The organism is Streptomyces sp. PSU-S4-23 (assembly GCF_055632315.1).
The window spans coordinates 5,008,415-5,122,273 of the sequence record NZ_JBVMUU010000002.1; the positions used below are offsets into that span (position 1 = coordinate 5,008,415).

The window sequence follows — 113,859 nt, forward strand, 5'->3', positions numbered from 1 at the left end:
ACGGTCGCGGTCAAGGTGGTGCATCCGCACTTCGCGCTCGACGAGGAGTTCCGCGCCCTCCCCCACGCTCGAATGCGCTCGCGCGGGGGGACCCCCATCGCCGCGAGGTGCAGGCCGCGCGGCGGGTCGGCGGCGCGTGGACCGCGCCCGTCCTGGACTCGGACCCGGAGGCATCCGTGCCGTGGGTCGCAACCGGGTACGCGGCCGGACCCTCGCTGGCCGCGGCCGTCGGGGACGTCGGCCCGCTGCCCGGGCACTCGGTACGGGTCCTGGGCGCCGGCCTCGCGGAGGCGCTGACGGCGGTGCACGGGCTGGGGCTGGTCCACCGGGACGTGAAACCGTCGAACGTCCTGCTGACCCTCGACGGACCCCTCCTGATCGACTTCGGCATCGCGCGCGCCACGGACGGCACGGCGTCGCTCACCTCCACCGGCGTCTCCATCGGCTCGCCCGGCTACATGTCGCCCGAGCAGATCACCGGCAAGGGCGTCACCGGCGCGGCGGACGTCTTCTCCCTGGGCGCCGTGCTGGCCTACGCGGCGACCGGCGAGTCCCCCTTCCGCGGCGACTCGTCCGCGGCGCTGCTGTACAAGGTGGTCCACGAGGAGCCCGAACTCGGCTCGCTGGAGGGCGAGTTGCGGGACCTGGTGGCCGTATGCCTGGCCAAGGACCCGGCCGGGCGCCCCACACCGGCGGAGGTGGCCCGACGGCTCGCCCCGACGGGCGCGGCCCCCCTGGTGACGGCGGGCTGGCTGCCGGGCCCCCTGGTGGAACAGGTCAGCCGCAAGGCCGTACAGCTGCTGAACCTGGAGGCGGCCCAGGCACCGCCGTCGGGCCCGGTGGGCTTCAGCAACCGCTCGGTCGGCGCGCCGTCCGCCGGGGGTGATGTGACGGGTGGGGCCGGGGGAGCGGGGGAGGCCGTTCCGGTGCCCGGCGGGTCGTCGGGTGGTCCGGTGCGCGACGGGGCGGTGCCCGGGAGCCCGGCGCCAGGCGCGGCCGCGTCGAACGGGCCGGTGTCCGGCGGGCCCGTGCCCGGGGGGCCGACGCCGAACGCGGCCGCGCCGACCGCGCCGGCGTCCACGACGCCCGACGCGCCGGCGGGGGACGGACCGGCGCCCCGGCCGCGGGCGCCCGACCCCACGGCGTCCGACGCCTCGGGGCCGAACGCGTCGGCGCCCGGCGCTCCGGTTTCTGGTGTTCCGGTGTCGGGGCCGAATGTGTCGGTGCCGGGTGGTCCGGTTTCTGGTGTCCCGGCGCCCAACGTCCCGGCGCCGCACGCGCCGGTGCCCGGTGTCGAGGCACCCGGCCGCCCGGCGCACAGTCCTCCCTCGGGCGGCGAGGGGGCCCGCGTCCCGTCGGGGGCCGGCGGCTTCGGGCCCCCCGCCGGGGTCTTCGGGCCGCCGCCCGATCTGAGCGCCCCGGCGACGGCCCCCGCCCACCCGCCGCCCCGCCCCGGCGCGCAGCCGGCCCCGCGGGACGCCCAGGGCCCGCCCGGGAAGCTGTCCGTGAGCGTCGCCGCGACCTCCGTGCCGGGCGCGGGCGGCCGTGGCCGGCGGGTCAGCTGCACGGTCGCGCTGGCGGTCGCGGGAGCGCTGGCCGCCGTGACGGTCGGGTCCGCCGTGCTCTTCGGGCCGCTGGGCAAGGACGGTGCGGACAAGGGCGGCGCGGCGGGCGCCCGCTCCCCGGCGCCGACGGGCGGTCCGGGCAGTCCCGATGCCGGGCGGTCGGCCGTGCCCGCCGTGTACCTCGGCGTCCAACCCGTCGACGTGCACGAGGGGACGGCACGAGATCCGGCTGACGCCGGTCGGCGCCGATCTCGAGTACACCTCCGACAACCCGGACGCCGGAAACCCGACGTCGCGGCTGGCGAGGATCGACTAGCGGACCCGGAGCCGTCGCGGCCTTGTGGAGCACGGGAGTTGGGCGGCGCACGGTCCGCATACCCTGTCCGCGTGGATCTGGACCTCTGGCTGACCGCGGGTGCCGCGCTGTGGGGTGCGGCGGCCGGTGCGCTGGTGCCCCGGGCCGCGTACCGGCTCTGCGTCGAGCCCGAGCAGCCGTGGCGGGACCGCTGTCCCGACGGGCATCGGATCGGCGGGTGGGTCGGTCGGGCGCGATGCGCGGACGGACGGGTCTACGGGCCGGGGACCGGCGTGGTGTGCGTGGCCACCGCCCTGGTCTGCGCGGGACTCGCGCTCGCCACCGGCACCCGCCCCGAACTGGGGGTCTGGCTGCTGCTCGCGCCCCTCGGGGTGCTGCTGACGATCGTGGACTTCCGGGTGCAGCGGCTGCCGGACGTGCTCACGCTGCCGCTCGCGGCCCTCGCCCTGATCCTGCTCGCCGCCGCGGCGGCCCTGCCCGGGCACGCGGGCGTGTGGCTCACCGCGCTGCTCGGTGCGCTGGTGCTCGGCGGCGCGTACTTCCTCCTCTTCGTCCTCCCCCCGAACGGCATGGGCTTCGGCGACGTCAAGCTCTCCCTGGGCCTCGGGGCGGTGCTCGGCTGGTACGGCTGGGGAACCGTGATGCTCGGCACCTTCGCCGGGTTCCTCTTCGGCGGCCTGTACGGGCTCGGGCTCGTGGCGCTGCGGCGGGCCGGGCGGCGGACCGCGATCCCCTTCGGGCCGTTCCTCATCGCGGGCGCCCTCGTCGGGCTCCTGATCGGCGCCCACACGGCCTGACGACGGTGGTGCCCTACCCCTGGCGTAGGCTGGTTCGGTCCGTCCGCAGCCCCTGCGTCCGTCCACAACCCTCGCGAAAGGGACGCCCGGTGACCGAGAAGGCCGACCTCCAGTCCGTCCTCGACCGTGCCGCCGCCGGTGGGCGGATCACCCCCGAAGAAGCGCTCGCCCTCTACCGTGACGCCCCGTTGCACGCGCTGGGCGCGGCCGCCGACGCCGTGCGCCGCCGTATGTACGCCGGCAGCGAGCACATCGCGACGTACATCATCGAGCGCAACATCAACTACACGAACGTGTGCGTGACGGCGTGCAGGTTCTGCGCGTTCTACGCGGCGCCGAAGGACACCGCCAAGGGCTGGACGCGCGACCTCGACGACATCCTGCGCCGGTGCGCGGAGACGGTCGAGCTGGGCGGCACGCAGATCATGTTCCAGGGCGGTCACCACCCGGACTACGGCGTCGAGTACTACGAGAAGCACTTCCGCGCCATCAAGGAGTCCTTCCCGCAACTGGTCATCCACAGCCTGGGGGCCTCCGAGGTCGAGCACATGGCGCGGATCTCGGGTGTCACGGTGGAGGAGGCGATCACGCGTATCCACGCCGCCGGACTCGACTCCTTCGCCGGTGCCGGCGCCGAACTGCTGCCCGAGCGGCCGCGCAAGGCGATCGCTCCCCTGAAGGAGAGCGGCGAGCGCTGGCTGGAGATCATGGAGATCGCGCACGGGCTGGGGGTCGAGTCGACGTCCACGATGCTCATGGGAACCGGCGAGACCAACGCCGAGCGCATCGAGCACCTGAGGATGATCCGTGACGTGCAGGACCGCACGGGCGGTTTCCGGGCCTTCATCCCGTACACCTACCAGCCCGAGAACAACCATCTGAAGGGCCGCACCCAGGCGACCGTCTTCGAGTACCTGCGGATGATCGCGATCGCCCGGCTCTTCCTCGACAACGTCCGGCACATCCAGGGCTCGTGGCTGACCACCGGCAAGGAGACCGGCCAGCTGTCGCTGCACTACGGTGCCGACGACCTCGGCTCCATCATGCTGGAGGAGAACGTGGTCTCCTCGGCAGGCGCCAAGCACCGCTCGAACCGTCAGGAGATCATCGACCTGATCCGGAAGGCGGGGCGGGTCCCGGCCCAGCGGTCCACGACGTACGAGCACCTCGTCGTCCACGACGACCCGGCGAACGACCCCGCCGACGAGCGGGTCGTCTCGCACATCTCGTCGACGGCGATCGCGGGCGGCACGGCCCACCCCGAGCTGAAGCTGCTGGCCTCCAGCTGATCCGCCCGTGCTGACGATCCACGCCGCCGACCTGCTGCTCACGGGCGACCGCCGGCCCGCGGTGCCGGGCGGCGCGGTGCTGGTCGACGGCCGGGAGTGCGCGGCCCTCGGCCCGTACGAGGAACTGGTGGCGGCCCATCCGGCGGCCCGTGTCCGGCGCTGGCCGGGGGTGCTCACCCCGGGCCTGCTGAATCCGTACGGGCCCGAACTGCTGGAGCGGGCCTACCATCCGGATCCGCGCGAGGCCGGCGAACTCGGCACCGAGCCGCTCATGGGCGAGGACCTCGAAGCACTTCAGGCGCGCGGCATGAGCGACGCCCGCTGGGGCGCGAGCGCGCGGCGCGGCGTGCAGCGGATGCTGGCGCACGGGACCGTCGCCGTGGCGGGGGCCCTGTGGCGCCCGGCGGTGCTGGACGCCGTGTACCGGGCGGGGCTCACCGTGCAGGAGCGCTTCGGGGCTCCCGCGGGGCCCCCGGTCCTCGACCCGCTGGCCGGACGGAGCCTGGCGGAGGCGATGCCCGTGCCGCTGCCGCCGGACGGCGCGGACGGGTGGGACGCGACGTTCGCCGTGTTCGACGTCCCGGACGAGGCGGCGCTCGGGAAGCGCGGGGCCGGGACGTGCGTGGCCACGGTCGTCGCGGGCCGGCTGGTGCACCGGCGCCGCTGAGGCGCGGTGTGCCGGGTGCGGCGCGCGGGCGCCGTACCCGGTGCTGCCACAATGGGGACCGTGACCCGCGCATCCCTGGACAAGCAGCCGCACGAAGTCGCCTCGATGTTCGACGACGTGGCGGAACGGTACGACCTGACGAACGACCTGCTGTCGCTCGGCCAGGACCGGGTGTGGCGCAAGGAGGTCGCGAAGGCGGTCGACGCGCGCCCCGCGCAGAAGGTCCTGGACCTGGCGGCCGGTACCGCGACCTCGTCGCTCCCCTTCACGCGCACGGGAGCGTACGTCGTTCCCTGCGACTTCTCGCTCGGCATGCTCCAGGTCGGCAAGAGGCGGCACCCCTGGCTGCCGTTCACCGCGGGGGACGGGACACGGCTGCCGTTCAGGGACGACGTCTTCGACGCGGTGACGATCTCCTTCGGGCTGCGCAACGTGCAGGACACGGACGCGGCGCTGCGCGAGCTGTACCGGGTGACGAAGCCCGGCGGCCGGGTCGTGATCTGCGAGTTCTCGCATCCGACCTGGGCGCCCTTCCGGACGCTCTACACCGAGTACCTGATGCGCGCGCTGCCGCCCGTGGCCCGCGCGGTGTCGTCCAACCCCGAGGCCTACGTCTACCTCGCCGAGTCCATCCGCGCCTGGCCCGACCAGCCGGCCCTCGCGGAACGGCTGCGCAAGGCGGGCTGGTCCAAGGTGGCGTGGCGCAATCTCACGGGCGGGATCGTGGCGCTGCACCGCGGCTTCAAGACGGTCTGACGGTCCCGGCGCCGGCGAGCCGCGCAACGGTGTTCACGCCGGCGGCGAAGAGGGAACGCGGGCGCCCGCCGGCACGGACGCGCCGCGCTGCCGCCCGGGCCGCCCCGTGGGGCATCCCCGCACACGGGCACCGCGGGCATACGCGGGTCGCGACGCCGGGACGACGCCGGGCACGAAGGGCCGTGCCGCGGCCGAGGCTCACCTGAGCAGTTCGAACGCGTTCCCCGGTTCGTCGAGTTCGCGGCGCAGTCCGCCCGGCGGCGGAATGGGCAGCCGCGGCTCGCGGACCCCGGCGCCCCCTCCGCCCTCGCCGAGGTCGAACCACACGGTCACCACGGCGCCCCGCGGCACCTGCGCGCCCGGCAGGGGGTATTGGCGTACGACGTAGTCGACGACGGTGAGATGGAAGTCCGGACGGTCGGGCGCGGCGAGCAGCACGCCCTGCTTCTCCGCGGCCTCGCGTGCGTCCACCGCCATCAGACCGATCAGCCGTGGCACGCGCACTTCGGGTGTCTTGGGTGTTATAGGCACAGATGTCACCCCCAGTGGTACTGGAAGGGTAACCGGCCGAGGGTGCTACCCGGAAGCGTTACGTGCCTGTCTGTAGCAGTCCGTCACTCGGTGTCACAGGTCGAGCCGGTAGCAGTGCGCGGGGTCGCCCAGCCGGGGGTGGGTGAGGATCTCCGCCAGTTCCATCCCGAGGCGCCGGGTGACGGCGATCGACCGCTCGTTCTCGGGCCGGACCATGGCCACGACCCGGGGCACGCCCGCTGCCCGCACCCGCTCCAGCGTGGTGAGGGCGGCCGCGGTGACATACCCCTTGCCCCAGTGCGCCCGCGCGAGCCGCCAGCCGATCTCGATCTCGCCCTGCGGACCCCACTCGCCCGGCCACGGCTGCGCGCCCGTGAACCCGATGACCTCGCCCGACTCGTCGAGCATGGTCCACAGGCAGAAGCCGTACTCGGCGTCGTGTCTGCGCTGGCGGGCGGTGAGCTCCTCGTAGACCGACAGCTCGGCTGCCCGGCCGCCGTGGAACCTCATGACCTCGGGGTCGGCGAAGATCCGGTGCCAGGTGAAGGCGTCCTCGTCGGTGGGAACGCGCAGCCGTACGTCGGGGAGAGCTCTGGTCACGGGGCAGCCCTTCAGCCGGGAGATCTGAACCGCTGAATAGACTGCCCATGTCCAGTGCCCGTCAGCACGTCGTTTTCGCCGTTTGTTTCCGCCGCTGACGCCGCTGACGCCGCTGTCGCCGGTGCCGTCGCCGTCGTCGCCGGCCCGCCGTTGTCGTCGTCGAGTCTTGGGGAGAACCCGCCGTGACCGAGCCCCAGCCCCTTACCGAACACACCGCCGACGTGATCGTCGTCGGGGCCGGGCCAGCCGGTTCCACCACCGCGTACTACCTGGCGAAGGCCGGACTCGACGTCCTGCTGCTGGAGAAGACCGCCTTCCCGCGCGAGAAGGTGTGCGGCGACGGCCTCACGCCCCGCGCCGTGAAGGAACTCGTGGCGATGGGCATCGACATCTCCGAGGAGGCCGGCTGGCTGCGCAACAAGGGCCTGCGGATCATCGGCGGCGGGGTGCGGCTCCAGCTGGACTGGCCGGATCTCGCCTCGTACCCGGACTACGGCCTGGTCCGCAAGCGCGAGGACTTCGACGAGCAACTGGCCCGGCAGGCGCAGAAGGCAGGCGCGCGGCTGTATGAGCGCTGCACCGTGGGCGCGCCGATCGTCGACGACCGCACCGGCCGCATCACCGGTGTGCACGCGAAGCTCGGCGACGACAAGCGCGAGGTCACCTTCCACGCGCCGCTGGTGGTGGCCGCGGACGGCAACTCCTCGCGCCTGTCCCTGGCGATGGGCCTGCACCGCCGCGAGGACCGCCCCATGGGCGTCGCGGTCCGTACGTACTTCACGTCCCCGCGCCACGACGACGACTATCTGGAGTCGTGGCTGGAGCTGTGGGACCGGCGCGGCGGCCAGGAGCGGCTGCTGCCCGGCTACGGCTGGATCTTCGGCATGGGCGACGGCACGTCGAACGTCGGCCTGGGCGTCCTCAACACCTCCGCCGCCTTCAAGGAGCTGGACTGGCGCGAGGTCCTCAAGGCCTGGTGTGCCTCGATGCCGGAGGACTGGGGTTACACCCCCGAGAACATGACCGGGCCGATCCGCGGCGCCGCCCTCCCCATGGCCTTCAACCGGCAGCCGCACTACACGAAGGGCCTGCTGCTCGTCGGTGACGCGGGCGGTCTGGTCAACCCGTTCAACGGCGAGGGCATCGCGTACGCCATGGAGTCGGGCCGGATCGCGGCCGACGTCATCGTGCAGGCCGCGGCCCGCACGACCCCCGCCCAGCGCGAACTGGCCCTGCACAACTACCCGAAGATCCTCAAGGACACCTACGGCGGCTACTACACGCTGGGCCGCGCCTTCGTGAAGCTGATCGGCAACCCGAAGGTGATGAAGATCGCCACGCAGCGGGGCCTGACGCACCCGCTGCTGATGAAGTTCACCCTGAAGCTTCTGGCCAACCTGACGGAGCCGACGGGCGGAGACGCGATGGACCGGCTGATCAACGGCCTGTCGAAGGTGGCCCCGAAGGCGTGATCCCCGCCGGGCCGGCCCCGCCCGGGGGCCGGTCCCCGGTCCGTCACGCTTGCCGGTCCGTCACGCTTGCCGGTTCCGTCACGCTCCCCCTTCTCCCCGGCCTTCTTCCCGGCGCGCCCCGGACTCCCCGGCACCGCGCGCCGCCAGTTCCGCCTGCCTGGCCGTGCGCCGCGCGAACACCTCCTCGCGCCGGTCCGTCATCTGCCGGAGTGCGTCCTTGCGGTCGCGCTTCGAGAGGCGGTCCAGGTACACGTGCCCGACCAGGTGGTCCGTCTCGTGCAGGAGGCAGCGGGCGAAGTACCCCGTGCCCTCGATGACGAGCGGTCTGCCGTCCTTGTCCAGGCCGCGGACGACGGCGCGGTCGGGCCGGGGCACCTCCCGCCACGCGCCCGGGACCGACAGACAGCCCTCGGGCTCCTCCAGCAGGCGCCGGCCCGTGGTGTCCGGTCCGTCGACGACCGGGTTGGCGATGTGGCCCACGTGCCGGGAGCCGTTCTCGTCCGGGCAGTCGTAGACGAAGAGCCGGAGGTCCACGCCGACCTGGTTCGCGGCGAGGCCGCAGCCCTCGGCCACGTACATCGTCAGGAACATGTCGTCGATGAGGGCGGCGAGCTGCGGAGAGCCGAACTCCGCCGCCGTCACCTCCCGGCAGGGCCGGTGCAGCACCTCCTCACCCACCTCGGTGATGCGCCGCACCGCGCCGCGCCGCGCCTCCGGCGCCGGCGCGGGATACGTGCCCACGGGCTCGCCCTGCACGAACACTTCCGGCATCGCCGCTCCTCCCGTATCGCTTGCCATGCGCTTTGCAAAGTAGCATACTTTGCAAAGTGACCGAAGACGACGTGAGGGACCCGGCCGGAACACTCCCCGAGCACGAAGTGCGCACCGCCCTGCTGGAGTTGCTCGCCGAGGTGGGCACCGTGACCGCCACGGAGGCCGCGGCGCGGCTGGGCTACAGCTCCGGCCTGTGCTCCTTCCATCTGCGCCAGCTGGCGCGCCACGGGCGCATCGAGGAGGTGCCGCAGAGCCACGGGCGGGCCAGGCCCTGGCGGCTGCGGGGCGGGAGCGCCGAACCCGAGGGCTTCGGGGAGCTGGCCCGGGGCCTGGAGGACGAGAGCTACCGGCAGTGGCTCGCGCAGAAGGACCGGGTCCCCGAGGAGTGGCGGCAGGACGAGGCGTTCAGTGCGGTCGTCCACCTCACCCCGGAGGAGATGAAGGCCGTCGCGGACACGGTGCGCCGTGCGCTCGCCCGCTACCGGGACCGCGAGCAGCGCCCCTCGATCCGCCCGGAGGGAGCCCGGCCCGTCGCCGTCGTGGCGCGCCTGTTCCCCCTGGTGTGAGAACCGCGCCATCAGTGAGGATGCTGTGGGTGACCGATCCGCGACCTTCCGTCGTGGGGCGTGTCTCCCTACCCTCCCGTACCCATGACAACAGAACACCAGGGAACCACCCGCAGACGCTTCCTCGCAGGTGCCTCGGGAACTGCTGCGGCCGTCTCGTTACGGCCGGGCGCCGCCGCATCCGCCGCCACCGCCCCCTCGGCCACCCGGGTCGCCGTCCTCGGCGGCGGTGTCTCCGGACTCAGCGCCGCCCACGAACTGGCCGAGCGCGGCTACGCCGTCACCGTCTACGAGTACTACGACGTCCTCGGCGGCAAGGCGCGCTCGATGGACGTCCCCGGGACCGGCTCCGGCGGCCGCAGGCCGCTGCCGGGGGAGCACGGTTTCCGCTTCTTCCCCGGCTTCTACCGGAACCTGCCGGACACCATGCGCCGCATCCCCTTCCCCGGCAATGCCAACGGCGTCCACGACAACCTCCGCAGCGGCACCGAGGCCCTCTTCGCCCGTGCCGGCGGCCGTCCGGACCTCCACTTCCCGCTGCGCCGGCTCACCACCCCGCCCGCGCCCGGCGACATCACCCCGTCCTGGATCCGCGACCAGGTCCTGTCCGTCCTCGACCTGGGCACCCGGCTGCCCGCGCACGAGGCCGCGTACTTCGCCGACCGTCTCCTCGTCCACCTCACCAGCTGCGACGCCCGCCGCGAGGACCAGTGGGAGAAGACCTCCTGGTGGGACTTCATCCGCGCCGGGCAGATGAGCGAGGAGTACCGCACGCTCCTCGGCATCGGCCAGACCCGCAACCTCGTCGCCACCCGCGCCGAAATCGCCTCCACCCGCACCGTCGGCCGCGTCATCGTCGAGGCGCTGCTGCTATGGGGACTGCTCGGGCGCGGCATGGACGGCGACGCGGACATCGACCGGGTGCTCAACGCCCCCACGAGTGAGGCGTGGATCGATCCCTGGGCCGCTCACCTGCGCTCTCTGGGCGTCGAGTTCGTGTTCGACGCCCAGGTACGCGAGGTGTTCTGCGAGGGCGGGCGCGTCACCGGCGTGGCCGTGTCCGCGCGCGACGGGAGCCGTGAACGCACGGTCACCGCCGACCACTACGTCTCCGCCATGCCCGTCGAGCACGCCCGGCGCACCTGGGGCACGGCCCTGCGCGCCGCCGACCCGCAGCTCGCCAGGTGCGACGCGCTGCAGACGGACTGGATGACCGGTGTCCAGTTCTATCTGCGCACGCCCACGCCGGTCGTGCACGGGCACATCAACTGCCTCGACTCACCGTGGTCGGTGACGGGCATCGGGCAGGCGCAGTTCTGGGACGTGCGGAACTTCCCGGCGGACTACGGCGACGGGAGCGCGCGCGACTGCCTCTCCGCGATCGTGTCGGAGTGGGACAAGCCCGGGATCCTGTACGGCAAGAAAGCCCGTGAGTGCACGCGTGAGGAGATCGTCGAGGAGTGCTGGGCGCAGCTGAAGGACGCCCTGAACGACTCCGGCCGGGCGACGCTCACGGACGCCGACCGGCTCGGCTGGTTCATGGACCCGGCGGTGACCGGGCTCGGCGGACCCGATCCGGAGAACCGCGAGCCGCTCCTCGTCCACCCCACGGGCACGCTCTACAACCGCCCGTCGGCGAGGACCGCCGTGCCCAACTTCTTCCTCGCGGGCGACTACGTGCGCACGGACGTGGACCTGGCGACGATGGAGGGAGCCAACGAGTCGGCACGACGGGCCGTCAACGCGCTTCTGGACGCGGACGGCTCGGGCGCCGGACGGTGCCGGATCTGGGAGCTGTACCGGCCGCCGGAGATGGAGCCCCTCAAGCGCGTCGACGAGGCGCGCTACCGGCTGGGCCTGCCCAACACCTTCGACCTGGGCTGAGCCGTCCGATCCGGCCGGACGGACGGGGCTGAAGGGCCGCTGCCCCCGAGCGGCTGCGGCCCTTCACCCCGCACGGCTCGTACGGTGCGCGGAGGATACGGCTCAGAGCACCCGCACGGCGCCCGTCGCCGGGTACCCGGAGAGGTCCTGGATGACGACGCCCTTGGAGGGGTTCGCCGCGTCCAGGTACTGACCGTTGCCGATGTAGACACCGACGTGGTACGCGGAGCCCTTGGCACCCCAGTAGAGGATGTCCCCGACCTGCAGGTTGGAGAGCGAGACGTCGGTGCCGACCGTCGACTGGTCCTGGGAGACGCGCGGCAGGTCGACGCCGACCTGCCTGAACGCGGCCTGGACGAGGCCGGAGCAGTCCCAGGCGTTGGGGCCGGTGCCGCCCATGACGTAGGCGTCGCCCACCTGTGCCTTGAGGAAGGAGATCACCGTCCCGACGCTGCCGCTCGGCGCGGACGCGGTCGTCGCGGAGAGCGCGGTCCGCCCGGAGCTGCGCGTGGCGCGCTCGGCGGCGGCCTTGCGGGCCTCCTCGGCCTTCTTCCTCGCCTCCGCCTTCTTCTGGGCCACGGCGAGGTCCGCCTTGGCCTGCTTCGCGGCCTTTGCGGCGGCCGCGTCACGCTCGGCCTGCAGCTGGTAGTCGGCCGCGGCCTGCTGGGTGGCCTCCGCGGACTGCGCGACCTGCGTGGCCATGTCGGCCGTGAGCGTGGGCAGTTCGAGGGTCTGCGTCACCGGCTCGGCGGCGTTCGCCGATGCGGCCGCGCCGACCGCGGCCATGCTGAGGACGCCACCGGCAACTCCGGCCCGCATCGCGAGGTTCGACGCGCTGCGGTTCCGGGGCTTCCGGTGGCTGCGTATGTGAGCGGTGTGGGACATGAGTACAAGCGGTATCAGGGGCTCCTCCATACCTTCAAGGAACGTGTGCTGCGCCACAGTTGTTCAATCGAGACCCTGAATCCCGGGCGTGTCGTTCTTTATTGACGCCGTAACGGGCATTGCGGACACTGGTGATCAAGCCTGTGATCACGGTCTTTCATCGTTACGTCCGGATTGCTCTCCGCCTACCACCGGTGAGGACATGTGGCCAAGCCCGCTTTGTGGGCGCCTTCGCGGGTGTGGCGCAGGTCACGGAACGGTCACCACGGCGGCGGCGTCCCCGCGGGCGGGACCGGTCCCGGGTGTGCGGCCGGTGACGCACGGTGTGCGGTTGCCGGGCGTTCACGGCCGATGACGCGATGTGTGCGACGGGTGGCCGACGGTGAACGGTTCGTCTGTGCGCGCACCGGCCTCGGCTCGTGAACGCATGCACACGTCCACTCCCGTGACGCCTCCCCCTCTCGTGCGTGAACACGCTCCCCCTATCAGGGGATCCGATCCGGCGCGAATTTGCCTACAGTGGTCGTCGCCTGGTAGTGCGAAGCGGCCCTGACCAGCGGTGATGAACGAAAATGTCATCTCCTGGTGATCGCTTGGCCGCTTCGCGTACGAAGGTCATTGCTCATCCGACTTCATGATCGTTCGACGGGTGGTAGAGATCACAAAGCACAAGGGCACCCTCGTGTCGCAGATCACACACCCCCGGGCATAGGATGCACGGCAGTTGGGCTTGTGACCTGCTTCACATGTGCACGATCTTCGCTGGGGCGAGTGGGGTTCGCGGTACAGACGGGGTGGGTGTGAGCCCAGTGCAACCGCCAGCAGTCAGTGCCGACTGAGAGGAGCGAGGAGCGGTGAACACGTATGCGCCCATCCTCGTACTGGGAGCCCTCGGGGCAGGCTTTGCGATCTTCTCCGTGGTCATGGCCACGCTGATCGGTCCGAAGCGGTACAACCGGGCCAAGCTCGAGGCTTACGAGTGTGGTATCGAGCCGACCCCGACACCGGCCGGTGGCGGGCGCTTTCCCATCAAGTACTACCTGACGGCGATGCTCTTCATCGTCTTCGACATCGAGATCGTCTTCCTGTACCCGTGGGCCGTCACCTTCGACGCCCTGGGGATTTTCGGGCTCGTGGAGATGCTGCTCTTCGTGCTCACCGTCTTCGTCGCGTACGCGTACGTATGGCGGCGCGGCGGCCTGGAATGGGACTGAGGGGCTGAAGCCATGGGACTCGAAGAAAAGCTGCCGAGCGGCTTCCTTCTGACCACCGTCGAGCAGGCCGCGGGATGGGTGCGCAAGGCGTCCGTCTTCCCCGCCACCTTCGGACTGGCCTGCTGCGCCATCGAGATGATGACCACCGGCGCCGGCCGCTACGACCTGGCGCGCTTCGGCATGGAGGTCTTCCGCGGATCGCCCCGCCAGGCGGACCTGATGATTGTCGCGGGCCGGGTCAGCCAGAAGATGGCGCCGGTCCTGAGGCAGGTCTACGACCAGATGCCGAGCCCCAAGTGGGTGATCTCCATGGGGGTGTGCGCCTCCTCGGGCGGCATGTTCAACAACTACGCGATCGTCCAGGGCGTCGACCACATCGTGCCCGTGGACATCTATCTGCCCGGCTGTCCGCCGCGGCCCGAGATGCTGATGGACGCGATTCTCAAACTGCACCAGAAGATCCAGAGCTCCAAGCTCGGCGTCAACGCCGAGGAGGCGGCCCGCGAGGCGGAGGAAGCGGCGCTCAAGGCCCTCCCGACGATCGAGATGAAGGGGCTGCTGCGATGAGCGACGCGAAGAGCAACGGCGCGAACACGCCGCGCGACGGTGCGAACGGTGCCGGCGCCGACGGCAACGGCGTCAACCCCGAGAAGGACCTCGGCGCCGCCAACCTCCCCGGCATGCGCGGGGACCGCGGCGAGGAGATCCGCGTCCAGCGCGGCATGTTCGGCGCCAACAACGGCGGCGACACCTCCGGCTACGGCGGTCTGGTGCGCTCCATCCGGCTCCCGGGCCCGGCCGGCCGCCCCTACGGCGGCTGGTTCGACGAGGTCGCCGACGAACTGGAGGGCGCCCTGGAGGAGCAGGGTCTCCTCCCCGGGAACGTCATCGAGAAGACGGTGGTCGACCGCGGCGAGCTGACCTTCCACATCGAACGCGAGTACCTCGTCGCCGTCGCCCGGACGCTCCGCGACGACCCGGCGCTCCGCTTCGAACTGTGCACGGGCGTCAGCGGAGTGCACTACCCCGGCGACAAGGGCCGCGAGCTGCACGCCGTCTACCACCTGCGCTCGATCACCCACAACCGGCTGATCCGCCTGGAGGTCAGCGCCCCGGACGCCGACCCGCACATCCCGTCGCTCGTCCCGGTCTACCCGACGAACGACTGGCACGAGCGCGAGACGTACGACTTCTTCGGCCTGATCTTCGACGGCCACCCGGCGCTGACGCGGATCATGATGCCCGACGACTGGCTGGGCCATCCGCAGCGCAAGGACTACCCCCTCGGCGGCATCCCCGTCGAGTACAAGGGCGCCCAGATCCCGGCTCCGGACCAGCGGAGGTCGTACTCATGAACACCCAGACTCCGTCCTCCGCCTCCCCGCGCGAGACCACCGAGGGCACCGTCTACACGGTCACCGGCGGCGACTGGGACGAGGTCGTCCAGTCCGCGGCCCGCGCCGACGACGAGCGCATCGTCGTCAACATGGGGCCGCAGCACCCGTCCACGCACGGCGTGCTCAGGCTGATCCTGGAGATCGAGGGCGAGACGGTCACCGAGGCCCGCTGCGGCATCGGCTACCTCCACACCGGCATCGAGAAGAACCTCGAGTACCGCACGTGGACGCAGGGCACCACGTTCGTGACGCGCATGGACTACCTGACGCCGTTCTTCAACGAGACGGGCTACTGCCTCGCCGTCGAGAAGCTCCTCGGCATCGAGGACCAGGTCCCCGACCGCGCCTCGGTCATCCGCGTGCTCCTGATGGAGCTGAACCGGCTGTCCTCCCACCTGGTGTGCATCGCCACCGGAGGCATGGAGCTCGGCGCCACCACGATCATGATCTACGGCTTCCGCGACCGGGAGCTGATCCTCGACGTCTTCGAGCTGATCACCGGCCTGCGGATGAACCACGCCTACATCCGCCCCGGCGGACTCGCCCAGGACCTGCCGCCGGGCGCGGTGGACCAGATCCGCGAGTTCGTGAAGAAGATGAAGAAGAACCTCCCGGAGTACGACAAGCTCGCCACCGGGAACCCCATCTTCAAGGCCCGCATGCAGGACATCGGCTACCTCGACCTGTCCGGCTGCATGGCCCTCGGCGCCACCGGCCCGATCCTGCGCGCGGCCGGCCTGCCGCACGACCTGCGCAAGGCGCAGCCCTACTGCGGCTACGAGACGTACGACTTCGACGTCCCGACCGCCGACACCTGCGACGCCTACGGCCGGTTCCTCATCCGGCTGGAGGAGATGCGCCAGTCGGTCAGGATCGTCGAGCAGTGCCTGGACCGGCTGGAGCCCGGCCCGGTCATGGTCGCCGACAAGAAGATCGCCTGGCCCGCCCAGCTCGCCCTGGGACCCGACGGGCTCGGCAACTCCCTCGACCACATCAAGCAGATCATGGGCACCTCCATGGAGTCCCTGATCCACCACTTCAAGCTGGTGACCGAGGGCTTCCGCGTCCCGCCGGGACAGGCGTACGCGGCCGTCGAGTCCCCCAAGGGCGAACTCGGTGTGCACGTCGTGTCCGACGGCGGCACCCGGCCCTACCGGGTCCACTTCCGGGACCCGTCCTTCACCAACCTGCAGGCCACGGCCGCGATGTGCGAGGGCGGCCAGGTCGCCGACGTCATCGTCGCCGTCGCGTCCATCGACCCCGTGATGGGAGGCGTCGACCGGTGACCACCAGTTCTTCGGATCACGGCGTGAGCCTGGGCATGCCCGAGCTGCCCGCGCCCGACTACCCGGACGACGTTCGAGCCCGGCTCGAGCAGGACGCCCGCGAGATCATCGCCCGCTACCCGGACTCCCGGTCCGCCCTCCTGCCGATGCTGCACCTGGTGCAGTCGGAGGAGGGCCATGTCACGCGCACCGGGATGCAGTTCTGCGCGGACGTGCTGGAGCTGACCACGGCGGAGGTCGCCGCGGTCGCCACCTTCTACACCATGTACCGGCGGCGGCCCTCCGGCGACTACCAGGTCGGCGTCTGCACCAACACGCTGTGCGCCGTGATGGGCGGCGACGCGATCTACTCCGCCCTCCAGGAGCACCTCGGCGTCGGCAACGGCGAGACCACCGGCGACGGCAAGGTCACCCTGGAGCACATCGAGTGCAACGCGGCCTGCGACTTCGCGCCGGTCGTGATGGTCAACTGGGAGTTCTTCGACAACCAGACCCCCGAGAGCGCCAAGCGCCTCGTGGACGACCTGCGGGCGGGACGGCAGGCCGACCCCACCCGCGGCGCCCCCCTGTGCACCTTCAAGGAGACGGCCCGGATCCTGGCCGGCTTCCCCGACGAACGGGAAGGGGCCGTGGACGCGACCGGTGGCGCGGGCCCGGCCTCGCTGACCGGTCTGCGGCTGGCCAAGGGGGAGAAGCCCGCCGCACGCGTGGTCCACCCGCGCGACGGCGGCCCGCACGACGAGCCGCGCAGTGGGACGGCGGCGGACGCGGACGTGCACCCCAGCTCGCACGACGCGCCGCAGGACACATCGGCCTCCGACCCGAGCCACCCGGCCGGGCCCGTCGCCGAGGAGGGGCAGTGATGACCGTGGCAGCCGAGAACGGGGGCACCGCCCGCCCGAGCGGATTCGAGGGCGGGGGGGAGACGAGCCCCGAGAAGCTGCTCGCACCCGTGCTGTCCGCCTTCTGGGACGAGGAGAAGTCCTGGACGCTGGACGTCTACCGGCGGCACGACGGCTACGAGGGCCTCCGCAAGGCGCTCGCCATGTCGCCGGACGAGGTGATCGCGTACGTCAAGGACTCCGGACTGCGCGGGCGCGGCGGCGCGGGATTCCCCACGGGACTGAAGTGGCAGTTCATTCCCCAGGGTGATGGCAAGCCTCACTATCTCGTTGTCAACGCCGACGAGTCGGAGCCCGGAACGTGCAAGGACATTCCGCTCCTCTTCGCGAACCCGCACAGCCTCATCGAGGGCATCGTCATCGCGTGCTACGCCATCAGGTCGTCGCACGCCTTCATCTATCTGCGTGGTGAAGTCGTCCCCGTGCTGCGGCGCCTGCACTCCGCCGTGCGCGAGGCGTACGAGGCGGGCTACCTCGGCAAGAACATCCTCGGCAGCGGACTCGATCTCGACCTCACCGTGCACGCGGGCGCGGGCGCGTACATCTGCGGCGAGGAGACCGCGCTGCTCGACTCGCTCGAAGGCCGCCGTGGCCAACCGCGGCTGCGTCCCCCCTTCCCTGCGGTCGCGGGCCTCTACGCGTGCCCGACTGTCGTGAACAACGTCGAGTCGATCGCGTCGGTTCCCGCGATCCTGCACCGGGGCAAGGAATGGTTCCGGTCGATGGGCAGCGAGAAGTCCCCCGGCTTCACGCTCTACTCGCTCAGCGGCCACGTCGCGAACCCCGGCCAGTACGAGGGCCCGCTCGGCATCACGCTCCGCCAGCTGCTCGACATGAGCGGCGGCATGCGGCCCGGCCACCGCCTCAAGTTCTGGACCCCGGGCGGCTCGTCGACGCCCATGTTCACCGACGAGCACCTCGACGTCCCGCTCGACTACGAGGGTGTGGGCGCCGCCGGTTCCATGCTCGGCACCAAGGCCCTGCAGTGCTTCGACGAGACGACGTGTGTGGTCCGCGCCGTCACCCGCTGGACCGAGTTCTACGCCCACGAGTCCTGCGGCAAGTGCACACCGTGCCGCGAAGGGACGTACTGGCTGGTTCAGCTGATGCGGGACCTCGAGGCCGGCAAGGGCACCATGGCCGACCTCGACAAGCTCGCCGACATCGCCGACAACATCAACGGCAAGGCGTTCTGCGCCCTCGGCGACGGCGCCGCCCAACCCATCTTCTCCTCCCTCAAGTACTTCCGCGCGGAGTACGAGGAGCACATCACAGGCCGGGGCTGCCCCTTCGACCCGGCCAAGTCCACGGCCTGGGCCGACCGCACGGAGGTGAACGCATGACCGTACAGCAATCCGACAGCGGCTCCGCCGCGGGCCAGCGCTCCTCCGGAAAGGGAGAAGCGGCCATCCCACCGGAGGACCTCGTCACGCTGACCATCGACGGCATCGAGATCAGCGTGCCCAAGGGCACCCTGGTCATCCGTGCCTCCGAGCAGCTCGGCATCGAGGTCCCCCGCTTCTGCGACCACCCCCTCCTCGACCCCGTGGGCGCCTGCCGCCAGTGCATGGTCGAGGTCGAGGGCCAGCGCAAGCCCATGGCGTCCTGCACGATCACCTGTACGGACGGAATGGTGGTGAGGACCCAGCTCACCTCGCCCGTGGCCGAGAAGGCCCAGAAGGGGATGCTGGAGTTCCTGCTCATCAACCACCCGCTGGACTGCCCGGTCTGCGACAAGGGCGGCGAGTGCCCGCTGCAGAACCAGTCGATGTCGCACGGCGCCGCCGATTCCCGCTTCGACGGCAAGAAGCGCACCTACGAGAAGCCGGTGCCGATCTCCACCCAGGTGCTGCTCGACCGTGAGCGCTGCGTGCTGTGCGCCCGCTGCACCCGCTTCTCCAAGCAGATCGCCGGCGACCCGATGATCGAACTGCTCGAACGGGGCGCGCTCCAGCAGGTCGGTACCGGTGAGGGCGACCCCTTCGAGTCGTACTTCTCCGGGAACACCATCCAGATCTGCCCGGTCGGCGCGCTCACCTCGGCGGCCTACCGCTTCCGCGCCCGCCCCTTCGACCTCGTCTCGTCCCCGTCCGTGTGCGAGCACTGCTCCGGCGGTTGCGCGACCCGCACCGACCACCGGCGCGGCAAGGTCATGCGGCGCCTCGCGGCGAACGACCCCGAGGTCAACGAGGAGTGGATCTGCGACAAGGGACGCTTCGCGTTCCGGTACGCGCAGATGAAGGACCGGCTCGACCGGCCGCTGGTGCGCAACGAGTCGGGTGAGCTGGAGCCCACGTCCTGGCCGGAGGCGCTCCGGGTGGCGGCGCAGGGCCTGCTCGCCACGCGGGGCCGGGCCGGTGTGCTCACGGGCGGCCGGCTCACCGTCGAGGACGCCTACGCCTACAGCAAGTTCGCGCGCGTGGCGCTCGACACCAACGACATCGACTTCCGCGCGCGTGCGCACAGCACCGAGGAGGCCGACTTCCTGGCCGCCCGGGTCGCCGGGCGGGGCCGCGACCTCGACGGCAGCGGCGTCACGTACACCTCCCTGGAGAAGGCGCCGGCCGTCCTGCTCGTCGGATTCGAGTCCGAGGAGGAGGCGCCCGGCGTCTTCCTGAGGCTGCGCAAGGCGTGGCGCAAGCGCAAGCAGCTGGTCTTCTCGCTGGCCACGCACGCCACCCGGGGCCTGGAGAAGGCGGGCGGGACGCTGCTGCCCGCCGCGCCCGGCACCGAGCCCGAGTGGCTGGACGCCCTGGCGGGCGAGGTCGGCCTGGAGGGGGACGGCATCCGGGCCGCGGAGGCACTGCGCACCGAGGGCGCGGTCATCGTCGTCGGTGAGCGCCTCGCCGGGGTGGCGGGCGGGCTGACCGCCGCCGTCCGGGCCGCGACCGCGACCGGTGCCGAACTGGTGTGGATCCCGCGCCGGGCCGGGGAGCGCGGCGCCCTCGAGGCCGGCGCGCTGCCCTCGCTGCTGCCGGGCGGACGTCCGGCCACCGACCCGAGGGCCCGGGAGGAGGTCGCCGCCGCCTGGGGCGTCGCGGTACTTCCGAGCGGCTACGGCCGCGACACGGGCCAGATCGTGAACGCCGCCGCGAGCGGCGAGCTGCAGGCCCTGGTGGTCGCCGGCGTCGAGGTGGCCGATCTGCCCGATCCGGCACGCGCGCGTGCGGCACTCGCCGCGGTGGACTTCCTGGTCTCGCTCGAACTGCGTCCCAGTGACGTCACCGAGCACGCGGACGTGGTGCTGCCGGTGGCGGCGGTGGCCGAGAAGGCCGGCACGTTCCTCAACTGGGAGGGCCGGGCGCGCTTCTTCGAGGCCGCGCTCAAGCCCGAGCAGATGACCCGTCGGCTGCCGCCCACCGACGCGCGGGTGCTCCAGATGCTCGCCGACGCCATGGACGTCCACCTGGGACTGCCCGACCTGCGCACCGTGCGCGCGGAGCTGGACCGGCTCGGCGCATGGGACGGGTCCCGGGCGGCCGACCCGATGGGCACCGGCGCCCAGCTGCCCCGCCCGGGCGCCGGAGAGGCAGTGCTCGCCGGCCACCGGCTGCTGCTCGACCGGGGCCGTCTGCAGGAGGGCGACGACGCGCTCGCCGGCACCCGGCACGCGGCACGCGCGCGTCTGTCGGCCGCCACCGCCGCCGAGGCCGGCGTCGAGGACGGTGCGGTGCTGGCCGTGAGCGGCCCCGCCGGAACCGTCGAACTGCCGCTGCAGATCACCGAGATGCCGGACCGCGTGGTGTGGCTCCCGATGAACTCCACGGGCGGCGGCGTCATCTCCGACGCCGGAGCGCTGCCCGGCACCCTCGTCCACATCGGCCCGGCGACGTCCCCCGCCGAAGCCCCCAAGGAGGTGGAGGCATGAGCCCGTACCTCGCCGCTGAAGACCTCTCCATGTTCGGCCGCGACCCGTGGTGGCTGATCGCCATCAAGGCGGTCTTCTGCTTCGCCTTCCTGATGGTGACCGTGCTGTTCTCCATCGTGTGGGAGCGCAAGGTCGTCGCCTGGATGCAGCTGCGCATCGGCCCCAACCGGCACGGCCCCTGGGGCATGCTCCAGTCGCTCGCCGACGGCGTGAAGCTGATGCTCAAGGAAGACCTCATCGTCAAGCGCGCCGACAAGGTGGTCTACATCCTGGCGCCGGTCGTCGCGGCCATCCCGGCCTTCATGGCGATCGCGGTGATCCCCTTCGGACCCGCCGACAACGAGATCTCGGTCTTCGGCCACCGCACCGCGATGCAGCTCACCGACCTGCCGATCGCGATGCTGTACGTCCTCGCGGTCGCCTCGGTCGGCATCTACGGCATCGTGCTCGCGGGCTGGAGCTCCGGATCCACCTACCCGCTGCTGGGCGGCCTGCGCTCGTGCGCGCAGATGATCTCCTACGAGATCGCCATGGGCGCCGCCTTCGCCTCGGTGTTCCTCTACTCGGGCTCGATGTCCACGTCGAGGATCGTCGAGCAGCAGCACGACCGCTGGTACATCCTGCTGCTGCCGGTCTCGTTCATCATCTACATCGTCACGATGGTCGGCGAGACCAACCGCGCCCCCTTCGACATGCCGGAGTCCGAGGGCGACCTGGTCGGCGGCTTCAACACCGAGTACTCGTCGATCAAGTTCGCGCTGTTCATGCTCGCCGAGTACGTGAACATGGTGACGGTCTCGGCCGTGTCGACCACGCTCTTCCTGGGCGGCTGGCGGGCCCCGTGGCCCATCAGCACCTTCTGGGAGGGCGCGAACCACGGCTGGTGGCCGCTGCTCTGGTTCGTCATCAAGGTCCAGTTGCTGCTGTTCTTCTTCATCTGGCTGCGCGGCACGCTCCCGCGCGTCCGCTACGACCAGCTGATGAAGCTCGGCTGGAAGGTCCTCATCCCGGTCTCCGTGGTCTGGCTGATGCTCGTCGCGACGGTACGGGCGCTGCGCAACGAGAACTACGCCTTCGGCGACATCGCCCTGTACGTGGCCGGCGGCGTCCTCGCGCTGCTGCTGCTGTCGTTCGTCGCCGACATGTTCCGCGAGAGGGCGAAGGAGACCGCGCGCTCCGCCGAGGAGCCCGCCGCCTTCGACCCGATGGCGGGCGGATTCCCCGTACCGCCGCTGCCGGGCCAGACGTTGCCGCCGGTGCCGAGGCGCCGCCCGCACCGCGAGCGGGAGCTGATTGTCAGTGGTGGTGCGGACACTGTCAGTGACGGATCTTCGGATGGAAAGGAGGCGTCCGATGGCTGAGGAGCCCAAGGAGACCAAGCCCGGTTTCCTGAACCCTGTGGCCGGCTTCGGCGTGACCTTCAAGGCCATGTTCAAGAAGCGGCTGACCGAGCAGTACCCGGAGCAGAAGAAGACCACGGCTCCGCGGTTCCACGGACGGCACCAGCTCAACCGCCATCCGGACGGACTGGAGAAGTGCGTCGGCTGCGAGCTGTGCGCCTGGGCCTGCCCCGCAGACGCGATCTACGTGGAGGGCGCGGACAACACGGACGAGGAGCGCTACTCCCCGGGCGAGCGGTACGGGCGGGTGTACCAGATCAACTACGCCCGCTGCATCCTGTGCGGCCTGTGCATCGAGGCGTGCCCGACCCGCGCGCTCACGATGACGAACGAGTTCGAGCTGGCCGACTCCAGCCGCGCCAACCTCATCTACACCAAGGAGCAGTTGCTGGCCGGCCTCGAAGAGGGCATGGTCGACACGCCCCACGCCATCTACCCGGGGACGGACGAGCAGGACTACTACCGGGGCCTGGTGACGGAGGCCGCGCCCGGCACGGTGCGCCAGGCCGCCGTCTCCAAGGGCGAGCAGCCCTCGGCGGAGGAGGTGGACGCATGAGCGCGCAACTCGCCGCCTACACCACCTCCACCGGTGAGGCGGTCCAGTTCTGGATCCTGGGCACCGTCGCGGTGATCGGCGCCCTGTGCACCGTCTTCATGAAGAAGTCCGTGCACAGCGCGCTCTGCCTGGCCGGCACCATGATCGTCCTGGCGGTCTTCTACCTCGCCAACGGCGCCTACTTCCTGGGTGTCGTGCAGATCGTGGTCTACACCGGCGCGATCATGATGCTGTTCCTGTTCGTGGTGATGCTGGTCGGTGTCACCGCGGCGGACTCCCTGAAGGAGACCATCAAGGGGCAGCGCTGGCTGGCGCTCCTGAGCGGCGTCGGCTTCGGCGTCCTGCTGCTCGGCGGCATCGGCAACGCGGCGCTGAAGGACTTCAACGGCCTGGGCCAGGCGAACGCGAACGGCAATGTGGAGGGCCTCGCCGCCCTCATCTTCACCAAGTACGTGTTCGCCTTCGAAATCACCGGCGCGCTGCTCATCACGGCCGCGGTCGGCGCCATGGTGCTCACCCACCGCGAGCGCACCGAGCGCGCCAGGACCCAGCGCGAGCTGTCCGAGCAGCGCGTCCGGGAGGGCAAGCACGTCCCGCCGCTGCCGGCCCCCGGCGTGTACGCCCGGCACAACGCGGTGGACATCGCGGGCCTCCTCCCGGACGGCACCCCGTCCGAGCTGACCGTCAACAAGACGCTGCGCGACCGCGGCCAGATCCGTGATGTGTCCGAACAGGCGCTGAGCGATCTGAAGGCCCTGGAGCACCGCACCGCCGAGCGTCTGGAGCGGACCGAGGACGAGCGGCCCGCGCTCAAGAGGACCGAGGAGGCGTCGAAGTGAACCCGGTCAACTACCTGTATCTCGCCGCCCTGCTGTTCACGATCGGCGCCACCGGCGTGCTGATCCGGCGGAACGCGATCGTGGTGTTCATGTGCATCGAGCTCATGCTCAACGCCTGCAACCTCGCGTTCGTCACCTTCTCCCGGATGCACGGCAATCTCGACGGCCAGATCATCGCGTTCTTCACGATGGTCGTCGCCGCCGCGGAGGTCGTGGTCGGGCTCGCGATCATCGTGTCGCTGTTCCGTACCCGCCACTCGGCCTCGGTCGACGACGCCAGCCTGATGAAGCTGTAAGGGGTCGCTGAATCGTGGAGAACCTGATTGCGCTGCTGATCGCGGCGCCCCTGCTCGGAGCGGCCGTCCTGCTGTGCTGCGGCAGAAGGCTGGACGGGGTCGGCCACTGGATCGGCACGGTGCTGTCCGCCGCCTCCTTCGTGTTCGGCGTCGTCCTCTTCACCGACATGCTGGGCAAGGGCGCCGAAGACCGGACCATGACGCAGCACCTGTTCAGCTGGATCCCGGTGGGCGGTTTCCAGGCCGACGTCACCTTCCGGCTCGACCAGCTGTCGATGACGTTCGTGCTGCTGATCACCGGCGTCGGATCGCTCATCCACCTGTACTCGGTCGGGTACATGGAGCACGACGAGCGCCGGCGCCGCTTCTTCGGATATCTGAACCTGTTCCTCGCGGCGATGCTGCTGCTCGTCCTCGCCGACAACTACCTGCTGCTGTACGTCGGCTGGGAGGGCGTGGGCCTCGCCTCGTACCTGCTGATCGGCTTCTGGCAGCACAAGCCGAGCGCGGCCACCGCCGCGAAGAAGGCGTTCCTCGTCAACCGTGTCGGCGACGTGGGCCTGTCGATCGCCATCATGCTGATGTTCACGACGTTCGGGACCTTCGCCTTCGAGCCGGTCCTCGCCGGCGCGGACAAGGCGGGGGAGGGCAAGCTCACCGCCATCGGCCTGATGCTGCTGCTGGCCGCGTGCGGCAAGTCCGCCCAGGTGCCGCTGCAGTCCTGGCTCGGGGACGCCATGGAGGGCCCGACCCCGGTCTCCGCCCTCATCCACGCCGCGACCATGGTGACCGCGGGTGTGTACCTGATCGTCCGCTCCGGCGCGATCTTCAACGCGGCGCCCGACGCGCAGCTGGTCGTCACCGTGGTCGGTGCCGTCACGCTCCTCTTCGGTGCGATCGTCGGTTGCGCGAAGGACGACATCAAGAAGGCGCTGGCCGGTTCGACCATGTCGCAGATCGGCTACATGGTGCTCGCGGCGGGCCTCGGCCCCATCGGCTACGTCTTCGCGATCATGCACCTGGTGACGCACGGCTTCTTCAAGGCCGGGCTGTTCCTCGGGGCCGGTTCGGTCATGCACGGCATGAACGACGAGGTCGACATGCGCAAGTACGGCGGCCTCCGCAAGTACATGCCGGTCACGTTCGTCACCTTCGGCCTCGGCTACCTGGCGATCATCGGTTTCCCGGGCCTGTCCGGCTTCTTCTCCAAGGACAAGATCATCGAGGCGGCGTTCGCCAAGGGCGGCACCGAGGGCTGGATCCTCGGCGGCGCGGCCCTGCTCGGCGCGGCCATCACCGCGTACTACATGACGCGCGTGATGCTGATGACGTTCTTCGGCGAGGAGCGCTGGAGGAACAGGCCGACGGCCTCCCCGGACGAGCCGAGCGCGGAGCCGGCCGCGGAGCACCGCGGCGAGCACGCTGAGCCGCACCCGCACGAGTCGCCGAAGGTGATGACGATCCCGATGATCGTGCTGGCCTTCGGGTCGGTGTTCGCGGGCGGCCTCTTCTCGCTGGGCGACCGCTTCCTGCACTGGCTGGAGCCGGTCACGGGTCACGCGGAGGGCCACTCGCCGGTCAGCGCCGGAACGGTCACGGGCGCGACCCTGGTGCTGCTGCTCGTCGGCGTCGGCATCGCCTACGCCCAGTACGGGCGCCGCCCGGTCCCGGCCGTCGCCCCGCGCGGATCGCTGCTCACCCGGGCCGCCCGGCGCGACCTGCTCCAGGACGACTTCAACCACGTCGTCCTCGTCCGCGGCGGGGAGCACCTCACGCGCTCCCTGGTGTACGTGGACCACACCCTGGTCGACGGCGTCGTCAACGGCACGGCGGCCTCGGTCGGCGGTCTCTCCGGACGGCTCCGCCGGCTGCAGAACGGCTACGCCCGGTCGTACGCGGTCTCGATGTTCGGCGGTGCGGCGGTGCTCGTCGCACTGACCCTGCTCATGAGGGCGGTCTGATAGCGATGTCCTTTCCTCTGCTGACAGCCACGGCGGCGCTCCCGGCCGTGGGAGCGATCGCCACGGCCGCGGTCCCCGTCGCACGGCGCACCGTCGCGAAGTGGCTGGCGCTGCTCGTCTCGCTCGCCACGCTCGCGCTCGCCGCGGTGGTCGCGGTCCGCTTCGATCCGGGTGGCGCCCGCTACCAGCTCACCGAGTCCCATGCCTGGATCAAGGACTTCGGGGTGCAGTACGAGCTGGGTGTCGACGGCATCGGGGTGGCGCTCGTCGCGCTGACCGCGCTGCTGATCCCGTTCGTGATCCTGGCGGGCTGGCACGACGCCGACCCGCTGGAGACCGGAAGCCGGCGCTGGCGGCCCACACAGGTCTTCTTCGCTCTGATCCTGGCCGTCGAGGCGATGGTGATCCTCTCCTTCGAGGCCACCGACGTCTTCCTCTTCTACATCTTCTTCGAAGCCATGCTCATCCCGATGTACTTCCTCATCGGCGGCTTCGGGGACCACGCCCACGAGCACGGGGAGCAGGCGGCGGCCACGCAACGGTCGTACGCCGCCGTGAAGTTCCTCCTCTACAACCTGGCCGGCGGTCTGATCATGCTGGCCGCGGTCATCGGCCTGTATGTGCAGGCCGGGACCTTCTCCCTCCCGGAGATCGTGCAGGCGCGGGCGAGCGGCTCGCTCCACATGGCGACCAGCACCGAACGCTGGCTGTTCCTCGGCTTCTTCTTCGCCTTCGCGGTCAAGGCGCCGCTGTGGCCGCTGCACACCTGGCTGCCCAACGCCATGGGCGAGGCCACCGCCCCGGTCGCCGTGCTCATCACGGCGGTCGTCGACAAGGTCGGCACCTTCGCGATGCTGCGCTTCTGCCTCCAGTTGTTCCCGGAGGCGAGCAAGTGGGCGACGCCCGCCATCCTCGTCCTGGCGCTCATCAGCATCATCTACGGCGCCCTGCTGGCGGTCGGTCAGCGGGACATCAAGCGGCTGGTGGCGTACGCGTCGGTCTCGCACTTCGGCTTCATCATCCTGGGCATCTTCGCGATGACCAGCCAGGGCCAGTCGGGCGCGACGCTGTACATGGTCAACCACGGGCTCTCGACGGCCGCCCTGATGCTGGTGGCGGGCTTCCTGATCTCGCGCCGCGGCTCGCGTCTGATCGCGGACTACGGCGGCGTGCAGAAGGTCGCGCCGCTGCTCGCCGGCACGTTCCTGGTGGGCAGCCTCGCGACCCTGTCCCTGCCGGGGCTGGCGCCGTTCGTGAGTGAGTTCCTGGTCCTGGTCGGCACGTTCACGCGCCATCCGGCCATCGGGATCATCGCCACCTTGGGCATCGTCCTCGCGGCGCTCTACGCCCTCGTCCTCTACCAGCGGACGATGACGGGCCCGGTGAGGGCGGAGGTCGCCGAGATGCCGGACCTGCGCGTACGCGAACTTCTGGTGGTCGCCCCGCTGATCGCGCTGCTGATCTTCCTGGGCGTCTACCCGAAGCCGGTCACCGACATCGTCAACCCGGCGGTCAAGCAGACCATGTCCGATGTACACCAGACCGATCCCAAGCCCGTGGTGGAGGCGGCCAAGTGAGCACAGCAGCCGTCCACAGCCTGTGGACAACCGCGGCCGACCCGATCTCGAAGATCGATGCGCCGAAGATCGAATACGGGCAGTTGTCACCGACGCTGATCGTCATCGGTGCCGCGCTCGTCGGAGTGCTGATCGAGGCGTTCGTGCCGCGCAAGTCCCGTTACTACGCGCAGGTGTTCGTGTCGGTCGTCGCGCTCGCCGCGGCGTTCGCCGCGGTGGTGGCGCTCGCGGCGGGCGGATACGGCACCACGAAGGCCCATATCGCGGCGATGGGCGCGATCGCGGTCGACGGACCGTCCCTGTTCCTGCAGGGAACGATCCTGCTGGCCGGTCTGCTCGGCGTGTTCACGTTCGCCGAGCGGCGCCTCGACCCGGAGGCCCACGGCAACCGCGTCGACTCGTTCGCGGCCCAGGCCGCGTCCGTACCGGGCAGTGACAGCGAGAAGGCCGCCGTGAAGGCGGGGTTCACCACGACCGAGGCGTTCCCGCTGCTGCTGTTCGCGGTGGGCGGCATGCTCGTCTTCCCCTCGGCCAACGATCTGCTGACGCTGTTCGTGGCCCTGGAGGTCTTCTCGCTGCCGCTGTACCTCCTGTGCGCGCTCGCCCGCCGCAAGCGGCTCCTGTCGCAGGAGGCCGCGGTCAAGTACTTCCTGCTCGGCGCGTTCGCCTCCGCGTTCACGCTGTTCGGCATCGCGCTGCTGTACGGGTACGCGGGCTCGGTGTCGTACGCGGCGATCGCGCGGGTCGTCGAGGGCACGGTGCCGAGCGTCGACCCGGCGCTCGCCAACACCATGGGCAACGACGCGCTGCTGCTCGTCGGCGCCGCGATGGTCGTGATGGGGCTGCTGTTCAAGGTGGCCGCGGTGCCGTTCCACATGTGGACGCCGGACGTGTACCAGGGCGCGCCGACCCCGGTGACCGGCTTCATGGCGGCGGCGACCAAGGTGGCGGCGTTCGGCGCGCTGCTGCGGCTGCTGTACGTCGTCCTGCCGGGCTTGCGCTGGGACTGGCGGCCGGTGATGTGGGCGGTCGCGATCGCCACCATGCTCGGCGGTGCGATCGTGGCGGTCACCCAGACCGACATCAAGCGGCTGCTGGCGTACTCGTCGATCGCACACGCGGGATTCGTCCTCGCCGGTGTCATCGCCGCGACCCCGGACGGCGTGTCCTCGGTCCTCTTCTACCTGGCCGCGTACTCGTTCGTGACGATCGGCGCGTTCGCGGTGGTCACCCTTGTCCGGGACGCGGGCGGCGAGGCCACGCACCTGTCCAAGTGGGCCGGGCTCGGGCGCCGGTCCCCGCTGGTGGCGGTCGTCTTCACGGTGTTCCTGCTGGCCTTCGCCGGCATCCCGCTGACCTCGGGCTTCGCCGGGAAGTTCGCCGTGTTCAAGGCGGCGGCGGAAGGCGGGGCGGCACCGCTGGTCGTGGTCGGTGTGATCTCGTCGGCGATCGCGGCGTTCTTCTACCTCCGCGTGATCGTGCTGATGTTCTTCAGCGAGCCGCGCCCCGAGGGGCCGACGGTGGCGGTCCCCTCGCCCCTGACGGTGACGGCGATCGCCGCGGGCCTGGCGGTGACGCTGGTACTGGGCGTGGCGCCCCAGTACTTCCTCGATCTGGCGAGCCAGGCGGGCGTGTTCGTCCGCTGACCCGCACCGCACGGGACGGCCCGGCACCCGCTCGGGGTGCCGGGCCGTCCCGTTGCGTTCGAGCGGCGCCGGGCTACTGCTGAGCTGCGCGGCGCGTCCTGATCTGGGTGAGGTCCAGGTCCACCGGGAAGGGAACGTCCGCCTTCATCCGCTCACGGAAGATGCCCACGCTCGTGTAGGTGCCGGTCGTGGGCTCCAGCTCGAAGGCGTGCACCGCGGCGCGGCCCTTCTCGTTCTCGACGCGCCAGTAGTGGGGGATCTTGGCCCGGGCGTACTTCATGGGCTTGGTCTCGCGGTCGCGGGAGACGGAGTCCTCCGAGACGACCTCGATGGCCAGGACGACGGCCGCCACGGGGAACCGGGTCTGCTCCGGCGCTTCCACCACGTCTCCGCGTACCACGATGACGTCCGGCTCGGGTCTGTTCTGGCGGTCGATGTCGATCGTGAACTCGCGGACGACCTCAAGATCCGCGGGGGCCACGGACTGGAGCTGCCAATTGAAGAAATCGACAGCGCGTGCGTGAAAGAGGGTCTGCGGACTCACGAAAATGAGGCTCCCGTCGATCAGTTCCGTGTGCGGAGGCAGATTCGGAAGCCGATCCAGGTCGTCGGCGGTCCAGCCGCCCGCAGGCGGGGTCGGCCAGCCGGACGCGGACGCCTTCGGTGCGACGCTCATCAGTGCTCCCATGGGACGGAGTCTCGCCGGTCCATTCAGACTATCGGGCGCAAACGGGGAGGTCTCCCGCGTACGTGTGAACGATCGTCCGTGTCCTTGACCCCGGGTGCGCGGAGCGCCCTGTGGACAATCCTGAGGCTGTCGGCCCGGCCCCCTATCGTGGACGCAGTGGTCGAGGGACGACGTGCGGGGGACGGGCGATGGACGGGACGGATGGGATGACCGAGGCGGGCGTGAGGCCGGAGCCGGACGAGGGGAGCGAGGCGCTCGCCACGCTGCACCGGGTCTTCGGATACGAGACCTTCCGCGGCGAGCAGGAGGCGGTCATCGAGCACGTGGTGGCCGGCGGCGACGCGGTCGTGCTCATGCCGACCGGTGGCGGCAAGTCGCTCTGCTACCAGATCCCGGCCCTGGTCAGACCCGGCACGGGCGTGGTGGTCTCCCCGCTGATCGCGCTGATGCAGGACCAGGTGGACGCGCTGCGGGCGCTCGGCGTGCGCGCCGGCTTCGTCAACTCCACGCAGGACTTCGACGAGCGGCGCGTGGTGGAGGCCGAGTTCCTGGCCGGCGAGCTGGACCTGCTGTACCTGGCCCCGGAGCGGCTGCGCCTTGAACCCACCCTCGATCTGCTCTCGCGCGGCAAGATCTCGGTGTTCGCCGTCGACGAGGCGCACTGCGTGTCCCAGTGGGGCCACGACTTCCGCCCCGACTACCTGGCCCTGTCCCTGCTGGGCGAGCGCTGGCCGGACGTCCCCCGGATCGCGCTCACGGCGACGGCGACGCGGGCGACGCACCAGGAGATCACCCAGCGGCTCGGCATGCCGGCGGCACGGCACTTCGTGGCGAGCTTCGACCGGCCCAACATCCAGTACCGGATCATCCCGAAGGCCGACCCGAAAAAGCAGTTGCTGTCGTTCCTGCGCGAGGAGCACCCGGGCGACGCGGGCATCGTCTACTGCCTCTCGCGGAACTCGGTGGAGAAGACTGCGGAGTTCCTGATCCGCAACGGCGTCGAGGCGGTGCCCTACCACGCGGGCCTGGACGCGGGCACGCGTGCGGCCCACCAGTCCCGCTTCCTGCGCGAGGACGGCCTGGTCGTGGTGGCGACCATCGCGTTCGGCATGGGCATCGACAAGCCGGACGTACGGTTCGTCGCGCACATGGACCTGCCGAAGTCGATCGAGGGCTACTACCAGGAGACGGGCCGGGCGGGCCGCGACGGACTGCCGTCCACGGCCTGGATGGCGTACGGGCTGAACGACGTCATCCAGCAGCGCAAGCTCAACCAGTCCGGGGAGGGCGACGAGGCGTTCCGCCGCCGCGCCCAGACACACCTAGACGCGATGCTGGCCCTGTGCGAGACGGCCCGGTGCCGCCGGGGCCATCTGCTCGCCTACTTCGGCCAGGACCCCGAGGCGGGCGGCTGCGGCAACTGCGACACGTGTCTGGTCCCGCCCGACACCTGGGACGGGACGATCGCGGCGCAGAAGGTGCTGTCCGCGGTGTGGCGGCTGGACCGGGAGCGGCGGCAGAAGTTCGGCGCGGTGCAGATCGTCGACATCCTGCTGGGGCGGCGCACGGCCAAGGTGATCCAGTTCGACCACGACCAGCTGTCCGTCTTCGGTATCGGAGAGGAGCTGACCGAGGGCGAATGGAGGGGTGTCATACGGCAGTTGCTGGCGCAGGGGCTGCTCGCGGTCGAGGGTGAGTACGGGACGCTGGTGCTGACCGAGGCGAGCGGGGCGGTGCTGCGGCGGGAGCGGGAGGTGCCGCTGCGCAAGGAGCCGGCCAGGCCGCAGGCTCCCCGGTCGTCGTCGGGCTCCGCCCGGCCCGACCGCAAGGCGAAGGCGGCCGCCGCCGAACTGCCCCCGGAGCTGGTCCCCGCCTTCGAGGCCCTGCGCGCCTGGCGCGCCGAACAGGCCCGGGAGCAGGGCGTCCCCGCGTACGTGATCTTCCACGACGCCACGCTGCGGGAGATCGTCACCCGCAGCCCCGGCTCGGTGGCGGAGCTGGGCACGGTCAGCGGGGTCGGCGAGAAGAAGCTCGCCACGTACGGCGAAGGGGTGCTCGGGGTGCTGGCGGCCCTGGACGAACCCTCCGCGGGGAGCCGGGACCGGGACCCGGCGGGCGCGGACGCCCCCGCCGAGGACCGGACCGGGGCCGACACGGAGCCGGACTGGGACACGGAGCCGGAGCCGGAGCCGGAACCGGACGACTGGTTCTAGGGCGGCCGGACACCGGACCGGCGGAGCGGACGACGGGAGGCAGCGGGCCGGCGACCCGGGCCGCCCGCCGGCCGGTGTCCCGGTGCGTCTCAGCCCGCGGTGCCCACCGCCGGTGCCACCCGGCCCGTCACCTCGCCGAGCCCCACCCGTGTCCCGTCCGGCCCGGGCGCCCACGCCGTCAGCGTGACCACGTCCCCGTCCTCCAGGAACGTCCGCTTGCCGTCGGGGAGTTCGAGGGGGTCGCGTCCGTTCCACGTCAGTTCCAGGAGCGAGCCGCGCTCGCGCTCCGACGGGCCGCTCACGGTGCCCGAGCCGTACAGGTCGCCCGTCCGCAGCGACGCCCCGTTCACCGTCATGTGCGCCAGTTGCTGGGCCGCCGTCCAGTACATGGTGGAGAACGGCGGCCGGGAGACGACATGGCCGTTGATCGCGACGGAGATGCGCAGGTCGTAGCCGGCCGGTTCCTCCCGAGCGTCGTCCAGGTACGGCAGCAGCGGATGGGTGCGCTCCGGCGGCGCCACCCGAGCCTCCTCCAGCGCGTCCAGCGGCGTGATCCACGCCGAGACGGACGTGGCGAACGACTTGCCGAGGAACGGCCCCAGCGGCACGTACTCCCATGCCTGGATGTCCCGCGCCGACCAGTCGTTGAGCAGGCACAGCCCGAACACGTGCTCGCGGAACCCGGACAGCCCCACCGGCCGGCCCAGCCGCGAAGGGACCCCCACCACGAATCCCACCTCGGCCTCGATGTCCAGCCGGACGGAGGGGCCGAAGACCGGAGCGGGGTCCGTGGGGGCCTTCCGCTGCCCCTGCGGACGCACGACGTCCGTGCCGGACACCACCACGGTCCCCGAGCGGCCGTGGTAACCGATCGGCAGGTGCTTCCAGTTGGGGGTCAGGGAGTCCTCCGCGTCCGGACGGAAGATCCGCCCGACATTGCGGGCGTGGTTCTCGGAGGCGTAGAAGTCGACGTAGTCGGCGACCTCGAAGGGCAGGTGCAGCGTCACCTCGGACAGCGGGCGCATCAGCGGCCCGACCGTCTCCCGGTGGGCGGGCACCGTCACCCATGCCGTCAGCGCCCGGCGCACATCCGACCAGGCGGTGCGGCCCGCGGCCAGCAGTGGGCCCAGGGACGGCCGTGCCAGCAGGGCGGCGTACGGGGAGCCGAGCGCCCTGGCCGCCGCGCCGGCGTCGAGCACGTGGTCGCCCAGGCGGACGCCGACGGTGCGCTCGTCGGAGCCTGCGGGGGAGAACACGCCGTAGGGGAGGTTGTGCGGGCCGAAGGGGTCGCCCTCGGGGACGTCGAAGGGGGGCATGGGATGCTGCCTCGCTTTCGTGCGCTCCGGGTGGTGCCGTGCACGGTTGTTCCAGGTGGTCGCCGCACACGTTACGGGTGGCCGCCCGTCTTGGGCAGTGTCTAAAGAGTTCGCAATGTCCGAATAGGTCTTGTCGGAGAGGTCAATTCCGGCTTAGCGTCTTTTGGGGGATGCGGGCGGGGTGGGTCCGCTCCGTGAGGGGGACACGTGGGGGGGACCCGTGGCCAGGAGCACCGGCAGCGTGCCGTTCGACCCGGACCGCGACGTCCCGGGGCTCATCGTGAAGTTCGGCGACTACCCCCTGCACCACGGCGGGGTCGGTGCCGTCCGCAGCCTGGGCCGGCTCGGCGTGCCGATGTACGCGATCACCGAGGACCGTTACACGCCGGCCGCCGTCTCCCGCTACCTCCGGCGCGCCTTCGTCTGGCCGACCACCGGGACCGAGGAACCGGAGCGACTCGTGGAGGGCCTGCTGCGCATCGGACGGCGCATCGGCCGGCCGGCGGTCCTCGTGCCCACCGACGAGGAGGCCGCCGTCCTGATCGCCGAGCACCAGGGCGTCCTCGGCGGCGCCTTCCTGTTCCCGAAGGTGGACGCCGGGCTGCCGCGCCGCCTCGCCAGCAAGCAGGGCCTGCACGAACTGTGCGTGGAACACGGCATCCCCAGCCCGGCGACCGCCTTCCCGCAGTCGTACGACGACATCGTGCGCTTCGCGGACACGGCCCGTTTCCCGCTCGTGGCCAAGAACCGGGAGGCGTTCGTGCGCCGCGAACGCCCCGCCGTGAACGGGACCACCAGGATCACCACCCGTGAGGGCCTCCTCACCCTCGCCCGCGACTGGGGTGAGCACCCCGGTGTGATCCTCCAGGAGTACCTGCCCCGGGAACAGGCCGAGGACTGGATCGTGCACGCGTACTTCGGCCCGGACTCGACCCCGCTCGCCCTGTTCACGGGTGTCAAGGTCCGTTCCTGGCCGCCGCACGCCGGCATGACGGCGAACGCCTACGTCGTCGACAACCCGGAACTCGCGGACCTCGCCGCGCGCTTCGTCAAGCAGATCGGCTTCACCGGCATCGTCGATCTCGACCTGCGCTTCGACCGGCGCGACGGGCGGTACAAACTGCTCGACTTCAACCCGCGCATGGGCGCCCAGTTCCGGCTCTTCGAGAACGAGGCGGGGGTGGACGTCGTCCGCGCCATGCACCTGGACCTGACCGGCCGGGGGGTTCCGGAGGGCGAACAGCGCGCCGGCCACCGGTACATCGTGGAGAACATCGACCTGCCGGCCCTGCTCGCCTACCGCCGCAGCGGCTATACGACGCCGCACGCCCCGGCCCGCGCGAGCGGTACCGAGCTGGCCTGGCTCGCGGGTGACGACCTGCGGCCGTTCCTCACGATGCTCGCGCGCTTCGTGCGGCCGGGCGCGAAGCACCTGTACCAGCTGTGGCGGACCAACCGCCGCGGCAGCACGGCCGCTCCGGCCGGCCGGCCCGGCTCCGCCACGACGTAGGCACGACGTAGGCACGACGTAGGCACGACGCAGGCACGTAGCGTCCTGGGGAGGGACTTCGTGATTCATCCGGTAGCAGTCATCGGTGCCGGGCCGTTCGGCCTGTCCACCGCGGCTCATCTGCGGGCGCGGGGCATCCCGGTACGCGTCTTCGGCGAGGCCATGGTGAGCTGGCGCGACCATATGCCCGCGGGCATGCTCCTGAAGTCGACCCCGGCCGCCTCGGCCATCGACGCCCCCCAGCGCGGCCACACCCTCGCCGACTACTGCGACGCGGCGGGCATCCCCCGCCTGGTGACGGACGAGGACATCATCCCGGTGGAGACGTTCATCGGGTACGGGGAGTGGTTCCAGCAGAAGCTGGTGCCCGGACTGGAGCGGGTCCGGGTGGTCTCCGTGGACCGCCGCCAGGGCGGGGGCTTCGACCTCAAGCTGGACTCGGGCGAATCGTTCACCGCGCGGGCCGTCGTCGTGGCGACCGGCCTGTCGGGTCTGGCCCATCTGCCGCCGGAGCTGGCCGCCGTGGCGGCGGACGGACCCACGCCGACCGGCCCCCTCTCCCACAGCTCCCAGCACCACGACCTGTCCCGTTTCTCCGGCAGGGACCTGCTGGTCGTCGGCGCGGGCCAGTCGGCGCTGGAGACAGCGGTGCTGGCGGCGGAGGCGGGCGCGCGCGTGCGCGTCGTCTCGCGCGGCCGGGGCCGGGTCGCGTTCGGTGCGCCGCCCTGGAAGCAGCCGAGGCTGCGTCCCGAGTCGCCGTTCGGCCGCGCCTGGTCGCTGTGGGCCCTGAGCTACTACCCGCACCCGTACCGCTTCCTGCCCGCCCGGACCCGCCACTACCTGGTCCGCCGGGTCCTCGGCCCGCTCGGCGCGTGGTGGCTGCGCGACCGCTTCGCGGGCAGGGTGCAGGTGCGGGAGGTCGCCCGCCTGGTGCGCGCGTCCGCGCCGCACGGCAGCCCGACCCTGACGGTCCTGACGCACACGGGCCGCACGGAGGAACTGCACGCCGACCATGTGATCGCCGCGACCGGCTACCGAGTGGACATCGCCGCGATGGACTTCCTGGCCCACGAGCTGCGCACGGAACTGGCGGTGAGCCGCGGCACGCCGAAGCTGGGGGCGGGCTGTGTGTCCTCCGTCCCCGGTCTGTACTTCACGGGCCTTCCGGCGGCGGCCTCGTACGGGCCCGTGATGCGCTTCGTGTGCGGCACGGAGTTCGCGTCGCCGCGGCTGGTGCGGCATCTGGCGGCGTTTCACGGCTGAGTCCCCGCGGTCCTCGTCCGGTTCGGGCCGAGCACGCGGGGGTGTTCCATCCGTATTCTCTGATCATGGCCGCACCCCTTGCATATGCACTCATCGCCACCGACCTGGACGGAACCCTGCTGCGTGGTGACGACACGCTCTCCGACCGGTCGAAGGCCGCGCTGGCGCGGGCCGTGGCGGCCGGCGCCCGGCACCTGGTGGTGACGGGGCGTCCGGCGCCCAGGGTGCGGCCGCTGCTCGACGACCTGGGCAGCGGGGGGCTCGCGGTGTGCGGGCAGGGCGCGCAGGTGTACGACGCCGGCGCGGACCGGCTGCTGTTCTCCGTCACCCTGGACCGGGAGTTGGCCGAGACCGCGCTCGGCAAGATCGAGGCCGAGGTGGGGCAGGTCTACGCGGCGGTCGACCAGGACGGGGTGGACGGACTCACGCTCATCGAGCCCGGCTACCGGATGCCGCACCCCACGCTGCCCGCGGTGCGCGTCGAGCGGCGCGACGACCTGTGGTGCGAGCCCATCAGCAAGGTGCTGCTGCGCCATCCCACCTTGTCGGACGACGAGTTGGCGGTGGCGGCCCGCGGTGCGATCGGGTCCCTGGCGACGGTCACCATGTCGGGGCCCGGAACCGTCGAACTCCAGCCGTGCGGCATCACCAAGGCGACGGGGCTCGCGCTGGCGGCCGAGCATCTGGGCCTGAGCCCGTCGCGGACCATCGCCTTCGGCGACATGCCCAACGACATCCCCATGTTCGACTGGGCCGCGCACGGCGTCGCCATGGCCAACGCCCACCCCGAACTCAAGGCGGTCGCCGACGAGGTCACCCTGTCCAACGAGGACGACGGCATCGCCGTCGTCCTCGAGAGACTGTTCGGGCTCAGTAGGCGCTGTTGACGTTGTCGATCGAGCCGTACCGGTGGGCCGCGTAGTTGCAGGCGGCCGTGATGTTCGCGACCGGGTCGTAGGGGTCGTACGCCGTGCCGGGCACGTGGTACGCGCGGAAGGTCGGGTCGATGACCTGCAGGAGGCCCTTGGACGGAATGCCCTTCGCGGCGTTGGAGTCCCAGAGGTTGATGGCCCGCGGGTTGCCCGCCGACTCGCGCATCACGTTGCGGTAGATCCCGTTGTAGGAACCGGGAATCCCGTTCTTCGCCATGACGGTCAGCGACTGACGTATCCAGCCGTCGAGGCTGCCGCCGCGGTAGGTCGTGGCCGTCGCCGCTCCGGTGGCGGGTGTGGCGGCCGAGGCGCTCGTCGCGCCGACGACGGGAAGGGCGAGCACCGCGGCGGCGGTCGCCGCGACGGCGAGGGTGCGGCGGACGCGGGTGGCCTTGGACCGGTCGTTCCGACGGCGTACGGGCAGGGCGAAAGCGGGCATGTCGTTTTCCTCTCCGGCGCCTGCGAGGTGAGCTGTCGGGTTCGGGCTGGGAGGTGCCCGGCCGTGTCCTCGGTCCCGAGGGCACGGCTTCACCCCAAGCCGTTCCGGCGCGGTGTCCGGCTCGGCGACTTACCTGGGTCCCCCGCTCCTGCCGTCATCGGTGGATGGGCCCTCGAGCGGCGGCAGGATTCGGCGATCCGCTCGGGTCGAGAGGAAGGTATGCGAGGGGAGATGCCCGGAACAAGCGAGAAGTCATGGTCCGGTCGAAATGACCTTGACATTCTGCAATGTCGATGTTGATCCGCTTTGAGCTCAGCGGCCAACGCGCCCTTTGTGGACGGGAAGTTGGCTACATGACTGAAAAGAGTGGTGTCGGGGTGAGGTGACCGATTTCACTGACTTCCTCCCCGTGTTGGGGAATTTGGTAATATGGGAAATCAGATAGCAATTCGGGCAAATCGGTCAGCGATCATCCGTTCGGCGCGATCCGCTCGCGCCATCGGCTCTCCGAGTGGTGAAGCTCACAGGAAATGTGGTCCGAATACCACTAATTCGGGCATTTCACCGGCGTGGTGGAGGGGGTCACCGTGCGGGGAATCCTCGTCTCCCATGTCCGGTGGAACACCACCTCGTCCCCGTCCCTGCAGACCACCTCGTCCGAGACGACGAACTCCGCCGCCGTGCAGGCGATCCCGGAGTGCGTCTCCACCCTGGCGTCCCATCCCGTCTCCGGGCGGTGCATCCGGATCGACCGGTCCGAGCGGGCCCGGGCCGTCAACGCGTCCGCGTCCTCGACGGTGTACGTCTCCCGGGCGTCCTCGGTGACCTCGAGACCGTCGGGGTACACGAGAACACCCTCGCGGCACGGGGCGAGTTCGAGGCGCCACTCGCCCTTCGCCACGTCCCGGACCACCAGCCGGGGCGGGCGCGGCTCGTCGAGCATGGCGGGGGAGCTGATGCCCAGCGGCCGGGCGTGCTCCGGTTCCCCGAACACGATGGGCGGCCCGGACTGCGCCGTGTGCAGGGGAAGTTCGAGCCGGCTGCCCGCCGGGTCCAGGACGAGGCCCGCCTCCGAACCCGGTTGCGGCCACAGCCACGGCCAGTACACGGAGGACACGGCGAGGCGGATGCGATGGCCGGGCGGGAAGACGTGCCCGACACCGCCCAGCTCGACCGTCACGTCCTCCGTGGCACCCGGGGTCCAGGGAACCGTCCGGTCGCGGCCGTGGCGTGCGGACAGGTCCAGGACGCCACGGGTGACGAGGGTCGACGCCCCGTCGGGTGCCACGTCGCACAGCCGGGCGGCCACCTGGCCGCACGGCACCGGACAGGTCAGCCGCAACCGCACCCGGGGCCGCCCCAGCACCCGGGTCTCCCCGGCCGTCCCGAACTCGAAGCACACCGACCTCGCGTCCTCCTCGCGCTGGTCGGGCGGCAGATCGGCGTCGTCGCCGCGAGGGACGAAGCGTCCGGCGTCGAGACCGGTGTGCATCGGGGACCGCACGGGCACGGGGTCTCCCCGGAGCGCGTACGAGACCGGGGTGACGTTCGGCGACGGCCACGACGGCTCGCCGGCCCAGCGGCCCGGCAGCTCCTCGTACCGGGTCGCGGGAGGGTGCGGGCCCGTGACGTACACGCGCAGCAGCGGCTCCGCCATCACTCCCGTGTCCCTGCCCTTGAGCCAGTGGTCCCACCAGCGGAGCGTCTCCTGGAGGAAGCCGATCGCCGGGCCGGGCGGCAGGCCGCGGTCGGGGTACTCGTGCGGCCAGGGTCCGATCAGCCCCCGTACGCGGTCGGCCGGGAGGCGCTCCAGGAGTGCGAGCACGGTGTCCCGGTACGGGTCGTGCCGGCCGCCCACCGCGAGCACGGCGGCCCTGAGCGCGCCGGCGTCCGCGGGGTGGGCGCCGGCGCCGTTGGGTCCGTGGGCGCCCTGCCCGTGCCGGCCCGCGCGGGTGCGGGCGGGAGGGTGGAGGGACTCCAGGCGCCTGATCCAGCCGTCGCGCCACACCGTGCCCACATACCGGGGGTCCGGCGGCCGGGCCGCGAGGGCGAGCATCGCCGCCGCCCGGGCGTGGGTGCCGCCGGCGAGGGCGGAGCCGCCGGGGTGGTCCACGTCGTTGTCGTACGGGTCGTCCGCGGCGCAGACCGCCACGACCGCCTTGAGCGGTCCGGGGGCGAGGGCCGCGATCCGGAGGGCGGCGGAGCCGCCCCGGGAGACGCCGAACATGCCCACGTGCCCGTCGCACCACGGCTGCGCGGCGAGCCATTCGACGACCTCGACACCGTCCTGCAGTCCGGTCGCCCCGTCGGCGTCGGCGGGCAGGCCGTCCGAGTTGCCGTACCCGCGGGCGTCCACGCGGACGGAGGCGTAGCCGTGGCCCGCGTAGTAGGGGTGGCGCTGGTGGTCGCGGGCGGCGGTCGCGTCGGTGAGGCGGCCCGGGAGGTACTCGAGCAGGGCCGGGAAGGTCCCCTCGGCGAGCGGACGCCATGCGCGCGCGTACAGACGGGTGCCGTCCTGGAGCGGGATCCAGAAGTCGTCGTGGGCCGTCTCATGGGGGAAGGTCGTACGGATGCGCATGTGCCTGACCTCGGAATGCGGAGTGCAGCACAAGAAAAGGTGCACTTCAGGTATATCGATAAATATGTATTCGTATCGCCTGATCAAGAACATACCGTTCGTGATCCGATACCGCCCGGCCTGGAACAGCGGGCGCTCGTGGTGATCGAAACCTGACCGGATACGCTGACTTGAGTGATGGCAGCGACAGATCGACAAACGCGATGAGCCGAGTCGACCGGCGACGTCATCGACCCAATGACCGTCCTTGAGACCGACCGTGTGATCGTCAGCAGACGTCAGCAGACAGGAGACCCCACGTGACCGTCGTCGGGCCGTTCGGGCTGAGCGTGCGGGACCAGGCTCTGGAAGCCGATGTCCAGGCCGGATTGGCCGCTGTCGAGGAGGGGCTGCTCGACGCCACCAAGAGCGAGGTGCCCTTCATCACGCAGGCCGCACAGCATCTCGTGCGCGCGGGCGGGAAGCGGTTCCGGCCGCTGCTCGTGATGCTCGCGGCCCAGTTCGGCGACCCGTACGCGCCCGGGATCGTCCCCTCGGCCGTGGTCGTCGAACTGACCCACCTCGCCACCCTCTACCACGACGACGTGATGGACGAGGCCGAGGTGCGGCGCGGGGTGGACAGCGCGAACACCCGCTGGGGCAACTCGGTCGCCGTCCTCACCGGTGACTTCCTGTTCGCTCGGGCCTCGCACATCCTGGCCGACCTCGGCCCGGAGGCCGTCCGCATCCAGGCGGAGGCGTTCGAGCGGCTGGTCACGGGCCAGATCCTGGAGACGGCGGGACCACGGGACGGCCGCGACCCCGTGGAGCACTACCTGGACGTGCTGAGCGGCAAGACCGGCTCGCTGGTGGCCGTGGCGTGCCGCTTCGGGGCGATGATGTCGGGCGCCGACGAGACCGTCGTGGATGTGCTCACACAGTACGGTGAGCGGCTGGGCGTGGCGTTCCAGCTCGCCGACGACGTCCTGGACATCGCGTCGGACTCCCACGAGTCCGGAAAGACCCCGGGGACCGACCTGCGCGAGGGCATCGCCACCCTGCCCGTCCTGCGCCTGCGCGAGCGTGCGGAGCGCCTGGGGCTGCCCGAGGACGTCGCCCTGTGCGAGCTCCTGGGCTCCGACCTCACGGACGACGCCCGGCACGCCGAGGCCCTCTCCCGCCTGCGCGTCCACCCGGCGCTGGAGCAGGCCCGCCGCGACACGATCCGCTACGCGGAGGACGCGCGCGCGGCCCTCGCGCCGCTGCCCGAGTGCGGCGCGAAGGCGGCCCTGACGGAAATGTGCGACGCGGTGGTGCACCGGGCCGGCTGAGACCGGCCGACGGGCCACCGGCGCCGCCGGGAATGTGACCTGGATTGCTTCTCCGGACCGGTGCGGCGCCAATCCGTGATCGCGGGCCGGCAGATCTACGAGTGCAAGCCGGCCCCCGGCGGCGGCTACGCCTTCGCCCAGCGCGACGTCGCCGCCCTGCTCAGCGGCCACGTCCGGCACTCCTTAGTGCAGCCCGGCTCCGGCACGCCGCAGTGGGTCGCCCCCGACGGCAGCGCCGTCACCGGCACGGTCCTGACCAGGACTCCGGACGGTGACACGAACATCGCCGAGCTCGACCTGAAGGCCACCCGGTCCGGCGGGCGCCACGGCCTGCTCGCGGACACCGCCGAGATCCTGCGCCTGAACACGGTCGTCGGTGTCGCCCCGGCCGGCTCGTGCACGCCCGGCACGATCGTCGGTGTCCCCTACCGGGCGGACTACGTCTTCGTGCGGCGCTGAACCAGGAGTTCGCACACCCGGGAGACTCAGGAGCCGCCGAAAGTCCCCGGGGCGGCGCCCCCTGACGACCCCTACGGGTCGGTTGAGGCGCCGCCCCGCCATGTCATACCCCAGCAGTACGCCGAGTTGAGCCCGCGGTCTGACGCTTCCCCGCAGCCGTTTTGGTCAGATTGAGGCAGTGACTTTCCCGGGGAGACCCCCCGGGGCCCCCACCTGACAGGAGTTCGGGTGACAATGGCGGCACAGGGGTGGACGAGTGCACTGACGGTAGGCCGCCGCCGACGACGGAGGTAAGGCAGACATGGCACCGTACGAATCCGACGACAACGCACCCGCCGGGGAGGCGGACGACGTACGCGACGGGCGGCGCAAGGCCGCGCGGTACGTCGTCCCGGTCGCGGTGGTGGGGGTGGCGGCGGCGACCATCGGGCTTGTCCCGGCGTTCGCCGGATCCGGCGACCCCGACCTGCCGAAGATCAGCGCGCAGCAGCTCATCGAGAAGATCGCCGCATCGGACGTCCAGCAGATGTCCGGCACGGTGAAGATCAGCACGGACCTGGGCCTGCCCGACCTGGGCGGTCTGGAGAACAGCATCACCTCGGGCGCCCTCTCGCGGGGCGCCGGGGGCGGCGGCAAGGACGGCTCGGCCGCCGACCCGAGCTCCAAGCTGCTCGAACTGGCCTCCGGGACGCACACGCTGCGCGTCGCCACGGACGGCCAGGACAAGCAGAAGCTCTCCCTCATCGAGAAGGCCGCCGAGTACAGCATCATCCGCAACGGCACCGACATGTGGGCGTACGACAGCGCGTCCAACGAGGCGTACCACGCGACCGGCGCGGCCGCAGGCAAGCATGAGCGGACGACGCCCCGGGACATGCCGGCCACCCCCGGGGGACTGGCCGAGGAGGCACTGAAGGCCGCCGACAAGACGACCTCCGTGACGGTCGACGGCACGGCCCAGGTCGCGGGCCGGGACGCGTACAAGCTGCTCATCAGGCCGAAGCAGTCGGGCACCACGGTCGGTGCGATCAGCATCGCGGTGGACGCGAAGACAGGGATGCCGCTGAAGTTCACGCTGACCCCAGCGGCGGGCGGCGCGGCCGTCGTGGACGTGGGCTTCACCGAGGTCTCCTTCGCCAGGCCGGCCGCGTCGACGTTCGACTTCACGCCGCCCAAGGGCACGAAGGTCACCCAGGGGGACGACCTGCGGGCCGAGCGGGGGACCGGCTGGAACGGCGGGGGCAAGGCCGAACCCAAGGGCCTGCACGACGGGCTTCCCAAGGGTCTGCCCAAGGACATGGAGAAGCCGGTCCCGGGCACCGGGCCCAAGACCATCGGCGAGGGCTGGAACACGATCGTCGTCCTCGACGGCGGCGGCAAGGGCGGGATGCCCGCGGGCGGCCCGGCGTCCGGCGGCAGCGCGGTCTCCGGCTTCCTCGGCTCCCTCGGCGACCACGTCAAGGGCAAGTTCGGCTCGGGCACCGTGTTCTCGACCCGCCTGGTCAACGCCCTGATCACGGACGACGGCAAGGTGTACGCCGGCGCGGTCACCAAGGACGCGCTGGTGAAGGCGGCGAACGCGGGGAAGTAGGTCCCGCGCGGACGGCACGAGCAGGAGAGCCCATGGAGGAACTGTCCGCCGCGGAAGCGGAGCCGGAGGACGCGGAGACGGCGGTGAGCGACCCGGAAGCCCCGGTCATCGCCACCCGCGCCCTCACCAAGCGCTACCGCGGCGGACAGCTCGCCGTGGACGGACTCGACCTGACCGTTCCGGCGGGCAGCGTCTTCGGCTTCCTCGGGCCGAACGGCTCCGGCAAGACCACCACCATCCGCATGCTGATGGGCCTGATCGAACCCACCTCGGGCACGGCACGCGTCCTGGGCCGGCCCATGCCGCGGGCCTCGCGCGCCGTGCTCCCGCACGTCGGCGCCCTCATCGAGGGCCCGGCCCTGTACGGCTTCCTCTCCGGCCGCGACAACCTCCTGCGGTACGACTCCGCCGACCCCACCGCCGACCCCCGCACCCGGAGCGCACGCGTCGCCGCCGCGCTGGACCGGGTCGGCCTCACGGCAGCGGGCGGCAAGAAGGCGAAGGCGTACTCGCTGGGCATGAAGCAGCGCCTCGGGCTCGCCGCGGCGCTGCTGCGGCCCCGCAGGCTCCTGGTCCTCGACGAGCCCACCAACGGCCTCGACCCGCAGGGCATGCGTGAAATCCGCTCCCTGGTCAGGGAGCTGGCGTCCGACGGCACGACCGTCTTCCTCTCCTCCCACCTGCTCGACGAGATCGAGCAGGTGTGCACGCATGCCGCCGTCATGGCGCGTGGCCGGCTGATCATCCAGGGCGCGGTGAGGGACCTGGCGGCCGGTGCGCGCGGACGTCTCGTGGTGACCACCCCGGATGTGACCGACGCGGCCCGCGTACTGAAGGAACAGGGCGTGGCCGACGTCACCGTGGCGGAGGGCCGGGTGACGGGCGAACCGCCGGGGCGTGAGCTGGCCGACGTGAACGCCGCACTGGTCACCGCCGGCGTCCGGGTCCGCGGCTTCGGAGTCGAGCGCGCTTCCCTGGAGGACGCGTTCGTGGCGCTGACGGGAGAGGGTTTCGATGTCGCGGGCTGAGCGGGCTGAGCGGGCTGAGCGGGCTGAGCGGGCTGAGCGGGCCGAGCGGGCCGAGCGGGCCACGCTGGGCCGGACCGGAGCGCCCGGGCGTCCGAATCCCCTGTGGACCTTCGGGCTGCTGCGCAGCGAGCTGGTGACCGTCTTCCGGCGCTGGCGCACGCTCGCGCTGCTCGCCGTCCTGGCGGCCGTACCGGTCCTCGTCGGAGTGGCGGTCAAGATGGAGACGAGCGACGGCTCCGGTGCCGGCGGCGGCGGACGGGGCGGCGAAGGCGGGCCGGCCTTCATCACCCAGGTCACCAACAACGGGCTGTTCCTGGTCTTCACGGCGCTCGCCGCGACGCTCCCGTTCTTCCTGCCGATGGCGATCGGCGTCGTCGCGGGCGACGCGATCGCGGGCGAGGCGAACGCCGGCACGCTCCGCTACCTCCTGGTGGCCCCCGCCGGCCGCACCCGGCTGCTGCTCACCAAGTACGCGACGACCATGGCCTTCTGCCTCGTCGCCACCCTCGTCGTCGCCCTCTCGGCGCTCGCGGTGGGCGCGCTGCTCTTCCCCCTGGGCGACCTGACGACCATCTCGGGCACGCGCATCGGCTTCGCCGACGGCCTGGGCCGGGCCCTGCTGATCGCTCTGGTCGTCGCCGTGTCCCTGGTCGGCGTGGCGGCCCTGGGACTGTTCGTCTCGACCCTCACCAACAGCGGCATCGCGGCGATGGCCACGACGGTCGGTCTGCTGATCACGGTCCAGATCCTCGACCAGATCCCGCAACTGCACGCGCTCCAGCCGTACTTCTTCTCGCACTACTGGCTGTCGTTCGCGGACCTCATGCGCGACCCGGTCTACTGGGACGACCTCGTCCGCAATCTGGGCCTGCAGGCCCTGTACGCGGCGGTCTTCGGCTCGGCGGCCTGGGCGCGCTTCACCACGAAGGACATCACCGCGTAGGACCGGACGCGGCGGCCTCGTACGGGAACCGTGCGAGTCCCCGCGGCCGCTCGGCGAAGAACGCCTTGGCGCGCGTCAGGGCCTCCGTGTCCTTCAGCACGTCGCCCGGCCTGCTGCCGTTGCCGAGCAGGACCCCGCCGAAGCGCATCTTCATGTACGCGGCGGAGTTGTTGAGCGTGCCGATCAGCGGCTCGGCGACCGACGGTTCCTCCCCCGCGAGAACGGTGACCCCCCACAGCGTGCGCCCGGCCAGGGTCGCCCTGAAGTCGAGGCCCGGGGTGCGCAGCCAGGCCGACCAGTAATCCAGGTAGCGCTTGGCGTGGGAGGACACCGAGTACCAGTACAGCGGCGAGGCGATCACGATGTCGGTCGCGGCCAGGGTGGCGTCCAGGAGCGTTGCGAGGCTGCCCTCCTGGGACCGTCGGTGATCCGCGTCGTGCCGCAGGTCGGCGAAGTCGGGGAGCGGGTGTTCGGCGAGCGCGATCCACTGCTGCTCGACGTCGGAGGGCAGTTGCTCGGCGGCCCGGCGGGCCAGCAACTCGGTGTTGCCGTTGCTGCGGGCGCTTCCGAGGAGGAAGAGGAAGCGGCGGTTCATGGGTCCCCCAGGGTGCTGGATGACATGTCGCAGATACCTGCACACGCATTATATGCATGTGCAGATACTTTGCGGCAGTCCCTGGGTGCCGTGCGGATCTCGGCGAAGATCTCATGAAGTGCCCAGGTCAGCCCGCCGAGGGGCTGATGTCCAGCAGCAGGGCCATGACGCCGACGAGCGTGGCACTGCTGACGATCTCCCGCCGCGCGATCATTCCGGCGAGCCGGGAGAGCGGAATCCACTCCAGGCGGTCCGATTCGTTGCGTTCGGTCGGTGCCCCGATCCGCCGGGCGTCGTCCGTGCGGAACACGAGGTGACGGGCGTCGGTGATGCCGGCCGCGGGCTCGGCGTGGACGAGCGGCCGCAGCGAGCCCGCGCGCCAGCCCGTCTCCTCCTCGAGTTCGCGCCCCGCCGCCGCGTCGGGCTCCTCGCCGTCCTCCACGAGGCCCATCGGCAGCTCCCAGCCCCAGGTGTCGGTGACGAAGCGATGGCGCCACATCATCAGCACGCGCCGCTCGCGGTCGACGGCGGCGGCGACGGCCACGTCCCGCAGCCGGACCACGTGGTAGTCGCCACGCGTCCCGTCGGGCTGCTCGACGTCGAGCGCACGCAGCCGTACCCAGGGGGTCTCGTACAGAGAACGCTCACCGTGCACGGTCCAGCGCATGCTCACCGCGGTCCCCGCCATCCGCCGGACGACGTGAACACGCCGGTCAGCCGGGCGAGTGGCTCGCACTCGCGGGGCGGCTGGCCGCTCAGGTCCCCGATCCGCCAGGCCGGCACCCACGGCACCCGGTAGACGTCGATCATCGACTCGATCACCCGGACGCGCTGGGCCAGTTGCCGCGGCAGCCGGCCGGGCGCGTCCGCGACCAGCACGATGGCGTCGAGGTCGAGGCCGGGTGGCGCGTCGCCGCGCCGGAACACGTCGAGGGACTGCAGGACGGCCCGCAGACCGGTGTCGTGTGTCCGCGCGACCAGGAGCACCGAGGCGGGTTCGCCCCGCTCGGGCAGCGGCCAGCCGCGGCCCGCGTCGAATCCGCCGAAGACCGTGGCGAGCGTGGAGGTGCCGGCTCCGCCGTGCGTGGCCACCCAGGAGAACCGCCGAGGTCCGGCGACGCCCCGGGCCGCCTCCGGCCGCGGCCCGGCATCGTCCACCGGCCCGCGAACCCAGATCTCGGGCCCGCCGGGCCCCTGTTGTGCGATCCCCTGCATCGCCACTCTCCTCGGTAGGTCGTCGCACCCCCGATCTTCACGGCAAGGTGAGGGACTCCGGTACCGGGGCATGGGTACCTGGGACGAGGCTGTGACGCTGCGGTGACGCGGGCCGGGGCCGCGCGCGGGACACTCGGGTGAGTACGTACGTCTCCGTACGGATGTCCGGAGCCGGAGAGCGAGGGGAGCCGATGCCGAGCGGGGACGCGAGTGCCGTGGGAAGACACCCGGGAGGCCGAACGGGCGCCGCGGTCACGCCGGTTGCGGGAACCGCGGCGGGCCGGGCGGACGATGTCGGCGGCGTCCGGGGCGGCTTGCGTACGCTGGGCCCCAGTGCGCTCTTCGTGGGGGACGCGGCGCCGGCTCCTTCCCCCGCTCCTGCCACCCTTTCCTCGACCGACCGACCCGAGTGAGGGAACGATGTCTCGACTCAGCCGCGAACAGAAGCGGGCGCGTTCCGCCGCGGGGGCCGCGTCCCGGGCGGATGCGGACTCCGGCCCGACCCCGATCGAGGTACGGGTGCCGGCTACCGGGCGGGACGGGGTTCCGGGTGCGGGGGCGACCGTGGGCGGGATGCCGGTGGTCGAGGAACCGGGCGAGCCGGTCCAGCAGGCCGTTCTGAACTACCTGCACCGCCTCGCGCTCGCCACGGGTCACCCGGTCCTCGCCACGGTCCACGACGAGCGGATCGGCTTCGTCGTGCCGATCCGGGTGTACGTCGACGGCTCCAGCGTGTTCACGGGGGACCCGGTGCGCGTCGGGGCGCCCGCACCGGTCGCCGCCGGTGCGCCGGCGGGGGACCCGGGCGCGGCCGCGCCCGGTGGTGCGCTTCCGTACATGGCCGCGGGACCCGGCGGACGTCCCGCGCCCGCACCGGTCGCCCGGACCGGCACCTCCGTGGCCCCCGCGACGGCCGAGGACGACGATCCGGCTCCGGCGGTCGCGGCACCCGCCTGGCCGGTCGACGGTGTGCCCGGCGAGGGGAGGCCCGCGGCGGGCGGTGCGCCGTCCGTTCCGGCCCCAGCGGAGACCGGGCCGCAGCGCCCGCGCCGCGACAAGCCCACGCACGTCCTGCGGGCGGTGGACACCCAGAAGCCGGCCCCGGGCACCACGGCCCCGACGTTCCCGCTGCGAGCGGTACCCGACCCGCAGGCGCCGGGCCCCGCCGCCACTGCGGAACGGGCACCCGCCGGGGACCGCACGCCCGGACACCGCGCGCCCGCACCGGACACCTCGGCGCCCGCGGCCGACGCACTCTCGCCGTCGCCGTCGCAGCCCATCGAACCCATCGAACCCATCGAGCCCATCGGGGCCGCCGGTTCCGCTGGGGCCGCCGGTTCCGGTTCCGTTGAGGCCGCTGGGGCCGCTGGGGCCGCCGGGACCGGCCGGGACGCGGCGCCGGTCCGCCCCGGCGGCACGGTCGCCACGTTCGCCCTGCGCGCCGTCCCCGAGCAGGCGGCGCTGATCACCGCGACTCCCGGCCCGGCCCAGGTGCTGCCGGACGCCCTGGGCGACGGCGTTCCGCTGCCGCCGCGGGAGACGGCCATGCCCGAGCCGCCGGCCCCCGGCACCGTCCTGCCGCCGACGGGAGTGTTCGGCCCGCCGCCGGCGACGCCTGTCCCGCCGCCCGCCGGGCCCGCCGGGCCCGTCGCGTCACCCGCGCCTGCAGCCGCCGACGCACCGCACGCGTCCGCGGCCATGGCGAAGCCGCCCACCTGGCCCACGCCCGCACCGTCGTCCGTGCAGAATCCCGAAGTGGTCGTGCCTCCCACCGCCGACGCGGACGGGGACCCCGTCCCCGCTCCACGCCCCGCCCCCGTTCGCCGCCCGGAGCCCCGCCGCAGGCCCGCACCGCTTCCGTCGGCCATCGCGGACGCCGAGGCGGACGGGGACGAGACCAAGGAGCCGCCCGTGCGGGAGTTCGACTCGGTGGCCGTGGCCGTCCTCGGGGACGAGTCCGAGGCCGCGCGGACGGGCGGCACGGGCGGGCCGCTCGCGGAGTCCATGGCCCGGATCAACGCGGCCGTGAAGCAGGGCCGCATCGAGGAGGCCGCCCGACTGGCCGAGCGGGCCGTCGCGGAGTCCGCGGCCGCGCTCGGCACGGACCACCCGGATGTGCTGCGCCTGCGCGAACTCACCTCGTACATCGCCTATCTGGCCGGGGACCCCCTGCGCTCCTTCCATCTGTCGCTCGACCTCGCCCGGATCCGCCACCGCCTTGGTGATCCGCGCGGCGCGTACGGCAATGTGCAGAGCGCGGCGGCCGCCTGGCGTGCCGTCCGCGACCCGGTCCAGGGACTGCACCTCGGCCGTGACCTCATCACCGTGTGGACCGGACTCACCGCCGACGAGGGCCCTGCCGCGGAGGACCTGGACCAGCTCGAGCGGGCCCGCGGCCGCATGGGCCGCCTCGCCGAACGCGCCCGCACCGCCCTCGCCGGCGAGCAGCCCTACGTGCAGTGAGCCGAGGGGCCCGGGACCTCGGCCGCCGGGCCCCCGCCCCCGGGGCTCTCCCCGCCTACAGCGCGGTTTCCACCGGATCGGTCCCCGCCGCCACACCGTCCGCCCGCTGCGCCGTGGCGCCCATCGTCCGGGCGGGGACGCCGGCGCCCGGAGCGCCGACGCCGGTCCTGAGCGTGCGGGCCGTGCGGCGGGCCGTGCGCAGTGCGTCGCCGGTCAGCAGCGACAGGGCGAGCCAGACCAGCGCGAAGCCCGTCCAGCGCTCGGGCGGCATCGCCTCGTGGAAGTAGAGGATGCCCAGCAGGAACTGGAAGACCGGCGCCAGGTACTGGAGCAGGCCGATCGTGGACAGCGGCACGCGGATCGCCGCCGCGCCGAAGCAGACGAGGGGGAGGGCGGTGACCAGGCCGGTGGCGGCGAGCAGCGCCGCGTGCCCCGGTCCCTGCGAGGTGAACGTCGAGTCGCCCCGCGCCGAGAGCCACATCAGATACACCAGCGCGGGCACGAACTGCACGGCGGTCTCCGCCGCCAGCGACTCCAGGCCGCCCAGGTTGACCTTCTTCTTCACGAGACCGTAGGTGGCGAAGGAGAAGGCCAGGCAGAGGGAGATCCACGGCGGCCGGCCGTAGCCGATGGTCAGCACGAGGACGGCGGCGAGACCGACCGCGACCGCCACCCACTGGGCCGGCCGCAGTCGTTCCTTCAGGATCAGCACGCCCATCGCGATGGTGACGAGCGGATTGATGAAGTAGCCGAGCGATGCCTCCACCACATGGCCGGTGTTGACGGACCAGATGTACACGCCCCAGTTGACGGTGATGACCGCCGCCGCGACGGCTATCAGCCCCAGCCTGCGCGGCTGCCGCAGCAGCTCCCCGGCCCAGGACCAGCGCCGCAGCACCAGCAGCGCCAGGGCGACCAGGCCCAGCGACCAGACCATGCGGTGGGCGAGGATCTCCACCGCCCCGGCGGGCTTCAGCAGGGGCCAGAACAGGGGGACGAGCCCCCACATCCCGTACGCCGCGAAGCCGTTCAGCAGACCTGTTCGCCGCTCACCCTTCGACTTCCCGGTCACGGGCCCCTCCTTCTCACGCGGCTGCTTGCTGCAGCCTCCACGAAGGTAGCGCCGAGGGCCCCCGCCTGTCATACCCGTATCGCCATACGGTCATGACAGGCGGGGCCGCGGGGGTGCTCACGGGGATGCGCGCGGGGATGCCCGAGGGGCCGGCGGGCGGGATCACTCCTTGAGCGCGGCGGCGATCGCGTCGGCGATCGGGGTAGTGGGCCGGCCGGTCAGACGGGACAGGTCGCCGGTGGTGACGGCCAGCTCGCCCCGCTCGATGGCCGCGTCGACGCCGGCGAAGACGACGGCGAGCGGCTCGGGCATGCCGACGCCGGTCAGGATGCCGGTGTAGACGTCGACCGGGACGGGGGTGTAGGGGATCTGCCTGCCGGTCTGCCGGCTCAGCTCGGCGGCGTACTCGGCGAAGCTCCACGCCGTGTCGCCGCTCAGCTCGTAGGTCGTGTTCTCGTGGCCCTCTCCGGTCAGCACCGCGACGGCGGCCGCCGCGTAGTCGGCCCGTGCGGCCGTGGCGAGTCGGCCCTCGCCGGCCGCCTGGACGACCGTCCCGTGCTCCAGGACGGGGGCGAGCTGCTCGGTGTAGACCTCGTGGTAGAAGTTGTTGCGCAGCAGCACATAGGGCAGGCCCGAGGCCACGATCGCCTCCTCGGTGCCCCGGTGGTCGTCGGCCAGAGCGGCCGTGAGACCGCCGGGACCACTGGTGTAGGCGAGGAGTGCGACGCCGGCGGCCCTGGCGGCGTCGAGGGCGGCCCGGTGCTGGGCGACCCGGTCCCGGCCCACCTCACTGCTGGAGACCAGCAGCACCTTGTCGCCCGCGGAGAAGACGCCGTCGAAGGTCTCGGGGGCGTCGTAGTCGGCGACCGCGATCCGCACGCCCCGCGCCGCCAGGCCGGAGGCCTTCTCCGGGTTGCGCACGACGGCGGTGACCCGGTCGGCCGGAACCTTCTCCAGCAGCTGCTCGATGACGTGACCGCCAAGGTGCCCGGTGGCTCCGGTGACGACGATGCTCATGATGAAAACTCCTCGTGGGCTGGTTCTTCCGCTCACCCTAGGAGCTGCGCTAACTCATCGAAAGTACCCACTTTGAAGTAAGGTACAGGCATGAGCGTAAGTACCCTGGGAGCCGCTGCGAACGCCAACGGCGAGGCGATGTGCCCGCACCGCCTGGTCCTGGAGCATGTCACCAGCCGCTGGGGCGTCCTCGTCCTCATCGCACTGCTGGAGCGCCGGCACCGCTTCAGCGAACTGCGCCGCGCGATCGGCAGGGTCAGCGAGAAGATGCTGGCGCAGACGCTGCAGACGCTGGAGCGCGACGGCCTGGTCCACCGGGACGCCCGGCCCGTGATCCCGCCGCGCGTCGACTACTCCCTCACCGAACTGGGCCGCGAGGCCGCCGCCCAGGTGAAGGAACTGGCGCTGTGGACCGAGCGGCGGATGGACGACGTGGAGAGGGCCCGCCGCGCATACGACGAGGCCCGGGCGTCCGCGCCCGGGCCCAGTGGACCGGGTGGTGTCCCCGGCGGCGGTCCGGTCGTCGACTAGCCGACCACGGTCCAGGTGTCGTTGCCGGTGAGGAGGGCGGCGAGGTCGCCCTTGCCGTTGTGCTCGATGGCGGTGTCGAGTTGGTCGGCCATGAGAGTGTCGTAGACGGGCCGGTCGACGGAGCGGAAGACGCCGATGGGGGTGCGGTGGAGGGTGTCGGGGTCGGCCAGGCGGGAGAGGGCGAAGGCGGTGGTGGGGCTGGGGTTGTGGGCGTCGTGGACGAGGATGTCGGCCTCGTTGTCCGGGGTGATGGTGACGACGTTCAGGTCGCCGGTGTGTGGGTCGCGGACGACGCCGTGTGTGTGGTCGGTGCCGAAGCGGATGGGCTGTCCGTGTTCGAGGCGGATGACGGCTTCGTCGGCGGTCTGCTTGTCCTTGAGGGGGTCGAAGGCGCCGTCGTTGAAGATGTTGCAGTTCTGGTAGATCTCCACCAGGGCGGTGCCGGGGTGGGCGGCGGCTTGGCGCAGGACCTCGGTGAGGTGTTTGCGGTCGGAGTCGATGGTGCGGGCGACGAAGGAGGCTTCGGCGCCGATGGCCAGTGACACCGGGTTGAAGGGTGCGTCCAGCGAGCCCATCGGGGTCGACTTGGTGATCTTGCCGAGTTCGGAGGTGGGGGAGTACTGGCCCTTGGTCAGGCCGTAGATGCGGTTGTTGAAGAGCAGGATCTTGAGGTTGACGTTGCGGCGCAGGGCGTGGATGAGGTGGTTGCCGCCGATGGAGAGGGCGTCGCCGTCGCCGGTGACGACCCATACGGACAGGTCGCGGCGTGAGGTGGCCAGTCCGGTGGCGATGGCGGGGGCGCGGCCGTGGATGGAGTGCATCCCGTAGGTGTTCATGTAGTACGGGAAGCGGGAGGAGCAGCCGATGCCGGAGACGAAGACGACGTTCTCCCGGGCCAGGCCGAGCTGGGGCATGAAGCCCTGGACGGCGGCGAGGATCGCGTAGTCGCCGCAGCCGGGGCACCACCGCACTTCCTGGTCGGACTTGAAGTCCTTCATGGACTGGCGGGCCTCGGCCTTGGGGACGAGGGAGAGCGCCTCGATCGTGTCCGTGCCTTCCTGGGTCGCATCAGGCATCGATGGCCTCCTTCAGCGCCGTGGCGAGTTGTTCCGCCTTGAACGGCATGCCGTTGACCTGGTTGTAGGAGTGGGCGTCGACCAGGTATTTCGCGCGGATGAGGGTGGCGAGCTGGCCGAGGTTCATCTCGGGGATGACGACCTTGTCGTAGCGTGCCAGGACTTCGCCGAGGTTGGGGGGGAAGGGGTTGATGTGGCGCAGGTGGGCCTGGGCGATGGGGGTCTGGGTGGTGCGTAGTCTGCGGACCGCCGCGGTGATGGGGCCGTAGGTCGAGCCCCAGCCCAGGACGAGTGTGCGGGCCTGGTCGGGGTCGTCGACGGTGAGGTCGGGGACCTGGATGCCGTCGATCTTGGCCTGGCGGGTGCGGACCATCAGGTCGTGGTTGGCGGGGTCGTAGGAGATGTTGCCGCTGCCGTCCTGCTTCTCGATGCCGCCGATGCGGTGTTCCAGGCCGGGGGTGCCGGGGATGGCCCAGGGGCGGGCGCGGGTGTGCGGGTCGCGTTTGTAGGGCCAGAACACCTCGGTGCCGTCGTCCAGGGTGTGGTTGGGGCTGGTGGCGAACTGCACCCGCAGGTCCGGCAGCTCCTCCGGTTCGGGGATGCGCCAGGGCTCGGAGCCGTTGGCCAGGTAGCCGTCGGACAGCAGGAAGACGGGGGTGCGGTAGGTCAGTGCGATCCGTGCGGCCTCCAGTGCGGCCTGGAAGCAGTCGGCCGGGGTGCGGGGTGCGACGACGGGTACGGGGGCCTCGCCGTTGCGGCCGTACATCGCCTGCAGCAGGTCGGCCTGCTCGGTCTTGGTGGGCAGTCCGGTGGAGGGTCCGCCGCGCTGGATGTCGACCACCAGCAGCGGCAGCTCCAGGGAGACCGCCAGCCCGATCGTCTCGCTCTTGAGTGCCACACCGGGGCCGGAGGTGGTGGTCACCGCCAGCGAGCCGCCGAAGGCGGCGCCCAGCGCCGCGCCGATCCCGGCGATCTCGTCCTCGGCCTGGAAGGTGCGCACACCGAAGTTCTTGTGCCGGGACAGTTCGTGCAGGATGTCGGAGGCGGGGGTGATGGGGTAGGAGCCCAGGAACAGGGGCAGGTCCGCCTGCCGGGAGGCGGCGATCAGGCCGTAGGCCAGGGCCAGGTTGCCGGAGATGTTGCGGTAGGTGCCCACCGGGAAGGCCTTCGCGGCCGGGGCGACCTCGTAGGAGACGGCGAAGTCCTCGGTGGTCTCGCCGAAGTTCCAGCCGGCCCGGAAGGCGGCGATGTTCGCCGCCGCGATGTCGGGTTTCCTGGCGAACTTGGACTGCAGGAACGCTTCGGTGCCCTCGGTGGGCCGGTGGTACATCCACGACAGCAGGCCCAGCGCGAACATGTTCTTGCTGCGTTCGGCTTCCTTGCGGGTCAGGTCGAAGTCCTTGAGTGCCTCCACGGTCAGTGTGGTCAGCGGCACGGGGTGGACGTGGTAGCCCTCCAGTGAGCCGTCCTGGAGCGGGCTGGTGTCGTAGCCGACCTTCTGCAGCGCGCGTTTGGTGAACTCGTCGGTGTTGACGATGATCTCCGCGCCGCGTGGCAGGTCGGCGACGTTCGCCTTCAGTGCGGCCGGGTTCATCGCGACCAGGACGTTCGGGGCGTCGCCGGGGGTGAGGATGTCGTGGTCGGCGAAGTGCAGCTGGAAGGAGGAGACGCCCGGCAGGGTGCCGGCGGGAGCGCGGATCTCGGCGGGGAAGTTCGGCAGCGTGGACAGGTCGTTGCCGAAGGACGCCGTCTCGGAGGTGAAACGGTCACCGGTGAGCTGCATACCGTCACCGGAGTCACCCGCGAACCGGATGATCACCCGGTCGAGCTTGTGTACGTCCTTCGCGCCCGCCGGTTTGCGCTGTTCTCCTACGACGGCTCCGTCCGCCTGCTCCGCTGGACTGCTGACCTGGCTGGTCACTGAACTGGACCTCCCTCGAGGCGGCTGTCTGGGGTCGGCCGTCCCACCGGCCTTCCCAGGATCAACCCTACGTCGGTAAGGGTCGCCTTCCCTCGGCCGTTCGCATGATGGACACGAAGGTGAGACGAATCGGCGCCCTGACTTGTGATGATGTGCCCGCCCCCCGACGCTGCTTCGGAAGACGCTCCCTGCTCGTCCTTCGGTTCTGGTGGCTCGGTGCCGGACGGCTCCGGGGCCTCGGTGGAGGCCGTCGAGGCCCTGCCGGGCGGCCGGCCCCCGGACGTCGCCGCCCCGCTGTCTGACACAGTGTCAGCCGATCATGAGTTGAGGTAGGTGAGAACGGCCAGAACACGCCGGTGATCCCCGTCACTCTGGGACAGACCGAGCTTCAGGAAGATATTGCTGACGTGCTTCTCGACGGCTCCGTCGCTCACGACGAGCTGCCGGGCGATCGCGGAGTTGGTGCGCCCCTCGGCCATCAGCCCCAGGACCTCCCGCTCCCGCGGGGTGAGCGCGGCGAGCACGTCCTGCTTGCGGCTGCGCCCGAGCAGCTGTGCAACCACCTCGGGGTCCAGCGCGGTCCCTCCCCGGGCCACCCGCACCACGGCGTCCACGAACTCACGCACCTCGGCGACCCGGTCCTTGAGCAGATAGCCGACGCCGCGGCTGGAACCCGCCAGCAGCTCGGTGGCATACCGCTCCTCCACGTACTGCGACAGCACGAGCACACCGATCCCGGGGTGCGCCTTGCGCAGGCGCACCGCGGCCCGGACTCCCTCGTCCGTGTGCGTCGGCGGCATCCGCACGTCGGCGACGACGACATCGGGCAATTCGCCGCGGTCCGCCAGCTCGGTGATGGTCTTGATGAGTGCTTCCCCGTCCCCGACACCGGCGACGACGTCATGCCCGCGGTCTGTCAACAGCCGGGTCAGGCCCTCCCTGAGCAGCACTGAATCCTCGGCGATGACCACCCGCACCCTGTCCTCCACGATCCTCGGCCCCCCGAGCCTTCCTTTTCAGGCCGTGCGTCCTGTGCGTCCGGCGGTGTCTTCGGCGGCCGGTCGTCCTGCCGCCTCTTCGGCACCTCAGTATCGCGCGATCCCCGAACGCTCACCGGGCCTGTGGATAACCCCGGTGTGTCCTGTGCGAGCGCCGCCGGGGAGGGGAAGGGAAGGGAGGAGGGGGTTCGGAGCGTGGGGGAGACCGCTCCCGGTGTCGTACCCGCATGTTCTGCACGCCGGCCCTCTGCGGCTGCCCCGGCCGACGGACGAGCAGGGGGACAGCCGCGCCGCCGGGGGTGACCGCCCAGGGCGTTCAGGGGCAGGCAGTGCACGTGGGGGTCGTCAGGCCGACCGCCACGGCAGTTCGGCGGTGATCCGGGTCGGCCCCCCGGCCGGCGAGTCGACGACCAGGATCCCGTCCACCGCGTCGAGCCGCCCCGCCAGCCCGGCCAGTCCCGACCCGCCGGAGGCGTCCGCACCTCCCACTCCGTCGTCCGACACCTGCAGCAGCAGCCTGTCGTCCACCCGCCACACATCCACCGACGCCCGCGACGCCCGGGCGTGCTTGCTGACGTTCTGCAACAGCTCCGACACCGTGAAGTACGCGATCCCCTCGATCGCCGGCGCCGGCCGCGACGGCAGATCCACATCCACCTGCACCGGGACGGTGCACCGCGACGCCACCGCCGACAGCGCCGCGTCCAGCCCCCGGTCCGTCAGCACCGCCGGATGGATCCCGCGCGCGAGGTCCCGCAGCTCCTGAAGCGCCGTCTTCACCTCGCCGTGCGCCTCGTCCACCATCCGCGCAGCCGCCTGCGGATCCTCCGCCAGCTTCTCCTTCGCCAGACCGAGATCCATGGCCAACGCCACCAGCCGGGCCTGCGCCCCGTCGTGCAGATCCCGTTCTATGCGCCGCAGATCCGCCGCCGCTGTGTCGACCACGACCCCACGGTCCGACTCCAGCTCCACCACCCGCGTCGCCAGCCGCGACGGTCCGAGCAGCCCGTGCACCAGCAGCCGGTCCACCGTCGTCAATCCCCGCACGATCCACGGCGTGGCCAGGGTGAACAGCAGACCCACCAGCGCGGTCACCGTGATCTCGAACGGGTTGTCGAGGTAGATGTGGTGGGTCTCGTCGCCGTACAGCTGTATTCCGCCCTGACCGGCGTACACGGGGAAGACCCAGAACCACAGCGGGTACGTCAGCAGCGCCCACCCGGTCGCCCAGAGGCTCACCCCCACGGAGAAGGAGAAGGTGGCCCAGGGGAACTGCACCACCGTGTACAGCATGTGCCGCCACGACGTCCCGCTCTTGAGCACCGCCCAGACCCACCCCATGGGCCCGCCCCGCCGCACCGGCACCGACTCCGGGTCGGCCACCTCCAGCCCCAGCAGCGCCCGCGCCCGCACCCGCTCCAGCGCCCCGAACCCGCGGCAACCGGCGAGCGCCGCCGCGAGCAGCGGAATCCCGACGAACGTCACCAGGAGCCCGGCCCCGAGCGAGAACATCGTCACGCTGTAGGTGAACATCATGATCCCGATCGGCAGGCTCAGCAGCAGATAGCAGAACTCCTTCCAGCTGCGCCCCTCGACCGGCGCCCGCAGAGCGGCAGGAAGCCGGTGCGTCCGCCCCCGGGCGCCCTGGAATGCAGGGCCGTCCCACTCTCCGTACCCCTGCCCGTACCGCGTGGCCATCGGCGTCGTCCGTTCCCCTCGTCGTCCGTCCCGGCGCGGCCTGCCTGCTCGGCCGGCCCCGGCTCGTACCTCCACTCTGCTGGCCCCGGGCCGACCGAGCCATGGAGCGGGTCGGCGTCTTCGACCGGGGGTTTTCCCTACCCCCGCGTGCCCGGGCAGGGCGTCACGCGCCCCTACCGTCCGCCGTGCACCGGACGCCGGACGTCGTCCCCCCGCTCCCGCCACGGCAGCTCCGCCGTGATCGTCGTGGGCCCGCCCACCGGCGAGTCGACGACGAACAGGCCGTCGACCGCGCCCAGCCGCTCCGCGAGCCCCGCCATGCCGCTGCCTGCGTCGAGGCGGGCGCCGCCACGGCCGTCGTCCCGTACCTGCATGAGCAGCCGCTCGTCCGCGCGCCACACGTCGACGGTGGCGGTTCTGGCCCCGCTGTGCTTGCTGATGTTCTGCAGCAGCTCGGACACCGTGAAATAGGCGATGCCCTCGATCGCCGCGGCCGGCCTCGCCCGGAGGTCCACGGTCACCTTCACCGGCACCGTGCAGCGCGCGGCCACCGATGACAGGGCGGCGTCCAGACCGCGGTCGGTGAGGATCGCCGGATGGATGCCGCGCGCGAGGTCCCGCAGCTCCTGAAGGGCCAGCTTCACCTCGCCGTGCGCCTCCTCGACCATCGCGGCCGCCGAGTCGGGGTCCTCGAGCAGCTTCTCCTTGGCCAGCCCGAGGCCCATCGCCAGGTTCACCAGCCGGGCCTGCGCACCGTCATGCAGATCGCGCTCGATACGCCGCAAATCTGCCGCCGCCGTGTCCACGACCACCCCGCGGTCGGATTCCAGTTCGGCGATGCGCCGCTCCAGCTCGTCGGAGGGGGACAGCAGACCGCGCACCATCGCACGGTCCCCATGGGTCAGCCCGCGGGCGATGAACGGCAGGACCGGCCACAGGAGGAACAGCGACACGAGCGTCACCGTGAAGGTGAGGATCCCCCAGGGCAGCCGTATGGAGTGGTACAGGACCGTCCTCCAGCCCACCGGGTCTCTCAGCGCCATCCACAGCCGCGGGAAGACACCGCCGGTCCGGTGCAACGGCAGCGGGCTCGGCTCCTCCACCCGCACACCGAGCAGCGCCCTGGCCCGTGCCCGCTCCCACTTGCCCAACTGCCGCGCGCCCAGCAGCCCCGCAGCCAGGACCGGGAGGCCGATCACGGTCACGGTCAGCCCGGCCCCCGTGGACAGCACCGTCACCGCGTAGACGAACCCGATCAGCGACATCGGGAGATTTGCGAGCAGATACGCGATCTCCCGCCAGGTGTGCCCGTCCAGGGCGAATCGCGCGGGAGGCGGGCTGTCGCCGCCCCGGGTGCCGGAGCCCGTGATGCGTTCGGTCATTTCCGCCAGCCTCGTTCGGTCATGTCCGCCAGCCTGCCGCGTGGCGCGGCCCGGCGCCATGAGGCGGACCTCCGGGGGATCACTGGGGCAAACCCCACCCTCGCGGGATCCGACTGCCCCACGCGTGACGGGCTGCTTACGCTTTCTTTAGGAGGGCCTAGACTCCCGTGCGTACAGATCGTCGAACACAAGGTTCACCAGGGTCACGAGGTCAGGGAGCGAGGAGCTGACGTGCCGGATCCGACCGCCGTCGCTGTCATGGCGGAGACCGGGAGCGCGGAGACTGGAAGCGTGGGAACCGGGAGCATGGGGACCGGAGGCGTGGTGACCCCCGGGAACGTCCTCGCGTCCGGCTACTTCCACTCCTACTCCGTCGTCGGGCTGCTCGCCGTCGTCGGCGTGCTCTTCGTCGCCGTGGCCTTCGGCGCGAGCCGCCTCCTGCGCCCGGTCGTGCCCACCCCCGAGAAACTCCTGACGTACGAATGCGGCGTCGACCCCGTCGGCGAGGGCTGGGCCCACACGCAGGTCCGGTACTACGTCTATGCGTTCCTGTACGTGATCTTCGCGGTCGACTCGATCTTCCTCTTCCCGTGGGCGACGGTCTTCGCCGATCCCCGGTACGGCGCGACCACGCTCGTGGAGATGTTCGTCTTCCTCGGCTTCCTGGCCGTGGGGCTGCTGTACGCCTACAAGAAGGGCGTCCTGGCATGGACGTGAACCCCTCGACCCCCTCGGCCGCCGAGGCGGTGCCGCTGCCGGAACCGAAGCGGCTCGGCACGCTCGCCCGCCTGGCCCCCGAGCCGATGAAGGTGGTCCTGAACTGGGGCCGCCGCTACTCGCTGTGGGTGTTCAACTTCGGCCTCGCCTGCTGCGCGATCGAGTTCATCGCCGCGTCGATGGCCCGCCACGACTTCATCCGCCTCGGAGTCATCCCGTTCGCGCCCGGTCCGCGCCAGGCGGACCTGATGGTCGTCTCCGGCACGGTCACGGACAAGATGGCCCCAGCCGTCAAACGCCTGTACGAGCAGATGCCCGAGCCGAAGTACGTCATCTCCTTCGGCGCGTGCTCGAACTGCGGTGGCCCCTACTGGGACTCGTACTCCGTCACGAAGGGCGTCGACCAGATCATCCCGGTGGACGTCTACGTTCCCGGCTGCCCGCCGCGGCCGGAGGCGCTGCTCCAGGGCATCCTCAAGCTCCAGGAGAAGATCGCCCGCGAGTCGCTCGGGGAGCGGTTCGGCTCGTCGCGGCCCTCCACCTCCGCCCTGCAGAGCGGCCTGGTACGGCCGCCGTCCGCGGCTCCCGCCCCGGAGACCGGTTCCACGGTGGGCCCGGGCCCGGCTTCGGGGGAGGGACGATGACCGGGGTGGGCTGGCTGCCGGCACCGGCCGAGGAGCTCTTCGGCCCCGAGGCCGTGGCCGAGGAGTCGTACGCGGTCCTGACGGTCGATGTGCCGCCGACGGCCTGGACCGCGGCGCTCCGGGCCGCACGCGACGACCTGGGCTGCACCTACTTCGACTGGCTGAGCGCGGTCGACGAGCCGGGCACGGGCCTGCGCGTCTCGGCCCACGTGGTGGCCCTGTCCCCGGTCCGCCGTCTCCTCCTGCGTACGACGGTCCCGCACGATGCCCCGGTCCTCCCCTCCGCCGTGGCGGTCTACGCGGGCGCCGCCTGGCACGAACGCGAAACCCACGAGATGTTCGGCGTGACCTTCGAGGGCCACCCGGGGCTGGAGCACCTGCTCCTGCCCGAGAGCTTCGAGGGCCACCCCCTGCGCAAGGACTTCGTGCTGGCGGCCCGAGTCGCCAAGGCATGGCCCGGCGCCAAGGAACCGGGGGAGTCCGACCACGGCGGCCCCAAGCGTCGCCAGATGCTGCCCCCGGGTGTCCCCGACCCCAACGAGTGGGGTCCCCTCAAGGGCCAGCTTCCGCCGGCTCCGGCCCGCCCGGCCCGCGCCGCGGGCCGCGCCGCGGGCGAACGCCCGGTCCGCCGCACCCGCACGGCGGCCGAGGGCTCGGCGAGCCAGGCTCCGGCCGAGGGCGCCACCACGGAGACCGCTCCGGGCGCGCCGCGGCGTGCGCGCAGCGCGTCGGAAGGCTCGGCCTCGCAGCGCGGGGCGGCGGCCGGCGCGGGGGCCCCGGCTCCGGCCGGGCCGCGGCGTGCGCGCAGTGCGTCCGAGGGCTCCGCCTCCCAACGTGCGGCCGCTCCGGCGGCAGAGGGCACGGCCCCCGCGCCTCGCACCGCACCGAGCAGCTCGGACGCGCCCTGGCACCACGCCCGCCCGGCCTTCGACGAGCCCGAACCCTCTCCCGGCCAGGGCCAGGGCCAGGGCCAGGGCCAGGGCCCGGAACCGGCGGCCGGGGCGGAGACCGCAGACGGGACCGGAGCCGGAGCCGGGACCGGAGCCGAGCCGGGCGCGGCCGGCCGTGAAGCCGGTCCCCGTGAAGCCGCCGACACCGGCGAAGCCCGCAGCCCCGGCGAATCCCGCAGGCATGGTGAAGGCCACCCCGGCGACGCTGAACCCCCCGGTCCCGGCCCCTCTGACGCGGCCGCCACTCGGGACGAGACCGCCACCCCCGACGATTCCACCGGAGGCACGCAGTGAATGGCGCACTCGACGTCGCCCTGCGACTCCTCGTGGTCTTCGTCGTCTTCCTCACCTTCCCCCTGATCGTGGGCCAGACCGAACACAAGGTCATGGCGCACATGCAGGGCCGCCTCGGCCCGATGTACGCCGGCGGGTTCCACGGCTGGGCGCAGCTCGTCGCCGACGGCGTGAAGTTCGCGCAGAAGGAGGACATCGTCCCCGCGGGCGCGGACCGCCGTATCTTCCAGATGGCCCCCGCCGTCGCGCTCCTCCCGTATCTGCTCGTGCTCCTCGCGATCCCGATCGGCCCCGGCGAGGGCGCCGTCGGTCAGGTCATCGACGCGGGCATCTTCTTCGTCCTGGCCGTGATGGGCGTCGGCGTCCTCGGCTCCCTCATGGCCGGCTGGGCCTCCGCCAACAAGTTCTCCCTCCTCGGCGGCCTGCGCACCGCGGCCCAGCTCCTCGCCTACGAACTTCCGATGCTGCTCGCCGCCGCCTCTGTGGCGATGGCGGCGGGCACCGTCTCACTGCCGGGCATCGTCGGCGCCTTCGAGTGGTGGTGGCTGCCCTGGCAGATCGTCGGCGCGATCGTCTTCTTCGTCGCCGGCCTCGCCGAGCTGCAGCGGCCGCCCTTCGACATGCCCGTGGCCGACTCGGAGATCATCTTCGGTGCGTACACCGAGTACACCGGTCTCCGCTTCGCCCTGTTCCTCCTCGCCGAGTACGCCGGAATCGTCGTCCTGTGCGGTCTGACCACCGTCCTGTTCCTGGGCGGCTGGCACGGCCCGTGGGGCGCCGAGGGGCTCGGCTGGCTCTGGACGCTGCTGAAGACCGCGCTCCTCGCCTTCGTCGTCATCTGGCTGCGGGTCACCTACCCGCGCCTGCGCGAGGACCAGCTCCAGAAACTCTCCTGGACGCTCCTCGTCCCCCTCTCCCTCGCCCAGATCGCCCTCACCGGCATCGTCAAGGTGGTGATCTCCTGATGTCCCGCCCCTCGCCGGGCCGGCGCCCCGCAACGACGCCCTCCGGACGGTCCCGCCTGTCGATCCCCGGCTCCGGTCTGGCCAAGGGCCTGGCCGTCACCCTCCGCACCATGACGAAGAGGTCCGTCACCGAGCAGTACCCGGACACCCAGCCCGACCTCCCGCCCCGCAGCCGTGGCGTCATCGGCCTCTTCGAGGAGAACTGCACGGTCTGCATGCTGTGCGCCCGTGAGTGCCCGGACTGGTGCATCTACATCGACTCCCACAAGGAGACGGTGCCGCCCGCCACCCCCGGCGGCCGTGAGCGCAGCCGCAACGTCCTGGACCGCTTCGCCATCGACTTCTCCCTCTGCATGTACTGCGGTATCTGCATCGAGGTGTGCCCCTTCGACGCCCTGTTCTGGTCCCCGGAGTTCGAGTACGCCGAGACCGACATCCGCGACCTCACCCACGAACGCGACAAGCTCCGCGAGTGGATGTGGACGGTGCCCGCCCCGCCCGCCATCGACCCGGGCGCCGAGGAGCCGAAGGAAATGGCCGCCGCCCGCAAGACCGCCGAGAAGCTGGCCGCCACCCAGGCCGAACCGACCGACCCGCAGGAGGGAGAGTCATGAGCCCTGCCTCCGCCGTACTGTCCACGGCCACGGCCGCCGGGACGCACGGTTTCCTCTCGCCGACCGGCGTCGAGGTCGCCTTCCTGCTCGTCGGCCTGGTCACCTTCGGCGCCGCGCTGGTGACCGTGACCACCAAGCAACTGGTGCACGCGGCCCTGTGGCTCGTGGGCGCCCTCGGCGGGCTGGCCGTCGAGTACCTCCTGCTCACCGCCGAGTTCATCGCCTGGATGCAGGTCCTCATCTACGTGGGTTCCGTGGTCGTCCTCCTCCTCTTCGGTCTCATGCTCACCAAGGCGCCCATCGGCCGCTCCCCGGATGCGGACTCCGGCAACCGCTGGGCCGCCCTCACCGTGGCCGTCGCCGCCGCGACCGCCCTGGTCTGGGTGGTCGTCGACGCCTTCCGCACGACCTGGATCGACCTCGACGGCCCCGCCTCCGGCTCCACGAAGGTCACCGGCGCGAGCCTGTTCCAGAACTGGGTCCTCCCCTTCGAGGCCCTCTCCGTCCTCCTGCTTGCCGCTCTGGTCGGCGCCATCGTCCTCTCCCGCAAGAGGAAAGCGGACGCGGCGACCACCGCCCCCGCCGCCGCGGCCGTCCCGGGCGGCCGCAGCGACAAGGAGGGCGTCCGCTGATGCACCTCGTCTATCCCGCCGTGCTCTCCGCCCTCCTCTTCTGCACGGGCCTGTACGGCGTCCTCGCCCGCCGCAACGCGATCCTCGTCCTGATGTCGGTCGAGCTGATGCTCAACGCCGTCAACCTCAACCTCGTCGCCTTCGACGTGTGGCTCAGCAGGGCCGCCAGCGAAACCCTGCACTCCGGCCAGGCCCTGACCCTGTTCACCATCGCCATCGCCGCCGCCGAGATCGGCATCGGCCTCGCGATCGTCCTCGCCGTCTACCGCAACCGGGGCACCTCCGACATCGACAGACTCCGCGACACCGCCGAGGGCCGTGAAGGCGACACCCCTGCGGCCGAGAAGGCTGAGGCCACCGCGTGACCACGACCACCCTCGCCGTCCTCGTTCCTCTCCTTCCGTTCCTGGGCGCCTCGGCCGGCCTGCTGCTCGGCCGCACGGCCCCCGGCTTCGTCCGCCCGCTCGCCGTCCTGCCGACGTTCGCGTCGCTCGTGGTGGCCGTGCTGGTCGCCGCGCGCCAGGGCGGTGGCCGCGCCGTCGACTCGGCCACCGAGCTCACCCCCACCGGCTCGGTCCCCATCGAGCTGGCCCTGCACATCGACGGCTTCGCGGCCCTCGTCGCCGTCCTGGTCGGCGTCGTCGCCACCTGTGTGCAGATCTACTCGACGGGCTACCTGCACGACGATCCGCGGTATCCCTCCTACGCGGCTCTCGTCTCCCTGTTCAGCTCCGCGATGCTCCTGGTCGTCTACTCCGGTGATCTGATCGTGCTGCTGGTCGGCTGGGAAGTGATGGGCATCTGCTCGTACTTCCTGGTCGGCCACTACTGGGAGACGCCCGAGGCCCGTGCCGCGTCCATCAAGGCGTTCCTGGTCACCAAGCTCGGCGATGTCCCCTTCCTCATCGGGCTGTTCGCCCTCGGCACCGATGCGGGCTCCTTCCGCATCACGAAGGTGCTGGGGGCCGTCGCGACCGGCGGACTGCATCACCCGACCCTTGTCGCCCTGCTGCTCCTGGCCGGAGTGGCGGGCAAGTCGGCGCAGTTCCCGCTGCACACCTGGCTTCCCGACGCGATGGCGGGCCCCACCCCCGTCTCGGCACTGATCCACGCCGCGACGATGGTCGCCGCCGGTGTCTACTTCATCGCCCGTCTCCTCCCGGTCTTCGAGGCGTCCTCCGCCGCGATGGTGGTCCTCGCCGTCATGGCCGCCGTCACGATGGCCGGCTCGGCGCTCGCCGCGCTCGCCCAGGACGACATCAAGCGTGTCCTCGCCTACTCGACGATCGGCCAGCTCGGCTACATGACCGGCGCCCTCGCCGTCGGCGACCGCGGTGCCGCCGTCTTCCACCTCCTCGCCCATGGCGCCTTCAAGGCGCTGCTGTTCCTCGCCGCCGGCGTGATCATCCATGCCGCCGGCACCAACTCGCTGGCCGCCATGTCCCGCATGAAGGACCTGCGCGTCCGTGTTCCCGACGCCTACTGGACGATGACCGTGGCGCTCCTCGCGCTCGCCGCGATCCCGCCGTTCGCCGGCTTCTTCTCCAAGGAGTCCGTCCTCGGTGCCGCCGAGCGTGTCGCCACCGGCCACACCGAACACGCACCCGGCGCCGCCGGCTGGGTCGTCCTCGTCGTCGGTCTGGCCACGGCTCTGCTCACCGCCGCGTACGCGTGCCGCCTGTGGTTGCTGGCCTTCCGCGGCCACGGCGCCGAGGCCCCCGACCACGGCAGACAGCCTCTCGTCATGAACACCGTGCTGTGGGTGCTCGCCGTGCCATCGCTCGCGTTCGGACTCACGTACCGCGTTCTGCCCGACTGGTTCGACGGCGGCGATCTGACACCGACGCTGACAACCTCCGTTCTCGGCACCGGTCTCGCCCTGACCGGCGCGCTCGTGACATACGCCGCCTGGCGCCACACCACCGCGCTCGCGGGCCGTGCGGCACTGGGCGCGGTCGCCGCCCACCCCGAGGGGGGCGCCGGTGCCGTGGAGGCCGAGGCCATCGCGACCCATGCGCCGGCGTACGGCGGCGTGGCCTACACAGCGGACCCGGCTGACCCGGGCCGCCTCCTGCTCGGCCCGCTGCACCGCCATGCGGCCGTCGGCTTCCACCTGGACGCGGTGTACGAGGCGCTCTTCGTCCGCCCGGTCAGAGCCGGAGCGAGCCTGGTCCGGTTCCTGGACCGCGAGGTCATCGAGACCTATGTACGCGGCGCGGCCGCCCTGCCCCGCCTGCTCGGCGCGGCCGTGCGACGCGCCCAGACCGGCAATGTGCAGACCTATGTGAGCGCGTTGCTCGCCGGCACCCTCGTCCTGGCGGTGGCCGCCCTCCTCGTCGCCACGGGAGCGTGAGCAGGCGTGATCGATATCAGCGAGTCCGTGATGCAGTTCCTGCTGGCGTTCATCGTCGTCGCGCCGCTCCTCGGCGCGCTCACGGCGCTCCTGCCGGCCCCGCCCGGGCTGAAGGGGAAGTCGCCCGAGCACGCCGTGCTGCGGCACGGCGTGACGGTCACCGGCGCCGTGCTCATCGCGGCGATCGTCCTCGCACTCGGCTTCGACCACGACCACCCGTCGACGATGCAGGCCACAACCGACATCAGCTGGATCCCCGCGCTCGACGTACGGATCCACCTCGGCACGGACGGCATCTCCCTCCCCCTTCTCGTTCTGACCGCGCTGCTGACCTTCCTCTGCGCGCTCTACTCCTACTTCAAGATGCCTTCGGGCCCGTCCCCGAAGGCGTTCGTCGCCCTGCTGCTCGTCCTCGAGTCCGGCACCCTCGCGGCCTTCGCCGTCCTCGACCTGCTGCTGTTCTTCCTCGCGTTCGAGATGGTGCTCATCCCGATGTACTTCCTCATCGCCCGCTGGGGCGGTGAGGGGCGGACCCGGGCGGCCTGGAGGTTCATCCTCTACACGCTGCTCGGCTCCGTCGTCATGCTGCTCGGCCTGCTCCTGATCGGAATCAAGGCGGGCACGTTCGACATGGTGGCACTCGCCACTGACAACGGCCGGTCCCTCACCACATCCGTGCAGGTCATCGCGGTCTTGGCGATCGGCATCGGGCTCGCGGTCAAGACGCCGATGTGGCCGCTGCACAGCTGGCTGCCCGACGCCCACACCGCCGCGCCCACCGTCGGTTCAGTCCTGCTGGCCGGTGTCCTGCTGAAGATGGGTACATACGGGTTCGTCCGGATTCTCCTGCCCGGTGTGCCCGACGGCTTCCACACCTTCGCGCCCTATCTCGCCGCCTTCGCGGTCGTCGGGATCGTCTACGGGTCCCTCGCCTGCCTCGCCCTCGCCAAACGGGGCGCGAAGGGTGACCTCAAGCGGCTCGTCGCCTACTCCTCCGTCGGCCACATGGGCTTCGTACTGCTCGGCATCGCGACCGCGACCCCCACCGGCGTGAACGGGGCCCTGTTCGCCAACATCGCCCACGGCCTCATCACCGGCCTCCTCTTCTTCCTGGTGGGCGCCCTGAAGGACCGCACGGGCACGACCGACCTCGACACCCTGGCCGAGGAGACCGGCGCCGCCCTCTACGGCAGGGCCCCCCGCCTCGGCGGCCTGCTCGCCTTCGCCGCCGTCGCCTCACTCGGCCTGCCGGGACTGGCCGGGTTCTGGGGCGAGATGCTGGCGATGTTCGGCGCCTTCAAGCCCGCCGCCGGCCTCAGCCGCGCCGCCTTCCTCACCTTCATGGCGGTCGCCGTGTTCGGCACCCTTCTCACCGCCGCCTACCTGCTCATCGTCGTACGGCGCGTCTGCATGGGCGTGGTGACCGAGGAAGCCCCGAAGCTCGCCGATGTCCACACGTACGAATTCGCGGCCTGGACGCCGCTCGTCGCCCTCACCGTCGTCGCCGGCCTGTGGCCGAAGGCACTCCTCGGCCTGACCGACCCGGCCGTGCAGCAGCTCCTCGCAGGAGGCACCCGATGAGCTCCCTCGTCCAGTCCGTCGACTGGTTGTCGATCGCGCCGCCCACCATCGCGGCGGTCGCCGGACTGGCCGTCCTCGTCGCCGACCTGTTTCTCGCAGAGCGGAACAAGGCCCTCCTCGGCTGGGTGTCCATCGCGGGACTGGCCGCCGCGGCGCTCATGCTGCTGCCCCTCCTCGACGCCGACCGCGCCACCTTCTGCCTCACGGGTGATCCGCAGGTCTGCAGCTACGTGGCGGACCGCTTCACACTCGTCATCCAGTTCCTGGTCCTCGGGGGTGCCCTCCTCGCGGCCCTCCTGTCCGTCACCGCCCTGAAGGACGCCGGGAAGGACGCCGGGAAGGAACTCCCCGAGGGGGAGTTCTGGTTCCTGCTCCTGTCCTCGGCGGCCGGCGCGGCCCTGCTGCCCGCCTCCCGCGACCTGGCGACCCTCGTCGTCGCCCTTGAGGTCGCCTCCCTGCCCGCGTTCGCCCTCGTCGGCATACGGCACGGGGACAAACGCTCCTCCGAAGCGGCCCTGAAGTTCTTCCTGTCGTCCGTCACCGCGACCGCGGTCAGCCTCCTGGGCATCAGTTTCGTGTACGCGTCCACCGGCACCCTCTACCTCACCCAGGTGGCCGAACGGATCCAGCATGTGGACGGCCCCCTCCGCACGCTCGCCCAGGCGGGCGTCGTGCTCGCCCTGGTGGGCTTCGCCTTCAAGACGGCCGCCGTCCCGTTCCACTTCTGGGTGCCCGACACCTATGTGGGCGCACCCCTGCCGGTCGCCGCCTACCTGTCGGTCGTCGGCAAGGCGGTCGGCTTCTCCGGCCTGATCCTGGTCACCGTGGTCGCCCTGCCCACGTACTCCGACGTGTGGGGCCCGGCGCTCGCCGCGCTGGCGGCACTCACCATGACCGTCGGCAACGTGGGCGCCCTCCGGCAGCAGGCCACGCGCGCGTACAGCGCGGTACGCCTGCTCGCCTGGTCCTCCATCGGCCAGGCCGGCTACCTCCTGGTCCCGGTCGCCGCGGCCGCCTACTCCAAGGATGTGCAGAAGCCGATCGGCTCCACCGTCGCGTACGCCCTGATGTACGCGGTGGTGAACCTCGGCGCCTTCGCCGTGGCCGCCCTCGTGGGCCGTAGGAGCACCCTGAACCGGGTCAGCGACTACCGCGGCCTGTACGCGTCGAACCCCCTTGCCGCCCTGCTCCTGGCGTTCTTCCTGCTCTGCCTGGCCGGCCTGCCGCCGGGCATCATCGGTCTCTTCGCCAAGGTCACCGTCTTCTCCGCGGCCGTCGACGCGGGCCTCGGCTGGCTCGCCGTGGTGATGGCCGCCAACGTGGTGATCGCGCTCGTCTACTACCTCCAGTGGACGGCCCTGCTCTTCCGCGCCTCCGAGGGCGAGCCGGAGAAACATCGCGTTCCGGCCCCGCTCACCGCGGCCATCGGCCTGACCGCCGTCGTGGGCATCGCCCTGTCCGGAGCGCCCCAGCTGGTGCTCCGTTTCTCGGCCACCGGCCTGTTCTGACGGGCGTCCTCACGCGCGCGGGCACCCGAGGCCCCGCAGGCGGGGACGGCGGGACGGCACCGGGCCGCATCACCCGGGGGGCTCACGTGCTCCGATGCGCGCACAAGGGAACTTGCGCTCCTCGCCTGGCGTTGACCAGTGCGGGAGGGTCCACTGAGAAGTGGAGTCAACAGCATTCGCAGACAAAGGGTTCCCCTGCCGTACCACTTGGAGGGCGTACCGTGCACCGCCGGCACAACGGGCTCAGGACCGCAGTACTCCTCGGGGGACTGTCCGCACTCATCATCGTCATCGGCAGCTTCTTCGGGCGTACCGGTCTGATCGTCGCGGTTCTCATCGCGATCGGCACCAACGCGTACGCGTACTGGAACAGCGACAAGCTGGCGCTGCGCGCGATGCGCGCCCGCCCGGTGAGCGAGTTCGAGGCCCCTGGGCTGTACCGCATGGTCCGCGACCTGTCCAACCAGGCCCGCCAGCCCATGCCCCGCCTGTACATCTCGCCGACGGACGCGCCGAACGCGTTCGCGACGGGCCGCAACCCGCGCAACGCGGCCGTGTGCTGCACCGAGGGCATCCTCCGCATCCTCGACGAGCGCGAACTGCGCGGCGTCATCGGACACGAGCTGAGCCACGTCTACAACCGCGACATCCTGATCTCCTCCGTCGCGGGCGCCCTCGCCTCGGTGATCATGTTCTTGGTGAACTTCGCCTGGCTGATCCCGGTCGGCCGCTCGGACGACGACGACGGCCCCGGCATCCTCGGCCTGCTGCTGATCATGATCCTGGGCCCGTTGGCCGCGACCCTCATCCAGCTCGCCATCAGCCGCTCGCGGGAGTACGAGGCGGATGCCTCAGGAGCCCAGCTGACCGGCGACCCGCTCGCACTCGCCGGCGCCCTGCGCAAGCTGGAGGCGGGTACCAAGCAGCTCCCGCTCCCGCCCGAGCCGCGCATCGAGACGGCGAGCCACATGATGATCGCGAACCCCTTCCGTCCCGGTCAGGGATTCTCCAAGATGTTCTCCACACACCCGCCGATGGCGGAGCGCATCGCCCGGCTCGAGCAGATGGCGGGTCGGCACCGGTAAGCCAATCCTGAGCGTCATGCGGCTCGTTCCGGGCGGCTTCTGCGGGATGGCTCGGCGGCGCTCTCCGCCGCCCGGCGCCTCGCGGAGGCGGGCCCGCGGAGGTGAGCGTCGAGACGACCGACAGCAGCAGGGACGCTGAATGTCGACAAGCTCGGCGCGCCCGGCGAACCGACCTTCTCGCCGCCCGTCGCGACAACGGCTGCTCCCGCCTCCGAGAGCGGTTCCAGCGAGCCGCCGACGACAGCGACCGCCTCCGGAGGCCGATCCGGGGGCTCCTGGCCCGTCGGCCGGCCCCGGGGTGGTGCTCCTGGTCTCGGGCACACCCCCACCGCCGTTCAGCCGCCGCCTCCCGTGCGAAATCGCGATTGCCGACGAGGGCCTCGGCGGTCCCGGTAGAGTTGCCCGGTGCCCGAGCTGCAGCAGTTGCATGCCGGCCATGCCCCCGCGGTCCTGGCCTTCGAGCTGGCGAATCGCGCCTACTTCGCCGCCTCGGTCTCCGACCGCGGCGACGAGTTCTTCGACCACTTCACCGACCGGCACAGCGCGTTGCTGGCAGAGCAAGAGGCAGGCACCGGCGCCTTCTACGTGCTTGTCGCCGAGGACGGCCCGGTTCTGGGCCGGTTCAACCTGTACGACTTCACGGACGGTACCGCCGAACTCGGCTACCGGGTCGCGGAGCACGCCGCCGGCCGCGGCGTGGCGACCGCGACAGTCCGGGAGCTGTGCCGGCTGGCGGCGGCGCGGCACGGGCTGCGCGTACTGCGGGCGGCCACCTCCCGCGACAATGTCGCCTCCCGGAAGGTCCTGACCAAGGCCGGATTCGTCCCGGTGGGCCCGGCCGGCCCGGCCGACCTCGGCGGTAAGCCAGGCACGTGGTACCAGCGCGACCTGGCACTCCAGCCATAGACCGTGCTCTTGCCGGTGGATCGGCTCTCCGCGTTGCGCCATGGGCGAGGCATGTCGAACACCGCCCCGGGTCGCACCGGGCCGCAGACCGACACGACAGTGCCCGGCCCGCCGGGCCGGGACCCCGCCGTATCGAGACCTGATCAGCGCCCGCCGAACCCGTCGTCGCTCGACACGATCTCGTGGCCGAGAGGCATGAGGGAGATGGGGATCAGCTTGAGGTTCGCCCAGCCGAAGGGGATACCGATGATCGACAGGAAGAGCGGGATGCTCGTGATGAGGTGACCGAGGGCGAGCCACCAGCCCGCGAAGATGATCCAGATCACGTTGCCGATCAGCGAGCCCGCTCCTGCGCCTGGTTTCGGCACCGTCGTACGGCCGAAGGGCCAGAGCACGAAGCCGGCGATCCGGAGCGAGGCGACGCCGAAGGGGATCGTCACGATCAGGACGAAGCAGATCAACGCGGCCAGTGTGTAGGCGAGTGCCATCCAGATCCCGCAGAAGATCAACCACAGGAGGTTCAGGATGAGGTTGATCAGTTTCATGATCGCTGCCCCTTCGAGAATGACGCTCGCACTCGGTGTCACCAGCCAGTATCCGGCGCTCCAGCCCGGAGCCGGAACCGTAGCGGCCTTGTTGGCGTGTTGTGGGCGTCGGAAAGCGATCCCGTTCGGCCTCGCCCACTTCAGGCTCCTCCCGCGTACGCGGCGCGTACGGGCAACACCAGGCCCCGGTACGGCGACGGCTCCGGCCGGTGGTCCGGGAACCCCGAGGGCGAAGCGGCGGCATGGACTCCGTCCGCGTCCGGCCGTGGCCTGGCGGAGCGACGCGTCGACATCGACCCGGCCCGAGGGATGAGAGGGTTGTCCACAGGTTGCCCGATTGTCAGTGGCGCCCTGCATCATGAACCCATGACCGAGATGGAGCAGTTGCTGGACAGGGTGGCGGTGCAGGCCCGCAACACCCGCCCGTGGGGCTGGCCTTCGCTTCCCGAGCCGGTGGAGGGGGCCGCGATCGCCCGTGCCGAGGCCGTCCTGGGCTTCTCCCTGCCCCCGCTGCTCGCCGCGCTGTATGTGCGGATAGGAGACGGTGGCTTCGGCCCGGCATACGGTTTGCTGCCGCTGCTCGACAGTCCGCCGTCCAGTGAGCCGGCCGCCGTCCCGCAATACCTCGCGAACCGCGAGAGCGGCCGCAAGGACCCCGACCGGCCCTGGCCCGAGAGCGTCCTGCCGATATCCCACTGGGGCTGCGGCATGTACGCCTGCGTGGACTGCCGTACCCCGCAGGGCACGGTCCTGCTCTACGAGCCGAACGCCGACGAGGCCGACCACGCCTGGTACGTGGACGCCCCCGGTCTCGCAGAGTGGCTTCAGTCATGGCTCGACGGCACGGGCTGGTACGAGGAGTCCAACGATGGAGCCGACCTGGCACCGTGGGCCGACTTCCCGATACGCACGGACGGTGCGCGCCCGTCATAGGGAAGCCGCGCCCCGTACGGCGCCGGCCCGCAAGGATTCCGGGCACGCACGGCCATCCGTGAACCGTCCGGGCCCGGGTGAACCCGCGGCTCGCTACCGAGCAGCGACCCGGCGCCGCACGAGGTACGCCACCACGCCCAGAAGCAGCACGCCCGCGCCCAGGCCCACCGACGCCCTCGGCAGCGCGAACGCCAGGATCACGCAGCCGAGGAGCCCGAGCGCGGGCAGAGTACGCGACGCCGGCGCCGAACTCAGCGTCCACGCGGACGCGTTGGCGATCGCGTAGTAGGCCAGCACCCCGAAGGAGGAGAAACCGATCGCGCCCCGCACATCCACCGTCGCGGCGAGCACGGTCACCACGGCGCCCACGGCCAGCTCTGCCCGGTGCGGCACCTGGAAGCGCGGGTGCACGGCGGCCAGGGCGCCCGGCAGGTGCCGGTCGCGGGCCATGGCCAGCGTCGTCCGCGAGACGCCCAGGATGAGCGCGAGCAGCGAGCCCAGTGCGGCTACCGCAGCGCCCACCCGCACCACCGGCGCGAGACCGGGCACGCCCGCCGCCCGTACCGCGTCGGCCAGCGGCGCCGCCGCCTGCCCCAGCCCCTCCGCACCCAGCACGGAAAGGACGGCTACAGCCACCGCCGCGTACACCACCAGCGTGATGCCCAGGGCGAGCGGGATCGCGCGCGGGATGGTGCGCGCCGGATCCCGTACCTCCTCACCGAGGGTGGCGATCCGCGCGTACCCGGCGAACGCGAAGAAGAGCAGGCCCGCTGCCTGAAGCACCCCGCCGGCGCCCCCGAAGCCCCCGCCGGCCAGCCGGGAGGCGTCGGCCGCCGCGGACCCGAGGGACACGACCACCACGGAAGCGAGGACAACCAGGACAACCGCCACGATCACCCGCGTCAGGAGGGCCGACTTCTGCACGCCGCCGTAGTTCACGGCGGTCAGCGCCACCACGGCCGCCACCGCCACCGCATGCGCCTGCCCGGGCCAGACGTACGCCCCCACGGTGAGCGCCATCGCCGCGCACGAGGCGGTCTTCCCGACGACGAACGACCAGCCCGCCAGATACCCCCAGAAATCCCCGAGCCGTTCGCGCCCGTACACATAGGTGCCGCCCGAGGCGGGATACCGGGCTGCCAGCCGCGCCGAGGACATCGCGTTGCAGTAGGCGACCACCGCGGCGACCGCGAGCCCCAGCAGCAGCCCGGACCCGGCCGCGCGTGCCGCGGGGGCCAGGGCCGCGAAGATCCCGGCCCCGACCATCGAACCGAGCCCGATGACGACGGCGTCCCCGACCCCGAGGGTCCTGCGCAACCCCACGTCACCGGGCTGCTGTCCCCTGGGCTGTGTCATGAACCGCACCCTACCGACCGCTGCAACCGGCGGGCGATGCCAAGGCGTCCTCCCCGACAGCGACGCGCCGGCACGGTGACCAGCGGCGGCGAGCGACGTCCGAGCATGCGCACAGCCTGACCGGAGCAGGAGCACAGCACAGGCACAGCACGGAGAGGCAGGATCACGGCATGGGCATTGTCGGCTGGATCGTTCTGGGGCTGTTGGCAGGCGCCATCGCCAAGTTCCTGCTGCCGGGCAAGGACCCCGGCGGCTTCATCGGCACGACTCTCATCGGCATCGCGGGTGCCTTCATCGGCGGCTGGATATCCGCCCGCTGGCTCCACCACCCGATCACCAAGCACTTCTACGACGGGCCCACCTGGGCGGCTGCGATCGGCGGCTCGCTGGTGCTGCTGATCGTCTACCGCATTCTGTTCGGCGACTCACGCCGCTGAACGCACCTCCCCAGCCGCAGCCGGCAGCACACACAGAAGGGTGGGCACTCGCACTCCGGGGTGCCCACCCTTCCTGCACGAGCGACGAACCGGCCCCGGAAAACACCGTCCGACCACCAGGACCGGCCGTCGAACGACCTACCGGTAGTTCACGAACTGCAACGCGAAGTCGAACTCCTTGCCCTTCAGGAGGGAGATCACGGCCTGGAGGTCGTCGCGGCTCTTCGAGCTGACGCGCAGTTCCTCGCCCTGAACCTGTGCCTTGACGCCCTTCGGGCCCTCGTCACGGATGATCTTCGCCACCTTCTTCGCGTTCTCCTGGGAGATGCCCTCCTGGATCGACGCGAAGATCTTGTACTCCTTGCCGGAGAGCTGCGGCTCGCCGGCATCCAGAGACTTCAGGGACACACCGCGCTTGACCAGCTTGGACTGGAAGACATCGAGGATGGCCTTCGCCCGGTCCTCGGAGTTGGCCTGCATCAGGATCTTGTCGCCGGACCAGGCGATCGAGGCACCGACGTTCTTGAAGTCGTAGCGCTGCGAGATCTCCTTGGCGGCCTGGTTGAGGGCGTTGTCGACCTCCTGCCGCTCGACCTTCGAGACGATGTCGAAACTGGAGTCGGCCATGTCCTGTGGCTCCTTGTATCGGGATGGATCGGGGTGGATCGGGGTGCGTTTCGGCGTGCGGGAGCGCGGCCGCCCGGCCCGGCAACGATCCCGGGCCGCATCCCGATAAGCCTAGCCACCTCGCCCCCTCCGAACGCCGATCTATCGGGTGGCGAAGCACCCCCCGGCATCAGGTATCGTTTACGTCGTTGCCAGGGGGTACCGCCGAAAAGCGGCCTCCGCAGCAACAACCCAGGCGGTGTGCCCGAGCGGCCAAAGGGAGCAGACTGTAAATCTGCCGGCTCAGCCTTCCCAGGTTCGAATCCTGGCGCCGCCACACTGGGAAGACCCCCTCTGGACTGCGGAGACGTAGAGCGGAGGGGGTCTTGTCGTGTTCGCGTGCGGACGTTCCACGGTGATCAGGTTCTGCAGGGCCGGGTCGATCGTCGGTTCGCCCGTCCTGGGCCGTGCGTGAACGAGCGCCTTCACGGACGCCAGTCGGGCGGCCAGGAAGAGGCCGGCAGGACCTGGGCCGCAACGCGGGTCCTCTCCGCCGGTTTGCGCCGGAGCTGAGCCGGAACGAGAGGCTCGTGTGCCGAAGATCATATGGCTGACGGGTGAGAGGCGAGGCGCATCGGATCCCGGGATGCGGAGCAGTGGAAGCCGCCCTGGCCTCAACCGGCCCGGCCCGCCGTTGCCGACAGGCCCGGCCGGACCGTTCGCACGGGTGCGGCAGGGATCCACGCCGAGCGCCGACAACTCGCCCAGTCGGCCGACACGTCCGATCTCCTCCGCTGGGCTGCGGCGAGGCTCGTCGCAGCCGCCGCCCCCGCTGGTTAGCTGATAGGTGGTCAGTTCCCTGGCGGAGTGAGGCGGACATGGGCGATGTGAATGAGACGAACAGGCAGGTCATCAGCCAGTTCCGGGCACAGGGCGGCGTCGTGGGAGGGCCTTTCGAGGGCAAGCATCTGCTGCTCCTGCACACCGTCGGCCGCCGTACCGGCCGGGAACGCGTGAATCCCTTGGTCTACGCGGCCGATGGGGACGGCTTCCTTGTCTGCGGCTCCTCGCGTGGCGCGGAGAAGGACCCTGCGTGGGTGGGCAATGTCGCCGCCATGGCCGAAGTGACCATCGAGGTGGGTGAGCGCGTCCTCAGGGCGACACCCACCGTCGTCACGCATGTGTCGCCGGAGTGGGAGCGTCTTTACGGGATCTGGTCGGCCTACTGGCCCGACAGCGCGCAGTACGAGGCCAGGACGTCGCGCAAGTTCCCGGTCGTGAGACTGGAGCCGGTCGCATCCGAGGACTGAACCCGTGCCGCAGTGAGTTCCGGCGGCTGCCGGCGCTCCGGCAGCGGTCCGGTGGCCGGCCCTCGGCCCTCGGGCGGCGGCCGGCGGGCGCGGGGAAGCGCTGCTCGGCCGGGTGTTCGGCGCGTTCGCAGACCTGGTCGAGCGGTCTGTAGTGCCTCCGGGGTGCGTCAGAGTTCCACGCTCTCCTCTGTCCGCGGGGCACCTTGAGTCCCTGTGCTGCCGATCACGTCGAACCCAGGGCTCCTTCGGCCTGCGGCTCCTTCGGCCCACGGCCCCTTCGCCTACGGCCCCTTTCAGCGTGGCGACTTCAGCCGTCCCGCATCCCTGCCGGGGTGAGTCGGCACTCGTCGCTGAGGGCATGTCATCGCGCCGCAGGAACTGTCCCGAGTGCCGTCGGGACATCGCCGTCGTCGCGGGGCGGTTCGCGCGGCACGACCCGCCGGGTGCGCGGAGCAGCGGCACGCTCGTCTCGTGCCCCGGATCCCGTCGGTTGGCCCAGGCCGACGCCGCGCAGCCCGCCCTCGACGGGTACGCCCCGCCGGAGTTCCCCGGCCAGCCACCCCTCTTCTGAGCCGCGCGCCCCAACAGGCCGGACCGTCCCGTCCCCAGGGGGCGGACGAGAGGTGACGGTGCTGCGGTATGCGCGGTTCAGTTCCCCGCCACCGACTTCACGGCCACCGACACCGGAGTCGAACCACTGATCAGCTCCAGGGTCAGACCGGCCGTCGCGGGCGTGTCGACCAGTTCCGCGAGGACCGCCGCCACGTCGTCGCGTGGGATCGAGCCGCGTCCCGTGTGCGCCTCCAGGCGGACCAGCCCCTTGCCGGCGTCGCCGGTGAGCGAGCCGGGGCGCAGGATCGTCCACTCAAGGGACTTGTGGGCGCGCACGTACGCGTCGGCCTCGCCCTTCGCGCGCAGATACACGTCGAAGACCTCGTCGCCCGGGTGCTCCGGGTCCGCGCCCATCGACGAGACGACGACGAACCGGCGTACGCCCGCGCGTTCCGCCGCGTCCGCGAACAGGATCGCCGCGTCCCGGTCCACCGTGTGCTTGCGGGCCGCGCCGCTGCCCGGCCCCGCGCCCGCCGCGAAGACGGCCGCGTCGGCTCCCTCCAGGTGCGCGGCGACCTCCTCGGCCGACGCCGCCTCCAGATCGCACACGATCGGCTCCGCGCCGGCGGCCCGCAGATCGCCGGCCTGTTCCGCGCTGCGGACGAGTCCCGCGGCCTCGTCACCGCGCGCGGCGAGCAGCCGCTCCAGACGTAGCGCGATCTGACCATGACCACCAGCGATGACAATGCGCATGTTTCCGACCGTACGCCCGGGCGGGCCCCTTCACCGTGCGACGTCCCGCACGCCCCGTCACCGAACCGCCGTGCACCGGCGCGCACCACCGTCGGCGCGCACCGCCGCCGCGCCCCGCGGCAACGGGCACACACCGCAGCGCACCGCCACAGGGCACCGCCACAGGGCACCGCCACAGGGCACCGCCACAGGGCGCCCCGGTCGCCCGGCGCGCCACGCCGTCACGGCGGCTGGACCCGACCCTGCCGTGGCAGGTCCAGTGCCACTGCCGCCGAGCTGCAGTACTCCCGCACCGCGCTGGTACGGGCCACCACGCGCCCCCGGTGCACCACGATGCGGCTGTACGCGAGCGACAGCGCGCCCGCCAGCCGGTCGCCGCGCACGGCGAGCAGTTCCGCCGGGAAGCCCGCCTCCACACGTACCTCGGGCAGCCCGAGCGCGGCCCGCGCCGACGTGCTCACGGTGTCGTAGGCGTCCTCGGGGCGCAGCCCGTACCGCGAGGCCAGCAGGTATGCGGCCTCCAGCGGATCCCCGCGCCCAACGGGGTTCGACACGTCCCTGAGCGCCCCGCTGCCCGCCGCGACCCGCACCCCGGCAGACCGCAGCAGCCGCACCGGGGCCGTGTCGCGCCGCTCGGTGCCGCCACAGCCGCCCTGCGGCAGGCAGACCACCGTGACCCCGGCGGCGGCGAGCTGGTCGGCGGCGCGCGCCGCCGTGTCCGCCGGAAGGCGTCCGAGCCCGCCGCACGGCCCGAGCGTCACTCCCGGGCGCAGCCCGCCCGCCATCGCCGCGACCCGGCCCAGGCGTGCCGGGTCGTCGGCGTCCGTGTGCAGGTCGACCGGGCAGCCGTGCTCGGAGGCCAGCTCCAGGACCGCCTCCACGTACCCGATCGGGTCGGGGTCCGCGTCCGGGCAGCCGCCCACGACCGTCGCGCCCATCTTCACCGCGTCCCGCAGCATCGCGAGCCCGTCCGCCCCTGCGGCCCCGGTCAGCACCCGCGGCATCGCCACCGCCGTCAGCTCGGCGAGCCCGTGCAGGGAGCGACGCGCCCTCAGCACCGCGGCCAGGGCGTCCAGTCCCTGTACGTCCCCGATGTGCACGTGCGAGCGCAGCACCGTCGCGCCGTGCCCGAGCTGCAGCAGGGCGGCCTCGGTGGTGCGGCGCTGGACCTCCTCGGCGTCGTACGACACCGGCCCGTCCCGGTCCGCGGACAGGGCCGTGTCGCCGTGCGCGTGGGGCTCGGCGGGGGCGGGAAGGAGCAGATGGCCGCGGAGATCGACCCGTGCGCCCACGGCCCCCACCGCCAGGCTGCCGGCGGTGCCCACGGCCTCGATGCGCCCGCCGCCCAGCCGCACGTCCACGGTCCGGCCGTCGGTGAGCCGTGCCCCGCACAGCAGCAGGGGGGCCGAGTCGGCCGCACCTGACGACGAGGACGACGAGGACGACGAGGACGAGGAGTAGGGCGGCTGCGGGCAGCTGTCGGGCATCGCGCTCCTGTGGCTCGGGGCGGCTGCGCACCAGGGGCAAGATCACGCAGAGTGAGTCGAGCCTAGGATGACGACCCGGCCGGGGCGGGGAGGAGCGCAATAGTCGTACTGGTGTGGTGTTCGGCCGCGGTTCGGGCGCGCGGGCTTCCCACCGTCGGCACGGGCCGGAGACGGAGCATCGCAGGCGGACACGGGCGGTTACGCCAAGTGAGCGCACCCGTGCGGCCATTGGGGCTGGGGTGACCGCGGCGGTTCCCGTCACCCGCTGGACCGAAGAGTGGCTGGGGAAACGCCCGGGATGGCGCGGGGGACAGGTCGGGGCGGGTGCCGGAAACGGATTTGGGCGAACGGCGGGCGACCGTGTAATGTCTTCATCGCTCGCCCCAATAGCTCAGTCGGCAGAGCGTCTCCATGGTAAGGAGAAGGTCAACGGTTCGATTCCGTTTTGGGGCTCTGGTGTGAGAGGTACCCGCTGGGAGGCGGGGCCCGATCGCATCGCAGCGGTGTAGCTCAGTCGGTAGAGCAAGCGGCTCATAATCGCTGTGTCACCGGTTCAAGTCCGGTCACCGCTACTCACAGTAGCCGATTGCGGGGTCGGTCCTTCGATCGGCTACTCTTTCTTGCGTTAATTTCGTCTATCCGTTCGTCAAGGAGCACTCACGTGGCTGCCACCGACGTCCGCCCGAAGATCACGCTGGCCTGCGTGGAGTGCAAGGAGCGGAACTACATCACCAAGAAGAACCGGCGCAACGACCCGGACCGCCTTGAGATGAAGAAGCACTGTCCGCGCTGCAACGCGCACACCGCGCACCGCGAGACGCGATAACTCAGGCTCGTTCGCGAGGCCGCTCCCAGAAGCCATGGGGGCGGCCTCGCGGCGTTAGGCGGCCGTCCGCCGCTCCACGGTGCACACCACCGGACCCGGCCGCGCCGGGCGTGCCCGGGGGCGTACGCCCCGCCGTACGGCTGAAGAACTCGGACCCGAGACGTCAGGCCCGAAGCATCAGGACAGACACATCGGATGGAGAATCGGTCGCTGCGACCGGTGACGCCGTGCCGGTCGCACCGACCGGACCCGACGTGTCGGACACGTCGGCCGAACGGAGAGCCCGCCGCCGCGGCGTCGGCGGCCTCGTGAGGCAGACCCGTGAACAACCAGGAGGTGCCGAGCCCATGGCGCTCGACCAGTCCTTCGTGGGGCGGTCCTACCCGCCCACCGACCCGTACGAGGTCGGCCGGGAGAAGATCCGCGAGTTCGCGGAGGCGATCGGAGACGCCAACCCGGCCTACACGGACCCGGAGGCCGCCAAGGCGCTCGGTCACTCCGATGTGATCGCCCCGCCGACCTTCGTCTTCGCGATCACCTTCAAGGCCGCGGCGCAGGTCGTCGAGGATCCTCAACTGGGGCTGGACTACAGCAGGGTCGTGCACGGCGACCAGAGGTTCAGCTATGCCCGCCCGGTCCGGGCCGGCGACCGGCTGAGCGTCACCTCGACCATCGAGTCGATCAAGTCCCTGGCCGGCAACGACGTCGTGGACATCCGCGGCGAGGTCCGCGACGAGGCCGGTGAGCGCGTGGTGACCGCCTGGACCAAGCTGGTGGCCCGGGCGCCGGAAGAGGAGGCATGAACCCGATGACCGCGAAGATCGCGTACGACGCCGTCGAGGTCGGTACCGAGCTGCCGGCGCAGACCTTCCCCGTCGGCCGAGCCACGCTCGTGCGGTACGCCGGCGCCTCCGGGGACTTCAACCCGATCCACTGGAACGAGAGGTTCGCCAAGGAGGTGGGCCTGCCGGACGTCATCGCGCACGGCATGTTCACCATGGCCGAGGCGATCCGCGTGGTGACCGACTGGGTGGGCGACCCGGGCGCGGTCGTCGAGTACGGCGTCCGCTTCATCAAGCCCGTCGTCGTTCCCGACGACGACCAGGGCGCCCTCATCGAGGTCGGCGGCAAGGTGGCGGCCAAGCTCGACGACCGGACCGTCCGTGTCGACCTCACGGCGATGAGCGCCGGCCAGAAGGTGCTGGGCATGTCGCGAGCGGTCGTACGGCTGGCCTGACAGTGAGGATGTGACGTGGTGACGCTGCTGGCGGGTCTGACCCTTGGCCTGACTGACGTCTCGACTGTCCTGTTTGGGATTTGTCGGCCCGTCGGGCGGCGTCACCACGCACGCGGCCGGACGGGCGTTTGTGACTTCATAGGAGCTTGGTCCAGAAGCCCCGTCACTGTCTTGTCCACCCGCCCGACCGGCGCGTGCCGCCCTCGGAACGGACACGCAAGGACGGACATGACCAGCATGACGCACGATGGCCCGGAGATCACCGGCGGAGTCGACACCCACGGCCTGACCCACCACGCCGCGGTGATCGACTCGGTTGGTCGGCACCTGGCTGACCGGGAGTTCCCGGCCACCATCCGCGGCTACCGAGATCTGCTGGACTGGATGCGTTCGCACGGTGAGCTGGCCGCGGTCGGAGTGGAAGGCACCGGTGCCTACGGTGCCGAACTCGCACGGGTACTGACGGCGGCCGGGGTCACAGTCGTCGACGTGGACCGGCCCGACCGCAAGACTCGGCGGCTGAAGGGCAAGTCGGACCCGATCGACGCCTACGCCGCCGCGACGGCCGTACTGTCCGGCCGGGCTGTTGGCATCCCCAAGAGCCGGGACGGTGCGGTAGAGGCCGTGCGAGTGCTGCGGATCGCGCGCCGCAGTGCCGTGAAGGCCCGCACTCAGGCGATGAACCAGATCCGGGGCCTGCTGGTGTCGGCCCCTGCGATGCTGCGTGAGCAGGTCGCGGGCCTGGACCGAGCCGCGTTGATACGCGCCCTGGCCCGGCTGCGGCCCGGTGATGACTTGTCCCGCCCGCTGGCGGCGACCCGGGCGGCACTGCGACGCCTGGCCTGCCGCCACCAGGCGATGGACGCCGAGATCGCCGGCCTGGATGCCGAGATCGGCCCACTGGTCAAGCGGGCCGCCCCTGCTCTGCTGGAACTGTTCGGTGTCGGCGCCGAGACCGCCGGGCAGCTTCTGGCCTCGGCCGGGGACAACCCGGAGCGGATGCGCTCCGAGGGCGCGTTCGCGCACCTGGCCGGCGTCGCGCCGATCCAGGCGTCGTCCGGCCGCACCCACCGCCACCGTCTCAACCGAGGCGGTGACAGGGCCGCGAACAACGCCCTGTACACGATCGTCTTGACGCGCATGCGCTTTGACGAACGCACGCGCGCTTATGTCGAACGCCGCACAAAGGAAGGGCTCTCCAAGCCGGAGATCATGCGTTGCCTCAAACGGTTCGTCGCCCGCGAGGTCTACCGCGCTCTCACCACCAAACCAACGGGCCAAATCACCCGAACCAACCTCGCTCCAGTGGTTTGACAACCATAGGAGCATCCGGAGGAACCCCGGCCACCCGGTGCACCGCCCACCCGCCCGGCCACCCTCGGCCACGGGCTCGGTAAGGGGCGTCCGCAATGGCGGGCGCCCCTTACGCCGTCCGCCGTCCGCCGTCCTTTGTCCTCCGTCTTCCGGGCGTCGCCGCCCGCCCGCGGCCGCAGCCCCACGCAAGCCGCCGGGCCCGCGTACTACGCCGTCGTGGTCGGCGCCGACGCCTCGTACACGGTCCGGTTGCCCGCCCTGATCACCAGTGGCATCGGGATGTCCCTCTACTTCGCCCGGCCTCCAGTACTTCGCCCCGGCCTCCAGCCTGGTCACGTCCAGCGTCCGGCCCCATGAGCAGGGCATCGCCTCGGGCGCGAACTACGCCCCGCTCTCCTGCCCGGCCACCGCCCGCTCCGAGGCGACGACGGCCCCGCCGGTCCTCCGGGCGGGGACGTCGTCGCGCGATACGGGGCTGTCGGCGGCGTCTCGTAGTCTTGGCGCGTGCAGGAACTCCACGACGCCCCGCTCGCCCCGCTGACCACCTTCAGGCTGGGCGGCCCCGCCAGCCGCCTGATCACGGCCACCACCGACGCCGAGGTGATCGCCGCCGTCCGCGAGGCCGACGACTCCGGTACGCCGCTGCTGCTCATCGGCGGCGGATCCAACCTCGTCATCGGCGACAAGGGCTTCGACGGCACCGCCCTGCGCATCGCGACCAAGGGCTTCTCCCTCGACGGGACGCGGTTGGAGCTGGCCGCCGGGGAGGTGTGGACCGACGCCGTCGCCCGCGCCGTCGAAGCCGGGCTCGCCGGCATCGAGTGCCTCGCCGGAATCCCCGGCTCCGCGGGCGCGACCCCGATCCAGAACGTCGGGGCGTACGGCCAGGAGGTCTCCGCCACGATCACGGAAGTGATCGCATACGACCGCAGGACGCGCGAGACGGTCACGATCCCGGGCGCCGAGTGCGCCTTCTCGTACCGCCACAGCCGCTTCAAGGCCGATCCCGAGCGCCATGTGGTGCTGCGCGTCCGCTTCGCGCTGGAGGACGCCCAGGGGCTGTCCGGCCCCCTCAGGTACGCCGAGACGGCCCGCGCCCTCGGTGTCGAGCCCGGTGACCGGGTGCCGCTGGCCGCCGCCCGAGAGGCAGTCCTGAAGCTGCGCACCGGGAAGGGCATGGTGCTGGACCCGGAGGACCACGACACCTGGTCGGCGGGCTCCTTCTTCACCAACCCCATCCTCACGGACACGGAGTTCGCCGCGTTCCGCGCGCGGGTGAGGCAGCGGCTGGGCGAGGACGCAGAGCCGCCCGCGTACGCGGCGGGCGACGGCCGCACCAAGACCTCCGCGGCCTGGCTGATCGACAAGGCGGGCTTCACCAAGGGGTACGGCAGCGGACCCGCCCGCATCTCCACCAAGCACACCCTCGCCCTGACCAACCGCGGCGGCGCCACCACCGAGGACCTGCTCGCCCTGGCCCGCGAGGTCGTGGCGGGAGTCCGCGAGGCGTTCGGGGTCACCCTGGTCAACGAGCCGGTGACGGTGGGCGTGAGCCTCTGAGGCGACCCCCGGATGACCCGGCGAGGCGGCCCCCCGGATGACCCGGCGAGGCGGCCCCCGGGTGACCCGGCGAGGCGGCCCCCGGGTGACCCGGACGACCCGGATGACTCCGGATGATCCCGGGCGAATCCGGTATTCAGCTAGTAAGCCACCCCCACCCCCTGTTTCACCGTCTCCGGGTCGTCCACCATCGCCAGCATCGCGTGGGCGACATCGGCGCGCGCGATGAAGCGGCCCCTCGGTGGGAAGCCGCCCACGACCGTGCGGTACGAGCCGGTGAGCGGCTTGTTCTGCAGGCGCGGCGGGCGCACCACCGTCCAGTCCGTGGCGCTGCGGGCGAGCTCGGCCTCCATCTCCCTCAGATCGGCGTAGACGTCCTTGAGGGCCGCCGAGACGAGCCCGTGGAAGGTGCGGTCGAGCGCCCCGGCGCCCTCCGGCTCGGGGCCGACCGGACCCGCGCTGACCACGAGCAGCCGGCGGACCCCCTCCGCCTCCAGGGCGCCCAGCACCGTACGGGTCAGCCGGGTGGCCACCCCGGCGTCCTTGCGCCTGCGCGCACCGAGTCCCGACAGGACCGCGTCCCGGCCGGCGACCGCCGGGCGCAGGGCGGTGGAGTCGCCCAGACCGGCGCGGAACACCTCCAGGCCCGCGCCGGTCACCGTGCAGCGTGCGGGATCCCGCACGACGGCGGTGACCTGGTGGCCGGCCGTGAGGGCCTGCCGGACGATCTCCTGGCCGATGCCGCCGGTGGCACCGAAAACCGTGAGCCTCATGACCTGTCTCCGTCTCCCCTGCTGATCCACACCGATCCACCCCTGATGGTGGGTGAGTGTTTACTAACCTATCCGGCTCCAGGGTGGGCAAGCACTCACCCACTCGTCAAGCCCGCAGGAACGGACCGTGAAATCCTTGGGCCATGCAGCACTCAGGGGCGCGGCAGAAGACGGCGCAGCAGAAGACGGCGCAGCATCGGCCCGCCCGGCTCCGCATCCTCGACGCGGCACACGAGCTGATGCTCACGGTGGGACTCGCCCGCGCCACGACCAAGGAGATCGCCAAGGCCGCGGGCTGTTCCGAGGCCGCCCTCTACAAGTACTTCGCGAGCAAGGAGGAACTGTTCATCCAGGTCCTCGCGGAGCGGCTGCCCCGGCTCAGCCCGCTGCTGAGCAGCCTCGCGGCCGAGCCCGGCCGGCGCACCCTGGAGGAGAACCTCACCGAGATCGCCCGCCAGGCCGCCCTCTTCTACGAGCAGAGCTTTCCGATCGCCGCGTCGCTGTACGCCGAGACCCAGCTGAAGCGGCGGCACGACGAGGCGATGCGGCAGATGGGATCGGGGCCGCACCTGCCGATCCGTCTGCTCGACGCGTACCTGCGTGCGGAGCAGGCCGCCGGGCGGGTCCGTGCCGGCGCCGACACGTTCGCCGCGGCCTCGCTCCTGCTGGGCGCCTGCGCGCAGCGGGCGTTCGCCTACGAGGCGGCGGAGCCGGGCGCACGCCCGCCCGTGGACGACTTCGCACGACGCCTGGCGCGGACGCTGCTGGCCGGTGTCGCCGTGGCCCCCGGCCCCTCCTGACGGGACCGCCGGGTCCTTCGGGGGCCGGGCCGTGCCGCCGGGGGCGGGCTTCAGGCTGCCGGGCCGTCGAGCCAGTCGTCGACGCCCGCCAGCAGCTTCTCCTTCATGTCCTTCGGTGCCGCCGAGGCCCGCAGTGACTGTCGTGCCAGTTCCGCCAGTTCCGCGTCCGTGAAGTCGTGGTGGCGGCGGGCGATCTCGTACTGGGCCGCCAGCCGGGAGCCGAACAGCAGCGGGTCGTCGGCGCCCAGGGCCAGCGGCACGCCCGCCTCGAACAGCGTCCTGAGCGGAACGTCCTCCGGCTTCTCGTAGACGCCCAGCGCCACGTTGGACGCCGGGCACACCTCGCACGTCACGCCCCGTTCCGCGAGCCGCCCGAGCAGGCGTGGGTCCTCCGCCGCGCGCACCCCGTGGCCCACGCGGTCCGCGACCAGGTCGTCCAGGCAGTCGCGCACCGACGACGGCCCCGTCAGCTCGCCGCCGTGCGGTGCCGACAGCAACCCCCCGTCCCGCGCGATCGCGAACGCCCGGTCGAAGTCGCGGGCCATGCCCCGCCGCTCGTCGTTCGACAGCCCGAAGCCCACCACGCCGCGGTCCTGGTAGCGCACCGCCAGGCGCGCCAGCGTGCGCGCGTCCAGCGGGTGCTTCATGCGGTTGGCGGCGACCAGGACCCGGATCCCGAGGCCCGTCTCCCTCATCGCCGACTCCACCGCGTCCAGGATGATCTCCAGCGCCGGGATCAGACCACCCAGGCGCGGCGCGTACGACGTCGGGTCCACCTGGATCTCCAGCCACCCCGAGCCGTCCCTGAGGTCCTCCAGCGCGGCCTCCCGCACCAGCCGCTGGATGTCCTCCGGCTCCCTGAGGCACGAACGCGCCGCGTCGTACAACCGCTGGAAGCGGAACCAGCCCCGCTCGTCCGTCGCCCGCAGCTTCGGAGGCTCCCCGCTGACCAGCGCCTCGCTCAGTGCCTCGGGCAGCCGCACGCCGTACTTGTCGGCCAGTTCCAGCAGGGTGGTGGGCCGCATCGACCCGGTGAAGTGCAGGTGCAGATGGGCCTTCGGCAGTTCAGAGACATCACGTACGTGCTCCATCCCAGGATCCTGCCGTACGCCCCGGCCGCCTCGGTAGCGCTTTCCCCGAACGTGGTCTTGCTCGCAGATCCATGCGAAAGGCGGGCCGGGCCCATGAAAAAAGCGGGCCGCCTCCCCCTCCGGGGAAGGCGGCCCGCGGCGTCCTCGCGCCGGGACGCTCAGTCCTTGGCCTCCGCCAGCAGCTTCTGGATCCGGCTCACGCCCTCGACCAGGTCCTCGTCACCCAGGGCGTACGACAGCCGCAGATACCCCGGCGTACCGAACGCCTCGCCCGGCACCACCGCGACCTCGGCCTCCTCCAGGATCAGCGCGGCCAGCTCCACCGTGTTCTGCGGGCGCTTGCCGCGGATCTCCTTGCCGATCAGCGCCTTCACCGACGGGTAGGCGTAGAACGCGCCCTCCGGCTCCGGGCAGAGGACACCGTCGATCTCGTTCAGCATCCGCACGATCGTCCGGCGGCGGCGGTCGAACGCCTCGCGCATCTTCGCGACGGCCTCCAGGCCGCCGGAGACGGCCGCCAGCGCCGCCACCTGGGAGACGTTCGCCACGTTCGACGTCGCGTGCGACTGCAGGTTCGTGGCCGCCTTCACCACGTCCTTCGGGCCGATGATCCACCCCACGCGCCAGCCGGTCATCGCGTACGTCTTCGCGACGCCGTTGACCACGATGCACTTGTCGCGCAGCTCCGGCACGACCGTGGGCAGCGAGGTGAAGACGGCGTCGCCGTACACCAGGTGCTCGTAGATCTCGTCCGTGAGCACCCACAGGCCGTGCTCGACCGCCCAGCGGCCGATCGCCTCGGTCTCGGCCGCGCTGTAGACCGCGCCGGTCGGGTTCGAGGGGGAGACGAACAGGAGGACCTTGGTCTTCTCCGTGCGGGCCGCCTCCAGCTGCTCGACGGAGACGCGGTAGCCGGTCGTCTCGTCCGCGACGACCTCCACCGGGACACCGCCGGCCAGCCGGATCGACTCCGGGTACGTCGTCCAGTACGGGGCCGGGACGATTACCTCGTCGCCCGGGTCGAGGATCGCGGCGAACGCCTCGTAGATGGCCTGCTTGCCGCCGTTGGTGACGAGGACCTGGGAGGCGTCCACCTCGTAGCCGGAGTCGCGCAGCGTCTTCGCGGCGATCGCGCTCTTCAGCTCGGGCAGACCACCGGCCGGCGTGTAGCGGTGGTACTTCGGGTTCTTGCATGCCTCGACGGCCGCTTCGACGATGTAGTCCGGCGTCGGGAAGTCGGGCTCACCGGCGCCGAAGCCGATCACCGGGCGCCCGGCGGCCTTGAGGGCCTTCGCCTTGGCGTCCACGGCGAGGGTGGCGGACTCGGAGATCGCGCCGATCCGGGCGGAGACCCGGCGCTCGGTGGGAGGGGTTGCAGCGCTCATGGGCCCATCGTTTCAGACCCGAAACCGCTCCGACACCCCGGTTTCCCCTGTGGGCCCGCCCGGCCGGTGCCGACGGGTCGGTGCCACCGGGCGTGTCCGGTGCGGGGTGCCGCCCGGGGTGGGCGGGAGTGCGGCGGGGCGGGGATGGCCAGGCACATGTGTTCGATCGTTCACGACGGAGAAGGCGCTGGGCTGGGCGGGACGGGGCGGTCCCCCGGACATTCGTCCGGATCCGGGCGGCGGGCTGGCCGATCTTCCAGGGGCAAAGCCCTTACGGGCACTTTCTGTTCGACGCCCGGCCGTGGAGCACGTACACTCTCACCTCGTTGGCCTCCAGCGGCCGTGACCGTGCCGGTGCACACCGAGCACCCGGTCGGATGCGGTACGTTGGGGTACACACAAAGGGTCGTAGCTCAATTGGTAGAGCACTGGTCTCCAAAACCAGCGGTTGGGGGTTCAAGTCCCTCCGGCCCTGCTACACACTCCCCACCAGGAAGTGTGCGCACAGTACGTACGTATTGCACCGCCGTGCGGCTCCACCGGGCGCGGCACGGCCACGACCCGGGAATCAGGTGAGGACGAGTGACGGACGCCGTGGGCTCCATCGACATGCCTGATGCCCAGGACGAGGTGCAGGAGTCGAAGAAGAAGTCCCGCAAGGGTGGCAAGCGGGCCAAGAAGGGTCCGCTGAAGCGCCTTGCCCTCTTCTACCGCCAGATCATCGCGGAGCTCCGCAAGGTCGTCTGGCCGACGCGTAACCAGCTGACCTCCTACACCACCGTGGTGATCTTCTTCGTTGCGATCATGATCGCCCTGGTGACCTTGATTGACTATGGGCTCAACCACGCCGCCAAGTACGTCTTCGGCTGAGCCGAGAGCGAAGGACGCCGAGGTGCCCGGCGTCCCTTTCGCGTGTTCCACCCCTATGTATCCAGGAAGAAGCAGCCACCGTGTCTGACCCGAACCTGAACGACGCCATGGAGCCTCGCGGGGAGGCCGTCGAGTCCGTGGACGACGAGCTGGACATCGTCGAGGGCGCGGACGAGGTCGACGAGGCCGAGGCTGCCGAAGCCGCCGCGGGCGAGCCGGCCGAGGAGGCCGCCGTGCACACCGTGGACGAGGACGCGGCCGCCGAGTCCGAGGAAGAGGCCGAGTCCGAGGAAGAGGCCGAGGCCGAGTCCGAGGAAGAGGCCGAAGAGGAGCCCGTGCTCGACCCGGTCGAGAAGCTCCGCGAGGAGCTGCGCGCCCTGCCCGGCGAGTGGTATGTGATCCACACCTACGCCGGCTACGAGAAGCGGGTGAAGGCCAACCTGGAGCAGCGTGCCGTCACGCTGAACGTCGAGGACTACATTTACCAGGCCGAGGTCCCCGAGGAAGAGATCGTCCAGATCAAGAACGGCGAGCGGAAGACCGTCAAGCAGAACAAGCTGCCCGGTTACGTCCTCGTCCGTATGGACCTGACGAACGAGTCCTGGGGCGTCGTCCGCAACACCCCCGGCGTCACGGGCTTCGTGGGCAACGCCTACGACCCCTACCCGCTGTCCCTGGACGAGGTCGTCAAGATGCTCGCCCCGGAGGCCGAGGAGAAGGCCGCCCGTGAGGCCGCCGAGGCCGAGGGCAAGCCCGCGCCGCAGCGCAAGGTCGAGGTCCAGGTGCTGGACTTCGAGGTCGGCGACTCGGTCACCGTCACCGACGGTCCGTTCGCCACGCTGCAGGCGACCATCAACGAGATCAACGCCGACTCCAAGAAGGTCAAGGGCCTCGTGGAGATCTTCGGCCGCGAGACGCCGGTCGAGCTGAGCTTCGACCAGATCCAGAAGAACTGATCACCTTCTGGCACGAAAGCCTCCGGGTCAGGTCAGACGGGCTGTCACAGCGCGTCTGACCTGCCCGGTTTTTGGCCGCACAGGGATTCCCGTTAGGGTTGTGCGGTTGCCTTCGGGCAAAGCGGAAAGTGACAGCGCCCTAAGGCGCGGACAAGAGACAACGGGAGAGGACCCGGAATGCCTCCCAAGAAGAAGAAGGTCACGGGGCTCATCAAGCTCCAGATCCAGGCCGGCGCCGCCAACCCGGCCCCGCCGGTCGGCCCGGCGCTGGGTCAGCACGGCGTCAACATCATGGAGTTCTGCAAGGCCTACAACGCCGCGACCGAGTCGCAGCGTGGCTGGGTCATCCCGGTGGAGATCACGGTCTATGAGGACCGCTCCTTCACCTTCATCACCAAGACGCCGCCGGCCGCGAAGATGATCCTCAAGGCCGCCGGCATCGAGAAGGGCTCCGGCGAGCCGCACAAGACCAAGGTCGCCAAGATCACCGAGGCGCAGGTCCGTGAGATCGCCCAGACCAAGATGCCCGACCTCAACGCCAACGACCTGGACGCGGCCGCCAAGATCATCGCCGGCACCGCCCGTTCCATGGGCGTCACGGTCGAGGGCTGAACCCCGCCTTCGTAGAACCATGCGGCCGTCACGGCCGCACGTGGCAGGGCCTGCTCGGCCCGTACCACGACTCCTACAGAACACACAGGAGCAGTTGTGAGCAAGCGCAGCAAGGCTCTCCGCGCTGCGGACGCCAAGGTCGACCGGGAGAAGCTCTACGCCCCGCTCGAGGCCGTCCGTCTCGCCAAGGAGACCTCCACGACCAAGTTCGACGGCACCGTCGAGGTCGCCTTCCGTCTGGGCGTCGACCCGCGCAAGGCCGACCAGATGGTCCGTGGCACCGTGAACCTCCCGCACGGCACCGGTAAGACCGCCCGGGTCCTGGTCTTCGCGACCGGTGACCGTGCCGAGGCCGCTCGTGCCGCGGGCGCCGACATCGTCGGCGCCGACGAACTGATCGACGAGGTGTCGAAGGGCCGCCTGGACTTCGACGCCGTCGTCGCCACCCCGGACCTCATGGGCAAGGTCGGCCGCCTCGGCCGCGTGCTCGGTCCCCGTGGTCTGATGCCGAACCCGAAGACCGGCACCGTGACCCCGGACGTGGTCAAGGCCGTCAACGACATCAAGGGCGGCAAGATCGAGTTCCGCGTCGACAAGCACTCGAACCTGCACTTCATCATCGGCAAGACGTCGTTCGACGACTCCAAGCTGGTGGAGAACTACGGTGCGGCCCTGGAGGAGATCCTCCGTCTCAAGCCGTCCGCCGCCAAGGGCCGCTACATCAAGAAGGCCGCCATCACCACCACGATGGGCCCCGGCATCCCGGTCGACCCGAACCGCACCCGCAACCTCCTCGTCGAGGAGGACCCGGCCGCCGTCTGAGACCGACGGCAGCCGCGGGCACGCGCAGCTGACGACGGGCCCCGCACCTTCCGAGGTGCGGGGCCCGTCCGCGTTCCCCGGGACGGACGCACACGCCGTTCCGGGGGAGGGTGCGTGCCGTTTCCCCCGTGTCGGAGTTAGCGTGAAGATCACCGAGCGCACAAGGGGGAACGGATGAGGGACAGGGTCGTGAGGCGGGGGATCCTCCCGGTCGCGGCGGTCGCCGCGCTGTGCACGGTGGCGGCATGCACCTCCTCCGGTGACACCGACTCCGGCAAGGGCCCGGCGCAGCCGTCCGGCGGGCGCGCCGGCCGTGTCGACGCCCGCCCGGCGGCCGCCCTGCACGCCGTCGAGAAGGCCACCGCCGGGGCGGGCTCCGCGCGGATCGAGTCCTCGACGGCCATGGGCGGGATGCTCTCCCTGACGACGGACGGCACGCTCGGCTGGGCCGACGGCTCGCTCGGCACCCTGCGCATCACCTGCACCGGCGGCCGCCTCGCCGAGACCATGCACCAGCTGAACAGCACGTCCATGGAGGCCAGGCTGCTGCCCGACGCCTACTACGCGAAGGTCGGCGACGCGTTCGCCCGCCGGCTGCACGGCAGGCACTGGATCAGGTACGCCTACGACGACCTGGCGGCCCTCCCCGGCGGCTCGGGCGCGCAACTGAAGGACCAGCTGCGCAGCACCGCCCCGCTCCAGCCGGTCAGGCTGCTGCTCGCCTCCGGGGACGTGCGCCGGGTCGGCGAGGAGACGGTGCGCGGCCGGCGCACCACGCACTACTCGGGCACGGTCGTCCCCGCGGCCCTGACCGGCCGGTACGCCGCCGCCCTCAGGGAGCAGCTGCAGCAGGCCGGGGTCACCACGGAGACCGTCGACCTGTGGGTCGACGACCACGACCTGCTGGTCAAGAAGGTGGAGCGGGGCGAGCTGGCGAGCGGGCGGATGTCCTCGACGGCGTACTACCGCGACTACGGGGTGAAGGTCTCGGCGAACCGGCCGCCGACGGAGGACACCGCCGACTTCACGGAGCTGATGAGCACCCGGAGCCCGTAGGGCGGCGCGGGTCCGTGCGCCGGCGGCCCCGGTGCCCCACCGAAATCGGGGGCCCCACGCGCCCCGGACGGGGTACGCTCACGGCCTTGCCGTGAATCGTCCATGTGTTCCTTGGGGGGAATCATGAAGGGTGCCGTGCGCGGCGCGGTGGAGCGGGGAGCTGCGGGCGCGGTGCTCACGGCCCTGCTCCTGGGCGGGGGAGCGGTCGCCTGTTCGAAGGGTGTCGCACGGGAGCCGCGGATGACGCCCGCCGCGGCCGTGGCCGAGGCCGCGAGGAACGCGGACGCCGTCACGTCCGTCCACTACCGGATGAAGGGCACGGTCCCAGGCGCGGGCCCGGTCGGCGGCGAGGCCGCGATGAGCGTGAAGCCGCTCGCCATGAGCATGAAGATGACGGTCGAGGACCAGGCCGTCGACGGTCCGGTCGAGATCCGCCTCGTCGGCAAGGCGATGTACGTCGGCGGGGGCGCCCGGATGGCCAAGGAGATGGACGGCAAGAGCTGGGTCAAGTTCGACATGTCCGCCCTGGGTGCGGACAAGCAGCTGAACGGCGACCGGCTCGGTGCCGGCCGGGCCGACCAGAACCCGGCCCAGGAGTCCACCTTCCTCACCGGCTCCAAGAACGTGAGGAAGCTCGGCACCGAGACCGTCGACGGCGTGCGGACGACGCACTACAAGGGCACGCTCACCCTCGCCGACCTGCGAGCCTCCCTCAAGGGCAAGGACAGGGCGACCCGTGAGCGGCGGGAGAAGAGCATCGACCAGTACGAGAAGATGGGCGCCGACACGATCACGATGGACCTGTGGATGGACGGCGCCAGCCACACCAAGCAGTTCCGGATGCGCAGCGACACTCCCGAGGGCCGGCTCGACATGACCATCACCTTCCTCGACTTCAACAAGCCGGTGACGGTCACCGCCCCGCCCGCCGAGGACACGGTCGACCTCGGCGACATGATGAAGGACGCCGCACAGGGCTGAGCGCCCGGGAACGGATTTGCTTGACGGCGATCCGTTCCCGTACTCTCCAACAGAAGCCAAAGACCGCTGGTCGTTGCCGTGCGCTCGTTCGAGGGCGCGGTGGCCGAAGGATCCGCTGAACTGCGGACGACCCGCGCAGGTGACAGTGGAAGAGCTCCCGGAGTGCGTGCGTCCTTCGTGCGTACGACCGGTCGAGTCCGCCCCGTGCGCCTGCGCCGGGGCGTTTCGTTTTCCCAGTCCTCCTTCGGGTCCGCGCGGTCCGAATCACCCGGAAGGAGGCCGAGGCTCTATGGCGAGGCCCGACAAGGCTGCCGCGGTTGCCGAACTGACGGACAAGTTCCGCAGCTCCAGCGCCGCCGTGCTGACCGAGTACCGCGGTCTCACCGTGGCGCAGCTGAAGAACCTGCGCCGGTCGCTCGGTGAGAACGCCCAGTACGCCGTGGTGAAGAACACGCTGACCAAGATTGCGGCCAACGAGGCCGGGATCACGACGCTGGACGACCTGTTCAACGGTCCGACGGCGGTCGCCTTCGTCACCGGTGACCCGGTGGAGTCGGCGAAGGGTCTGCGCGACTTCGCCAAGGACAACCCGAATCTCGTCATCAAGGGCGGAGTCCTTGACGGCAAGGCGCTGTCCGCCGACGAGATCAAGAAGCTTGCGGACCTCGAGTCCCGCGAGGTTCTGCTCGCCAAGCTGGCGGGCGCCATGAAGGGCAAGCAGTCGCAGGCTGCCGCGCTCTTCCAGGCGCTCCCGTCGAAGCTCGTCCGCACCGTGGACGCGCTGCGCGCCAAGCAGGCCGAGCAGGGCGGTGCCGAGTAACTCGGCTCGCACATTGACCGCCGCCTGACGCGACGGTCGCCGCGGGCCGCACGCCCGCCGACATGTACACACGGCACCAGCCGAATGAGTGGAAGGATCGCCCATCATGGCGAAGCTCAGCCAGGAAGACCTGCTCGCGCAGTTCGAGGAGATGACCCTCATCGAGCTCTCCGAGTTCGTGAAGGCGTTCGAGACGAAGTTCGACGTCACCGCCGCCGCCCCGGTCGCCATGGCCGCCGCCGGTGTCCCGGGTGCCCCGGCCGCCGAGGCCGAGGAGGAGAAGGACGAGTTCGACGTCATCCTCACCGGCGCCGGCGACAAGAAGATCCAGGTCATCAAGGTCGTGCGCGAGCTGACCTCCCTCGGCCTGAAGGAGGCCAAGGACCTGGTGGACGGCGCCCCGAAGCCGGTCCTGGAGAAGGTCAACAAGGAGGCCGCGGAGAAGGCCGCCGAGTCCCTCAAGGGCGCCGGCGCCTCCGTCGAGGTCAAGTAAGACCTCCGCGGGGTCCGCACCGGACTCACGGGTCCGACGTGACCCACGGGGCCGTACGGGGCCGCACGCTCCGTACGGCCCTCTCGTGAGCGCGGCCCACAGTTCACCCGGACGCCGGACGGGGACCTCATGGGTTTCCGGACACGGCTCACCCGTAGGGCTGTAACGCGAACGCGGCGAAGAGCGATCATCCATCCGGGTGGTCGCTCTTCGGCGTTCCGGGGGGTCGGGCGGCGGCTGCCTTGCGCCAGTCGCCGCGGGGAGTATGGTGATCTTCGTCGTGCCTCCGAGGGCCCCGGTGACAGGTTGCAAGTGACGATGGCAGCACCCGGTTCGGGCAAGGGGGGCCTTGACGAACTGCACGCAGCGCGCAATTCTCAGGACGCGTCGTCACAACGATCCGGATCCGAGGCATGGATCGGCGACGAAGAGGGCAGTATCGATGTGCATCGAGGGCGTGGCTTGCCGCAGGTGTTGAGGGACAACGAAGGACTCCGTCGTGAGCCTGCAAACCCGCACTGGACATCAGTGTGCCAAGTGGCTACACTGACCCTTTGCGCTGCCTGTTAGCTGCCTCCTGCCCGTCACCAGGAGACACGCCCCTCACTTGAGCATCGACGATGAAGAGTCTCCGACCTGGGACTTCCATCTCTGTGCCCGGTGGGGGCCGGTACGCGCGTAGTGAGTCCGAGCCCTCGGAAGGACCCCCTCTTGGCCGCCTCGCGCACTGCCTCGACCGCGAATACGAACAACGGCGCCAGCACCGCCCCGCTGCGCATCTCCTTTGCAAAGATCAAGGAGCCCCTCGAGGTTCCGAACCTTCTCGCGCTGCAAACCGAGAGCTTCGACTGGCTGCTCGGCAACGACGCGTGGAAGGCTCGCGTCGAGGCGGCTCTGGAGTCAGGTCAGGACGTCCCCACCAAGTCCGGTCTTGAGGAGATCTTCGAGGAGATCTCCCCGATCGAGGACTTCTCCGGGTCGATGTCGCTGACGTTCCGCGACCACCGCTTCGAGCCGCCGAAGAACTCGATCGACGAGTGCAAGGAGCGCGACTTCACCTACGCCGCGCCCCTCTTCGTCACGGCCGAGTTCACCAACAACGAGACCGGCGAGATCAAGTCCCAGACGGTCTTCATGGGCGACTTCCCGCTCATGACGAACAAGGGCACCTTCGTCATCAACGGCACCGAGCGCGTCGTGGTGTCCCAGCTGGTCCGTTCCCCCGGTGTCTACTTCGACTCCACCATCGACAAGACGTCCGACAAGGACATCTTCTCCGCCAAGATCATCCCGTCCCGCGGTGCCTGGCTGGAGATGGAGATCGACAAGCGCGACATGGTCGGTGTGCGCATCGACCGCAAGCGCAAGCAGTCCGTCACCGTGCTGCTGAAGGCGCTCGGCTGGACGACCGAGCAGATCCTCGAGGAGTTCGGCGACTACGAGTCCATGCGCGCCACCCTGGAGAAGGACCACACCCAGGGCCAGGACGACGCGCTGCTCGACATCTACCGCAAGCTGCGCCCGGGCGAGCCCCCCACGCGTGAGGCCGCGCAGACGCTGCTGGAGAACCTGTACTTCAACCCGAAGCGCTACGACCTCGCGAAGGTCGGCCGCTACAAGGTCAACAAGAAGCTGGGTGCGGACGCCCCGCTGGACGCGGGCATCCTGACCGTCGAGGACGTCATCTCGACGATCAAGTACCTGGTGAAGCTGCATGCGGGCGAGACCGAGACGGTCGGCGACAGCGGCCAGACGGTCGTCGTCGAGACCGACGACATCGACCACTTCGGCAACCGCCGCCTGCGCAGCGTCGGCGAGCTCATCCAGAACCAGGTCCGCACGGGTCTGGCGCGTATGGAGCGCGTCGTGCGCGAGCGCATGACCACCCAGGACGTCGAGGCGATCACGCCGCAGACCCTGATCAACATCCGGCCGGTCGTCGCCTCCATCAAGGAGTTCTTCGGCACCAGCCAGCTGTCCCAGTTCATGGACCAGAACAACCCGCTGTCCGGACTGACGCACAAGCGGCGCCTGTCCGCGCTCGGCCCGGGCGGTCTGTCCCGTGAGCGGGCCGGCTTCGAGGTCCGTGACGTGCACCCCTCGCACTACGGCCGCATGTGCCCGATCGAGACGCCCGAAGGCCCGAACATCGGTCTGATCGGCTCGCTCGCCACCTACGGCCGCGTGAACGCGTTCGGTTTCGTCGAGACCCCGTACCGCAAGGTCGACGAGAACGGTGTCGTCACCGAAGAGGTCCACTACCTCACGGCCGACGAGGAGGACCGGTTCGTCATCGCCCAGGCCAACGCGCCGCTGACCGACGACCTCCGGTTCGCCGAGGCCCGCGTCCTGGTGCGCCGCCGTGGCGGCGAGGTCGACTACGTCGCCCCCGAGGACGTGGACTACATGGACGTCTCGCCGCGCCAGATGGTGTCGGTCGCGACCGCCATGATCCCGTTCCTGGAGCACGACGACGCCAACCGCGCCCTCATGGGCGCGAACATGATGCGCCAGGCCGTTCCGCTGATCCAGTCGGAGTCCCCGCTCGTCGGCACCGGCATGGAGTACCGCTCCGCCGTCGACGCCGGCGACGTCGTCAAGGCCGAGAAGGCCGGTGTGGTCCAGGAGGTCTCCGCGGACTACATCACCACCGCCAACGACGACGGCACGTACATCACGTACCGCCTGGCCAAGTTCGCCCGCTCCAACCAGGGCACCTCGGTCAACCAGAAGGTCGTCGTCAACGAGGGCGACCGGGTCGTCGAGGGCCAGGTCCTCGCCGACGGTCCGGCCACCCAGAACGGCGAGATGGCGCTCGGCAAGAACCTGCTCGTGGCGTTCATGCCGTGGGAGGGCCACAACTACGAGGACGCGATCATCCTGTCGCAGCGCCTCGTGCAGGACGACGTCCTCTCCTCGATCCACATCGAGGAGCACGAGGTCGACGCCCGTGACACCAAGCTCGGCCCCGAGGAGATCACCCGGGACATCCCGAACGTCTCCGAGGAGGTCCTCGCCGACCTCGACGAGCGCGGCATCATCCGCATCGGTGCCGAGGTCATCGCCGGTGACATCCTCGTCGGCAAGGTCACCCCGAAGGGTGAGACCGAGCTGACCCCCGAGGAGCGCCTGCTGCGCGCGATCTTCGGTGAGAAGGCCCGTGAGGTCCGCGACACCTCGCTGAAGGTGCCGCACGGCGAGACCGGCAAGGTCATCGGCGTGCGCGTCTTCGACCGCGAGGAGGGCGACGAGCTGCCGCCGGGCGTGAACCAGCTGGTCCGCGTCTACGTGGCGCAGAAGCGCAAGATCACCGACGGTGACAAGCTCGCCGGCCGCCACGGCAACAAGGGTGTCATCTCGAAGATCCTGCCGATCGAGGACATGCCGTTCCTGGAGGACGGCACCCCGGTCGACATCATCCTCAACCCGCTGGGTGTGCCGTCCCGGATGAACCCGGGACAGGTCCTGGAGATCCACCTCGGCTGGCTCGCCAGCCAGGGCTGGGACGTCTCAGGGCTCGCCGACGAGTGGGCGCAGCGCCTGCAGGCCATCAGCGCCGACCAGGTGGAGCCGCGCACCAACGTGGCGACGCCGGTCTTCGACGGTGCCCGCGAGGACGAGCTGGCCGGTCTGCTGGAGCACACCATCCCGAACCGCGACGGCGACCGCATGGTGCTCCCGTCCGGCAAGGCCCGGCTGTTCGACGGCCGTAGCGGTGAGCCGTTCCCGGAGCCGATCTCGGTCGGCTACATGTACATCCTGAAGCTGCACCACCTGGTCGACGACAAGCTGCACGCCCGCTCGACCGGCCCGTACTCGATGATCACCCAGCAGCCGCTCGGTGGTAAGGCCCAGTTCGGTGGCCAGCGGTTCGGCGAGATGGAGGTGTGGGCGCTCGAGGCGTACGGCGCCGCCTACGCCCTCCAGGAGCTGCTGACCATCAAGTCCGACGACGTCACCGGCCGCGTGAAGGTCTACGAGGCCATCGTCAAGGGCGAGAACATCCCCGAACCCGGCATCCCCGAGTCCTTCAAGGTGCTCATCAAGGAGATGCAGTCCCTGTGCCTGAATGTGGAGGTGCTGTCCAGCGACGGTATGTCCATCGAGATGCGTGACACCGACGAGGACGTCTTCCGCGCTGCGGAGGAGCTCGGCATCGACCTGTCCCGGCGCGAGCCGAGCAGCGTCGAAGAGGTCTGACGGGAGTCCGGCGGGCCTTGCACCAGCAGGGCCCGCCGACCCCCAGGCCCCCGTATCAGACCAAAGACTCACAACCCTGAGAGGGATTGACGCATAGTGCTCGACGTCAACTTCTTCGACGAGCTCCGGATCGGCCTGGCCACCGCTGACGACATCCGCCAGTGGAGCCACGGCGAGGTCAAGAAGCCCGAGACCATCAACTACCGCACCCTCAAGCCCGAGAAGGACGGCCTCTTCTGCGAGAAGATCTTCGGCCCCACCCGGGACTGGGAGTGCTACTGCGGCAAGTACAAGCGCGTCCGCTTCAAGGGCATCATCTGCGAGCGCTGTGGCGTCGAGGTCACGCGCGCGAAGGTGCGCCGTGAGCGGATGGGCCACATCGAGCTGGCCGCCCCCGTCACGCACATCTGGTACTTCAAGGGCGTTCCGTCGCGGCTGGGCTACCTGCTCGACCTCGCCCCGAAGGACCTGGAGAAGGTGATCTACTTCGCGGCGTACATGATCACGTACGTCGACGAGGAGCGCCGCACGCGTGACCTGCCCTCCCTGGAGGCGCACGTCTCCGTGGAGCGGCAGCAGGTGGAGAACCGTCGCGACGCCGACCTGGAGGCCCGCGCCAAGAAGCTCGAGGCCGACCTGGCCGAGCTGGAGGCCGAGGGCGCCAAGGCCGATGTGCGCCGCAAGGTGCGCGAGGGCGCCGAGCGTGAGATGAAGCAGCTGCGCGACCGCGCGCAGCGCGAGATCGACCGCCTCGACGAGGTGTGGACCCGGTTCAAGAACCTCAAGGTCCAGGACCTCGAGGGCGACGAGCTGCTGTACCGCGAGCTGCGTGACCGCTTCGGCACGTACTTCGACGGCTCGATGGGCGCCGCGGCGCTGCAGAAGCGGCTGGAGTCCTTCGACCTGGAGGAGGAGGCCGAGCGGCTCCGCGAGATCATCCGCACCGGCAAGGGCCAGAAGAAGACCCGTGCCCTCAAGCGGCTGAAGGTCGTCTCCGCGTTCCTGCAGACCTCCAACAGCCCCAAGGGCATGGTCCTGGACTGCGTCCCGGTCATCCCGCCGGACCTGCGTCCGATGGTGCAGCTGGACGGTGGCCGCTTCGCGACCTCCGACCTGAACGACCTGTACCGCCGTGTCATCAACCGCAACAACCGTCTGAAGAGGCTCCTGGACCTCGGTGCCCCGGAGATCATCGTCAACAACGAGAAGCGCATGCTTCAGGAGGCCGTTGACGCCCTCTTCGACAACGGCCGGCGCGGCCGCCCGGTCACGGGCCCCGGCAACCGTCCGCTGAAGTCCCTCAGCGACATGCTGAAGGGCAAGCAGGGCCGCTTCCGCCAGAACCTGCTCGGCAAGCGTGTCGACTACTCGGCGCGTTCCGTGATCGTCGTCGGTCCGCAGCTGAAACTGCACCAGTGCGGTCTGCCGAAGGCGATGGCGCTGGAGCTCTTCAAGCCGTTCGTGATGAAGCGCCTGGTCGACCTGAACCACGCGCAGAACATCAAGTCGGCCAAGCGCATGGTCGAGCGCGGCCGCACGGTCGTGTACGACGTCCTCGAAGAGGTCATCGCCGAGCACCCGGTGCTGCTGAACCGTGCGCCCACCCTGCACCGCCTCGGTATCCAGGCCTTCGAGCCGCAGCTGGTCGAGGGCAAGGCCATCCAGATCCACCCGCTCGTGTGCACCGCGTTCAACGCGGACTTCGACGGCGACCAGATGGCCGTGCACCTGCCGCTGTCCGCGGAGGCGCAGGCCGAGGCCCGCATCCTGATGCTGTCCTCGAACAACATCCTCAAGCCGGCCGACGGCCGCCCGGTCACGATGCCGACCCAGGACATGGTCCTCGGTCTGTTCTTCCTGACCACGGACGGCGAGATGCGGAACGTGAAGGGCGAGGAGCGCTCCTTCGCGTCCGTGGCCGAGGCGATCATGGCGTTCGACGCCGGCGAGCTCTCGCTGCAGTCGCGCGTGGACATCCGCTTCCCGGTGGGCACCATCCCGCCGCGCGGCTGGACCCCGCCGGCCCAGGAGGAGGGCGAGCCGGAGTGGCAGCAGGGTGACACCTTCCGGCTGCGCACCACGCTGGGCCGTGCGCTCTTCAACGAGCTGCTGCCCGAGGACTACCCGTTCGTCGACTACGAGGTCGGCAAGAAGCAGCTCTCCGAGATCGTCAACGACCTCGCCGAGCGCTACCCGAAGGTCATCGTGGCGGCGACGCTCGACAACCTGAAGGCGGCCGGCTTCTACTGGGCCACCCGTTCCGGCGTCACGGTCGCCATCTCCGACGTCGTCGTCCCCGAGGCGAAGAAGGAGATCGTCCGCGGCTACGAGGCGCAGGACGAGAAGGTCCAGAAGCAGTACGAGCGCGGTCTGATCACCAAGGACGAGCGCACCCAGGAGCTCATCGCCATCTGGACCAAGGCGACCAACGAGGTCGCCGAGGCGATGAACGACAACTTCCCGAAGACGAACCCGATCTTCATGATGGTGAACTCGGGTGCGCGAGGAAACATGATGCAGATGCGCCAGATCGCGGGCATGCGCGGTCTGGTGTCCAACGCGAAGAACGAGACGATCCCGCGTCCGATCAAGGCGTCGTTCCGTGAGGGTCTGTCCGTGCTGGAGTACTTCATCTCCACGCACGGTGCCCGCAAGGGTCTGGCGGACACCGCTCTGCGTACCGCCGACTCGGGTTACCTCACCCGTCGTCTGGTCGACGTCTCCCAGGACGTCATCATCCGCGAGGAGGACTGCGGCACCGACCGCGGCCTCAAGCTGAGCATCGCGGAGCGCGGCGCCGACGGCGTGCTGCGCAAGGCGGACAACGTCGAGACGTCCGTGTACGCGCGCTGCCTCGCCGAGGACATCGTGGTCGACGGCAGGGTGCTGGCCCCGGCCGGCACCGACCTGGGCGACGTGCTCATGGACGAGCTGATCCTCCAGGGCGTCGAGGAGGTCAAGACCCGCTCGGTCCTGACCTGCGAGTCCGCGGTCGGCACCTGCGCCATGTGCTACGGCCGCTCGCTGGCCACCGGCAAGCTGGTCGACATCGGTGAGGCGGTCGGCATCATCGCCGCCCAGTCCATCGGTGAGCCCGGCACCCAGCTGACGATGCGTACCTTCCACACCGGTGGTGTGGCCGGTGACGACATCACCCAGGGTCTGCCGCGTGTCGTCGAGCTCTTCGAGGCCCGTACCCCGAAGGGTGTCGCCCCGATCTCCGAGGCGTCCGGCCGTGTCCGGATCGAGGAGACCGAGAAGACCAAGAAGATCGTCATCACGCCGGACGACGGCAGCGACGAGAGCGCGTACCCGATCTCGAAGCGTGCCCGGCTCCTGGTCAGCGAGGGCGAGCACGTCGAGGTGGGCCAGAAGCTCACCGTGGGTGCCACCAACCCGCACGACGTGCTGCGCATCCTGGGCCAGCGTGCCGTCCAGGTCCACCTGGTCGGCGAGGTCCAGAAGGTGTACAACTCGCAGGGCGTGTCGATCCACGACAAGCACATCGAGATCATCATCCGGCAGATGCTGCGCCGTGTGACGATCATCGAGTCCGGCGACGCCGAGCTGCTGCCCGGCGAGCTGGTCGAGCGCTCGAAGTTCGAGCAGGAGAACCGTCGTGTGGTCCAGGAGGGCGGTCACCCGGCCTCCGGCCGTCCGCAGCTGATGGGTATCACCAAGGCCTCGCTGGCGACCGAGTCGTGGCTGTCGGCGGCGTCCTTCCAGGAGACGACCAGGGTCCTCACGGACGCGGCGATCAACGCCAAGTCCGACTCCCTGATCGGTCTCAAGGAGAACGTCATCATCGGTAAGCTCATCCCGGCCGGTACGGGCCTGTCCCGCTACCGCAACATCCGGGTCGAGCCGACCGAGGAGGCCAAGGCCGCGATGTACTCGGCCGTCGGCTACGACGACATCGACTACTCGCCGTTCGGCACGGGCTCCGGCCAGGCCGTGCCGCTGGAGGACTACGACTACGGTCCGTACAACCAGTAAGCGAGCAGCCTGAGCCGAAGGGCGGCCACCCCGTGCCACACGGGGTGGCCGCCCTTCGGCGTGTTCACCGAGCGGTCAGCTCCCAGGCCGCGACGACCGCCGTCGCCACGGTGGCCAGCACGCCGATGCTGGCGAGCGGCCAGCGGGAGCGTTCCAGCGCGTCCAGCCGCTGTTCGTGGTCGGCGAGCTGCTTGTCGGTCTGGTCGCTGCGCTGCACCAGCAGGGCGAGCGACCCGTCGACCCGGGCGAAGCCGGCTTCGACGGTGCCGCGCAGCCGCTCCAGTTCGACGGCGACGGCGGCCGGATCGGACAGGGATGAGGGTTCGTTCACGCGTCCCTCCGTTCGGCGGTCGCGTCCGCGAGGGACAGCAGCGCGGCGTCGTCGTTCGGCGGGGCGTCCGTGCGCAGCCACGACGGCAGCAGCGCCTGGACACCGGGCAGCGCCATGACCCTGGTCACGGCGCCGGCGGCGGCCAGGGCCCCGGCGACCCAGGGAAGGGTCTTCGGGACCCCGGCGGTCTCCGCGATCGTCGGCAGCAGCACACACAGGCCGACAGCGGTTTGCAGCACGGTGCGGAGGGTCCGCTTGGCGGCCTCTGACATGGGAGACCTCGTTTCTCAGGAGCTGTGGGGGACCTTCAGCGCGTTCCAGGACGTGGGCCCCGGCCAGCCGTCGGCGGCGGAGCCGCGGAAGCCGAGCTTGCGCTGCCAGGCGGCGTACGACTCACGGTCGGCCTCGGTCCAGTGGGGGCCCGGGCCGACCCGGTAGCGGCCGCAGCCCTCGGCCACCAGGCGTTGGCCCATCGCGGTGACGATCGGCGACCGGGGACCCGCCTTGAAGAACGAGGCACCGGGGAACGGCTGGTAGCGCGGGGTGCTCGGCGGCGGGGGGACGGGCCGGCCGGAGCCGGCGGAGAGCCGCGCCTGCACCCGGCGGCGCATGCCGGTCATGGAGAAGCCGCGCGGGTCGCTCTTCCAGTCGGACCACTCCAGGTGCCCGATGACGGACTTGGCGCCCCAGCCGTGCGCCCGGCACAGCGCGGCCGCGACCCGCTCGACGGCGTCGAGCTGCTCGGCCGGCCAGGGGTCCTGGCCGTCTCCGAGGTTCACGCACTCGAAGCCGTAGAAGCGGGCGTTGCCGTCGACGGCGCCGGCGCTGCCCTCGTGCTGGTGCGGGGCGGGCGGCCGGTCCCCGTAGGTCTCGGTGATCACTGCCTGGAGGACCGACGGATCACCGCCGCCGGCGTGGTTGGCGCGGCCGTTGCCGACGAGGTGGACCGCGCCGTCCTTGGCGATCACGCCGTGGCACAGCGGGCCGGGCAGCTCCGCGTGGCCGTCGTAGCAGAGGGAGACGGACGCGGTGGTGCCGGAGGAGACGGTGTGGTGGATGATCACGCCGTTCACGGGGCCCCAGGGACCCTTGAGGTTGCGGTTGTGCGTGCGCCAGCCGTCGTGCTCGACGACGGTGACGCCTTCGGCGCGCAGGGCGGACACGAGGGCGTCGGCGGACAGGGGGTTGGCCATGGGCGGATGCCTCCCGGGAGAGGGTGCGGGCATGAGAAAGCCCCGGCCGGTGGGGTCGGCTCGGGGCTGCGCGGGTGGTGCGCGGACGGTGCGCGGACCGTGCGCGGGTCAGACGGTGGTGCCGGTTCCGGTGCCCGGACCGCCGCCGGCCGGCCATGTGGCGCACAGGGCGGCGTACGCCGATGTGTTGGCCTCGAAGTCGGCCAGCGCGGCGGCGACCGCCTGCTGGACGGCCGTCTGGTCGGGGACGACCGGGTCCGCGCCGACGGGCATGACCGTGACGCGGCCGGTGCCGCGCAGGACGGCGCCGTTGTCGCCGGTCTCCGTGAACTGGGCGCTGACGGTGACGGGCGAGTAGGTCCCGGTGATCGAGTCCGGCGCGATGATGCTGCTGAGGCTGGTGTCGGAGACGTTGACGTAGACCGTGTGGCCGGCCTCGGTGAGGGTGGCGCGGCCCGCGTAGTCGATGGCGATGCCCCAGGGCTGGGTGGTGTCGATGTTCATGGAGGGCTGCCTTTCTCAGGTCTGACGGCCGTACATGAGGACCGGGACGGCGTAGACGGTGCCGGAGGTGCTGGTGACCTGGGCCTGGATCTCGACCTTGAGCAGCGTGCGGTACACCGAGGCGAAGTCGGTGGCGACCAGGTCGCTGTAGTCGAAGTCCGCGGGGGTGGTGACGGTGCCGCCCCACTGGGCGCCGTTGACGAGCACCCGGACGGAGCCGGTCGCGCCGGAGCTTGCCCTGGTGTTCAGCAGCAGCCGCATCTTCGGCTGCCAGACGACGTTGTACGACATCGCGATCGTCGTCCACGAGGTCGAGCTGGTCTGCGGCCAGCGCGTGTAGCCGGTGTCCTGCGGCGGCAGCATGGCCAGCCAGGGCCGCGCGAGGCCGCCGGTGCTGATGTCGTCGGAGATGATCTCCCGGTTGGCGGAGTCGTAGATGCGCAGCGGCTGCAGCGACGTGCTGAGGCCGTCGCCGTTGTACAGGCTCATCGCGAGGCTGCCGGACTGGCGGTGGATCTCCATGCCGTACTCGCTGCCGCTCCAGCCGCCGACCCGGAACATCGGCGTACCGGACGGCGTCCGCACCAGCAGGGAGCCGCCGTCGGTGATCTCCACCGTGCCGCCGGAGATCTGGTTCAGCGCCGGCCGGTTGTTGACCGCGGTGGACAGCTGCTGGATGCGGCGTTCCATCTGGGTCAGCCGGTCGATGATGTCTTCGGGCAGCTGGGGCATCAGATCTCCTCCAGGTAGAGCTCGGCGGTGTCGGGACGGCCGCGCTGCGCCGGGCTGACCTTGACGCCGACGATCCGGTAGCGCACGTCCAGGCCCTCGGTCCACCACTCGTCGGTGACCCGGATCCGCACGGTCCGCCCGAGCAGCGCCGACGGCACCAGGTCGTCGAGGCGCACGGTGACCGCGGGGATCACCACCGCGCCGGCGGCCTGGGCGAGTTCGGCGGTGGCCAGCGACTTCAGGACCTCCCTGCTGGTGGTCTCGTTGTGGTCGGAGGACAGGTCGATGCGCGGATAGCCGGCTGCGATCAGGGCGCTCGCCTCGTCCGCGTCGGCGTACACCGGACGGGATTCCGCGGCCTGGTTGGAGTTGTCGGTCCCACCGCGCGCCCGGGCCGTGGTGCCGCCGCGGGTGGCGTCGCGCGGGAAGGAGTACGACAGGATCGTGCCCGGCCGGTCCAGCACCAGGTCGGTGGTCCCGACGCGGATCTGCGGGCTGCCGAGCTGCAGTCGGCGGATGCGCGCGCCGCTGACCGGATCGCGGTAGACGGCGATGCGGTGTTCGAATCCGTTGTCCAGGGCGGCGAGCGCGTCGAGCGCCTCCAGGTAGACGGTTTCGTCGCCGTTGCGGTAGGAGACCGCGCGGTTCTGCGCGGAGGTCTCGTTCCCGGCGGTGACGCCGATGTCGCCGCCGGGCAGCGAGGTCTGCAGGTGGTCCCACAGGCTCCGGGCGATCGCCAGCTGGTCGGTGTTCGTGTAGACGAGGTCGGCGCGGATCCGGCGGCGGTTCGCATAGGACTCGAACGTGGCCGCCTGGATGCCGAGGGTGAGCACCCCGCGGTCGTCGCTCTGCAGGGTGGCCGTCCAGATGATGCCGCCCCACCACAGGTCGCCCCCGCGTTCGAGGTAGACGGAGGTGCGGCCCTCCTCGATGCGGCGGACGCGGGCCGCCGTCTTCGCGTCGGGCACGGGAACGGTGCCGGCCAGGGAGCCGGCCTTGCCGATGTAGTCGTCGACGGTGACGTCCCGCAGCGGCAGGATGTCGATGGTGCGGTCGGTGCGCAGATCGCAGAAGATCGCGCGGTAGGGCGTGTTCGCGGTCATGGGGCGGTCAGCTCCTCCGTCCGGTCGTCACAGCACGAAGCAGGCGGAGATCCGCACGCCGTTGCCGGTCTGGATGACACCGCTGGTCGTCCAGGCGATCAGCTGGACCGAGCCGTCGGCGACGATGCGGGCGGCTCCGGTGCCGTATCCGTCGGAGGCGACCGCGGTGATCTCGCCGGCCGGACGCCACCCCGCCGGCAGGGTGGCCATCAGCTGGTCGGTCACGTTGCCCGGGTTGGTGGTACCGGCGGCGGTGGCGGTGAGGTCGGCGCCGGTGCGGGAGAGCGCCAGGGTGAAGGAGCAGATGCCGCCGGTGCGGCGGGCGCTGTACCACGCCACCGACCAGTCGGTGGCCGCGGTCACCCCGGTGGTGGCGGTCTCCACCGCGACCGGGGGCCGGTAGTCGGCCCAGGCGGTGCCGTTCCAGCGCTGCAGCACCCCGTTCGCGTCGCGGTACTGGCCCGGGTAGGCGCCGCCGGTGGCGTCGGTGACGACGGGCAGGATGCCGCCGGCCGCGACAGTGGCGGTGCGCAGCCCGGTGAGCGCCGTGTTCCAGTCGATGCCGCCGCTGCCCGCGCTCGCGCCGGCCGGTACGGCGACCGTGTGCAGCGGGAGGGACTGGCCGGGGGCGGGGGGCGCGGTGGGTGTCGCCGTCGGGGATCCCTGGATGATCTCGACGACGGCCTCGGTGCGGCCCGAGCCGTCGTAGGCGTGGTCGTAGACGCGCAGGACGACGAGGTCGATGCGGCCGTACTGGGCGTCGCCGTCGGCGAAGGTGAGGGGCAGGTCCTCGGTCAGTGCGACCGGGTAGGCCCCCTGGGCGTCGGTTCCCTGGACGAGGGCCCGGCCGGGGCTGACCGTCGCGGTCATGCCGCCGGCCGTGCCGGTCAGGGTGAACCCGGAGATGCGGTGCTGGCCGTCGTAGGAGCCCGGCAGGACACCGGAGCGGGTGGCGACCGGGGAGGTGGGGGTGAGGGCACCGAGGGCGACGAGCCGGGTGTCCTCGCGTGTCTGGCCATCGGGGGAGAGCCAGCCGGAGCGTACGGGCATGGTCGGCTCCTTTCGGGACGGGGGAGGCTGTCAGTTGGCCGGGTCGACGCGCATGAAGCGGTTGTCGAACCCGCAGCTCACACTGGCGTCGTTGGAGCGGTGCAGGGCGGTCATCGTGTAGGTCAGGCCGGGGGTCAGCCCGTACAGCCGCCACATGGTCGCGACCGAGCCGCTGACCGGGCCTCCGTACATGCAGGCGTACTCGTCGGTCGGGGTGAAGCGCACGGTGCCGCCCTGGGTGATCTGCGGGGCCATGTACGCGGAGCTGGTGGTGCTGCCGCTGGTCCACATGCGCGCACCGAAGTGGAGCAGCACCGCGCCGGTGGGCGGGGCGGTGAAGTTGAGGTCCAACGAGGTGACGGCCGTGTCCGCCAGCGTGGCCGTGTACGTCGTCGACGCCGTGGACCCGGCGTCCAGGGACGAGACGAACGCGGACGTCACCACGGCCGAGGTCCAGGCCGAGCCGTTCCAGCGCTGCAGGACGCCGTTCGGCGCGTCGCGGTACTGGCCGGTGTAGCCCGCCGCCGCGGCTGCGGGGGCGATGCCGCCGACGCCCTGGGGATAGGCGACCCAGACCGAGCCGTCCCAGCGCTGGAGCACGCCGTCGACGTCCCGGAACTGGCCCGGATAGGCGCCGGCCACGGTGTCGCCGGCGGTGGTCGGCAGGATCCCGCCGAGGGCCACGGTGGGGGTGCGCAGGTCGGTCAGGGCGGTGCCCCAGTCGATGCCGCCCTGGCCGGCGCTCGCCTGGGCCGGGACCTTGACCTGGAACAGGGGCAGGCAGAGGCCCGGCGCGGCGGGCGCTGTCGGCGGGGAGGCCGGGGCGCCCTGGACGATCTCGACGGCGGCCTCGGTGCGGCCGGTGCCGTCGTAGGCGGCGTCGTAGATGCGCAGCACGACCAGGTCGATGCGGTCGTTGGTGGCGTCGCCGTCGGCGAAGGTGAGGGTGGGCTCGTCGACGACGGCCACCGGGTAGGCGCCGCGGGTCTCCACCCCCTGGACCACGGCCCGGCCCGAGCTGACGACCGCGGTCATCGTGCCGGTGTTCCCGGCCAGCCAGAACCCGGACAACCGGTACTGGCCCTGATAGGAGCCGGGCAGGATGCCGGAGCGGGTGCTCGCGGGTGAGGTCGGGGTGAGGACGCCGAGCGCGGTGAGCCGGGTGTCCTCCCGCGTCTGTCCGGTGAGAGGGAGCCATGAGGAACGTGCGTTCATGTACGGGTCCTGCTTTCTGTGCGGCAGGGGCGGCTCAGGAGGCGGATTCGTAGGTGCCGTAGATCGACAGCACGTCGCCGGTGTCCCAGGCGAAGGGGAAGCTCTTGTCCCAGATCGCGGCGCCGATCTGCTGGGTGTCGCGCAGGGAGCGGACGACGCCGCCGTAGCTCGTCGACAGCAGCCCGCAGCCGCTGTACATGTGGGCCACGGAGCTGTCGAAGCCGAGGGCGTCGAGCACGCGGCCGTCCAGCTTCCAGCCCGTCGACACCGGAGGGACCGGCAGCGAGAACATCCAGTTGGCGTTGGCGTCCTGGGCGGACAGGTTGGTCGTCGAGCCGATCTTCAGGTAGAGCCGGACGTGCACGAGCGTGCCGAGCTTGGCGTAGGACCCCGCCAGCGTGCCGTTGCCGATGCTGGGGGCGGTGCCGTTCTCGGCGCCCCACACCGGCGTGTAGTCGGTCCAGGCCGGCATCGGCTGGTAGGACACCCACGCGGAGCCGTTCCAGCGCTGCAGCACCCCGGAGGAGCTGTCGCGGTACTGCCCGGTGTAGCTGGCGGCGGTGACCGCGCCGGCCGGGGCGATCCCGCCCAGCGCGCTCGGGTACGACACCCAGGCCGAGCCGTCCCAGCGTTGCAGGGCGCCGCCGGAGTCGCGGTACTGGCCCGGGTAGGCACCGTTGCCCGTGTCGCCGTACGCCGGGAGGATGCCGCCGGCCGCGACGGTGGGCGTGCGAAGGTCGGTGGCGTCGCCGTTCCAGTTGACACCGCCGTTGCCGGCGCCGGCCCCGGCCCGGACGGTGACCTGGTAGATCGGCATGGCGATGCCGGGGAGCGGCGGCACCTCAGGGGTGGCGGCCGGGGTGCCCTGGACGATCTCCAGGGTGGCCTTGGTGAAGCCGGAGCTGTCGTACACGTTGTCGTAGATCCGCAGGACGACGAGGTCGATGCGGTCGTACGTGGCGTTGCCGTCGGCGAAGGTGATCGTGGTCTGCTCGGGCAGCGTGACCGGGTAGGCGCCCTGGTTGGCGGCGGCCTGGACGACGGCCCGGCCCTCGTGCACGGTGGCGGTCATGGTGCCGGAGCCGCCCTCCATCCAGAAGCCCGAGACGCGGTACCGGCCGTCGTAGGAGCCGGGCAGGATGCCGGAGCGGACCTCCAGCGGGTTGGCCGGTGTGGTCGCGCCCGTCTGGGTCAGGCGGGTGTCCTCGCGGGTCTGACCGGTCTCGGCCACCCATGAGCTGCGCAGGTTCATCCGAGGTCTCCTGTGATCTCCGGAAGGGAACGGGGGAGTACGGGGAGGCGGGGGGCGTCAGGACCTGAGCCATTCAGCCGTGAGGTTGGTGTAGTAGCCGGAACCGCCGAGAGTGGTGATGGTGGAGCCGGAGTTCTGCTGGCCGTACAGCGCGAGCTGGTCGCCGGCCGCGCACTTGAGCAGGGCGCTGCCGCCGACGCTGGTGGCGCTCGGGCCCGCGCCGACCAGCCAGGTGGCGCGCGGGACGCCGGAGCCGTTGACGTGGATCCGTGCGCCGCGCGACCCGTTGGTGGACTCCGCGTACCAGGTGAGGGAGGCGGACACGCGCCACCAGCCGCCCCTCGGCACGGTGTAGGTGTTCGACCCGGACCAGCCGCCCGCGTCGTCCACGTCGGCGGTCTGCATGGTGATCTGCGTCCACGGGCCGGTCGGCACGGACTGCCCGCTGGTCTGCGAGACGCTGAGCAGGATGGTCGTACGGCCCTCCGCGTACTGCCAGGCCGAGCCGTCCCAGCGTTGCAGCAGGCCGGAGGCGTCCTCGCGGTACTGGCCGACGTATCCGCCGGTACTCAGCGCGCCGATCGGTGCGATGCCGCCGACCGCCTTCGGATACGGCACCCAGGCGGAGCCGTTCCAGCGCTCCAGGACGCCCGGGGTGTCCCGGTACTGGCCGGCGTAGGCGCCGTTGAAGCCGGACGACGGGACGATCCCGCCGAGGGCCGCCGTGGCGTAGCGCAGGTTGGTGACCGCGCTGTCCCAGGCCAGTCCGCCGCCGCCGGCCGACGCGCCGGCGGGCACCGTGATCCGGTAGAGCGGCAGGGCGCTGCCGTCGGGGCTGTTCGGCGCCGTGGGCACGGCCGCGGGAGTGCCCGGGACCAGGCGGACCAGCGCCCGGGTCTGGCCGGTGCTGTCGTAGGCGGTGTCCTGGACGGCCAGTTCGACGAGGTCGATACGGGCGTACTGGGCGTCGCCGTCCGCGACGGTCAGGGTCTCCGGCTCGGTCACCGCCACCGGGTAGGCGCCCTGGACGAGCCGGCCGCCCTGCACGAAGGCGCGGCCGGGGCCGACGGTGAAGGTCATGCTCCCGGCCGTACCGGTGAGTGCGAACCCTCCGGGGACGATGCCGCCGCGGGCCTTGAACGGGATGTCCTCCGCGGCGAAGGCGTTCGGGGTGAGCAGACCGGACAGGGTGACGCGGGTGTCCTCGCGGCTCTGGCCGGACTCGGTGAGCCATGCTGAGCGCACGGTCATGGCACTCACCACTCCGCCGAGCGCCAGCGGACGGTCATCCACGCACCCGAGCCGTAGGTGTCCGGGCGGAACGCCAGCTGCGCCTGCCCCGGTTCGAAGGCGAACAGCTCCTCCGGGCTGCTGTCGGCGGCGGCGGTGTGGCGGCGTGAGGCGCTGCCGTTGAGGGTGACCGTGCCGGCCGCCGTGTCGACGACCAGCTCGTCGCTGGCGGCCAGGGTGATCCCGTAGCGCAGCTTGCGGCCGGAGGCGCGGTCGGTGACGGTCGGATTGCCGCACGGGCCGGTGAAGGTGATCACCGGGTGGGTGGGCGCGGAGCCGTCGTTGGTGATCGTGACATCACCGGTGGCGGCCGCCTGCCCCCAGTAGAGAGGCCAGGTCAACGGCCAGGTCAGGCCGCTCTCCGGCTGCGGCGCGCCGGTGACCGCGGACTGCTCGGCGACCGCGTACCGGCGCGGGTCGGTGGCGTACCACTGCACGGACGCCCGGGAGACGCCCTGCGTGGTGTAGGTCCGGTCGGCGGCCAGCACCCGCTGGCCGACCCGGGCCCGCACGGCCAGCGTCTCGCCGTGCAGCCGCACCGCCAGCCAGCGTTCCTCGTCGCCGAGGAGCAGCGCCTGGCGCAGGGCGCGCATCGCGGCGAGCGAGGAGGCGCTGTCGTCGGCCGCCGGTACGGTCCACACCGTGCCGCCGACCTTGCGGGGCTTGGCGTAGCGGGCGCCCGGCCAGGCGCCGTGCGCGGTGGGGCGGTCGGCGTCGGAGGTGTCGTAGTCGGGCAGGTCCTCCCAGCCGGTCAGGCCGCCCCGGTCGATCTCGTACGGGGTGCCGGGGCCCATCAGCAGTCCGGCCCACTGCATCTGCCCGTCGCGGGTGATGAGTGAGCCGGGGAGAACATCGTCGGTGTATGCGGTTGTGGTCGTCTCGGCCATGGGGCCGTCACCTCACTGTCGTGGCTGAACGACGGTCGTGCGCGGTGGGCGGGCCGGCGCGGTGGCCTGGATGGCCGGTGCCGGCCGCCCGCCGCTCCCGGCCGTCATGCGCAGGCGTGGGCGGATGCCAGGAAGAGCAGTTCCTCCGCGATGCCGCGGGCACCGGTGCCCGGACTTTCGTGGAACTCCTTGATGCGGTGGCGGTGGTCCTGGTGGCGGGCGGTGACCGCGGCCCGGCGCCGGGCGGCGAGCACGCGCTCCCGGTCGAGGGCGGTGAGCGGCAGCACCCGGCCGGTGCGCGGGGTGGCGCCGGGGACCGCGACGCCGCCCTCCGCGAGCATCGGGATCTTGCTCAGGTGCACCCCGAACTTCTTGCCGAAGAAGCTGAAGCTGAGCTTGTTGAGGCCGTCGATCACCCAGTTCGCGAAGGCGATCAGCCCCTGGATCGGGCCCTTGACGACCCCGGCCACGGTCTGCGCGCCGGTGGTGACGAACTGCCCGATCGCGTGCAGGGTGTCGGAGGTCGCGTTCTTGACCCTGGTGAATCCCTGGGGAATGTCCTTGGTGATCCAGTCCAGCACCGGCCTGACGGCGTCCCTGAACCCATGCCAGATCGCGGACACCTTGCCGCTGAGGGCGCGGGTGTCGCCGGTGGTGAGGGCCTTCAGGACGGCGAAGCCAGTGCCGATGAGGGTGCCGATGACGGTGAGGGCGGTGGTGATCAGCGTGAGGTAGCCGGTGACATACGTGTTCACCGCGCTCGCGATGGCCTTGAGGACCGGGGTGAGGATGGTCAGGTAGCTCTTGACGTACTGGAGGATCAGTTTGGCCAGTTGGTCCATCAGCCTCTGGCCGGTCTCCGAGTTCATCGCGATGTCGAGCAACCAGCCGGCCACCGGCAGGAGCAGGCCGGTGACGAAGCCGATGGGGTTGGCGCGGGTCAGGGCGTTGATGACGATCATCAGGCCGGACCCGATGGTCATCGCGGTGCCGAAGGTGT

Annotated in this window: 102 protein-coding genes, 4 tRNA genes, 2 pseudogenes and 1 riboswitch (2 of these 109 only partly in view); of the genes and pseudogenes, 70 read left to right on the forward strand and 38 right to left on the reverse strand. The window is 71.2% G+C overall.

Annotation, left to right across the window (positions count from 1 at the left end):
- The 5 genes and pseudogenes from ACZ79I_RS22965 to ACZ79I_RS22985 all read left to right on the forward strand — a co-directional run.
- Positions 1-1,361 (forward strand): annotated as a pseudogene (locus ACZ79I_RS22965) (serine/threonine-protein kinase) (its annotated part extends 114 nt beyond the left edge of the window); the annotation flags it as partial.
- A gap of 801 nt (positions 1,362-2,162) precedes the next feature.
- Complete coding sequence (locus ACZ79I_RS22970; protein ID WP_471505153.1) at positions 2,163-2,678, forward strand: prepilin peptidase; 516 nt, start codon at positions 2,163-2,165, stop codon at positions 2,676-2,678.
- 89 nt (positions 2,679-2,767) lie between these two features.
- Positions 2,768-3,967 carry a cyclic dehypoxanthinyl futalosine synthase gene (mqnC, locus tag ACZ79I_RS22975; protein WP_471499367.1) on the forward strand — a complete coding sequence of 400 codons (1,200 nt, stop codon included), beginning with the start codon at positions 2,768-2,770 and terminating at the stop codon, positions 3,965-3,967.
- A 7-nt stretch (positions 3,968-3,974) separates the two neighbouring features.
- Positions 3,975-4,634, forward strand: coding sequence for a hypothetical protein (locus ACZ79I_RS22980; RefSeq protein WP_471499368.1), 660 nt, complete (start codon positions 3,975-3,977; stop codon positions 4,632-4,634).
- 60 nt (positions 4,635-4,694) lie between these two features.
- Positions 4,695-5,390, forward strand: a complete 696-nt coding sequence (locus ACZ79I_RS22985; RefSeq protein WP_471499369.1) for a demethylmenaquinone methyltransferase — start codon at positions 4,695-4,697, stop codon at positions 5,388-5,390.
- Between the two features lie 198 nt (positions 5,391-5,588).
- Here ACZ79I_RS22985 and ACZ79I_RS22990 read toward each other — a convergent pair whose 3' ends face one another.
- Positions 5,589-5,930, reverse strand: a complete 342-nt coding sequence (locus ACZ79I_RS22990; protein WP_471499370.1) for a PASTA domain-containing protein — start codon at positions 5,928-5,930, stop codon at positions 5,589-5,591.
- Positions 5,931-6,014: 84 nt separating this feature from the next.
- Positions 6,015-6,521 (reverse strand): GNAT family N-acetyltransferase, encoded by a 507-nt coding sequence (locus ACZ79I_RS22995; protein ID WP_471499371.1) that lies wholly within the window; start codon positions 6,519-6,521, stop codon positions 6,015-6,017.
- Between the two features lie 182 nt (positions 6,522-6,703).
- Between ACZ79I_RS22995 and ACZ79I_RS23000 the strand changes: the two genes are divergently transcribed.
- Positions 6,704-7,993: a geranylgeranyl reductase family protein gene (locus ACZ79I_RS23000; protein WP_471499372.1), complete on the forward strand. Its 1,290-nt coding sequence runs from the start codon at positions 6,704-6,706 to the stop codon at positions 7,991-7,993.
- A gap of 78 nt (positions 7,994-8,071) precedes the next feature.
- On the opposite strand, the gene def is transcribed toward ACZ79I_RS23000, so the two are convergent.
- On the reverse strand, positions 8,072-8,764 hold the full coding sequence (gene def / locus ACZ79I_RS23005) for a peptide deformylase (protein ID WP_471499373.1): 693 nt from the start codon (positions 8,762-8,764) through the stop codon (positions 8,072-8,074).
- A gap of 56 nt (positions 8,765-8,820) precedes the next feature.
- On the opposite strand from def, the gene ACZ79I_RS23010 reads away from it, so the two are divergent.
- The gene (locus tag ACZ79I_RS23010) at positions 8,821-9,333 is read left to right on the forward strand and encodes an ArsR/SmtB family transcription factor (protein WP_471499374.1); all 513 of its coding nucleotides are present in this window, start codon (positions 8,821-8,823) and stop codon (positions 9,331-9,333) included.
- A gap of 84 nt (positions 9,334-9,417) precedes the next feature.
- Positions 9,418-11,217, forward strand: a complete 1,800-nt coding sequence (locus tag ACZ79I_RS23015; protein ID WP_471499375.1) for a hydroxysqualene dehydroxylase — start codon at positions 9,418-9,420, stop codon at positions 11,215-11,217.
- A gap of 102 nt (positions 11,218-11,319) precedes the next feature.
- On the opposite strand, the gene ACZ79I_RS23020 is transcribed toward ACZ79I_RS23015, so the two are convergent.
- The gene (locus ACZ79I_RS23020; protein WP_471499376.1) at positions 11,320-12,132 is read right to left on the reverse strand and encodes a C40 family peptidase; all 813 of its coding nucleotides are present in this window, start codon (positions 12,130-12,132) and stop codon (positions 11,320-11,322) included.
- An 824-nt stretch (positions 12,133-12,956) separates the two neighbouring features.
- Between ACZ79I_RS23020 and ACZ79I_RS23025 the strand changes: the two genes are divergently transcribed.
- The 14 genes from ACZ79I_RS23025 to nuoN are packed head-to-tail and all read left to right on the forward strand — an operon-like array spanning position 12,957 to position 29,044.
- Positions 12,957-13,316 (forward strand): NADH-quinone oxidoreductase subunit A, encoded by a 360-nt coding sequence (locus ACZ79I_RS23025; protein ID WP_471499377.1) that lies wholly within the window; start codon positions 12,957-12,959, stop codon positions 13,314-13,316.
- A gap of 12 nt (positions 13,317-13,328) precedes the next feature.
- Entirely contained in the window at positions 13,329-13,883 is a 555-nt protein-coding gene (locus ACZ79I_RS23030; protein ID WP_030742960.1) for a NuoB/complex I 20 kDa subunit family protein, read from the forward strand.
- Positions 13,880-14,671 carry an NADH-quinone oxidoreductase subunit C gene (locus tag ACZ79I_RS23035; protein WP_471499378.1) on the forward strand — a complete coding sequence of 264 codons (792 nt, stop codon included), beginning with the start codon at positions 13,880-13,882 and terminating at the stop codon, positions 14,669-14,671. Before ACZ79I_RS23030 ends, ACZ79I_RS23035 begins: the two co-directional genes overlap by 4 nt.
- Positions 14,668-15,999, forward strand: a complete 1,332-nt coding sequence (locus ACZ79I_RS23040) for an NADH-quinone oxidoreductase subunit D (protein WP_471499379.1) — start codon at positions 14,668-14,670, stop codon at positions 15,997-15,999. Before ACZ79I_RS23035 ends, ACZ79I_RS23040 begins: the two co-directional genes overlap by 4 nt.
- Complete coding sequence (gene nuoE, locus ACZ79I_RS23045) at positions 15,996-16,862, forward strand: NADH-quinone oxidoreductase subunit NuoE (protein ID WP_471499380.1); 867 nt, start codon at positions 15,996-15,998, stop codon at positions 16,860-16,862. Before ACZ79I_RS23040 ends, nuoE begins: the two co-directional genes overlap by 4 nt.
- Positions 16,859-18,244, forward strand: a complete 1,386-nt coding sequence (gene nuoF / locus ACZ79I_RS23050) for an NADH-quinone oxidoreductase subunit NuoF (RefSeq protein ID WP_471499381.1) — start codon at positions 16,859-16,861, stop codon at positions 18,242-18,244. The genes nuoE and nuoF overlap by 4 nt, the downstream gene beginning before the upstream one ends.
- Complete coding sequence (locus tag ACZ79I_RS23055) at positions 18,241-20,769, forward strand: NADH-quinone oxidoreductase subunit G (RefSeq protein WP_471499382.1); 2,529 nt, start codon at positions 18,241-18,243, stop codon at positions 20,767-20,769. Before nuoF ends, ACZ79I_RS23055 begins: the two co-directional genes overlap by 4 nt.
- Positions 20,766-22,130, forward strand: a complete 1,365-nt coding sequence (gene nuoH / locus ACZ79I_RS23060; protein WP_471499383.1) for an NADH-quinone oxidoreductase subunit NuoH — start codon at positions 20,766-20,768, stop codon at positions 22,128-22,130. Before ACZ79I_RS23055 ends, nuoH begins: the two co-directional genes overlap by 4 nt.
- Positions 22,123-22,725, forward strand: a complete 603-nt coding sequence (gene nuoI, locus ACZ79I_RS23065) for an NADH-quinone oxidoreductase subunit NuoI (protein ID WP_471499384.1) — start codon at positions 22,123-22,125, stop codon at positions 22,723-22,725. Before nuoH ends, nuoI begins: the two co-directional genes overlap by 8 nt.
- Entirely contained in the window at positions 22,722-23,564 is an 843-nt protein-coding gene (locus tag ACZ79I_RS23070; protein ID WP_471499385.1) for an NADH-quinone oxidoreductase subunit J, read from the forward strand. The genes nuoI and ACZ79I_RS23070 overlap by 4 nt, the downstream gene beginning before the upstream one ends.
- Positions 23,561-23,860 (forward strand): NADH-quinone oxidoreductase subunit NuoK, encoded by a 300-nt coding sequence (gene nuoK / locus ACZ79I_RS23075; RefSeq protein ID WP_023547474.1) that lies wholly within the window; start codon positions 23,561-23,563, stop codon positions 23,858-23,860. The genes ACZ79I_RS23070 and nuoK (ACZ79I_RS23075) overlap by 4 nt, the downstream gene beginning before the upstream one ends.
- Before the next feature lie 14 nt (positions 23,861-23,874).
- Positions 23,875-25,821 (forward strand): NADH-quinone oxidoreductase subunit L, encoded by a 1,947-nt coding sequence (nuoL, locus tag ACZ79I_RS23080; protein WP_471499386.1) that lies wholly within the window; start codon positions 23,875-23,877, stop codon positions 25,819-25,821.
- Between the two features lie 5 nt (positions 25,822-25,826).
- A complete protein-coding gene (locus ACZ79I_RS23085; protein WP_471499387.1) occupies positions 25,827-27,398 on the forward strand; it encodes an NADH-quinone oxidoreductase subunit M in 1,572 nt (523 codons plus the stop codon).
- Entirely contained in the window at positions 27,395-29,044 is a 1,650-nt protein-coding gene (gene nuoN / locus ACZ79I_RS23090) for an NADH-quinone oxidoreductase subunit NuoN (RefSeq protein ID WP_471499388.1), read from the forward strand. The genes ACZ79I_RS23085 and nuoN overlap by 4 nt, the downstream gene beginning before the upstream one ends.
- Before the next feature lie 73 nt (positions 29,045-29,117).
- On the opposite strand, the gene ACZ79I_RS23095 is transcribed toward nuoN, so the two are convergent.
- Positions 29,118-29,720: a Uma2 family endonuclease gene (locus ACZ79I_RS23095; RefSeq protein ID WP_471499389.1), complete on the reverse strand. Its 603-nt coding sequence runs from the start codon at positions 29,718-29,720 to the stop codon at positions 29,118-29,120.
- A gap of 200 nt (positions 29,721-29,920) precedes the next feature.
- Here ACZ79I_RS23095 and recQ point away from each other — a divergent pair, with 200 nt between their 5' ends.
- Positions 29,921-31,945, forward strand: a complete 2,025-nt coding sequence (gene recQ, locus ACZ79I_RS23100; RefSeq protein ID WP_471499390.1) for a DNA helicase RecQ — start codon at positions 29,921-29,923, stop codon at positions 31,943-31,945.
- A gap of 89 nt (positions 31,946-32,034) precedes the next feature.
- Here recQ and fahA read toward each other — a convergent pair whose 3' ends face one another.
- The gene (gene fahA, locus ACZ79I_RS23105) at positions 32,035-33,261 is read right to left on the reverse strand and encodes a fumarylacetoacetase (protein ID WP_471499391.1); all 1,227 of its coding nucleotides are present in this window, start codon (positions 33,259-33,261) and stop codon (positions 32,035-32,037) included.
- 220 nt (positions 33,262-33,481) lie between these two features.
- On the opposite strand from fahA, the gene ACZ79I_RS23110 reads away from it, so the two are divergent.
- The 3 genes from ACZ79I_RS23110 (at position 33,482) to ACZ79I_RS23120 (ending at position 36,921) form a co-directional block, all read left to right on the forward strand.
- Entirely contained in the window at positions 33,482-34,771 is a 1,290-nt protein-coding gene (locus ACZ79I_RS23110) for a carboxylate--amine ligase (RefSeq protein WP_471499392.1), read from the forward strand.
- Positions 34,772-34,831: 60 nt separating this feature from the next.
- Positions 34,832-36,034, forward strand: coding sequence for an FAD-dependent oxidoreductase (locus ACZ79I_RS23115; protein WP_471499393.1), 1,203 nt, complete (start codon positions 34,832-34,834; stop codon positions 36,032-36,034).
- Positions 36,035-36,099: 65 nt separating this feature from the next.
- Entirely contained in the window at positions 36,100-36,921 is an 822-nt protein-coding gene (locus tag ACZ79I_RS23120) for an HAD family hydrolase (RefSeq protein WP_471499394.1), read from the forward strand.
- Here the strand turns inward: ACZ79I_RS23120 and ACZ79I_RS23125 are convergent.
- Both ACZ79I_RS23125 and ACZ79I_RS23130 read right to left on the reverse strand, forming a co-directional pair.
- Positions 36,905-37,405 carry a transglycosylase SLT domain-containing protein gene (locus ACZ79I_RS23125; protein WP_471499395.1) on the reverse strand — a complete coding sequence of 167 codons (501 nt, stop codon included), beginning with the start codon at positions 37,403-37,405 and terminating at the stop codon, positions 36,905-36,907. The genes ACZ79I_RS23120 and ACZ79I_RS23125 overlap by 17 nt on opposite strands.
- Positions 37,406-37,407: 2 nt before the next feature.
- A riboswitch (cyclic di-AMP (ydaO/yuaA leader) is annotated at positions 37,408-37,578 on the reverse strand.
- Between the two features lie 374 nt (positions 37,579-37,952).
- Positions 37,953-39,983 (reverse strand): CocE/NonD family hydrolase, encoded by a 2,031-nt coding sequence (locus tag ACZ79I_RS23130; protein WP_471499396.1) that lies wholly within the window; start codon positions 39,981-39,983, stop codon positions 37,953-37,955.
- Positions 39,984-40,282: 299 nt separating this feature from the next.
- Between ACZ79I_RS23130 and ACZ79I_RS23135 the strand changes: the two genes are divergently transcribed.
- From ACZ79I_RS23135 to ACZ79I_RS23155, 5 genes are all read left to right on the forward strand, one after another.
- Complete coding sequence (locus ACZ79I_RS23135) at positions 40,283-41,293, forward strand: polyprenyl synthetase family protein (RefSeq protein ID WP_471499397.1); 1,011 nt, start codon at positions 40,283-40,285, stop codon at positions 41,291-41,293.
- 60 nt (positions 41,294-41,353) lie between these two features.
- Positions 41,354-41,752: a DUF3455 domain-containing protein gene (locus tag ACZ79I_RS23140; RefSeq protein ID WP_471499398.1), complete on the forward strand. Its 399-nt coding sequence runs from the start codon at positions 41,354-41,356 to the stop codon at positions 41,750-41,752.
- 301 nt (positions 41,753-42,053) lie between these two features.
- Positions 42,054-43,343 carry a LolA family protein gene (locus ACZ79I_RS23145; RefSeq protein WP_471499399.1) on the forward strand — a complete coding sequence of 430 codons (1,290 nt, stop codon included), beginning with the start codon at positions 42,054-42,056 and terminating at the stop codon, positions 43,341-43,343.
- Positions 43,344-43,375: 32 nt separating this feature from the next.
- A complete protein-coding gene (locus ACZ79I_RS23150; protein WP_471499400.1) occupies positions 43,376-44,371 on the forward strand; it encodes an ABC transporter ATP-binding protein in 996 nt (331 codons plus the stop codon).
- Positions 44,358-45,314 (forward strand): ABC transporter permease, encoded by a 957-nt coding sequence (locus ACZ79I_RS23155; protein ID WP_471499401.1) that lies wholly within the window; start codon positions 44,358-44,360, stop codon positions 45,312-45,314. Before ACZ79I_RS23150 ends, ACZ79I_RS23155 begins: the two co-directional genes overlap by 14 nt.
- Here the strand turns inward: ACZ79I_RS23155 and ACZ79I_RS23160 are convergent.
- The 3 genes from ACZ79I_RS23160 to ACZ79I_RS23170 all read right to left on the reverse strand — a co-directional run bounded on the left by ACZ79I_RS23160 (position 45,304) and on the right by ACZ79I_RS23170 (position 47,124).
- Complete coding sequence (locus ACZ79I_RS23160) at positions 45,304-45,909, reverse strand: flavodoxin family protein (RefSeq protein WP_471499402.1); 606 nt, start codon at positions 45,907-45,909, stop codon at positions 45,304-45,306. The two genes, ACZ79I_RS23155 and ACZ79I_RS23160, sit on opposite strands and share 11 nt — an antisense overlap.
- 127 nt (positions 45,910-46,036) lie before the next feature.
- Positions 46,037-46,576, reverse strand: a complete 540-nt coding sequence (locus ACZ79I_RS23165; RefSeq protein WP_471505156.1) for an NUDIX hydrolase — start codon at positions 46,574-46,576, stop codon at positions 46,037-46,039.
- A 2-nt stretch (positions 46,577-46,578) separates the two neighbouring features.
- Positions 46,579-47,124: a DUF6668 family protein gene (locus tag ACZ79I_RS23170; protein WP_471499403.1), complete on the reverse strand. Its 546-nt coding sequence runs from the start codon at positions 47,122-47,124 to the stop codon at positions 46,579-46,581.
- Positions 47,125-47,697: 573 nt separating this feature from the next.
- On the opposite strand from ACZ79I_RS23170, the gene ACZ79I_RS23175 reads away from it, so the two are divergent.
- A complete protein-coding gene (locus ACZ79I_RS23175) occupies positions 47,698-49,587 on the forward strand; it encodes a hypothetical protein (protein ID WP_471499404.1) in 1,890 nt (629 codons plus the stop codon).
- A gap of 55 nt (positions 49,588-49,642) precedes the next feature.
- On the opposite strand, the gene rarD is transcribed toward ACZ79I_RS23175, so the two are convergent.
- Complete coding sequence (gene rarD / locus ACZ79I_RS23180) at positions 49,643-50,659, reverse strand: EamA family transporter RarD (protein WP_471499405.1); 1,017 nt, start codon at positions 50,657-50,659, stop codon at positions 49,643-49,645.
- 162 nt (positions 50,660-50,821) lie between these two features.
- Positions 50,822-51,676 carry an SDR family oxidoreductase gene (locus ACZ79I_RS23185; RefSeq protein WP_471499406.1) on the reverse strand — a complete coding sequence of 285 codons (855 nt, stop codon included), beginning with the start codon at positions 51,674-51,676 and terminating at the stop codon, positions 50,822-50,824.
- A 90-nt stretch (positions 51,677-51,766) separates the two neighbouring features.
- Here ACZ79I_RS23185 and ACZ79I_RS23190 point away from each other — a divergent pair, with 90 nt between their 5' ends.
- The gene (locus ACZ79I_RS23190; protein ID WP_471499407.1) at positions 51,767-52,207 is read left to right on the forward strand and encodes a winged helix-turn-helix transcriptional regulator; all 441 of its coding nucleotides are present in this window, start codon (positions 51,767-51,769) and stop codon (positions 52,205-52,207) included.
- Here ACZ79I_RS23190 and ACZ79I_RS23195 read toward each other — a convergent pair.
- From ACZ79I_RS23195 to ACZ79I_RS23215, 5 genes are all read right to left on the reverse strand, one after another.
- On the reverse strand, positions 52,204-53,283 hold the full coding sequence (locus ACZ79I_RS23195; protein ID WP_471499408.1) for a 2-oxoacid:ferredoxin oxidoreductase subunit beta: 1,080 nt from the start codon (positions 53,281-53,283) through the stop codon (positions 52,204-52,206). The two genes, ACZ79I_RS23190 and ACZ79I_RS23195, sit on opposite strands and share 4 nt — an antisense overlap.
- Positions 53,276-55,204 (reverse strand): 2-oxoacid:acceptor oxidoreductase subunit alpha, encoded by a 1,929-nt coding sequence (locus ACZ79I_RS23200; protein WP_471499409.1) that lies wholly within the window; start codon positions 55,202-55,204, stop codon positions 53,276-53,278. Before ACZ79I_RS23200 ends, ACZ79I_RS23195 begins: the two co-directional genes overlap by 8 nt.
- 317 nt (positions 55,205-55,521) lie before the next feature.
- A complete protein-coding gene (locus ACZ79I_RS23205; RefSeq protein ID WP_471505159.1) occupies positions 55,522-56,181 on the reverse strand; it encodes a LuxR C-terminal-related transcriptional regulator in 660 nt (219 codons plus the stop codon).
- Positions 56,182-56,547: 366 nt separating this feature from the next.
- Positions 56,548-57,900, reverse strand: a complete 1,353-nt coding sequence (locus ACZ79I_RS23210) for a sensor histidine kinase (protein WP_471499410.1) — start codon at positions 57,898-57,900, stop codon at positions 56,548-56,550.
- A 173-nt stretch (positions 57,901-58,073) separates the two neighbouring features.
- A complete protein-coding gene (locus ACZ79I_RS23215; protein ID WP_471499411.1) occupies positions 58,074-59,282 on the reverse strand; it encodes a sensor histidine kinase in 1,209 nt (402 codons plus the stop codon).
- Between the two features lie 306 nt (positions 59,283-59,588).
- Between ACZ79I_RS23215 and ACZ79I_RS23220 the strand changes: the two genes are divergently transcribed.
- The 12 genes from ACZ79I_RS23220 to ACZ79I_RS23275 all read left to right on the forward strand — a co-directional run bounded on the left by ACZ79I_RS23220 (position 59,589) and on the right by ACZ79I_RS23275 (position 71,531).
- On the forward strand, positions 59,589-59,999 hold the full coding sequence (locus ACZ79I_RS23220; RefSeq protein ID WP_471505161.1) for an NADH-quinone oxidoreductase subunit A: 411 nt from the start codon (positions 59,589-59,591) through the stop codon (positions 59,997-59,999).
- Positions 59,990-60,643 carry an NADH-quinone oxidoreductase subunit B gene (locus ACZ79I_RS23225; RefSeq protein ID WP_471499412.1) on the forward strand — a complete coding sequence of 218 codons (654 nt, stop codon included), beginning with the start codon at positions 59,990-59,992 and terminating at the stop codon, positions 60,641-60,643. The genes ACZ79I_RS23220 and ACZ79I_RS23225 overlap by 10 nt, the downstream gene beginning before the upstream one ends.
- Positions 60,640-61,887, forward strand: a complete 1,248-nt coding sequence (locus ACZ79I_RS23230; RefSeq protein WP_471499413.1) for an NADH-quinone oxidoreductase subunit C — start codon at positions 60,640-60,642, stop codon at positions 61,885-61,887. Before ACZ79I_RS23225 ends, ACZ79I_RS23230 begins: the two co-directional genes overlap by 4 nt.
- Positions 61,884-62,852, forward strand: coding sequence for a complex I subunit 1/NuoH family protein (locus ACZ79I_RS23235; RefSeq protein ID WP_471499414.1), 969 nt, complete (start codon positions 61,884-61,886; stop codon positions 62,850-62,852). The genes ACZ79I_RS23230 and ACZ79I_RS23235 overlap by 4 nt, the downstream gene beginning before the upstream one ends.
- 110 nt (positions 62,853-62,962) lie before the next feature.
- Complete coding sequence (locus ACZ79I_RS23240; protein WP_471505163.1) at positions 62,963-63,466, forward strand: 4Fe-4S binding protein; 504 nt, start codon at positions 62,963-62,965, stop codon at positions 63,464-63,466.
- On the forward strand, positions 63,463-64,098 hold the full coding sequence (locus ACZ79I_RS23245) for an NADH-quinone oxidoreductase subunit J family protein (protein ID WP_471499415.1): 636 nt from the start codon (positions 63,463-63,465) through the stop codon (positions 64,096-64,098). The genes ACZ79I_RS23240 and ACZ79I_RS23245 overlap by 4 nt, the downstream gene beginning before the upstream one ends.
- Positions 64,098-64,463, forward strand: a complete 366-nt coding sequence (gene nuoK / locus ACZ79I_RS23250) for an NADH-quinone oxidoreductase subunit NuoK (RefSeq protein ID WP_471499416.1) — start codon at positions 64,098-64,100, stop codon at positions 64,461-64,463. Before ACZ79I_RS23245 ends, nuoK (ACZ79I_RS23250) begins: the two co-directional genes overlap by 1 nt.
- A complete protein-coding gene (locus ACZ79I_RS23255) occupies positions 64,460-66,451 on the forward strand; it encodes an NADH-quinone oxidoreductase subunit 5 family protein (RefSeq protein ID WP_471499417.1) in 1,992 nt (663 codons plus the stop codon). Before nuoK (ACZ79I_RS23250) ends, ACZ79I_RS23255 begins: the two co-directional genes overlap by 4 nt.
- Positions 66,452-66,457: 6 nt before the next feature.
- Positions 66,458-68,032, forward strand: a complete 1,575-nt coding sequence (locus ACZ79I_RS23260; RefSeq protein WP_471499418.1) for an NADH-quinone oxidoreductase subunit M — start codon at positions 66,458-66,460, stop codon at positions 68,030-68,032.
- Complete coding sequence (locus ACZ79I_RS23265) at positions 68,029-69,540, forward strand: NADH-quinone oxidoreductase subunit N (protein ID WP_471499419.1); 1,512 nt, start codon at positions 68,029-68,031, stop codon at positions 69,538-69,540. Before ACZ79I_RS23260 ends, ACZ79I_RS23265 begins: the two co-directional genes overlap by 4 nt.
- A 221-nt stretch (positions 69,541-69,761) precedes the next feature.
- The gene (htpX, locus tag ACZ79I_RS23270) at positions 69,762-70,625 is read left to right on the forward strand and encodes a zinc metalloprotease HtpX (RefSeq protein ID WP_471499420.1); all 864 of its coding nucleotides are present in this window, start codon (positions 69,762-69,764) and stop codon (positions 70,623-70,625) included.
- Between the two features lie 405 nt (positions 70,626-71,030).
- Complete coding sequence (locus ACZ79I_RS23275; RefSeq protein ID WP_471499421.1) at positions 71,031-71,531, forward strand: GNAT family N-acetyltransferase; 501 nt, start codon at positions 71,031-71,033, stop codon at positions 71,529-71,531.
- Positions 71,532-71,674: 143 nt separating this feature from the next.
- On the opposite strand, the gene ACZ79I_RS23280 is transcribed toward ACZ79I_RS23275, so the two are convergent.
- A complete protein-coding gene (locus ACZ79I_RS23280) occupies positions 71,675-72,076 on the reverse strand; it encodes a YccF domain-containing protein (RefSeq protein WP_471499422.1) in 402 nt (133 codons plus the stop codon).
- Between the two features lie 366 nt (positions 72,077-72,442).
- On the opposite strand from ACZ79I_RS23280, the gene ACZ79I_RS23285 reads away from it, so the two are divergent.
- Positions 72,443-73,009, forward strand: a complete 567-nt coding sequence (locus tag ACZ79I_RS23285; protein WP_471499423.1) for an SMI1/KNR4 family protein — start codon at positions 72,443-72,445, stop codon at positions 73,007-73,009.
- Positions 73,010-73,102: 93 nt separating this feature from the next.
- Here the strand turns inward: ACZ79I_RS23285 and ACZ79I_RS23290 are convergent, their stop codons facing one another.
- Entirely contained in the window at positions 73,103-74,365 is a 1,263-nt protein-coding gene (locus tag ACZ79I_RS23290) for an APC family permease (protein ID WP_471499424.1), read from the reverse strand.
- A gap of 170 nt (positions 74,366-74,535) precedes the next feature.
- Between ACZ79I_RS23290 and ACZ79I_RS23295 the strand changes: the two genes are divergently transcribed.
- Positions 74,536-74,802 (forward strand): GlsB/YeaQ/YmgE family stress response membrane protein, encoded by a 267-nt coding sequence (locus tag ACZ79I_RS23295; RefSeq protein WP_471499425.1) that lies wholly within the window; start codon positions 74,536-74,538, stop codon positions 74,800-74,802.
- 138 nt (positions 74,803-74,940) lie between these two features.
- Here the strand turns inward: ACZ79I_RS23295 and ACZ79I_RS23300 are convergent, their stop codons facing one another.
- Positions 74,941-75,429: a YajQ family cyclic di-GMP-binding protein gene (locus tag ACZ79I_RS23300; protein ID WP_471499426.1), complete on the reverse strand. Its 489-nt coding sequence runs from the start codon at positions 75,427-75,429 to the stop codon at positions 74,941-74,943.
- 234 nt (positions 75,430-75,663) lie between these two features.
- On the opposite strand from ACZ79I_RS23300, the gene ACZ79I_RS23305 reads away from it, so the two are divergent.
- The 3 genes from ACZ79I_RS23305 to ACZ79I_RS23315 all read left to right on the forward strand — a co-directional run bounded on the left by ACZ79I_RS23305 (position 75,664) and on the right by ACZ79I_RS23315 (position 77,289).
- Positions 75,664-75,745 (forward strand) — tRNA-Tyr (locus ACZ79I_RS23305).
- Between the two features lie 541 nt (positions 75,746-76,286).
- The gene (locus ACZ79I_RS23310; protein ID WP_471499427.1) at positions 76,287-76,718 is read left to right on the forward strand and encodes a nitroreductase/quinone reductase family protein; all 432 of its coding nucleotides are present in this window, start codon (positions 76,287-76,289) and stop codon (positions 76,716-76,718) included.
- A gap of 358 nt (positions 76,719-77,076) precedes the next feature.
- The gene (locus ACZ79I_RS23315; protein WP_471499428.1) at positions 77,077-77,289 is read left to right on the forward strand and encodes a hypothetical protein; all 213 of its coding nucleotides are present in this window, start codon (positions 77,077-77,079) and stop codon (positions 77,287-77,289) included.
- 77 nt (positions 77,290-77,366) lie between these two features.
- Here ACZ79I_RS23315 and ACZ79I_RS23320 read toward each other — a convergent pair whose 3' ends face one another.
- Both ACZ79I_RS23320 and ACZ79I_RS23325 read right to left on the reverse strand, forming a co-directional pair.
- Positions 77,367-78,023 (reverse strand): SDR family oxidoreductase, encoded by a 657-nt coding sequence (locus ACZ79I_RS23320; protein ID WP_471499429.1) that lies wholly within the window; start codon positions 78,021-78,023, stop codon positions 77,367-77,369.
- Positions 78,024-78,244: 221 nt separating this feature from the next.
- On the reverse strand, positions 78,245-79,510 hold the full coding sequence (locus ACZ79I_RS23325; RefSeq protein WP_471499430.1) for an amidohydrolase family protein: 1,266 nt from the start codon (positions 79,508-79,510) through the stop codon (positions 78,245-78,247).
- Positions 79,511-79,890: 380 nt separating this feature from the next.
- Here ACZ79I_RS23325 and ACZ79I_RS23330 point away from each other — a divergent pair.
- The 8 genes and pseudogenes from ACZ79I_RS23330 to ACZ79I_RS23365 all read left to right on the forward strand — a co-directional run bounded on the left by ACZ79I_RS23330 (position 79,891) and on the right by ACZ79I_RS23365 (position 84,447).
- Positions 79,891-79,963: transfer RNA gene (locus ACZ79I_RS23330), tRNA-Thr, on the forward strand.
- Between the two features lie 46 nt (positions 79,964-80,009).
- Positions 80,010-80,082, forward strand: a tRNA-Met gene (locus ACZ79I_RS23335).
- 89 nt (positions 80,083-80,171) lie between these two features.
- On the forward strand, positions 80,172-80,336 hold the full coding sequence (gene rpmG / locus ACZ79I_RS23340) for a 50S ribosomal protein L33 (RefSeq protein ID WP_004571794.1): 165 nt from the start codon (positions 80,172-80,174) through the stop codon (positions 80,334-80,336).
- A gap of 347 nt (positions 80,337-80,683) precedes the next feature.
- Positions 80,684-81,139, forward strand: a complete 456-nt coding sequence (locus ACZ79I_RS23345) for an FAS1-like dehydratase domain-containing protein (RefSeq protein ID WP_471499431.1) — start codon at positions 80,684-80,686, stop codon at positions 81,137-81,139.
- Positions 81,140-81,144: 5 nt separating this feature from the next.
- Positions 81,145-81,573, forward strand: a complete 429-nt coding sequence (locus tag ACZ79I_RS23350; RefSeq protein ID WP_471505165.1) for a MaoC family dehydratase — start codon at positions 81,145-81,147, stop codon at positions 81,571-81,573.
- Positions 81,574-81,801: 228 nt separating this feature from the next.
- Complete coding sequence (locus ACZ79I_RS23355; protein WP_471499432.1) at positions 81,802-82,887, forward strand: IS110 family RNA-guided transposase; 1,086 nt, start codon at positions 81,802-81,804, stop codon at positions 82,885-82,887.
- A gap of 186 nt (positions 82,888-83,073) precedes the next feature.
- Positions 83,074-83,275 (forward strand): annotated as a pseudogene (locus ACZ79I_RS23360) (MFS transporter); the annotation flags it as partial.
- 116 nt (positions 83,276-83,391) lie between these two features.
- Positions 83,392-84,447, forward strand: coding sequence for a UDP-N-acetylmuramate dehydrogenase (locus tag ACZ79I_RS23365; RefSeq protein WP_471499433.1), 1,056 nt, complete (start codon positions 83,392-83,394; stop codon positions 84,445-84,447).
- Between the two features lie 140 nt (positions 84,448-84,587).
- On the opposite strand, the gene ACZ79I_RS23370 is transcribed toward ACZ79I_RS23365, so the two are convergent.
- Positions 84,588-85,220: an NAD(P)-dependent oxidoreductase gene (locus tag ACZ79I_RS23370; RefSeq protein WP_471499434.1), complete on the reverse strand. Its 633-nt coding sequence runs from the start codon at positions 85,218-85,220 to the stop codon at positions 84,588-84,590.
- Between the two features lie 143 nt (positions 85,221-85,363).
- Here ACZ79I_RS23370 and ACZ79I_RS23375 point away from each other — a divergent pair, with 143 nt between their 5' ends.
- The gene (locus tag ACZ79I_RS23375) at positions 85,364-86,020 is read left to right on the forward strand and encodes a TetR/AcrR family transcriptional regulator (RefSeq protein WP_471499435.1); all 657 of its coding nucleotides are present in this window, start codon (positions 85,364-85,366) and stop codon (positions 86,018-86,020) included.
- A 50-nt stretch (positions 86,021-86,070) separates the two neighbouring features.
- Here ACZ79I_RS23375 and ACZ79I_RS23380 read toward each other — a convergent pair whose 3' ends face one another.
- A complete protein-coding gene (locus tag ACZ79I_RS23380) occupies positions 86,071-87,111 on the reverse strand; it encodes an adenosine deaminase (RefSeq protein WP_471499436.1) in 1,041 nt (346 codons plus the stop codon).
- Positions 87,112-87,269: 158 nt separating this feature from the next.
- Positions 87,270-88,496 (reverse strand): pyridoxal phosphate-dependent aminotransferase, encoded by a 1,227-nt coding sequence (locus ACZ79I_RS23385; protein WP_471499437.1) that lies wholly within the window; start codon positions 88,494-88,496, stop codon positions 87,270-87,272.
- 402 nt (positions 88,497-88,898) lie between these two features.
- On the opposite strand from ACZ79I_RS23385, the gene ACZ79I_RS23390 reads away from it, so the two are divergent.
- The 11 genes from ACZ79I_RS23390 to ACZ79I_RS23440 all read left to right on the forward strand — a co-directional run bounded on the left by ACZ79I_RS23390 (position 88,899) and on the right by ACZ79I_RS23440 (position 103,302).
- Positions 88,899-88,971: transfer RNA gene (locus ACZ79I_RS23390), tRNA-Trp, on the forward strand.
- A 107-nt stretch (positions 88,972-89,078) separates the two neighbouring features.
- Complete coding sequence (gene secE / locus ACZ79I_RS23395) at positions 89,079-89,366, forward strand: preprotein translocase subunit SecE (protein WP_381081395.1); 288 nt, start codon at positions 89,079-89,081, stop codon at positions 89,364-89,366.
- Positions 89,367-89,446: 80 nt separating this feature from the next.
- Positions 89,447-90,322: a transcription termination/antitermination protein NusG gene (nusG, locus tag ACZ79I_RS23400; RefSeq protein WP_471499438.1), complete on the forward strand. Its 876-nt coding sequence runs from the start codon at positions 89,447-89,449 to the stop codon at positions 90,320-90,322.
- A 177-nt stretch (positions 90,323-90,499) separates the two neighbouring features.
- Positions 90,500-90,934, forward strand: coding sequence for a 50S ribosomal protein L11 (gene rplK, locus ACZ79I_RS23405; protein WP_030345386.1), 435 nt, complete (start codon positions 90,500-90,502; stop codon positions 90,932-90,934).
- 96 nt (positions 90,935-91,030) lie between these two features.
- Positions 91,031-91,756: a 50S ribosomal protein L1 gene (gene rplA, locus ACZ79I_RS23410; RefSeq protein ID WP_471499439.1), complete on the forward strand. Its 726-nt coding sequence runs from the start codon at positions 91,031-91,033 to the stop codon at positions 91,754-91,756.
- A 174-nt stretch (positions 91,757-91,930) separates the two neighbouring features.
- Entirely contained in the window at positions 91,931-92,812 is an 882-nt protein-coding gene (locus tag ACZ79I_RS23415) for an SCO4651 family lipoprotein (RefSeq protein ID WP_471499440.1), read from the forward strand.
- A 123-nt stretch (positions 92,813-92,935) separates the two neighbouring features.
- Positions 92,936-93,793 (forward strand): SCO4651 family lipoprotein, encoded by an 858-nt coding sequence (locus ACZ79I_RS23420; RefSeq protein WP_471499441.1) that lies wholly within the window; start codon positions 92,936-92,938, stop codon positions 93,791-93,793.
- A gap of 289 nt (positions 93,794-94,082) precedes the next feature.
- Complete coding sequence (gene rplJ / locus ACZ79I_RS23425; RefSeq protein ID WP_381081405.1) at positions 94,083-94,613, forward strand: 50S ribosomal protein L10; 531 nt, start codon at positions 94,083-94,085, stop codon at positions 94,611-94,613.
- Positions 94,614-94,719: 106 nt separating this feature from the next.
- A complete protein-coding gene (gene rplL, locus ACZ79I_RS23430) occupies positions 94,720-95,106 on the forward strand; it encodes a 50S ribosomal protein L7/L12 (protein WP_381081407.1) in 387 nt (128 codons plus the stop codon).
- A gap of 711 nt (positions 95,107-95,817) precedes the next feature.
- On the forward strand, positions 95,818-99,306 hold the full coding sequence (gene rpoB, locus ACZ79I_RS23435) for a DNA-directed RNA polymerase subunit beta (RefSeq protein ID WP_471499442.1): 3,489 nt from the start codon (positions 95,818-95,820) through the stop codon (positions 99,304-99,306).
- Positions 99,307-99,402: 96 nt separating this feature from the next.
- Entirely contained in the window at positions 99,403-103,302 is a 3,900-nt protein-coding gene (locus ACZ79I_RS23440; protein ID WP_471499443.1) for a DNA-directed RNA polymerase subunit beta', read from the forward strand.
- A 64-nt stretch (positions 103,303-103,366) separates the two neighbouring features.
- Here ACZ79I_RS23440 and ACZ79I_RS23445 read toward each other — a convergent pair whose 3' ends face one another.
- The 12 genes from ACZ79I_RS23445 to ACZ79I_RS23500 form a co-directional block, all read right to left on the reverse strand.
- A complete protein-coding gene (locus tag ACZ79I_RS23445) occupies positions 103,367-103,633 on the reverse strand; it encodes a hypothetical protein (RefSeq protein WP_381081413.1) in 267 nt (88 codons plus the stop codon).
- Positions 103,630-103,905 carry a hypothetical protein gene (locus tag ACZ79I_RS23450; RefSeq protein WP_471499444.1) on the reverse strand — a complete coding sequence of 92 codons (276 nt, stop codon included), beginning with the start codon at positions 103,903-103,905 and terminating at the stop codon, positions 103,630-103,632. Before ACZ79I_RS23450 ends, ACZ79I_RS23445 begins: the two co-directional genes overlap by 4 nt.
- 15 nt (positions 103,906-103,920) lie before the next feature.
- A complete protein-coding gene (locus tag ACZ79I_RS23455; RefSeq protein ID WP_471499445.1) occupies positions 103,921-104,826 on the reverse strand; it encodes a peptidoglycan-binding protein in 906 nt (301 codons plus the stop codon).
- A gap of 108 nt (positions 104,827-104,934) precedes the next feature.
- Positions 104,935-105,330: an ATP-binding protein gene (locus ACZ79I_RS23460; RefSeq protein ID WP_471499446.1), complete on the reverse strand. Its 396-nt coding sequence runs from the start codon at positions 105,328-105,330 to the stop codon at positions 104,935-104,937.
- Between the two features lie 15 nt (positions 105,331-105,345).
- Entirely contained in the window at positions 105,346-106,062 is a 717-nt protein-coding gene (locus ACZ79I_RS23465; RefSeq protein WP_471499447.1) for a hypothetical protein, read from the reverse strand.
- Positions 106,062-107,165, reverse strand: a complete 1,104-nt coding sequence (locus ACZ79I_RS23470; RefSeq protein WP_471499448.1) for a hypothetical protein — start codon at positions 107,163-107,165, stop codon at positions 106,062-106,064. Before ACZ79I_RS23470 ends, ACZ79I_RS23465 begins: the two co-directional genes overlap by 1 nt.
- Positions 107,166-107,192: 27 nt before the next feature.
- Entirely contained in the window at positions 107,193-108,215 is a 1,023-nt protein-coding gene (locus ACZ79I_RS23475; protein WP_471499449.1) for a hypothetical protein, read from the reverse strand.
- 30 nt (positions 108,216-108,245) lie between these two features.
- The gene (locus ACZ79I_RS23480; protein WP_471499450.1) at positions 108,246-109,430 is read right to left on the reverse strand and encodes a hypothetical protein; all 1,185 of its coding nucleotides are present in this window, start codon (positions 109,428-109,430) and stop codon (positions 108,246-108,248) included.
- A 34-nt stretch (positions 109,431-109,464) separates the two neighbouring features.
- Entirely contained in the window at positions 109,465-110,682 is a 1,218-nt protein-coding gene (locus ACZ79I_RS23485) for a hypothetical protein (protein ID WP_471499451.1), read from the reverse strand.
- Between the two features lie 57 nt (positions 110,683-110,739).
- Positions 110,740-111,933 carry a hypothetical protein gene (locus ACZ79I_RS23490; RefSeq protein ID WP_471499452.1) on the reverse strand — a complete coding sequence of 398 codons (1,194 nt, stop codon included), beginning with the start codon at positions 111,931-111,933 and terminating at the stop codon, positions 110,740-110,742.
- A gap of 5 nt (positions 111,934-111,938) precedes the next feature.
- Complete coding sequence (locus ACZ79I_RS23495) at positions 111,939-112,859, reverse strand: phage distal tail protein (RefSeq protein WP_471499453.1); 921 nt, start codon at positions 112,857-112,859, stop codon at positions 111,939-111,941.
- Between the two features lie 104 nt (positions 112,860-112,963).
- On the reverse strand, positions 112,964-113,859 hold the 3' portion of the coding sequence (locus tag ACZ79I_RS23500; protein WP_471499454.1) for a phage tail family protein. The gene runs 388 nt beyond the window's last position; the window shows 896 of its 1,284 coding nt (coding positions 389-1,284); its start codon lies off the right edge, out of view; the stop codon is at positions 112,964-112,966.

Excerpts from the sequence above, each read along its gene's own strand:
- ACZ79I_RS23030 (WP_030742960.1), top strand. The coding sequence starts at position 13,329 with ATGGGACTCGAAGAAAAGCTGCCGAGCGGCTTCCTTCTGACCACCGTC.
- ACZ79I_RS23225 (WP_471499412.1), top strand. The coding sequence starts at position 59,990 with ATGGACGTGAACCCCTCGACCCCCTCGGCCGCCGAGGCGGTGCCGCTG.
- ACZ79I_RS23295 (WP_471499425.1), top strand. The coding sequence starts at position 74,536 with ATGGGCATTGTCGGCTGGATCGTTCTGGGGCTGTTGGCAGGCGCCATC.
- ACZ79I_RS23420 (WP_471499441.1), top strand. The coding sequence starts at position 92,936 with ATGAAGGGTGCCGTGCGCGGCGCGGTGGAGCGGGGAGCTGCGGGCGCG.
- ACZ79I_RS23280 (WP_471499422.1), bottom strand. The coding sequence starts at position 72,076 with ATGAAACTGATCAACCTCATCCTGAACCTCCTGTGGTTGATCTTCTGC.
- ACZ79I_RS23120 (WP_471499394.1), top strand. The coding sequence starts at position 36,100 with ATGGCCGCACCCCTTGCATATGCACTCATCGCCACCGACCTGGACGGA.
- ACZ79I_RS23310 (WP_471499427.1), top strand. The coding sequence starts at position 76,287 with ATGGGCGATGTGAATGAGACGAACAGGCAGGTCATCAGCCAGTTCCGG.
- ACZ79I_RS23170 (WP_471499403.1), bottom strand. The coding sequence starts at position 47,124 with ATGCAGGGGATCGCACAACAGGGGCCCGGCGGGCCCGAGATCTGGGTT.
- fahA (WP_471499391.1), bottom strand. The coding sequence starts at position 33,261 with ATGCCCCCCTTCGACGTCCCCGAGGGCGACCCCTTCGGCCCGCACAAC.
- ACZ79I_RS23160 (WP_471499402.1), bottom strand. The coding sequence starts at position 45,909 with ATGAACCGCCGCTTCCTCTTCCTCCTCGGAAGCGCCCGCAGCAACGGC.
- ACZ79I_RS23415 (WP_471499440.1), top strand. The coding sequence starts at position 91,931 with ATGAGGGACAGGGTCGTGAGGCGGGGGATCCTCCCGGTCGCGGCGGTC.
- ACZ79I_RS23380 (WP_471499436.1), bottom strand. The coding sequence starts at position 87,111 with ATGGAGCACGTACGTGATGTCTCTGAACTGCCGAAGGCCCATCTGCAC.
- ACZ79I_RS23355 (WP_471499432.1), top strand. The coding sequence starts at position 81,802 with ATGACCAGCATGACGCACGATGGCCCGGAGATCACCGGCGGAGTCGAC.
- ACZ79I_RS23325 (WP_471499430.1), bottom strand. The coding sequence starts at position 79,510 with ATGCCCGACAGCTGCCCGCAGCCGCCCTACTCCTCGTCCTCGTCGTCC.
- ACZ79I_RS23370 (WP_471499434.1), bottom strand. The coding sequence starts at position 85,220 with ATGAGGCTCACGGTTTTCGGTGCCACCGGCGGCATCGGCCAGGAGATC.
- ACZ79I_RS23070 (WP_471499385.1), top strand. The coding sequence starts at position 22,722 with ATGAGCGCGCAACTCGCCGCCTACACCACCTCCACCGGTGAGGCGGTC.
- ACZ79I_RS23155 (WP_471499401.1), top strand. The coding sequence starts at position 44,358 with ATGTCGCGGGCTGAGCGGGCTGAGCGGGCTGAGCGGGCTGAGCGGGCT.
- ACZ79I_RS23475 (WP_471499449.1), bottom strand. The coding sequence starts at position 108,215 with ATGCCCGTACGCTCCGGCTGGCTCTCCCCCGATGGCCAGACACGCGAG.
- ACZ79I_RS23085 (WP_471499387.1), top strand. The coding sequence starts at position 25,827 with ATGTCCTTTCCTCTGCTGACAGCCACGGCGGCGCTCCCGGCCGTGGGA.
- ACZ79I_RS23150 (WP_471499400.1), top strand. The coding sequence starts at position 43,376 with ATGGAGGAACTGTCCGCCGCGGAAGCGGAGCCGGAGGACGCGGAGACG.
- ACZ79I_RS23290 (WP_471499424.1), bottom strand. The coding sequence starts at position 74,365 with ATGACACAGCCCAGGGGACAGCAGCCCGGTGACGTGGGGTTGCGCAGG.
- rplL (WP_381081407.1), top strand. The coding sequence starts at position 94,720 with ATGGCGAAGCTCAGCCAGGAAGACCTGCTCGCGCAGTTCGAGGAGATG.
- ACZ79I_RS23095 (WP_471499389.1), bottom strand. The coding sequence starts at position 29,720 with ATGAGCGTCGCACCGAAGGCGTCCGCGTCCGGCTGGCCGACCCCGCCT.
- ACZ79I_RS23215 (WP_471499411.1), bottom strand. The coding sequence starts at position 59,282 with ATGACCGAACGCATCACGGGCTCCGGCACCCGGGGCGGCGACAGCCCG.
- ACZ79I_RS23465 (WP_471499447.1), bottom strand. The coding sequence starts at position 106,062 with ATGCCCCAGCTGCCCGAAGACATCATCGACCGGCTGACCCAGATGGAA.
- ACZ79I_RS23300 (WP_471499426.1), bottom strand. The coding sequence starts at position 75,429 with ATGGCCGACTCCAGTTTCGACATCGTCTCGAAGGTCGAGCGGCAGGAG.
- ACZ79I_RS23055 (WP_471499382.1), top strand. The coding sequence starts at position 18,241 with ATGACCGTACAGCAATCCGACAGCGGCTCCGCCGCGGGCCAGCGCTCC.
- ACZ79I_RS23220 (WP_471505161.1), top strand. The coding sequence starts at position 59,589 with ATGGGGACCGGAGGCGTGGTGACCCCCGGGAACGTCCTCGCGTCCGGC.
- nuoI (WP_471499384.1), top strand. The coding sequence starts at position 22,123 with ATGGCTGAGGAGCCCAAGGAGACCAAGCCCGGTTTCCTGAACCCTGTG.
- ACZ79I_RS23385 (WP_471499437.1), bottom strand. The coding sequence starts at position 88,496 with ATGAGCGCTGCAACCCCTCCCACCGAGCGCCGGGTCTCCGCCCGGATC.
- ACZ79I_RS23130 (WP_471499396.1), bottom strand. The coding sequence starts at position 39,983 with ATGCGCATCCGTACGACCTTCCCCCATGAGACGGCCCACGACGACTTC.
- nuoH (WP_471499383.1), top strand. The coding sequence starts at position 20,766 with ATGAGCCCGTACCTCGCCGCTGAAGACCTCTCCATGTTCGGCCGCGAC.
- ACZ79I_RS23125 (WP_471499395.1), bottom strand. The coding sequence starts at position 37,405 with ATGCCCGCTTTCGCCCTGCCCGTACGCCGTCGGAACGACCGGTCCAAG.
- ACZ79I_RS23145 (WP_471499399.1), top strand. The coding sequence starts at position 42,054 with ATGGCACCGTACGAATCCGACGACAACGCACCCGCCGGGGAGGCGGAC.
- ACZ79I_RS23495 (WP_471499453.1), bottom strand. The coding sequence starts at position 112,859 with ATGGCCGAGACGACCACAACCGCATACACCGACGATGTTCTCCCCGGC.
- ACZ79I_RS23165 (WP_471505156.1), bottom strand. The coding sequence starts at position 46,576 with ATGCGCTGGACCGTGCACGGTGAGCGTTCTCTGTACGAGACCCCCTGG.
- ACZ79I_RS23210 (WP_471499410.1), bottom strand. The coding sequence starts at position 57,900 with ATGGCCACGCGGTACGGGCAGGGGTACGGAGAGTGGGACGGCCCTGCA.
- ACZ79I_RS23350 (WP_471505165.1), top strand. The coding sequence starts at position 81,145 with ATGACCGCGAAGATCGCGTACGACGCCGTCGAGGTCGGTACCGAGCTG.
- ACZ79I_RS23230 (WP_471499413.1), top strand. The coding sequence starts at position 60,640 with ATGACCGGGGTGGGCTGGCTGCCGGCACCGGCCGAGGAGCTCTTCGGC.
- ACZ79I_RS23195 (WP_471499408.1), bottom strand. The coding sequence starts at position 53,283 with ATGCCTGATGCGACCCAGGAAGGCACGGACACGATCGAGGCGCTCTCC.
- ACZ79I_RS23265 (WP_471499419.1), top strand. The coding sequence starts at position 68,029 with ATGAGCTCCCTCGTCCAGTCCGTCGACTGGTTGTCGATCGCGCCGCCC.
- ACZ79I_RS23490 (WP_471499452.1), bottom strand. The coding sequence starts at position 111,933 with ATGACCGTGCGCTCAGCATGGCTCACCGAGTCCGGCCAGAGCCGCGAG.
- def (WP_471499373.1), bottom strand. The coding sequence starts at position 8,764 with ATGCCGGAAGTGTTCGTGCAGGGCGAGCCCGTGGGCACGTATCCCGCG.
- ACZ79I_RS23040 (WP_471499379.1), top strand. The coding sequence starts at position 14,668 with ATGAACACCCAGACTCCGTCCTCCGCCTCCCCGCGCGAGACCACCGAG.
- ACZ79I_RS23190 (WP_471499407.1), top strand. The coding sequence starts at position 51,767 with ATGAGCGTAAGTACCCTGGGAGCCGCTGCGAACGCCAACGGCGAGGCG.
- ACZ79I_RS23320 (WP_471499429.1), bottom strand. The coding sequence starts at position 78,023 with ATGCGCATTGTCATCGCTGGTGGTCATGGTCAGATCGCGCTACGTCTG.
- ACZ79I_RS23240 (WP_471505163.1), top strand. The coding sequence starts at position 62,963 with ATGACGAAGAGGTCCGTCACCGAGCAGTACCCGGACACCCAGCCCGAC.
- ACZ79I_RS23480 (WP_471499450.1), bottom strand. The coding sequence starts at position 109,430 with ATGAACGCACGTTCCTCATGGCTCCCTCTCACCGGACAGACGCGGGAG.
- ACZ79I_RS23185 (WP_471499406.1), bottom strand. The coding sequence starts at position 51,676 with ATGAGCATCGTCGTCACCGGAGCCACCGGGCACCTTGGCGGTCACGTC.
- ACZ79I_RS23485 (WP_471499451.1), bottom strand. The coding sequence starts at position 110,682 with ATGAACCTGCGCAGCTCATGGGTGGCCGAGACCGGTCAGACCCGCGAG.
- ACZ79I_RS23315 (WP_471499428.1), top strand. The coding sequence starts at position 77,077 with ATGTCATCGCGCCGCAGGAACTGTCCCGAGTGCCGTCGGGACATCGCC.
- ACZ79I_RS23345 (WP_471499431.1), top strand. The coding sequence starts at position 80,684 with ATGGCGCTCGACCAGTCCTTCGTGGGGCGGTCCTACCCGCCCACCGAC.
- ACZ79I_RS23470 (WP_471499448.1), bottom strand. The coding sequence starts at position 107,165 with ATGACCGCGAACACGCCCTACCGCGCGATCTTCTGCGATCTGCGCACC.
- ACZ79I_RS23285 (WP_471499423.1), top strand. The coding sequence starts at position 72,443 with ATGACCGAGATGGAGCAGTTGCTGGACAGGGTGGCGGTGCAGGCCCGC.
- ACZ79I_RS23460 (WP_471499446.1), bottom strand. The coding sequence starts at position 105,330 with ATGAACATCGACACCACCCAGCCCTGGGGCATCGCCATCGACTACGCG.
- ACZ79I_RS23375 (WP_471499435.1), top strand. The coding sequence starts at position 85,364 with ATGCAGCACTCAGGGGCGCGGCAGAAGACGGCGCAGCAGAAGACGGCG.
- ACZ79I_RS23455 (WP_471499445.1), bottom strand. The coding sequence starts at position 104,826 with ATGGCCAACCCCCTGTCCGCCGACGCCCTCGTGTCCGCCCTGCGCGCC.
- nuoK (WP_471499416.1), top strand. The coding sequence starts at position 64,098 with ATGCACCTCGTCTATCCCGCCGTGCTCTCCGCCCTCCTCTTCTGCACG.
- ACZ79I_RS23450 (WP_471499444.1), bottom strand. The coding sequence starts at position 103,905 with ATGTCAGAGGCCGCCAAGCGGACCCTCCGCACCGTGCTGCAAACCGCT.
- ACZ79I_RS23035 (WP_471499378.1), top strand. The coding sequence starts at position 13,880 with ATGAGCGACGCGAAGAGCAACGGCGCGAACACGCCGCGCGACGGTGCG.
- rplJ (WP_381081405.1), top strand. The coding sequence starts at position 94,083 with ATGGCGAGGCCCGACAAGGCTGCCGCGGTTGCCGAACTGACGGACAAG.
- ACZ79I_RS23175 (WP_471499404.1), top strand. The coding sequence starts at position 47,698 with ATGCCGGTGGTCGAGGAACCGGGCGAGCCGGTCCAGCAGGCCGTTCTG.
- rplK (WP_030345386.1), top strand. The coding sequence starts at position 90,500 with ATGCCTCCCAAGAAGAAGAAGGTCACGGGGCTCATCAAGCTCCAGATC.
- ACZ79I_RS23245 (WP_471499415.1), top strand. The coding sequence starts at position 63,463 with ATGAGCCCTGCCTCCGCCGTACTGTCCACGGCCACGGCCGCCGGGACG.
- ACZ79I_RS23020 (WP_471499376.1), bottom strand. The coding sequence starts at position 12,132 with ATGGAGGAGCCCCTGATACCGCTTGTACTCATGTCCCACACCGCTCAC.
- ACZ79I_RS23015 (WP_471499375.1), top strand. The coding sequence starts at position 9,418 with ATGACAACAGAACACCAGGGAACCACCCGCAGACGCTTCCTCGCAGGT.
- recQ (WP_471499390.1), top strand. The coding sequence starts at position 29,921 with ATGGACGGGACGGATGGGATGACCGAGGCGGGCGTGAGGCCGGAGCCG.